The 115,079-nt window shown below is 63.6% G+C and carries 101 protein-coding genes and 4 pseudogenes (2 of these 105 cut by a window edge); 45 read left to right on the forward strand and 60 right to left on the reverse strand.

Annotated features, from left to right (window positions below; genetic code table 11):
* The 4 genes from AOC05_RS14635 to AOC05_RS14655 form a co-directional block, all read left to right on the forward strand.
* Positions 1–505: the 3' portion of an AEC family transporter gene (locus AOC05_RS14635; RefSeq protein WP_062007867.1), read on the forward strand. The gene continues 422 nt to the left of window position 1, outside the view; 505 of the gene's 927 nt are visible here — the last part of the coding sequence; the start codon falls outside the window, past its left edge; its stop codon occupies positions 503–505.
* A gap of 87 nt (positions 506–592) precedes the next feature.
* Entirely contained in the window at positions 593–2,710 is a 2,118-nt protein-coding gene (locus AOC05_RS14640; protein ID WP_062007868.1) for an HNH endonuclease signature motif containing protein, read from the forward strand.
* 1,836 nt (positions 2,711–4,546) lie between these two features.
* On the forward strand, positions 4,547–6,133 hold the full coding sequence (locus AOC05_RS14650; RefSeq protein ID WP_062009832.1) for a helicase HerA-like domain-containing protein: 1,587 nt from the start codon (positions 4,547–4,549) through the stop codon (positions 6,131–6,133).
* 43 nt (positions 6,134–6,176) lie between these two features.
* The gene (locus AOC05_RS14655; RefSeq protein ID WP_154606314.1) at positions 6,177–7,187 is read left to right on the forward strand and encodes a hypothetical protein; all 1,011 of its coding nucleotides are present in this window, start codon (positions 6,177–6,179) and stop codon (positions 7,185–7,187) included.
* Positions 7,188–7,213: 26 nt separating this feature from the next.
* Here the strand turns inward: AOC05_RS14655 and AOC05_RS14660 are convergent, their stop codons facing one another.
* The 10 genes from AOC05_RS14660 to AOC05_RS14705 all read right to left on the reverse strand — a co-directional run bounded on the left by AOC05_RS14660 (position 7,214) and on the right by AOC05_RS14705 (position 18,642).
* Positions 7,214–9,145 carry an NHL domain-containing thioredoxin family protein gene (locus AOC05_RS14660; RefSeq protein WP_186759157.1) on the reverse strand — a complete coding sequence of 644 codons (1,932 nt, stop codon included), beginning with the start codon at positions 9,143–9,145 and terminating at the stop codon, positions 7,214–7,216.
* Complete coding sequence (locus tag AOC05_RS14665; protein ID WP_420480368.1) at positions 9,145–11,388, reverse strand: cytochrome c oxidase assembly protein; 2,244 nt, start codon at positions 11,386–11,388, stop codon at positions 9,145–9,147. Before AOC05_RS14665 ends, AOC05_RS14660 begins: the two co-directional genes overlap by 1 nt.
* A gap of 163 nt (positions 11,389–11,551) precedes the next feature.
* A complete protein-coding gene (locus tag AOC05_RS14670; RefSeq protein WP_062007871.1) occupies positions 11,552–11,833 on the reverse strand; it encodes an HU family DNA-binding protein in 282 nt (93 codons plus the stop codon).
* A gap of 267 nt (positions 11,834–12,100) precedes the next feature.
* Positions 12,101–12,406, reverse strand: coding sequence for a 30S ribosomal protein S14 (gene rpsN / locus AOC05_RS14675; RefSeq protein ID WP_062007872.1), 306 nt, complete (start codon positions 12,404–12,406; stop codon positions 12,101–12,103).
* A 4-nt stretch (positions 12,407–12,410) separates the two neighbouring features.
* The gene (gene rpmG / locus AOC05_RS14680; protein WP_044574616.1) at positions 12,411–12,578 is read right to left on the reverse strand and encodes a 50S ribosomal protein L33; all 168 of its coding nucleotides are present in this window, start codon (positions 12,576–12,578) and stop codon (positions 12,411–12,413) included.
* The gene (gene rpmB, locus AOC05_RS14685) at positions 12,578–12,814 is read right to left on the reverse strand and encodes a 50S ribosomal protein L28 (protein WP_062007873.1); all 237 of its coding nucleotides are present in this window, start codon (positions 12,812–12,814) and stop codon (positions 12,578–12,580) included. The genes rpmG and rpmB overlap by 1 nt, the downstream gene beginning before the upstream one ends.
* A gap of 350 nt (positions 12,815–13,164) precedes the next feature.
* Complete coding sequence (locus AOC05_RS14690) at positions 13,165–14,130, reverse strand: Ig-like domain-containing protein (RefSeq protein ID WP_062007874.1); 966 nt, start codon at positions 14,128–14,130, stop codon at positions 13,165–13,167.
* Complete coding sequence (locus AOC05_RS20455) at positions 14,111–15,661, reverse strand: hypothetical protein (RefSeq protein ID WP_062007875.1); 1,551 nt, start codon at positions 15,659–15,661, stop codon at positions 14,111–14,113. Before AOC05_RS20455 ends, AOC05_RS14690 begins: the two co-directional genes overlap by 20 nt.
* A gap of 169 nt (positions 15,662–15,830) precedes the next feature.
* Positions 15,831–16,601, reverse strand: a complete 771-nt coding sequence (locus tag AOC05_RS14700; protein ID WP_062007876.1) for an SGNH/GDSL hydrolase family protein — start codon at positions 16,599–16,601, stop codon at positions 15,831–15,833.
* 193 nt (positions 16,602–16,794) lie between these two features.
* On the reverse strand, positions 16,795–18,642 hold the full coding sequence (locus AOC05_RS14705) for an ABC transporter ATP-binding protein (protein ID WP_062007877.1): 1,848 nt from the start codon (positions 18,640–18,642) through the stop codon (positions 16,795–16,797).
* Positions 18,643–18,745: 103 nt separating this feature from the next.
* On the opposite strand from AOC05_RS14705, the gene AOC05_RS14710 reads away from it, so the two are divergent.
* Positions 18,746–19,228, forward strand: a complete 483-nt coding sequence (locus AOC05_RS14710; RefSeq protein ID WP_157375001.1) for a MarR family winged helix-turn-helix transcriptional regulator — start codon at positions 18,746–18,748, stop codon at positions 19,226–19,228.
* Positions 19,229–19,236: 8 nt separating this feature from the next.
* On the opposite strand, the gene AOC05_RS14715 is transcribed toward AOC05_RS14710, so the two are convergent.
* The 8 genes from AOC05_RS14715 to AOC05_RS14750 all read right to left on the reverse strand — a co-directional run bounded on the left by AOC05_RS14715 (position 19,237) and on the right by AOC05_RS14750 (position 27,497).
* Complete coding sequence (locus AOC05_RS14715; protein WP_062007878.1) at positions 19,237–20,442, reverse strand: metal-dependent hydrolase family protein; 1,206 nt, start codon at positions 20,440–20,442, stop codon at positions 19,237–19,239.
* Between the two features lie 78 nt (positions 20,443–20,520).
* Positions 20,521–20,940 (reverse strand): VOC family protein, encoded by a 420-nt coding sequence (locus AOC05_RS14720; protein WP_062007879.1) that lies wholly within the window; start codon positions 20,938–20,940, stop codon positions 20,521–20,523.
* Between the two features lie 80 nt (positions 20,941–21,020).
* Positions 21,021–21,977 (reverse strand): siderophore-interacting protein, encoded by a 957-nt coding sequence (locus AOC05_RS14725; protein WP_082358009.1) that lies wholly within the window; start codon positions 21,975–21,977, stop codon positions 21,021–21,023.
* Positions 21,974–22,849 (reverse strand): ABC transporter ATP-binding protein, encoded by an 876-nt coding sequence (locus tag AOC05_RS14730; RefSeq protein WP_082358010.1) that lies wholly within the window; start codon positions 22,847–22,849, stop codon positions 21,974–21,976. Before AOC05_RS14730 ends, AOC05_RS14725 begins: the two co-directional genes overlap by 4 nt.
* A 1-nt stretch (position 22,850) precedes the next feature.
* Entirely contained in the window at positions 22,851–23,906 is a 1,056-nt protein-coding gene (locus tag AOC05_RS14735) for a FecCD family ABC transporter permease (protein WP_062007880.1), read from the reverse strand.
* A complete protein-coding gene (locus AOC05_RS14740; RefSeq protein WP_082358011.1) occupies positions 23,903–24,970 on the reverse strand; it encodes a FecCD family ABC transporter permease in 1,068 nt (355 codons plus the stop codon). The genes AOC05_RS14735 and AOC05_RS14740 overlap by 4 nt, the downstream gene beginning before the upstream one ends.
* 65 nt (positions 24,971–25,035) lie before the next feature.
* The gene (locus AOC05_RS14745) at positions 25,036–26,091 is read right to left on the reverse strand and encodes an ABC transporter substrate-binding protein (protein ID WP_154606327.1); all 1,056 of its coding nucleotides are present in this window, start codon (positions 26,089–26,091) and stop codon (positions 25,036–25,038) included.
* Positions 26,092–26,492: 401 nt separating this feature from the next.
* A complete protein-coding gene (locus AOC05_RS14750; RefSeq protein WP_062007883.1) occupies positions 26,493–27,497 on the reverse strand; it encodes a glutathione S-transferase family protein in 1,005 nt (334 codons plus the stop codon).
* Between the two features lie 276 nt (positions 27,498–27,773).
* Here AOC05_RS14750 and AOC05_RS14755 point away from each other — a divergent pair, with 276 nt between their 5' ends.
* Genes AOC05_RS14755 through AOC05_RS14775 form a run of 5 tightly spaced genes read left to right on the forward strand, consistent with a single transcriptional unit; the run spans position 27,774 to position 32,633 of the window.
* Positions 27,774–28,844 (forward strand): ABC transporter ATP-binding protein, encoded by a 1,071-nt coding sequence (locus AOC05_RS14755; protein WP_062009844.1) that lies wholly within the window; start codon positions 27,774–27,776, stop codon positions 28,842–28,844.
* Positions 28,844–29,521 (forward strand): ABC transporter permease, encoded by a 678-nt coding sequence (locus tag AOC05_RS14760; protein ID WP_062007884.1) that lies wholly within the window; start codon positions 28,844–28,846, stop codon positions 29,519–29,521. Before AOC05_RS14755 ends, AOC05_RS14760 begins: the two co-directional genes overlap by 1 nt.
* Positions 29,518–30,276: an ABC transporter permease gene (locus AOC05_RS14765; RefSeq protein ID WP_197277835.1), complete on the forward strand. Its 759-nt coding sequence runs from the start codon at positions 29,518–29,520 to the stop codon at positions 30,274–30,276. Before AOC05_RS14760 ends, AOC05_RS14765 begins: the two co-directional genes overlap by 4 nt.
* Entirely contained in the window at positions 30,273–31,217 is a 945-nt protein-coding gene (locus AOC05_RS14770; protein WP_062007885.1) for an ABC transporter substrate-binding protein, read from the forward strand. The genes AOC05_RS14765 and AOC05_RS14770 overlap by 4 nt, the downstream gene beginning before the upstream one ends.
* A 9-nt stretch (positions 31,218–31,226) precedes the next feature.
* On the forward strand, positions 31,227–32,633 hold the full coding sequence (locus AOC05_RS14775) for a dihydrolipoyl dehydrogenase family protein (RefSeq protein WP_062007886.1): 1,407 nt from the start codon (positions 31,227–31,229) through the stop codon (positions 32,631–32,633).
* Positions 32,634–32,716: 83 nt separating this feature from the next.
* On the opposite strand, the gene AOC05_RS14780 is transcribed toward AOC05_RS14775, so the two are convergent.
* Positions 32,717–33,817, reverse strand: coding sequence for a serine hydrolase domain-containing protein (locus tag AOC05_RS14780; RefSeq protein WP_062007887.1), 1,101 nt, complete (start codon positions 33,815–33,817; stop codon positions 32,717–32,719).
* 125 nt (positions 33,818–33,942) lie between these two features.
* Here AOC05_RS14780 and AOC05_RS14785 point away from each other — a divergent pair, with 125 nt between their 5' ends.
* From AOC05_RS14785 to AOC05_RS14795, 3 genes are all read left to right on the forward strand, one after another.
* Positions 33,943–37,035, forward strand: a complete 3,093-nt coding sequence (locus AOC05_RS14785; protein ID WP_062007888.1) for an alpha-mannosidase — start codon at positions 33,943–33,945, stop codon at positions 37,033–37,035.
* The gene (locus tag AOC05_RS14790; protein WP_062007889.1) at positions 37,032–38,285 is read left to right on the forward strand and encodes a glycoside hydrolase 5 family protein; all 1,254 of its coding nucleotides are present in this window, start codon (positions 37,032–37,034) and stop codon (positions 38,283–38,285) included. Before AOC05_RS14785 ends, AOC05_RS14790 begins: the two co-directional genes overlap by 4 nt.
* Positions 38,286–38,520: 235 nt before the next feature.
* Entirely contained in the window at positions 38,521–40,482 is a 1,962-nt protein-coding gene (locus AOC05_RS14795; RefSeq protein ID WP_062007890.1) for an acyl-CoA dehydrogenase family protein, read from the forward strand.
* A 39-nt stretch (positions 40,483–40,521) separates the two neighbouring features.
* Here AOC05_RS14795 and AOC05_RS14800 read toward each other — a convergent pair whose 3' ends face one another.
* Together AOC05_RS14800 and AOC05_RS14805 are read right to left on the reverse strand one after the other, a co-directional pair.
* Positions 40,522–40,947: a universal stress protein gene (locus AOC05_RS14800; RefSeq protein ID WP_062007892.1), complete on the reverse strand. Its 426-nt coding sequence runs from the start codon at positions 40,945–40,947 to the stop codon at positions 40,522–40,524.
* Positions 40,948–41,051: 104 nt separating this feature from the next.
* Complete coding sequence (locus tag AOC05_RS14805; RefSeq protein ID WP_082358012.1) at positions 41,052–43,904, reverse strand: FAD-binding and (Fe-S)-binding domain-containing protein; 2,853 nt, start codon at positions 43,902–43,904, stop codon at positions 41,052–41,054.
* Between the two features lie 192 nt (positions 43,905–44,096).
* On the opposite strand from AOC05_RS14805, the gene rraA reads away from it, so the two are divergent.
* On the forward strand, positions 44,097–44,564 hold the full coding sequence (gene rraA / locus AOC05_RS14810) for a ribonuclease E activity regulator RraA (protein ID WP_062007894.1): 468 nt from the start codon (positions 44,097–44,099) through the stop codon (positions 44,562–44,564).
* The gene (locus AOC05_RS20855; RefSeq protein WP_197277836.1) at positions 44,542–45,084 is read left to right on the forward strand and encodes a hypothetical protein; all 543 of its coding nucleotides are present in this window, start codon (positions 44,542–44,544) and stop codon (positions 45,082–45,084) included. Before rraA ends, AOC05_RS20855 begins: the two co-directional genes overlap by 23 nt.
* A 468-nt stretch (positions 45,085–45,552) precedes the next feature.
* On the opposite strand, the gene AOC05_RS14820 is transcribed toward AOC05_RS20855, so the two are convergent.
* The gene (locus AOC05_RS14820; protein ID WP_062007898.1) at positions 45,553–46,284 is read right to left on the reverse strand and encodes an alpha/beta fold hydrolase; all 732 of its coding nucleotides are present in this window, start codon (positions 46,282–46,284) and stop codon (positions 45,553–45,555) included.
* Between the two features lie 109 nt (positions 46,285–46,393).
* Between AOC05_RS14820 and AOC05_RS14825 the strand changes: the two are divergent.
* Positions 46,394–47,062 (forward strand): annotated as a pseudogene (locus AOC05_RS14825) (helix-turn-helix transcriptional regulator).
* Positions 47,063–47,858: 796 nt separating this feature from the next.
* Here AOC05_RS14825 and AOC05_RS14830 read toward each other — a convergent pair.
* Positions 47,859–48,650, reverse strand: a complete 792-nt coding sequence (locus tag AOC05_RS14830) for an SDR family NAD(P)-dependent oxidoreductase (protein ID WP_062007900.1) — start codon at positions 48,648–48,650, stop codon at positions 47,859–47,861.
* Positions 48,651–48,740: 90 nt separating this feature from the next.
* On the opposite strand from AOC05_RS14830, the gene AOC05_RS14835 reads away from it, so the two are divergent.
* From AOC05_RS14835 to AOC05_RS14845, 3 genes and pseudogenes are all read left to right on the forward strand, one after another.
* Positions 48,741–49,250, forward strand: coding sequence for a MarR family winged helix-turn-helix transcriptional regulator (locus AOC05_RS14835; protein WP_062007902.1), 510 nt, complete (start codon positions 48,741–48,743; stop codon positions 49,248–49,250).
* Positions 49,251–49,743: 493 nt separating this feature from the next.
* Positions 49,744–50,912 (forward strand): annotated as a pseudogene (locus AOC05_RS14840) (IS256 family transposase).
* Between the two features lie 388 nt (positions 50,913–51,300).
* Positions 51,301–53,610: an FdhF/YdeP family oxidoreductase gene (locus AOC05_RS14845; RefSeq protein WP_062009850.1), complete on the forward strand. Its 2,310-nt coding sequence runs from the start codon at positions 51,301–51,303 to the stop codon at positions 53,608–53,610.
* 236 nt (positions 53,611–53,846) lie between these two features.
* Here the strand turns inward: AOC05_RS14845 and AOC05_RS20245 are convergent, their stop codons facing one another.
* Positions 53,847–54,092 (reverse strand): hypothetical protein, encoded by a 246-nt coding sequence (locus tag AOC05_RS20245; RefSeq protein WP_062007904.1) that lies wholly within the window; start codon positions 54,090–54,092, stop codon positions 53,847–53,849.
* Between the two features lie 383 nt (positions 54,093–54,475).
* Between AOC05_RS20245 and AOC05_RS14855 the strand changes: the two genes are divergently transcribed.
* The 3 genes from AOC05_RS14855 to AOC05_RS14865 are packed head-to-tail and all read left to right on the forward strand — an operon-like array spanning position 54,476 to position 55,330.
* Positions 54,476–54,682 (forward strand): hypothetical protein, encoded by a 207-nt coding sequence (locus AOC05_RS14855; protein ID WP_062009852.1) that lies wholly within the window; start codon positions 54,476–54,478, stop codon positions 54,680–54,682.
* Entirely contained in the window at positions 54,679–54,936 is a 258-nt protein-coding gene (locus AOC05_RS19070) for a type II toxin-antitoxin system RelE family toxin (protein WP_082358013.1), read from the forward strand. The genes AOC05_RS14855 and AOC05_RS19070 overlap by 4 nt, the downstream gene beginning before the upstream one ends.
* 49 nt (positions 54,937–54,985) lie before the next feature.
* Positions 54,986–55,330: a hypothetical protein gene (locus tag AOC05_RS14865; RefSeq protein WP_062007908.1), complete on the forward strand. Its 345-nt coding sequence runs from the start codon at positions 54,986–54,988 to the stop codon at positions 55,328–55,330.
* Between the two features lie 157 nt (positions 55,331–55,487).
* Here the strand turns inward: AOC05_RS14865 and AOC05_RS14870 are convergent, their stop codons facing one another.
* Together AOC05_RS14870 and AOC05_RS14875 are read right to left on the reverse strand one after the other, a co-directional pair.
* Positions 55,488–56,129 (reverse strand): NADPH-dependent F420 reductase, encoded by a 642-nt coding sequence (locus AOC05_RS14870; RefSeq protein WP_062009854.1) that lies wholly within the window; start codon positions 56,127–56,129, stop codon positions 55,488–55,490.
* Positions 56,130–56,177: 48 nt separating this feature from the next.
* A complete protein-coding gene (locus AOC05_RS14875) occupies positions 56,178–56,663 on the reverse strand; it encodes an acyl-CoA thioesterase (RefSeq protein WP_062007910.1) in 486 nt (161 codons plus the stop codon).
* A gap of 117 nt (positions 56,664–56,780) precedes the next feature.
* Between AOC05_RS14875 and AOC05_RS14880 the strand changes: the two genes are divergently transcribed.
* Positions 56,781–57,614, forward strand: a complete 834-nt coding sequence (locus AOC05_RS14880; protein WP_062007912.1) for a metal-dependent hydrolase — start codon at positions 56,781–56,783, stop codon at positions 57,612–57,614.
* Here the strand turns inward: AOC05_RS14880 and AOC05_RS14885 are convergent.
* Together AOC05_RS14885 and AOC05_RS14890 are read right to left on the reverse strand one after the other, a co-directional pair.
* Positions 57,601–58,302, reverse strand: a complete 702-nt coding sequence (locus AOC05_RS14885; RefSeq protein ID WP_335337598.1) for a GntR family transcriptional regulator — start codon at positions 58,300–58,302, stop codon at positions 57,601–57,603. The two genes, AOC05_RS14880 and AOC05_RS14885, sit on opposite strands and share 14 nt — an antisense overlap.
* Positions 58,299–58,889, reverse strand: coding sequence for a GNAT family N-acetyltransferase (locus AOC05_RS14890; RefSeq protein ID WP_062007914.1), 591 nt, complete (start codon positions 58,887–58,889; stop codon positions 58,299–58,301). Before AOC05_RS14890 ends, AOC05_RS14885 begins: the two co-directional genes overlap by 4 nt.
* A gap of 117 nt (positions 58,890–59,006) precedes the next feature.
* On the opposite strand from AOC05_RS14890, the gene AOC05_RS14895 reads away from it, so the two are divergent.
* Positions 59,007–59,486 carry a hypothetical protein gene (locus tag AOC05_RS14895; protein ID WP_062007916.1) on the forward strand — a complete coding sequence of 160 codons (480 nt, stop codon included), beginning with the start codon at positions 59,007–59,009 and terminating at the stop codon, positions 59,484–59,486.
* A 28-nt stretch (positions 59,487–59,514) separates the two neighbouring features.
* On the opposite strand, the gene AOC05_RS14900 is transcribed toward AOC05_RS14895, so the two are convergent.
* From AOC05_RS14900 to AOC05_RS14925, 6 genes are all read right to left on the reverse strand, one after another.
* Positions 59,515–60,075 carry an acyl-CoA thioesterase gene (locus AOC05_RS14900; protein WP_062007918.1) on the reverse strand — a complete coding sequence of 187 codons (561 nt, stop codon included), beginning with the start codon at positions 60,073–60,075 and terminating at the stop codon, positions 59,515–59,517.
* A gap of 37 nt (positions 60,076–60,112) precedes the next feature.
* Positions 60,113–61,786: a sensor histidine kinase gene (locus AOC05_RS14905; protein WP_062007920.1), complete on the reverse strand. Its 1,674-nt coding sequence runs from the start codon at positions 61,784–61,786 to the stop codon at positions 60,113–60,115.
* Positions 61,776–62,147, reverse strand: coding sequence for a response regulator transcription factor (locus AOC05_RS14910; RefSeq protein ID WP_062007922.1), 372 nt, complete (start codon positions 62,145–62,147; stop codon positions 61,776–61,778). Before AOC05_RS14910 ends, AOC05_RS14905 begins: the two co-directional genes overlap by 11 nt.
* Before the next feature lie 77 nt (positions 62,148–62,224).
* A complete protein-coding gene (locus AOC05_RS14915; RefSeq protein WP_062007924.1) occupies positions 62,225–62,725 on the reverse strand; it encodes a DUF456 domain-containing protein in 501 nt (166 codons plus the stop codon).
* Positions 62,726–62,772: 47 nt separating this feature from the next.
* Positions 62,773–66,210 (reverse strand): HtaA domain-containing protein, encoded by a 3,438-nt coding sequence (locus AOC05_RS14920; RefSeq protein WP_082358015.1) that lies wholly within the window; start codon positions 66,208–66,210, stop codon positions 62,773–62,775.
* A gap of 26 nt (positions 66,211–66,236) precedes the next feature.
* Positions 66,237–66,977 carry an LPXTG cell wall anchor domain-containing protein gene (locus tag AOC05_RS14925; protein ID WP_197277837.1) on the reverse strand — a complete coding sequence of 247 codons (741 nt, stop codon included), beginning with the start codon at positions 66,975–66,977 and terminating at the stop codon, positions 66,237–66,239.
* A gap of 272 nt (positions 66,978–67,249) precedes the next feature.
* On the opposite strand from AOC05_RS14925, the gene AOC05_RS14930 reads away from it, so the two are divergent.
* From AOC05_RS14930 to AOC05_RS14940, 3 genes are read left to right on the forward strand one after another with little or no spacing between them, the layout of a single operon-like run.
* Positions 67,250–68,449, forward strand: coding sequence for a heme/hemin ABC transporter substrate-binding protein (locus AOC05_RS14930; RefSeq protein WP_082358016.1), 1,200 nt, complete (start codon positions 67,250–67,252; stop codon positions 68,447–68,449).
* The gene (locus tag AOC05_RS14935; protein WP_082358017.1) at positions 68,446–69,597 is read left to right on the forward strand and encodes a FecCD family ABC transporter permease; all 1,152 of its coding nucleotides are present in this window, start codon (positions 68,446–68,448) and stop codon (positions 69,595–69,597) included. The genes AOC05_RS14930 and AOC05_RS14935 overlap by 4 nt, the downstream gene beginning before the upstream one ends.
* On the forward strand, positions 69,594–70,424 hold the full coding sequence (locus AOC05_RS14940) for a heme ABC transporter ATP-binding protein (RefSeq protein WP_062007930.1): 831 nt from the start codon (positions 69,594–69,596) through the stop codon (positions 70,422–70,424). The genes AOC05_RS14935 and AOC05_RS14940 overlap by 4 nt, the downstream gene beginning before the upstream one ends.
* Before the next feature lie 40 nt (positions 70,425–70,464).
* On the opposite strand, the gene AOC05_RS14945 is transcribed toward AOC05_RS14940, so the two are convergent.
* Positions 70,465–71,175, reverse strand: coding sequence for a heme oxygenase (biliverdin-producing) (locus tag AOC05_RS14945; RefSeq protein WP_062007932.1), 711 nt, complete (start codon positions 71,173–71,175; stop codon positions 70,465–70,467).
* A 169-nt stretch (positions 71,176–71,344) separates the two neighbouring features.
* Here AOC05_RS14945 and AOC05_RS14950 point away from each other — a divergent pair, with 169 nt between their 5' ends.
* The gene (locus AOC05_RS14950; protein WP_230085377.1) at positions 71,345–72,157 is read left to right on the forward strand and encodes a sulfite exporter TauE/SafE family protein; all 813 of its coding nucleotides are present in this window, start codon (positions 71,345–71,347) and stop codon (positions 72,155–72,157) included.
* A 32-nt stretch (positions 72,158–72,189) separates the two neighbouring features.
* Here AOC05_RS14950 and AOC05_RS14955 read toward each other — a convergent pair whose 3' ends face one another.
* Both AOC05_RS14955 and AOC05_RS14960 read right to left on the reverse strand, forming a co-directional pair.
* Positions 72,190–73,464: an MFS transporter gene (locus tag AOC05_RS14955; RefSeq protein ID WP_062009864.1), complete on the reverse strand. Its 1,275-nt coding sequence runs from the start codon at positions 73,462–73,464 to the stop codon at positions 72,190–72,192.
* 68 nt (positions 73,465–73,532) lie between these two features.
* Positions 73,533–74,573 (reverse strand): Gfo/Idh/MocA family oxidoreductase, encoded by a 1,041-nt coding sequence (locus AOC05_RS14960; protein ID WP_062007934.1) that lies wholly within the window; start codon positions 74,571–74,573, stop codon positions 73,533–73,535.
* A gap of 36 nt (positions 74,574–74,609) precedes the next feature.
* On the opposite strand from AOC05_RS14960, the gene AOC05_RS14965 reads away from it, so the two are divergent.
* Both AOC05_RS14965 and AOC05_RS14970 read left to right on the forward strand, forming a co-directional pair.
* Positions 74,610–74,990, forward strand: coding sequence for a helix-turn-helix domain-containing protein (locus tag AOC05_RS14965; RefSeq protein ID WP_062007936.1), 381 nt, complete (start codon positions 74,610–74,612; stop codon positions 74,988–74,990).
* A gap of 13 nt (positions 74,991–75,003) precedes the next feature.
* Positions 75,004–75,660: a nucleotidyltransferase family protein gene (locus AOC05_RS14970; RefSeq protein WP_231687125.1), complete on the forward strand. Its 657-nt coding sequence runs from the start codon at positions 75,004–75,006 to the stop codon at positions 75,658–75,660.
* Positions 75,661–75,688: 28 nt separating this feature from the next.
* On the opposite strand, the gene AOC05_RS14975 is transcribed toward AOC05_RS14970, so the two are convergent.
* Positions 75,689–76,918, reverse strand: coding sequence for a PucR family transcriptional regulator (locus tag AOC05_RS14975; protein WP_062007940.1), 1,230 nt, complete (start codon positions 76,916–76,918; stop codon positions 75,689–75,691).
* A 219-nt stretch (positions 76,919–77,137) separates the two neighbouring features.
* Here AOC05_RS14975 and ald point away from each other — a divergent pair, with 219 nt between their 5' ends.
* From ald to AOC05_RS14995, 4 genes are all read left to right on the forward strand, one after another.
* Entirely contained in the window at positions 77,138–78,250 is a 1,113-nt protein-coding gene (gene ald / locus AOC05_RS14980) for an alanine dehydrogenase (protein WP_062007942.1), read from the forward strand.
* 80 nt (positions 78,251–78,330) lie between these two features.
* A complete protein-coding gene (locus AOC05_RS14985) occupies positions 78,331–79,116 on the forward strand; it encodes an alpha/beta fold hydrolase (RefSeq protein ID WP_062007944.1) in 786 nt (261 codons plus the stop codon).
* Positions 79,117–79,131: 15 nt separating this feature from the next.
* Positions 79,132–79,731: a dihydrofolate reductase family protein gene (locus AOC05_RS14990; RefSeq protein WP_062007946.1), complete on the forward strand. Its 600-nt coding sequence runs from the start codon at positions 79,132–79,134 to the stop codon at positions 79,729–79,731.
* 101 nt (positions 79,732–79,832) lie between these two features.
* Positions 79,833–81,164, forward strand: coding sequence for a PLP-dependent aminotransferase family protein (locus AOC05_RS14995; RefSeq protein ID WP_231687126.1), 1,332 nt, complete (start codon positions 79,833–79,835; stop codon positions 81,162–81,164).
* A 115-nt stretch (positions 81,165–81,279) separates the two neighbouring features.
* Here the strand turns inward: AOC05_RS14995 and AOC05_RS15000 are convergent, their stop codons facing one another.
* Complete coding sequence (locus tag AOC05_RS15000) at positions 81,280–82,161, reverse strand: SGNH/GDSL hydrolase family protein (RefSeq protein WP_062007949.1); 882 nt, start codon at positions 82,159–82,161, stop codon at positions 81,280–81,282.
* A 195-nt stretch (positions 82,162–82,356) separates the two neighbouring features.
* The gene (locus AOC05_RS15005) at positions 82,357–83,088 is read right to left on the reverse strand and encodes an LPXTG cell wall anchor domain-containing protein (RefSeq protein ID WP_062007951.1); all 732 of its coding nucleotides are present in this window, start codon (positions 83,086–83,088) and stop codon (positions 82,357–82,359) included.
* 199 nt (positions 83,089–83,287) lie between these two features.
* Here AOC05_RS15005 and AOC05_RS15010 point away from each other — a divergent pair, with 199 nt between their 5' ends.
* Entirely contained in the window at positions 83,288–84,946 is a 1,659-nt protein-coding gene (locus tag AOC05_RS15010) for a PHP domain-containing protein (RefSeq protein WP_157375002.1), read from the forward strand.
* Positions 84,947–85,023: 77 nt separating this feature from the next.
* On the opposite strand, the gene AOC05_RS15015 is transcribed toward AOC05_RS15010, so the two are convergent.
* The 4 genes from AOC05_RS15015 to AOC05_RS15030 form a co-directional block, all read right to left on the reverse strand.
* Positions 85,024–86,370 carry a dihydrolipoamide acetyltransferase family protein gene (locus AOC05_RS15015; RefSeq protein WP_062007955.1) on the reverse strand — a complete coding sequence of 449 codons (1,347 nt, stop codon included), beginning with the start codon at positions 86,368–86,370 and terminating at the stop codon, positions 85,024–85,026.
* Positions 86,371–86,381: 11 nt separating this feature from the next.
* Positions 86,382–87,356 (reverse strand): alpha-ketoacid dehydrogenase subunit beta, encoded by a 975-nt coding sequence (locus AOC05_RS15020; RefSeq protein ID WP_062007957.1) that lies wholly within the window; start codon positions 87,354–87,356, stop codon positions 86,382–86,384.
* Positions 87,353–88,558, reverse strand: coding sequence for a pyruvate dehydrogenase (acetyl-transferring) E1 component subunit alpha (gene pdhA / locus AOC05_RS15025; protein WP_231687127.1), 1,206 nt, complete (start codon positions 88,556–88,558; stop codon positions 87,353–87,355). The genes AOC05_RS15020 and pdhA overlap by 4 nt, the downstream gene beginning before the upstream one ends.
* Before the next feature lie 195 nt (positions 88,559–88,753).
* Positions 88,754–89,875, reverse strand: a complete 1,122-nt coding sequence (locus tag AOC05_RS15030; RefSeq protein ID WP_062007959.1) for a histidinol-phosphate transaminase — start codon at positions 89,873–89,875, stop codon at positions 88,754–88,756.
* An 82-nt stretch (positions 89,876–89,957) separates the two neighbouring features.
* On the opposite strand from AOC05_RS15030, the gene AOC05_RS15035 reads away from it, so the two are divergent.
* Positions 89,958–90,371 carry a phage holin family protein gene (locus AOC05_RS15035; protein ID WP_062007961.1) on the forward strand — a complete coding sequence of 138 codons (414 nt, stop codon included), beginning with the start codon at positions 89,958–89,960 and terminating at the stop codon, positions 90,369–90,371.
* A 3-nt stretch (positions 90,372–90,374) separates the two neighbouring features.
* On the opposite strand, the gene AOC05_RS15040 is transcribed toward AOC05_RS15035, so the two are convergent.
* Entirely contained in the window at positions 90,375–91,961 is a 1,587-nt protein-coding gene (locus tag AOC05_RS15040) for a hypothetical protein (protein ID WP_062007963.1), read from the reverse strand.
* Positions 91,958–92,305 carry a hypothetical protein gene (locus AOC05_RS15045; protein WP_062007965.1) on the reverse strand — a complete coding sequence of 116 codons (348 nt, stop codon included), beginning with the start codon at positions 92,303–92,305 and terminating at the stop codon, positions 91,958–91,960. The genes AOC05_RS15040 and AOC05_RS15045 overlap by 4 nt, the downstream gene beginning before the upstream one ends.
* A gap of 139 nt (positions 92,306–92,444) precedes the next feature.
* Between AOC05_RS15045 and purB the strand changes: the two genes are divergently transcribed.
* The gene (gene purB, locus AOC05_RS15050; protein ID WP_062007967.1) at positions 92,445–93,887 is read left to right on the forward strand and encodes an adenylosuccinate lyase; all 1,443 of its coding nucleotides are present in this window, start codon (positions 92,445–92,447) and stop codon (positions 93,885–93,887) included.
* A 584-nt stretch (positions 93,888–94,471) separates the two neighbouring features.
* Here the strand turns inward: purB and AOC05_RS15055 are convergent.
* Both AOC05_RS15055 and AOC05_RS15060 read right to left on the reverse strand, forming a co-directional pair.
* The gene (locus tag AOC05_RS15055; RefSeq protein WP_062007969.1) at positions 94,472–94,792 is read right to left on the reverse strand and encodes a hypothetical protein; all 321 of its coding nucleotides are present in this window, start codon (positions 94,790–94,792) and stop codon (positions 94,472–94,474) included.
* Positions 94,793–94,901: 109 nt separating this feature from the next.
* Entirely contained in the window at positions 94,902–95,282 is a 381-nt protein-coding gene (locus AOC05_RS15060; protein ID WP_062007970.1) for a DUF2695 domain-containing protein, read from the reverse strand.
* 205 nt (positions 95,283–95,487) lie between these two features.
* Here AOC05_RS15060 and AOC05_RS15065 point away from each other — a divergent pair, with 205 nt between their 5' ends.
* Positions 95,488–95,922: an acyl-CoA thioesterase gene (locus AOC05_RS15065; protein WP_082358019.1), complete on the forward strand. Its 435-nt coding sequence runs from the start codon at positions 95,488–95,490 to the stop codon at positions 95,920–95,922.
* Positions 95,923–95,996: 74 nt separating this feature from the next.
* Here the strand turns inward: AOC05_RS15065 and AOC05_RS15070 are convergent, their stop codons facing one another.
* From AOC05_RS15070 to AOC05_RS15080, 3 genes are read right to left on the reverse strand one after another with little or no spacing between them, the layout of a single operon-like run.
* Positions 95,997–97,220, reverse strand: coding sequence for an aminotransferase class I/II-fold pyridoxal phosphate-dependent enzyme (locus AOC05_RS15070; protein WP_395939450.1), 1,224 nt, complete (start codon positions 97,218–97,220; stop codon positions 95,997–95,999).
* Complete coding sequence (locus AOC05_RS15075; RefSeq protein ID WP_062007972.1) at positions 97,217–99,583, reverse strand: glycoside hydrolase family 65 protein; 2,367 nt, start codon at positions 99,581–99,583, stop codon at positions 97,217–97,219. The genes AOC05_RS15070 and AOC05_RS15075 overlap by 4 nt, the downstream gene beginning before the upstream one ends.
* Positions 99,584–99,627: 44 nt before the next feature.
* Positions 99,628–100,350 carry an HAD family hydrolase gene (locus tag AOC05_RS15080; RefSeq protein ID WP_154606372.1) on the reverse strand — a complete coding sequence of 241 codons (723 nt, stop codon included), beginning with the start codon at positions 100,348–100,350 and terminating at the stop codon, positions 99,628–99,630.
* An 88-nt stretch (positions 100,351–100,438) separates the two neighbouring features.
* On the opposite strand from AOC05_RS15080, the gene AOC05_RS15085 reads away from it, so the two are divergent.
* Entirely contained in the window at positions 100,439–101,125 is a 687-nt protein-coding gene (locus tag AOC05_RS15085; protein ID WP_062007974.1) for a peptidyl-tRNA hydrolase, read from the forward strand.
* Between the two features lie 51 nt (positions 101,126–101,176).
* On the opposite strand, the gene rlmN is transcribed toward AOC05_RS15085, so the two are convergent.
* From rlmN to AOC05_RS15115, 6 genes and pseudogenes are all read right to left on the reverse strand, one after another.
* On the reverse strand, positions 101,177–102,433 hold the full coding sequence (gene rlmN, locus AOC05_RS15090; RefSeq protein ID WP_062007976.1) for a 23S rRNA (adenine(2503)-C(2))-methyltransferase RlmN: 1,257 nt from the start codon (positions 102,431–102,433) through the stop codon (positions 101,177–101,179).
* Positions 102,434–102,591: 158 nt separating this feature from the next.
* A complete protein-coding gene (locus AOC05_RS15095) occupies positions 102,592–102,780 on the reverse strand; it encodes a hypothetical protein (protein WP_395939451.1) in 189 nt (62 codons plus the stop codon).
* A gap of 118 nt (positions 102,781–102,898) precedes the next feature.
* The gene (locus tag AOC05_RS15100) at positions 102,899–104,647 is read right to left on the reverse strand and encodes a pyruvate dehydrogenase (protein ID WP_062007978.1); all 1,749 of its coding nucleotides are present in this window, start codon (positions 104,645–104,647) and stop codon (positions 102,899–102,901) included.
* Positions 104,648–104,836: 189 nt separating this feature from the next.
* Positions 104,837–105,991 (reverse strand): annotated as a pseudogene (locus AOC05_RS15105) (mannitol-1-phosphate 5-dehydrogenase).
* A pseudogene (locus AOC05_RS20860) lies at positions 105,991–106,157 on the reverse strand (PTS sugar transporter subunit IIA); the annotation flags it as partial. The pseudogenes AOC05_RS20860 and AOC05_RS15105, both read right to left, overlap by 1 nt.
* A 335-nt stretch (positions 106,158–106,492) precedes the next feature.
* Positions 106,493–107,203: a TetR/AcrR family transcriptional regulator gene (locus tag AOC05_RS15115; RefSeq protein ID WP_062007982.1), complete on the reverse strand. Its 711-nt coding sequence runs from the start codon at positions 107,201–107,203 to the stop codon at positions 106,493–106,495.
* A 128-nt stretch (positions 107,204–107,331) separates the two neighbouring features.
* On the opposite strand from AOC05_RS15115, the gene ptsP reads away from it, so the two are divergent.
* Together ptsP and AOC05_RS15125 are read left to right on the forward strand one after the other, a co-directional pair.
* Positions 107,332–109,017, forward strand: a complete 1,686-nt coding sequence (gene ptsP, locus AOC05_RS15120) for a phosphoenolpyruvate--protein phosphotransferase (RefSeq protein WP_062007984.1) — start codon at positions 107,332–107,334, stop codon at positions 109,015–109,017.
* 68 nt (positions 109,018–109,085) lie between these two features.
* On the forward strand, positions 109,086–109,364 hold the full coding sequence (locus tag AOC05_RS15125; protein WP_062007986.1) for an HPr family phosphocarrier protein: 279 nt from the start codon (positions 109,086–109,088) through the stop codon (positions 109,362–109,364).
* Positions 109,365–109,391: 27 nt separating this feature from the next.
* Here AOC05_RS15125 and AOC05_RS15130 read toward each other — a convergent pair whose 3' ends face one another.
* Positions 109,392–109,685 carry a MoaD/ThiS family protein gene (locus tag AOC05_RS15130; RefSeq protein WP_062007988.1) on the reverse strand — a complete coding sequence of 98 codons (294 nt, stop codon included), beginning with the start codon at positions 109,683–109,685 and terminating at the stop codon, positions 109,392–109,394.
* Positions 109,686–109,694: 9 nt separating this feature from the next.
* Entirely contained in the window at positions 109,695–110,816 is a 1,122-nt protein-coding gene (locus AOC05_RS15135) for a WD40/YVTN/BNR-like repeat-containing protein (protein ID WP_062007990.1), read from the reverse strand.
* Between the two features lie 135 nt (positions 110,817–110,951).
* Between AOC05_RS15135 and AOC05_RS15140 the strand changes: the two genes are divergently transcribed.
* From AOC05_RS15140 to AOC05_RS15150, 3 genes are read left to right on the forward strand one after another with little or no spacing between them, the layout of a single operon-like run.
* On the forward strand, positions 110,952–111,275 hold the full coding sequence (locus AOC05_RS15140) for a metal-sensitive transcriptional regulator (RefSeq protein ID WP_062007992.1): 324 nt from the start codon (positions 110,952–110,954) through the stop codon (positions 111,273–111,275).
* 32 nt (positions 111,276–111,307) lie between these two features.
* Entirely contained in the window at positions 111,308–111,502 is a 195-nt protein-coding gene (locus AOC05_RS15145) for a heavy-metal-associated domain-containing protein (protein WP_062009876.1), read from the forward strand.
* 34 nt (positions 111,503–111,536) lie between these two features.
* On the forward strand, positions 111,537–113,834 hold the full coding sequence (locus tag AOC05_RS15150; protein ID WP_062007994.1) for a heavy metal translocating P-type ATPase: 2,298 nt from the start codon (positions 111,537–111,539) through the stop codon (positions 113,832–113,834).
* 31 nt (positions 113,835–113,865) lie between these two features.
* Here AOC05_RS15150 and AOC05_RS15155 read toward each other — a convergent pair whose 3' ends face one another.
* Entirely contained in the window at positions 113,866–114,894 is a 1,029-nt protein-coding gene (locus AOC05_RS15155; protein ID WP_157375004.1) for an EamA family transporter, read from the reverse strand.
* 73 nt (positions 114,895–114,967) lie between these two features.
* Here AOC05_RS15155 and AOC05_RS15160 point away from each other — a divergent pair, with 73 nt between their 5' ends.
* Positions 114,968–115,079: the start of a CGNR zinc finger domain-containing protein gene (locus tag AOC05_RS15160; protein WP_062007996.1), read on the forward strand. It continues 461 nt past the right edge of the window; the window shows 112 of its 573 coding nt (coding positions 1–112); its start codon is at positions 114,968–114,970; the stop codon falls past the right edge of the window.

Here is a 115,079-nt window from a genome sequence, read left to right on the forward strand (position 1 = left end):
GCTGCTGGACAGCCTCACGAGCGGGCGCAGGGCCACCCCGTGGCGTGTGGTGCTGCAGATTTTCCGCAACCCCATGATCCTTGCCACCGCGGCGGGGCTCATTTTGGCCGCCACCGGCTGGACGCTGCCGGATCTGCTCGCCGAACCCATCCATTTGATCGGCGGTGCGGCGATCCCCGCGATTCTCATGGCCTTTGGCATGTCACTGGGCGCCAACAAGCCGCTGTCGGCAGCGGATGGGCGGCGCGCCGACATCTTGCTGGCCACCGGGTTCAAGCTGGTGGTGCACCCGTGCGCCGCCTTCCTGCTGGGACACGTCGCGCTGGGCATGGACGGGCCCGCACTTTTTGCTGTTGTGGTGACTGCGGCCCTCCCAACGGCCCAAAACGTTTACGTGACGGCGCAGCGCTACCAGGTTGGCGTTGCTGCGGCCAAGGACACGGTGCTGATAACTACCATCCTGGCCATCCCGGCCATGTTCGCGGTGGCATTCTTGCTGGGTTGAGCTTCTCTTCCATTTCTAGAACATATATTCGTGAATTTTATCATCTTATCTATTGACATGGTCTATGTATACGAGAAGAATGATGGTATGAGCAGTCGGGCGAATGACCCCGGACGCCGGGGTGGCGACACCACCACACTGGATGTGGCGGCACTCATCTCTGCGATTACCCTTCCCCCCATTGAACGCTTCGGCGCTGACAGCGCTCTCCTTACCGGCCTTCCTGCCTATACGCCGTGCCCGGTCCCGAACCCGGAACCCTTGTCGCGCGTTCTGGTTGCGCGAAGCGTGTATGACAATGCCGTTGAGGCTCTCGCGGCGCTAAAACGGCTGGAGGACGCCACGGCTGCGTGCCGGGCAGCGCTCATTGACAGGCTCATGGGCGCCGCGTTTGTCGAAGGCACCTCTCTGGCATTGGATCGTTGGCAATCCGGGATGTCAGAGCAGTCGGCACGGACTGAGATCGCCGCCGTGCTCTGTATTCCAGAAGGCACTGCCACCACCATGGTTCGTCACGCCACCGAACTGGTGGGATCGCACCCAGCCACGCGAGACGCTTTGGCCGCGGGAAAATTGTCCTGGCGGCATGTTGGAACAGTCATTGACGAAACCGACACTCTCTCTCAAACCCCCGGCATGACCCCGGAGGATCTACACGATTTCGAGCAGCACCTCCTGAAACTGGCGCCGGGGTCAACTGCCACGAGGTTCAAGTCGAAGGCCCGCCGCCTGCGCGAAGGTACCCACCCGGAATCGCTGCCCGTGCGTTCGAAGGAGGCGATCTTGGCGCGGGCCATGACCATGGAGCCTGGCCGTGACGGCATGTCATGGCTGACCCTGCACCTCCCCGCGCCCGCGGCGGAGGGCGTCTGGGTCCACTGCACCCGGCTGGCACGCAAACTCCAATGCCCCGACGAGAACCGCACCCTTGCCCAATTGCGCATCGACGTCGCTGCGGCACTGCTACTGGGCCAATCACCCATAGACCAATCCAAGGCGGGCCAATCGACCCTGGGCCAGCATCGCCTCACGGCCCCACTCGGAGAGGGGCGCTCCGACGGCGCACCCGACGACGGACACTTCGACGACGTGAGCTTCGTTGGCGCCGCCCGCGGCAGTGGCGGCGTTGACCCTGGCGCTGTCAGCACTTTCGGAGGCGACCCCCTCCAGGGCGACCCCCTCCATGGTGCCGCCGTCCGGGGCGCCGGCGCTATAGGCGCTGTCGGAGCTGTCGGAGCTGTCGGCGCTGATCCCGACGGAGATGAAGGCGCGCCCTTTGATCCGGCCCCCTGGGATTTATCAAAGAAAAGTTCATTCGGCGATTGGCCCGACTCCCCCATTCTCAAGGGGATCCGGATGGCTGCCCCTGGGTATCTGGACGGTGTGGTCGATGGAATTCCGGAGGACCCGATGCAGGACTACTTGGACATGCTGGCCGCCACCCGTGCTGGAAAGGTCATCACGGAGCCTCCGCTTCCCGAGGCCCAGATCCTTCTCACAGTCCCCGTTCTCGGAGCCCTGGGAATTACCAATGAACCCGCCGAACTCATCGGATACGGACCAATACCGGAAACCACTGCCCGGAAACTACTAGCAAATTCCAGCACCTTCCTGCGGCTATTCACCGATCCCATCACCAATGAGCCACTTGAGATGAACCCTGACAGGTACAGGGTCCGCGAGTCAGAGCGTGCCGTGCTTCGCGCCATGGCGCAGACCTGCTATTTTCCCAACTGCACCGGCCCTGTCCTGGTCACCGAGCTGGACCACGTCCAAGCATGGGAAATTGGTGGGAAATCCACACCTGACAACCAAAGACCCGCGTGTGCACGGCACCATGCCCTCAAACATTTCAGGGACGACAAGGACAAACATGGCCGCTCCCGCCGTGACCGGGATCCGGATCGGGCAGGTATCCGGCTCCGCGGATGGAAACCTTCCACCACACCCGACGGCCGGATCAACTGGCAATCTCCCTCCGGCCGCGTGCATCCAGGCCCGCCGAGGGAACTGCGGCCACCTGCCTACCCGAAATGGCTCAAGAAGAAGATCGCCAGGGCCCTTCACCCCACCCGTGTGCCACCCGCAGTACCGCCAAGCAGCGCCCGGACAAGCAGTGCCCAACCAAGCAGCGCCCCGCCGAGCATCATCGAGCTGATCCTGGCCGGGAAGCATGTCGAATACCGCCGCCCTGAGCATAGGTAGCCGCCGGCGGCGCGGCCGGATCAAATGTCAGGAATGGCAGGAATGCCAGGGGACTATGCCGTGATGGCCTCGGAAATTCGTTGCCGCGATCGCCCCACCGCCTAGAGTGCCATGGATGGTTACGGGGATTAAAACACGCACGTTTGAGCAGTCGCAGATTCTCGTGAAGTGGTTGCGTCACGAAATCCGGATGGGCGCGATCAGCGTGATATTCTTTGACCCGCTATACAGGGGCCCGCTGGGCCGCGCCTGAGCTCCCTTCAGAAAGTACCACTTGGTCATGGCGTCGATCCAGCAGCATTCATCCTTGAGCAGCCTCCAGACAAAGTCAGTGGGTGGCAGAAGGTCCAGGACACTAGCCACGCTACTCACCATCGGTGTTGCTATGGCAGGAAGCCTAGTGATGGCCGCACCGTCCTCCGCAGTACAACCTGCCACAACAAGTTGTACGCAGACTAACGCCGGAGTCCTTTGCAGCGTATCGTTCTCCTTCGCAGGTGCCGAGCAGCAGTTCATAGTCCCGGCCGGAATCACGTCTATCTAAGGCCACCGCAATCGGCGCCAAAGGCGGACGACCGGAACGGAGTGGTGTGCTCGGTGGCAGCGGCGCGTCGGTGTCGGGGTCGTTTACGGGGATTGCAGGGCAGCCACTTTTCGCTGAGGTGGGCGGCAACGGCTCCCACTGGATTCCAGGTGGCGTTCTAGCACCCGGTGGTTTCAATGGCGGCGATGCACCCCCTTACTATGGCGGCTTCTACGACCTCGGGGGTGGCGCTGGCGGGGGGCCTCCGATGTGCGTACCTCGAGCGCGACGGACGCCGGAACTCTCACGTCCCGACTCGTGATCGCTGGCGGCGGTGGACTGGAAGGTACAGGAGGCGGCGGCCTCTACGGCGGCCGCGCTTCCACGTATGGCGGCGGTGGCGGCGGCTCGTCTTTTGGAGTGGATAACGGCCTTACGAGCAGCCCTGCGTCGGTCACGTTGACGTATGTCTCCGCCGTTGCCGATCTTGCCATGACACCGACGACCACAGTAGTCGGTGCAGGGACGTCCACCACATTCAGTGCTACAGGGACTGATTCCCGGGGTGACAGTTGGAACGCGACTGCGTCCACAACTCTCACCAGTTCGGACGCCTCGGACACGGTGACCGGCAACAGCATCCGATTCGGCACGGCCGGTCCACGAACGATCACCGGAACCCATGGCGCGACGTCAGCCGCCACCGGCGTATCCGTCACGGTCGGCCCCTGGCATCACTCAAGATCGACCCGTCGGCGGTGACTGTCATCGCCGGCAACGGTGAAACCTTCAGCATCACCGGGTATGACTGGGAGGCCAACTCTCTGGGCGACCTCACGGCTCGCACAACGTTCACGAGCAACGCGTCCGTCGATGTCATAGATGGTTCGAGAATCACGTTCATGCAATCGGGTACGCGCGTCATCACGGCAACCGTCGGCTCACTGCAAAGTGCCATCACCGTTGAGGTGAGCGCGGCGCCTGTTGCAGACAATGCATCGAGCCCCACCAATACGCCAACTGCATCCGGCAGTCCACTTGCATCGACCGGTTTCGAACACCAGCTTCCGTTCATGGGCGGTGTGGCTGCTGTGCTTCTCGGCTTGCTAACGATGCTTACCATCACACGGCGACGTCGACCCGCGCGGACACAAGACTCGGGAACAGTAGTTGGCCCAGTACGTGCCCCTGGCTCGGCCAGGGGCACGTACTGGGCGTCGGGAGGTGCCTGCACTTGGCGTCTTCCGCGACATCATCCGCGTGGGTCCGAATTTCTGCCCAATGAAGAATGTGACGCACGGTACGCTGTCACCATGGCTATCAAGACCCCTGCAGAGATCATCGCATCGCTCCAAAGCGGCTACACCTTTTCCGGTTCGTCCATCTCCTTGGGCGCCGCCATGGTGGACGGGCAAATTCGTCCCGAGGCGCAGGTCGGCCTGCCCCTGGCAATGATGAACCGGCACGGACTCGTCGCCGGAGCCACGGGAACCGGCAAGACCGTCACGCTGCACATGATGGCCGAGCAACTCTCCACTGCTGGCGTTCCCGTCTTCATGGCCGACATCAAGGGAGACCTCACCGGCCTCGCCACAGCCGCCACCGGCAGCGAGAAACTCACGGCCCGCACCCAAGCCCTAGGACAGGCGTGGGAGTCAAAAGCGTTCCCGGTCGAATTCCTGGCGTTGGGCGGAAACGGCAACGGCGTCCCGGTACGGGCGACCGTCACCTCCTTTGGCCCCATCCTGCTCTCCCGGGTCCTTGGCCTGAATGAAACACAGGAGTCCAGCCTGCAATTAGTGTTCCACTACGCGGACACGAAGGACCTGGAACTTTACGACCTGAAGGATTTGCGCGCCGTCATTCAATTCCTCACCTCCGACGACGGCAAGGCGGACCTGGCCGAGCTGGGCGGCCTGTCCAAGGCGACGGCCGGTGTCATCTTGCGTAACCTGATCACCCTCGACGCCCAGGGCCTGAGCCAGTTCTTTGGCATGCCCGAGTTCGACACCGCCGAACTGCTGCGCATCGCCCCCGACGGCCGGGGCGTGATCACGTGCCTGGAACTGCCCAGCGTGCAGGACAAGCCGCTACTGTTCTCCACTTTCCTGATGTGGCTGCTGGCTGACCTCTTCCGCGATCTACCCGAAGTGGGAGACCTGGAAAAACCCAAACTGGTGTTTTTCTTTGACGAGGCCCACCTGTTGTTCAACGGTGCCAGCAAAGCCTTCCTGAACGCCATCACCCAAACCGTGCGGCTCATCCGGTCCAAGGGTGTGGGCATCTTCTTTGTCACCCAGACCCCCAAGGATGTCCCCTCCGACGTCCTGGCCCAGCTGGCCAACCGCGTCCAGCACGCCTTGCGCGCCTTCACCCCCGACGACGCCAAAGCGCTGAAGGCGACGGTGTCAACCTTCCCCCTCAACGATTACAACCTCGAAGAAGTGTTGACCAGCGCCGGGATTGGTGAGGCGGTTGTGACCGTCATGAATGACAACGGCGCACCCACCCCCGTGGCGTTGACCCGCCTGCGCGCGCCCGGTTCGGTCATGGGGCCCAGCACGGAGGACACGGTTAAGGCTGTCATCGCCGCATCGTCGCTGCTGCCCACCTACGGAACCGCCGTGGACCCGGTCTCCGCCTTCGAGAAGCTGCAGGCACCCACACCAGCCCCATCGACAGGCCCCGCTGTGGGCGCTCCTCTGCCACCGCCGCCCGCGCCGGTCAATTTCCCTGCCTCAAGGAACGACGGCGGCACCATGGCCTCCGACGTCATTGATGTCCTGGGTGGCGCGCTGGGAGGCGGGGTGAAGAGCATGATGCGTTCCATGGGCACCTCACTGGGCCGGAATTTGATGCGGGACATGTTTGGCACCGCACCGCGCAAACGCCGCCGCTGACAGCGCCGGCAGCCGGGTATCGGGGCGGATTCAGGTCATCCACGTGCGAACCGGTACAGTGGAACAGGTGACGAACGGTGCCAAACTTATCAAGACAGCCGCCGCGTGGCTGCTGATTCTGATGCTGGCCATCGCCGCCGCCATCGTGACCATTGTGGTGGTCAACAAGAACTCCTTTGGACCGCAGGAGCCGGTGCACAGTTACTTCTCTGCCCTCCGTGCCGGGGACGGGGCCAAGGCCTTGGGCCTGCTGGGTGCCCGGGTTCCGGATGCCAATGCGGCAGTTTTGGATGGCCCCGGGCTTGCCAAGTCCCAAGCGGAACTCAAGGACGTGAGCATCGGTGATCCGCTCGACGCCCCGGACAATCGCAAAAGCGTTACGGTGTCCTACACCGTCAACGACACCCCCCGATCAACAGAATTCTTGCTGTCCCCGGGCCCCAAGCATTGGCTTTTCTTTGACAGTTGGACGATAGTCCCCAGCACGTTGCCCACCCTCAATGTCTCAGTGGTCAACGCCAACGAGGCCATGATTAACGGCGTGCCCGTCAACATGCCTGATGGCAAGAATTCCTTCAGTTTGTTTTACCCCGGTGTTTACGACGCAGAGTACCGCTCGGACTTGTTTGCCGCGCCGGCCGTTCAGCGCACGGTGAGCAATCCGCTCGACGCCGTCCCCGCCGTCGCACTGTCCACCGGCCCCACCACTGAGCTGCTCTCCCAGGTGGACGCCACCATCCGCTCGTACCTTGATGCCTGCGCCGCCCAGTCCGTGCTAATGCCCACAAACTGTCCCATGAGCGCGGCCACGAACAACAGGGTGGTCTCCGCCGTCAAGTGGGGCATTGTGCAATACCCGGTCATCACCATTTCCCCGTACGCCGGGACTTGGGTCCTTGCGCCGCTGACGGTCCAGGCGCAGGTGGAATACGATGAGCAGAACCTTTTTACGGGAGTGACGGCGCCGGTGAAGGTCGTAGAGGAGTTTGGCTTCACTGCCAAGCTCGCCATCGACGGCACCACCGTGAGCGTTACTCCCGTGGTCAGCTACTAGGCCCAAACACCCTAGCCAGAGACTCCCTAGTCCATACCCCGAAGGTCTAGGGCCAGCTCCGTGGCACCGTCTGCGCTCAGTAGCACCGGGATGCCCCAGTCCTGCTGGTAGAGGTGGCAGGCGGCGTGGTCAGGAATCTCGCCGTTGGCGTCTTCAGGACCGTCGCAGGCCGCGGCGCGGGCCGTAAAGTGCAAGATGCCCTCGGGCACGTCCGCGGAGAGCGTGAGAGTCCTTGACAGCCCCACCGACGTGCCGCTGCCCGCCAGGAGGAGCTCCGGCGGGGTGGCGGAAACCTTCAGCTGGGTGGGGTCACCCCACCGGTCATCGAGTTTCTGTCCTGTAGGGGCCGAAAACCGGATGGTCAGCGCCAACTCTCCGGGCGCCACCGGCGTCTTGGGCCGCTGCGTCTGTGCGGCACCCTCATCAACCTGCAAGGCGTTCTTGGGCAGCGGCAGGCGGATCAGCTGATGCTTGTTGGCCTCCACCACAATGAGCAGCGGCACCTCTCCGGTTTCATCGAGCAACACGTCACTGGGCTCTGCCAGGCCGCGGGCCAGCGTGGTGACCTGCCGTGTGGCGGGGTCGTAGCGGCGCACGGCCCCATTGTAGGTGTCAGCGATGGCCACAGAACCATCGGGCAGCACGGCAACGCCAAGGGGGTGTTGGAGCCGGGCCTGGCCCGCGTCGCCGTCGCGGAAGCCAAAGTCAAAGAGGCCTTCACCGATGGCGGTTTCCACGCTCACGGCCCCGTCGGGCGCAAACCGCACCACACGCAGCGCCGACGTCTCGGAGTCGGCAACCCAGATGTTGCCTTGGGCGTCCTCGCTCACGCCCGAGGATTGGGCAAACCAGGCCTGGTCGGCGGGGCCGTCGAGTAATCCTTCCAAACCGTTGCCGGCCACAATGGTGACCGCGCCGGTGGCCGGGTCAAAGTCGAAGATTTGATGGGTGCCGGCCATGGCGATGACAACCGTGTTCAGTGCGGCGGAATACGCCACGTCCCAAGGCGAGGACAGGGCCACCTCCAGCGGCGCGGTGCCCAGATGGGAAGTGGAGGTGCTGGCGCCGTCGTCGTTCACACGGGCAGGACCTGCCTCCAGGAGCCGCTGCACACCGCTTCCTGCAACGGTGCGTACCTCTCCGGTGGCCAGGGTGAGCCCGCGCAGGCGGTGGTTAACGGAGTCGGCCACGACGACGTCGTACCCCACTGCCGCCGCCAGCTCGCCCGGGAGCAGGGCCAGGCCCTGGGGTTCGTTGAACTCCGCTACAGCGGCGGAACCGTCGGCGAAGCCTTTGGTGCCGGAGCCAATCGTGGAGATGACGGTGCTCAGGTCCGCAGCCATCTCCACGAGGCGGTGGTGGCCGGTGTCGGATACTAAGAACGTGCCGCCGGGCAGCGGCAGCACCTTGCCCGGGAAGCGCAGGTCACGGGAGACCGGTTCGGGGGCAACGTAGGGGCCGTCGCCGCGGTGCAGAGTGCCCTTGGCCTCATGCTCGGCTATCAGTTCCGGGATCAGCGATTCCAGGCCGGCGGCGTGGCCCTCACCGGAGAGGTGGGCCACAATGTAACCCTCGGGGTCCACCACCACCAGCGTGGGCCAGGCGCGGGCAGAATAAGCCTGCCAGGTGATCAGCTCAGGATCGTCCAAAACAGGGTGCTGGATGTCGTAGCGCTCAACGGCTGCGGCCAGGGCCACGGGATCCGCTTCGTGCTCAAACTTCGGCGAGTGCACACCCACGGTGACGAGCACATCCTTGTACTGCGCCTCCAAGGGGCGTAGTTCATCGAGCACGTGCAGGCAGTTGATGCAGCAGAACGTCCAGAAATCCAGAAGCACAATCTTGCCGCGCAATTTTTCCAGATCTAGTTCAGCACCGCCGGTGTTCAGCCAGCCGCGGCCCTCCAGCTCGGAGGCGCGAATGCGCAGCGTCGAGGCGGTCTTCGTTGAGGATTCCACTAGCGCGTTTCTCCTTGGGTAGTATCCGGGGTTTCCGGTGCAGATGATTTGGTGGGCGCCAGCGTACCGGCTTGGCCCGCCACACGGCTGTGATGGGCTGGATCGATGGTGGCATCACGCGCAGCCAGCTCGGCGAACATGTTGTTGTAAGCGTCTAGGTCGGCGTCCTTATTCCTGTCCGCGGCCCTGTCCTTGCGCTTGGTCTCACGGGCGTCGGACTTGGACCACATGTACGCCACACCCATGGCGATGGCCAGGGTGGGAATTTCACCCACACCCCAGGCGATGCCGCCGGCTGTTTGCTGGTCCATCAGGGCTGAATCACCCCAGGCCCGGCCCATGTTGCCGAAGTAGTCGCCGGATAGTAGGGAGGTGGCCATCATCATGGATACGCCAAAGAAAGCGTGGAATGCCATGGTGGCCAGCAGCAGCAGCAATCGCAGCGGGTACGGTGCCCGGCGCGGGAGCGGATCTGCGCCGATCATGCTCTGAACAAAGATGTACCCGGTGAGGGTAAAGTGCACGATCATCAGCTCGTGGCCCACGTGGTAGCGCATGGCCAGGTTGAACGCCGGCGAGTAGTAGAACAAGATCAGGCTGCCGGAAAAGTTGGCGGCGGCAAACAGCGGGTGCGTCACCAGCTGCGAGTACTTGGAGTGGACCAGCACCAGGATCCACTCGCGGACGCCACGGCTGCCGTCCCCGCGCGGGGTCAGGGCCTGCAGGGCCAAGGAGACCGGAGAGCCCAGGGCCAGGAACAAGGGGGCAATGACCATCAGGGCCATGTGCTCCACCATGTGCGCGCTGAACAGGACGGCACCGTAGACGGCCGTGCCGCCGGAGGTGATGTACACCAGAGCGATCAGACCCACAAACCAGGAAACACTGCGCAGCACCGACCATTTGTCGCCGCGGCGACGCAGCTTGATCATGCAGGCCAGGTAGAGCGCACCTGCCACCAGGGCAAAAGCCACCCACAACCAGTCCATCCGCCACTCGCTAAACCAGCGCGAAAATTCCAGCTCCGGCGGCAGCGGATAGCCGGTGAGGATCTGTGCGGGCGTCAGCGCCGCTTCAACAAGTTCCCGCGACTGGGGCGGTGCCGAACGGCTCAGGCCCACAGCCACGCCGCTGGTGATGCCCATGATCAACAACTCACCAAAGACCAACTGCCAGAGCAGGCGGCGGGCGCGCACCGTCGTCGTACTTTTCGCACCGCCGGAGAGCCGGGGAATGATCCAGCTCCTGTGCATGTAGCCGATCACGCCCAGCAGGATCACGGCAACGGACTTGGCCACGATCAGCTGGCCGTAGGAGGAGTAGAAGAGGTCGTGCCAGTTGGTGATGCGGATGGCCGCGTTGACCACTCCGGATCCGGCCACCACGGCAAAGGCGACAATGGCCAGGGCCGAGAAGCGTTGAAGTGTTTGGGCGGTGACCTTGCCCAGCACGCCCGAGACCACCACTAAGACGATGATGCCTCCCACCCACAGGGAAGCGCCGCTGATGTGCAGGAACAGCGAGTTCACGGCACCCTTGTGGTCTGCGCTCGAGGCGGAGTGGCCGATCAAGGACTGGGGCACGAAGGACAATAGAGCAAGCACCAGGGGCACGGCCAGCCCGCTCACGGACCGTAGGCCAAAGACCAAGGTGGTGACGACGGCGGCGCAAATGACCACCATCAGCCAGGCCTGGCCCTGGGCCAGTTGGGTCATGAAGAACACCAGCTGCGCCGTGTAGTCGTTACTTCCCGTGATGGCCATGCCGGAGACACTGGAATAGGTCAGCACCAGGACGGCAATTGCGGACAGCGTCCACACGCACCCTGCCGCGGCTGCCAAGGTCATGACGCGGGTGAACGCCGGATGCTCCGGGCGTGGCTTGTCCGGCCCTGTCCGGGCGTTGCCGGTGTGCGGACGGTGCGTCTTGAGGTCTTTGGGAAGAATGACGACGGCGAACAACAAAGCTCCCACCACCGTTGCCAGCGCCAAATTGTGCACAGTGGTGGCAACGGGTAGCCCCCACCGGGTGAGGGCGCCAGGATCGCGCAGCTGGGCTGCCGCGGTTGCCCCCGTCCACAGTAAGGAGGCGACAACGCCGAGCGTGGCCGACGCCAGGCCAAGCCACCACCAGCGGCTGCGAATGCCATCGGCAAAGGTTCCCCCCACAAGTGTGGCGTCCTTGGCGGGGCCAGGCGTGGAGGGGTCAGGGCGGGATGCAGTGGCTGCTTCTACTGGTGACACTCCTCCATTGTCTTGCACGGAGCGAGGATAGCGCGAATCAGTGAGCTTTCAGGAACCTCTTGGTTTTGTTGTGGCGCACTGGCTGGGTGTTAAATGCGCGAAGGCGGCCCGTGTTGCGCAGAGCGCAACCAAGGGGCCGCCTTCGTGTGGAACTGTCTGAAAACTAGTTCTTGACAGCAGCCTTCAGCTTGGAGCCTGCGGACAGCTTGACGCTGTGGCCTGCTGCAATCTGGATGGTCTCGCCGGTCTGCGGGTTGCGGCCGGTGCGAGCTGCACGGTCGGTGCGCTCGATGGAGAGCCAGCCCGGGATGGTGATCTTTTCGCCGGCTGCAACCGAGCTCTCGAATACCGAGAAGAGTGCATCCAGGACGCCGTTTACTGCCGTCTGGCTGGTCTCAGCCTTTGCTGCAACTTCAGCAACCAATTCGCTACGATTCTTAGCCATGTTTGTCCTCCTGGACGATCAAGAAAGTTCTTTTCCACGCGGTTGCGTGTCAACCACTGCTAGCGAACATACCAGTTATTCCGCGAATTTCCGGCAAATTTCCTTGGTTTTTGGCGTTTTTCGGGCAATTTCACCCGGATTCTAGGGAGATTTCGCTCTCAGCCAACAACCACCGGGCTGGGAACCACCGGTGTGGACCGGAAAAACGTATGCAAAAAGGGCGGCAACCCGAAGGTCACCGCCCAAATTACAACCGGAAATCAGTGATTACCAGCTGGACTTCTTGATGCCAGGCAGTTCGCCAGCGTGCGCCATCTTGCGGAAGCGTACACGGGAGATGCCGAACTTCTGGAGCGTTCCACGCGGACGGCCGTCGATGGCGTCGCGGTTACGCACGCGTACCGGTGAGGCGTTGCGGGGGAGCTTCTGCAGGCCCAGACGGGCTGCTTCCTTCTCTTCCGGGGTGGAGGCCGGGTTAACGAGGGCCTTCTTCAGGGCGAGACGCTTTTCGGCGTAACGCTCCACGATGACCTTGCGCTGCTCGTTCTTCGCGATCATGGACTTCTTAGCCATAGTCTTAGCGCTCCTCTCGGAATTCGACGTGCTGACGGATCTTGGGATCGTACTTCTTCAGGACCAAACGGTCCGGAGTGTTACGACGGTTTTTGCGGGTTACGTACGTGAAACCGGTTCCCGCGGTGCTCTTCAGCTTGATGATCGGACGTACGTCCTTGTCTTTTGCCACTAGAGCTTCACCCCACGAGCCAAGATCGAGGCAACAACGGAGTCAATGCCGCGTACATCGATGGTCTTAATACCCTTGACGGAGAGCTGCAACGTAACGTTGCGGCGCAAGGACGGTACCCAGTAGCGCTTCTTCTGGATATTCGGATCGAACCGACGCTTGTTGCGGCGGTGCGAGTGCGAAATGCTATGTCCAAAGCCCGGCTCGGCTCCGGTCACCTGGCAATGTGCTGCCATGATCACTCCTAAATAATGAATGGGAACGGTTCACTGGTGTAAACCGTGCGGGTAGGCGGCGTTCGTCCTTGGACAGCATGATCCCCCACGTCTTTTTCAAGATGGATGGGACCGAACTTGGTCCGATGAATACTTCGAAGGCACGCAACTTGAGCCCCTAACTACCGGCCCACGGGAGGATAATCACCGCAAACCGGAGCAATTGCACACGCTCCGCGCCACCTAGCGCCTACCCAGTCTAGTGGAAAGTTGGGGTTTAACGCGAATTGGCCCATATCATGCTCCGCGTTAAAGAAGGAAGCGGCGTCCCGGGGCCTTGGTCCCGGGACGCCGCTTCCCTCATCTAGGTGCTAGCTGTGTACCGAAGTACGACGGCGACGCACCAGCACCAGCGTCAGGCCCAGTGCCAGCAGGCCGAGGCCACCGGTCAGCAGGACGGCATTTTGTGCACCCGTGCTAGCCAACGGGGTGACCGTGGCCGTTACTGCTGCCGTGGTGGTCGACGTCGGCGTGCTCGTGCCCGGTGTGACCGGGGCCGCGTTGACCACTGCGCTCTGGCCAGCAGCGTTTGAGGTCAGGTACGTTGCGTCACCACTGTAAACGGCGGTGACGTCGCTGTTGCCCAAGGGAAGTCCCTTGATACCCAAGGCCGCCTGGCCATTGGCGACGGCAACAGCCGGGCCCACGGCCTTCCCGCCAACACTGAACTGCGCGGTGCCGGTGAGCTGGAGGCCTTCCTGGGCGCCAGAGATGGTGGCCGTTGCCGTGACGACGTCACCGACGTTGCTCGGTGACGGGGAAACCGAAAGGACAGCAGTGGTGGGCAGCTTGTTGACCTGCTGGGCCAGTTCATCGCTGGCAGAACCGGCAAAGTTCCCGTTGGCATCAAACGTGGCGGTCACCTGGTTAGCACCGGCCAACAACGTGCTGATGGGCAGGGTTGCCACGCCGTTGACCAGCGGTGAGGTGCCGATGGTTACTCCGGCCACGCTGAACACGACAGTGCCGGTGGGAACCATGGCCGGGTTCACATCTTCGGCAGCAGCGCTTTCGGCAGCCTTACCAGTACTGTCCGGCTGCTCTGTATTCTGACCCTCAAGATCGGCTGCGACCGTGGCGGTGAAAACGGTCTCCTGGCCAACATTGGTGGCGTTGACTGAGGACGTCAGTGCAACCGTTGTTCCAACATCAGAAACGGTGGTTTCAGCCGTACCTTCGGAAGCCTCAAATGACGTGTCGCCACCATAGCTGGCCGTCAGCGTGTGGGTGCCAGCACTAAGGAAGGGAATCTCCAGTTCAAGGGATCCCCACTTCATTAAGCGTTCCGGTCTGGGGTGTCCCGCCATTCCATGAGTAGGTGACCGTGCCGCTGGGGGTTACCCAGCTGTTAGCGGTCCGATTCACATCGATGTAGGCGAAGTCAGTTTGACCGTATACCGGGCTGCTCGGCAGCCAAACGTCGGTCGTCGTGACATCCTTGTTCACCGGGAGCGTTGCAGAGCCGTCGGAAGTGGCATGCGTGGTGGTGCCTGCAAAGCGGGCGCACACCGAAGCGTTGGCAGGTGCCTGCACTGTTGCCGTCCCGTTCACCAATGTGCCAGCCTCCAGAACCGTTCCGGTCCCGCACACGCCCGAATACAAGGTGAAGTCGCCGCTGACCGGCGTCCTGGTGCCTGCAACTACTGTGTTGATGGTGTAGCCAACGTTCTGACCCACCAATGCCGGGTTCGGGCTAGCCGTCACCGTGGTGGTGGTGGGCTTGAGGTTTACGGTCACCGTCGCGGTCCCGTCGGAGCCGTTGTATTCAGCGGCTCCGCCAAAGCTGGCACACACGGAGGCATGCGCCGTGGCGTTCACCGTCGCGGTTCCGTTGCTGAGATTTCCGTTGCCTAGGAGAGCCCCAGTGCCGCAGGCGCCAGCGTACAGGGCGTACGGGCCACTGACGGGCGTCGTGGTTCCTGCAACCATCGTCTTGACGGTGTAGGCAATGGTGTCCCCGGCAAATGCCGGGTCGGGGGTAGCCGTCACCGTGGTGGTGGTGTCAACTGTGTAGCTGATGCTTACGCTGCCAACAGTTCGGGCACCATAATTTACTGTGCCTGCGACGCTGGAGCCAAGGAAGCTGGAGCCGCCACCGCCGCCAGCGGAGGCCTTGCCGCCCCCGGCTCCACCACCACCTGCTGCAGACAAAAACGCGGCGCCGCCGCCGTCAGGATTGCCGGTGGCAGCCCCGGCGGAGCCTTTACCACTGCAGCTTCCGCCACCAACTCCCCCGACCATCCCGGCCTGGAGGGCATCCGCGCCAACACCGCCAGCACAACCGCTAGATCCATCCCCGCCGGCGCTACCCGCGCCGCCGCCACCGGCGGCCACAATCTGGTCAATATTGTTGATCTGGACGCCAGCTGCCACTCCACCGCCAGCACCGGCAGCTCCCCGACCCCTATAGGAGTCATTGCCACCTTTTCCACCGGCGTAGAGACCGCTAGCAGCAGAGGCGGGGCCTCCCGGTGATGCGACGCCCTGGGCGGCACCGACCATTTTCACAACGTCTCCGGGGGTCACGGATGCGGTGCCCGAAACAAGAGCGCCTGCCCCTCCGAGTGGACCCTTTGCCGAGCCTCCGCCGGAAGCACCCTGCGCCACGATCGTAAGCTTGGTCACCCCCGCGGGGACAGTGAACGATGACGACCCAGTGCCTGAGACCGAACGTGTGATGGGCGTCGGTGCCGGTGTTCCCGCCTGTGCCGGCACCAATCCCACGGCCGTGACGCCTAGCGCCACCATCGCCGTGGCGATAACCCCACCGGCTGCTCTGAGCAGCGCCGGTTCCCTCAATTTGGACATTGCCAAATCCTTTCCCTCTTCAAAAATTCCGCGGGACAGTCGCCCCCTACGGGTGACGTTACGGATCAAGACGAAGCGCCACATCGGTAATCGCTACGTATTTTTTGAGGGAATTTCTTGCAGGAATTCTTGCGGAGGGGAAGGTGCTTTGCGGGCTGTGCGCCGAAAGTTAGTGCGGCTTGCGTAGTTCCGGCCAGCGTGCCAGGAGGTTGTCACCTGATGACACTCCGCGCAGGCGCCGGCCTACCCAGGGACCCACATATTCCTTGGTCCAGGCGGCGTTGTCCTTCATGACCTCCGCCCTGGTCTTGATGGGAATGGGCGGCAATTCCGGCATGGGGATCCGTGCGGTCTCGCCGAGTTGCTCAAGGACCCTGTTGGCCATGTTGATGTGGCCCGGCGTGGACATGTGCATCCGGTCAATCCCCCACAGCCGCCAGTCGTTGTACTCCCGGAAGCGCCAGTAATCCACGAGTTCAGCACCGTGGGTCTGGGCAACCTCACGCACCAGCTCGTTGTAGATAGCGGTGCGGCCGCGGATGCTGGCAAAGACCTTCGAGGAGCTGGCATCGTAACCGGTGAAGACCAACACCCGGGCGCCAGTGCCGGCCAGCTTTGCAATCCCGGACGAGTAATGGCCGACCATGGCATCAATGTCCACCTTGGGGCGCAAAATGTCATTGACGCCGGCATAGATGGTAACCAGTGTGGGTTTCATGGCCACGGCCACATCAATTTGTTCTGCCAGGATCTGCCCCAACTTCTTGCCCCGGATGGCGAGGTTCGCGTAACCGATGGTCTCCCCCGGATGGGCCAGTGCCAGCTGTTCAGCCGTCCTGTCCGCCCAGCCGCGGACCTGGTTGGGCAGCGAGGGATCCGTGTCCCCCAGTCCTTCCGTGAATGAATCGCCCAATGCCACATATCGTGCCGAAAATTCCATGTTTTCTCCTTGTAATCCATCCCAGCGTGCCGGCATCTTCCACCGCAGCGCGGAGCCTTAACTAGGCTTATCCTATGTGTGTGACCCTATGGGCTGCCCTGCGCTAAGCGGGGTGATCACCGACCACGTTGGCCGGCCCAGGGCGAAACTCCACAACGGCCCCCGGCGCGTAAGGGCCGACCGATACTGATTCCTACCCGACTGGCTCCAGCGATTCGCCGGAGGCAATGAGGGCCGCGTAGGCGCCGCCGGCATCCCGGAGTTCGGCCGGTGCACCAAGCTCCACCAGGGTCCCGCCGGCCAGCACGGCAAGCTGGTCCGCGTCCTCCACGGTGGAGAGCCGGTGCGCAATGGTCAAGGTGGTCCGGCCGACGGCCAGGCGGTCAAGCGCTGCCTGCACCTGTGCCTCGGTGGTGTTGTCCAGGGAGGAGGTGGCCTCGTCCAGGACCAGCACGCGGGGGTTGCGCAAAATGGTGCGGGCAATGGCGAGCCGCTGCTGTTCACCACCGGAAAACCTGTGCCCGCGGGCACCCACCAAGGTGTCCAGCCTGTCTGGCAGACCGGCGATGAGATCGGCAATGTGCGCCGAGGCCAGTGCGCTCCACAGGACGGCGTCGTCCGCGTCGGGGGCGGCGAGCAGCAGGTTTTCCCTGATGGTGTCGTGGATTAGGTAGCTCTCCTGGGACACCACGCCCACAATCCGGGCCAGCACATCCGGGGCAATCTTGCGCACGTCCACGCCGTCAATGGTGATGCGGCCGGAGGTGGCGTCGTGCAGCCGGGGCAGCAGCGCCCCGAGCGTGGACTTGCCGGACCCGGTGGGGCCCACCACTGCGGTGGTGGTGCCGGCACCAAGCGCAAGGTCGATTCCATGGAGAACTTCGGCACCGCCGTCGTACGCAAAACGGACGCCCTCAAAACGAACCTCGCCGCGCACGGTGGCCGGATCCAGAACGACGGGACGGATAGGGGCGGTGACCTCGGGCACCAGATCCAGGTATTCAAAGATCCGGCTGAACAGAGCCATGGCCGTGACCCACTGGACGCCGAGGTTCAGCAGGCCCATGATGGGGCGGAAGATGGTGGCTTGCAACGCAGTGAACGCCACGATCGTGCCGATGCTCATGGTGTTTCCGGGGAGACCGCCGGCAAAGTAGATCAGTGCCGGGATGGCCGAGAAGATGATGCCCATGGTGGCCATCCGCCAGCGACCGGCCAGCTGGGAGCGCAACTCCAGGCCAATGAGCCGCTCGGAGCTTGCGGTGTAGCGGCGGGCGTCATGGCCCGTGGTCCCCAGAGTCTTCGCCAGGCGTACGCCGGAGATGCTCAACCCCTCCTCGACCTGCGTGTTCATAGTGGCAAGTTCGGCCTGCATCGTGGCGGTGATGTCGCGCCGCAGCAGAGCCACGCGGCGAGAAAACCAGACCGCGGGTGGGATGACCAGCAATGAGAGCAAGGACAGTTGCGGGGACAGGACCACCATGGCCGCGGCAGTGGCGACGGCGGTGGTCACATTGGAGGCGACGCCGGTAGCGGTGGAGGTGATGACAGACTGCATGCCGGCGATGTCGTTGTTCAGCCGCGACTGCACCTCGCCACTGCGGGTCCTGGTGAAGAAGGCCAGCGACTGCTTCTGCAGGTGGGTGAATAGGCGGGTACGCAGCGTGTGCATGATTTTCTGGCCCATCGCCGTGGTCATCCACGTCTGCACCACGCCGATCATGGCGGTGGCGGCCGCCACGGCAATCATGGCCCCGGCCAGCCACGCAAGCATTTTGATGTCTCTGTTCGGCAGTGCGGTGTCGATGATGCCGCGGACCAGGAAAGGCTGGGCAAGGGAGACGACGCTGGAGGCGCTGATCAGAAGCACGACGGCGGTGATGGTCACCTTGTGCGGAGCGAACAGGGCCACGATGCGTTTGAGGCTGACTGGTTTTAGTGCGAGCTGCGTGCGGTCTGCGGGATTGATACGTCCGGGGCCGCCGGGGCGCGGGGAGCCGGCAGATGGTGCAGGTTCTTTACCGAGGATATTCTCCGTCATGGGCTACACCTCCAGATGGTGTGCGGGGTGCGGAACTCGCACCAAGTTATACCGAGGTTACCTCACTATGTGGTTGCCCGTCAAATTAGGTATGCTGTTGACCATGGCTTCACTTGATAATTCCGCCGATCTTGGCGAACTGTTTCACGAGGCATTCCGCGGACTGCGCCGCACATGGGCCGAGCAGCTGGCCCCGTGGGAGCTGACACCGCACCAGTGGCGGGCGCTCATGACGCTACTTCGCCGCGGCACGCCGGAACCAGAAGCATTACGGCTCAAGGACTTGGCAGAACGGCTGCGCATTGCCGCCCGTTCCGCCACCGAGGTAGTGGACCAACTGGAGGCCAAGGGCCTGGTTCGGCGCGAGCGTGACCCCTCCGACCGCAGGGCCACACTGATTGCCGCCACCGACACGGGCCGTCAGCTCTATGCGGACGTCCGGGCCGAACGTCGCGACAAGTCCAACGAGTACTTTGCCAAGCTCCCTGAAGAGGACAGGGCCGAACTGGCCCGGATCCTGGGCCAACTCCCCACTAGCTTTCCCTGCGCCGCAGCACCCCTCTTACAGCCGTTATCGCAGCAATAGCGTCTGGTTTAGGCGCAGACGCGGCCGGCTTGGATCACTATTCTGGAGCGGCCCTCATCCCACAGGGCTGCAGGGTCCTCGAAGGGGTTGCCGTCAAGGATCAGTACGTCGGCGTGGGCGCCGGCACCGATCCGTCCGATCAACGGATCCTGCAACAGCTCGGCGTTTACCGAGGTCATGGACCGCAGCGTTTCCAGCATTCCCGCGGCCTGAACCTGTAGGCGGACGCCGGCCAGCTGTTCGGTTTCCAGCGCCCCCATGAGGTCCGAGCCAAAACCCACCTTGACCCCGGCTGCGAGCGCCAGCTCAATGGCGGTCTTGCCAGCCGAGAGCACCTCGGCGTTTTTCGCCTGGGAAACCGGGTGCAGCCCCAGCTCTTCACCGAAGCGGTCCATGGCGTAATAGGCGGCCAGGGTTGGCACCAGGAAGCTACCGTGGTCAGCCATCAGCGCCGCGGTTTGAGCATCCAGAAGGTTGCCATGCTCAATGGAGCGCACACCATTCTCCACCGAGTGCCTGATGGCCTCGGGCGAGTATGCGTGGGCGGCCACATAGCTGTTGCGGCGCGCGGCTTCCTCCGTGACCGCTTGGATCTCCTCGGCAGAATACTGCGGAACCCGGATGGGATCGGTCAAGGATACGACGCCGCCGGAGGTCATGATCTTGATGGCGTGACTGCCGGTGCGGAACCTGTTGCGGACGGCTTTGCGGAGATCGTCCACGCCGTCCACCACATCGCACATGTGGCCGTGGCTGAAGCACAGGTCCAGGTCCTCGGCGCGGGGGTCGCCATGTCCACCGGTCTGGCTCAGCGCCGGGCCGGTGAACAGGTAGCGCGGCGACGCGAGCACCCCTTCGCGCCCCGCCTTGGCCAGACCGATGTCCCCGCCGGCCACGTCGCGCACCGTGGTGAATCCGCGCTTGAGCGCAGCCCCCAACCGTTGCGCACCCACCAGTGCCGCGTAGCTCAGCGGGCCTCTTTCCACCTCGAAGCCGCCCAGTCCGACGGCGTAGGCGTGAAAGTGCGCGTCGATCAGCCCCGGGACCACCACGTTCCCCCCTGCGTCGATGACCTCACCGACCGGTGCCACCTCCCCAACATCTTCGATGACGCCGTCGCGCATCACAATTGACCCCTCGGTTAGCACCGGTGAGGAGCCGTCAAAGATCAGCGCATTCGTGATGGTCAGCAGTGAGGTGGCGGCGTTGGGCATGGTGAAGTCTCCTTGCAATCCGGAAAAACCTGCATGATCCGGACGTTGCTGGCATGATTGAATGCCATCTTAGCGGTGTTATGCCTGCGCAGCTCCGGAGATGTTGACCAGCCACGGCACACCGTACTTGTCGGTGCACATACCAAAGATGTCACCCCAGGGGGCCTTGTTAAGTGGCATGGTGATAGTGCCGGCGCTCGAGAGCTTCTCCCAGTAGCCGCTGAGTTCGGCCTCATCCTCGCCGCTGAGCGAGACCTGGTGGTTGGTGCCGGCCCTGAACTCGATGTGGCTGGGTGTATCCGAGCCCATCAACGCCAGTCCGCCGTCGGTGACCAGCGAGCCGTGCATGATCTGGTCCAGCTCGGCTTCCTCGACGCCGACGCCGGATTCGCGGAAGGTGCTCAGTGTCAAGTCACCACCGAATACGCTCTGGTAGAACTCCATGGCGTCCTTTGCGTTGCCGCGAAAGCCAAGGTACGGGTTGAGTCGCGTTGTCATGCCTGTCTCCCTTTTTGAAGGTGTGGATGCAAGGTGTGGATGCAATGCATTATGCCCCCATTCCCGGCCCGTGTCAGCGGTTATTCCGGCAACGCTCGCCCCTGACGCCAATACCCCATAAAGGCGACGGCGTTGCGGTTCATGCCGACCTCGCTCACCAAATAGCGGCGCAACTCCCGGACGGTGGCCGCCTCCCCCGCTATCCACGCATAGAGCCCGGCCGTGGGCACCGTTCCCGGTGTTTCCCACAGGATGGTGGCGTCCACGTCGACGTCGTCGGGTTCCTTGCCGCGGAGGCAGGCGGCAGGCACCACAACGGTGCGGACATCACGCTCGAGTGCCTCCCCGTGGGCGTTGCCATTGCGCGCATGCCAGCGGATATCCACCTTGGCGGCTGTGGACATGTCCAGAAAATCTTCCGCCGTGGGCACTTCTAGCACGGCATGCCCTCTGACGTGGGGCGGCAGCGATTCCAGGATGGCGGCGATGGCCGGAACCGCGGTCTCATCGCCCACTAGCAGGACGCGTTGGGGGTCGCCGGGGGCAAACTCGATGCCCAGGCAGTCGCCCCAGCGGGCGCACGGGCCGATCAAGGTCATGGGATCGCCCGGCCGTGCGGCGGCAGCCCATTCTGCGGCAGGTCCGGAGTCGCCGCCCAGGTGCAGCACAAAGTCAACGTCCAGCTCGCCAGGACGCAAGGCGCGCACGGTGTAGGTGCGCATCACTCCCCGCGTGGACTCATCGAGGGAGCGCCACTGCTGGTACCAGTCATCGCTCAGCGAGCCGCGGACCGAGCGCAGTTGCGGCAGGGCGTGGCCCGGTGAGGGGATCAGCAACTTGATCCGCAGGTCCAGGGTCAACCCGTCGGCGTTGCTGCCGAACAGGTCCAGCTCGGGACCTGTAAATGTGATGCGCAGAAAGTGTGGCGTCAACAACCGCGCGGCACCCACTCGCACCTCAAACGCCCTCATGGGGCGGATTGCTTCCACCTCATTGTCACCGTCATTGTCACCGAGTTCCACGATTGTCGAGCTCATGCGTGCACGCCTTCCGTCATAGTGATCTCTGCCAATTTGCTGGCCGCAGCATCCGCCAGCAGCGCCGCCCGCCGTCCCATGGGGACCACCATGGGCGTGCCCACCACGGGATCGGGCACCACCACCGATTCCAGCCCGAAGACATCCCGGACCAGTTCCGCAGTCAGCACCTCCCCCGGCGCGCCCTGGGCCAGTATGGACCCGGCTTTCATGGCGACAAGGTGGTCTGCGTACCTCGCGGCCAGGTTCAGATCGTGCAGCACGATGGCTACGGTGGTGCCGCGCCGGGCGTTGAGCTCGGACACCACGTCCAGGACCTCCACCTGGTGTGCCAGGTCCAGGTAGGTGGTGGGCTCATCCAGCAGCAGCACGTTGGTTTCCTGGGCCAGCGCCATGGCTATCCACACGCGCTGGCGCTGCCCGCCGGAGAGCTCGTCAATGCTGCGATCGGCCAGCTCGGCCGTGCCGGTGACATTCAGCGCCGCGGCCACGGCGTCGTCGTCGGCCGTGGTCCACTGCCGGAACCAGCCCTGGTGCGGGCTGCGGCCGCGCCCCACCAGGTCCGCCACGCTGATCCCGTCCGGGGCGGTGGGGGTTTGCGGCAGGATGCCCAGCTCGCGGGCCAGTGCGCGGGTGGGGACCTTGTGAATGTCCACCCCATTGAGGTGCACGACGCCGGCACTGGGCGGCAGCAGCCTAGCCAGACCGCGCAACAAAGTGGATTTTCCGCACGCGTTGGCTCCGACGATGATGGTGACCTTTCCGGCGGGCAACGTCAGGGACAGCTCCTCCACGATGGCTCTTGGGCCATACCCCAGCGACAACTCGCGGGCGGACAGGATTGCGGACTCTTTGGATGGGTGGACAGCCATCTCAGCCTCCTTGGTTGGCACGGTTGGATGAGATGAGCAGCCAGAGCAGGAAGGGTGCACCCAAGGCTCCGGTGACCACTCCCACGGGCAATGAAATTCCGGGAATGGCATTGACGGCGGCAAAGTTGGCTGCCAGGACAATGGCGGCGCCCACCAACGCCGCCAGGTGAAGGCTTGCCACCCCCCCATTGAGTCGTTTGGCGATGGGGCCGGAGAGGAAGGCCACGAAGGCGATGGGGCCGGCCGCGGCAGTAGGCAGGGCGGCCAGAAGCACGCCAACAATGGTCAGCAGCAACCGGGCGCGCGGGACGTTGAAACCCAGCCCGGAGGCGGTGTCATCACCGAGCGTCAAGCCGTGTAGCTGATGGGACCCGGCCGCTGTCAGGGGTAGCAGGAACAAAAGGGCGACGGCCAGGATGGCCACCCGTTCCCAGTTGGCGGAGTTCAGCGAACCGCTCAGCCACACCATGGCGTCCTGGGCGTTGCGCAGGTCCGCCCGGGAGAGCAGGAACGTGACGGCCGCCTGCATGAACGCGGCGGCGCCGATGCCAATCAGGATCAGACCGGTCCCGCCGCGTCCCCGGGCCAACACTGTGATGAGCAGGGCCACCACGAGGGCACCGATGATTGCCGCCACGGAAACCCCGGCGCCACGCACACCAAAGAGCACCACGGCGGCCACGGCTGTGGCGCTGGCCCCGTAGCTTATGCCAATGATGTCGGGGCTGGCCAGCGGGTTGCGCAACATTGACTGGAAGATGGCGCCGGCCACGCCGAAAGAGGCGCCGGCCAGCAGGCCCAACAGAGCCTGTGGCAGCTTGGTTTCCATGACGATGAAACTGGCACCGGGGATGGTCCGCCCGCCCAACATGGCCAGGAAGTCGGGGATGGTGACCGTGTAGCTGCCCAGCAGGATGTTCACGGTCAGGAGAGCAAACACGAGGGCGCCCAAGGATCCGGTGATAAGGGCCCGACGGCGGCGGGGTCCCTTGCGTTGGGCCCGCACCGAAGCTCCGGTGGCGGGGGCGGCACCGGTGGCGGTCTCCAGAACGCTCATAGCTCTGCCTGCTTTCCGCGGCGCACCACGGCGATGAAGACGGGGGCGCCCAGCATGGCCGCCAGGATGCTGGCCGGCACCTCACTGGGGAGCAGGATGACCCGGCCCACCAGATCGGCCAGCAGCAAGACGGCCGGAGCCACCACGAGGGACAGCGGCAGCAGCCAGCGGTAGTCCGGCCCTACCAGGCCGCGGAGCAGGTGCGGGACCACCAGGCCGATGAACGCGATGGGCCCGGCGAGTGCCGTCGCTGAACCACACAGCAACACAATGCCCAGCGCGGAGATCGCACGGCCAAGCCCGGGACGCTGGCCCAGTCCGCGGGCCATGTCATCACCCAGGGCCAGGATGTTCAAAAGCTTGCCGGTGACCAGCAAGAGAAGGATCCCCATCACAACAAAGGGCAGCACCGCAACGATGGACTGCCACGACTTGCCAGCCAGGCCCCCCACCTGCCAGGTCCTGAACAAGTCCAGCGACTGCTGGCTGCTAACGAGCATGGCGCTCGTGAGCGATCCCAGGCCGGCGGTGATCGCGGCCCCGGCCAGGGCCAGTTTCACGGGGGTGGCGCCGCTGCGGCCCAGGCTGGCCACCGCATACACCGCGACGGCGGCGACGGCGCTGCCCGCAAAAGCGAACCACAGGTAGTTGGAGACGGTGGCGGCGCCAAAGAAGAAGATGCCGGCCACCACGGCCAGCGAGGCCCCCGCATTGACGCCCAGGATGCCGGGATCGGCCAGCGGGTTGCGTGCCACGCCCTGCATTGAGGTCCCGGCCAGACCCAGCGAGCACCCCACCACCAATCCGGCCACGGTGCGCACCAGGCGCGAACGGACCACGGCGTGGTCGCCGTTGGCGGGCTCAAAGTTGAACAGCGCATCCAGCACGGTGGGCGGGGAAACATTGCGTGCGCCAACGGCGAGGGACACCAGGCAAATGGCTGCAAGGCTGGCCACAAGGATCAGCAGCCACATGAGCCGCCTACGGTTAGTGAATCCCTTGGTCGGTGCTTTTGCGGGCGTTCCGCTTCCACGTGCGACCCCGGCGTCCGCGAGGGAAGGCATTGAGGCCGGCGACGGCGTCGTGCTTTCCCTCGCAGTTGCGGGTGCAGTTCTCATGAAGCTATCCTCTATGCCTTGTCCGCGGCGGCGGCCAGCTGGGGCAGGAAGGCGTCCAGCGCCCATGGCAGGCTCAGGGGGGAGGACGCTGAAATTGCCAGGGTCAGGGCCTGGTTGGAATCGGCCAAGAAGGCGCCCTTTTTCACGGCCGGGATCTGTCCCAGCAGTGGGTCTGCCACGATCGAGTCCTTGGTCTTGGCATCAGGGACCCAGCTGACAAACACCTGCGATTCCAGCTCGTTGGCCTTCTCCGCGGACCATTGCACGTAGAAGCCGTCAGCGCCCTTCTCGGCGGCCACCACCACCGGAGCCAGGACCATGCCGAGGCTGGCCAGGAACTTGGGCCGGTTATCGGCGGAGGTGTACACGTTCACGCCGTCGCTCTTGGACGGCTCAAGGTTGCCGTAGATGAAGCTCTTCCCAGCAATCTGCGGGTACTTTGCCCCCTGGTCCTTGACTGTCTTCTCGGTGGCGGCGATCAGCTCGGTGGCGGCCTGCGACCTGCCCAGCGCGGCACCGATCATGGTGGTGGACTCCTGCCAAGAGGTGCCGTAAGCGGACTTCGGGAAGGCGATTACGGGGGCGATCTTGCTCAACTTGTCATAGTCTTCCTGGCTCAGGCCCGAGTAGGCGGCCAGGATGATGTCCGGGTTGGTCTTGGCGAGCTCAGTGAAGTTCACCCCGTCCACCTCGGAGTACTGGGCGGGGCCCTTGGCGGTGCCAATGGCGGCGCCCGCCCTCTCCAGGGCGGCGTCCTTCCATGCTGTGGAAGAGTTCTCGTTGCCACCGTATTCGTTCTTGGGCATGCCCACGGGGATCACACCCAGGGCTATGGCGACGTCGTCATTGACCCAGGAGATGGTGGCGACCCTCTGTGGGGCCGAGCTAATGACGGTTTCGCCGTACACATGTTTGACGGTGACGGGGAAGGAATCGGCCGCGGCCTGTGAAGGTGCCGGAGCCGATCCGCCGACGGTGCCCGTTGAGCACCCCGCCAAGGCCACCCCGAGTGCTGACACCGATGCGAACAGGCCCACCTTCAGGCCCTGGCGACGAGAGAATTCCATAATGCTTCCTAACGGTGATACCAAGGTAACGCTTGCCTTAGTTATGCAAGCCTTAGCTACCCTATCGGATCATTCACCCATTAGAGAACATTTCATTGCCCTATTTGACACTTTTCACAAAAGTGTCAGTGCTTAGGGTGTTGGGTACTCAAGATCCCATGCCCGGAACCCCTGCCGCTGACGCTTTTTTGCCCGCTCCGGGCCTGGTCGGCGACGTTCTCCTCGTCCAGTCGGTCAAAGATCAGTTAACGCACAACCAGTCCGCAATCCGCCAACCTCTGCACCACATGGGACAAACGAGGCAGGGAGGCGCTGGTGCGCGCGACCAACTCACTCATAGCCTGAACTTTCCACGCCGGGCCTGTCCAGACCCTAGGCTGTCCAGGCCGGGCGTGGGGCAATCAGGCATCGACGGGGCGCGTGGGTGCCGTGCCGTGCCCAAATGGCCGTCCACCGAGAGCTTCGCGCCCGTGCGCACTCACCCAGCCGGAGGTGTCCGGGCCCTTGGGTACGATTTGCGTGGGGTTCAAGTCCTCATGGACCACGTAGTAGTGCTTTTTGATCTGCTCAAAGTCCACGGTGTCGCCAAAGCCCGTTGTCTGAAACAAATCCCGGGCGTACGCCCAAAGGACAGGCATTTCGGTGAGCTTGCTCCGGTTGCATTTGAAGTGGCCATGGTAGACGGCGTCAAAGCGGACCAGCGTGGTGAACAGCCGGACATCGGCCTCCGTGATGAACTCCCCCATCAGGTACCGCTGCCCGGCCAGCCGTTCCGTCAACCAGTCCAGGGCAGCAAAGAGGCGGTCGTAGGCGTCATCATAGGCCTCCTGGCTGCCGGCAAAACCGCAGCGGTACACGCCGTTGTTGACCTCGGTGAAGATGCGCTTATTCACCGCGGTCATCTCCTCGCGCAGCTCCTCCGGGTACAAGTCTGGTGCACCGTGGCGGTGGAATTGCTTCCATTCCGTGGAGAAGTCGAGGGTGATCTGCGGGAAGTTGTTGGTGACCACGGCCCCGCTGGGCACATCAACAATGGCGGGGACGGTGACGCCTCGGGGGTAGCCGGGCGTCCGCTTGAAGTACGCCTCCTGGAGCCGTTCAATACCCAGGACCGGGTCCGCGCCTCCGGGATCAAGGTCAAAGGTCCAGGAACGTGCGTCGTGGGTGGGCCCGCACACGCCGATGGAAATGGCGTCTTCTAAGCCCAGCAGCCGGCGCACAATGGTGGAGCGGTGCGCCCACGGACAGGCCCGGGCCACGACGAGGCGGTAGCGGCCTGCCTCCACGGGGTAGCCGTCTGCCCCATCCCGGGTGATCCGGGTTTCAATGTAGTGGGTGTCCCGCGTGTATTCCTTACCCGTGACGTAGGAGCCCTTGGTGCTGAATTCGCTGCCCTGAATATCCATGTTGCTAGCCTAGTCTTCCGGTCTGAAGGAGTCCCGGTGACCACAGGAATTGAGGCAAATGCTGAACCTGCTATACAAGCACGTAAGGCACTGGTGCGGCGCCTTTGCCACTAATAAGCCCTATTTGACCGTTACGGACCAGCCACAAGAAAATCGTAATGGTTTATGATCGAAAGGCACCAGGAGAATGTCACCGACAGTGAGGACCTTTCCATGGCGACATCAGAAGTCAGTACCGGCTCGGCACACCAAACCATCAGCCACGCCGGGAATGCGATGGTGGAATTCTTGGATGTCAGCAAGGCATACCAGTTAGCAGCGCCGGCGGTGGACCAACTGACCCTGAGCATCGAGACTGGCAAAATCACCGTTTTTGTGGGCCCGTCGGGCTGCGGCAAGACCACCTCGCTGCGCATGATCAACCGCATGGTGGAACCCACCTCCGGAACCATCACCGTGGGCGGCCGTGATGTCAGCACCATCCCCGCCCCCGAGCTTCGCCGTTCCATGGGGTACGTGATGCAGTCTGCCGGGCTGCTGCCGCACCGCACGGTCCTTGACAATGTGGCCACCGTGCTGCGCTTGAACAAGGTACCGCGCACCAAGGCCCACCACCGTGCCCGGGAGCTGCTGGACACTGTGGGCTTGTCCAGCGCAATGGGCAAACGCTACCCCAGCCAGCTCTCCGGCGGCCAGCAGCAGCGCGTGGGCGTTGCCCGGGCACTGGCTGCCGACCCTCCCGTGCTGCTGATGGATGAGCCCTTTTCCGCTGTGGATCCTGTGGTCCGTGCCGAGCTCCAGCAGGAGTTGTTGCGATTGCAGCGCGACCTGGCCAAGACCATCATCTTTGTCACGCACGACATCGACGAGGCAACCCTGCTTGGCGACAAAGTGGCCGTGTTTGCCACCGGCGGCCGCGTGGCTCAATACGCAGCCCCCGAGGAAATCCTGCGAGCGCCGGTGGATGACTTTGTGGCAGCTTTTGTGGGCCGGGACCGCGGGTTCCGGCACCTGTCCTTCAGCCCCGGGGATTCCGTCCCGATCCACCCCGCACCCCTGGCCTCCGGAACTGCGAGCAGCGCGGTGGGCGGTGATTCTGTCAGCTGGCGCTTGTCCGTGGACGGCGCCGGACGGCCGCTGGGCTGGTTGGCCCAGGGCTCGGCAGTGTTGGTCCCCGGGGGTTCCCTCTTCCACGCGGGGGACCCGCTCCGCAATGCCCTGGATGCCGCTTTGTCCTCCCCCTCGGGTTTGGGCGTGGCCGTGGATGGCAGCGGGGCCGTGGCCGGGGTGGTCAAGGCGCCCGAGGTGCTGGCCGCCATCGACGCCGCCCGTGAAAGCCGGCTCTAGTGCAGTGGTTCCTGGAAAACCGCGGACAAGTGTTCAATCTTGCCGGCTACCACCTGCTCCAGGCGGTAGTGCCGCTGGTGCTCAGCGTCGTCGTCGCCGTTCCACTGGCCCAACTTGCCAGGCTGAACAAGGTGCTGGGCGGGGCCATCCTTTCGGTGGGTTCACTGCTGTACACCATCCCGTCGCTGGCGTTGTTTGTCATCCTGCCCACCATCTTGGGTACCAAGATCCTCGACTTCGCCAATATCATTGTGGCCTTGACCATCTACGCCGTAGCACTGCTGGTCCGCTCCACCCTGGACGCCCTGAACTCGGTGGATGACGGCGTCCGGGCGGCCGCAACCGCCATGGGGTTCAAACCGGTGCAACGGTTTTTGATCGTTGACCTGCCCTTGTCGGTGCCTGTCCTGTTTGCCGGGCTGCGCGTGATCTCGGTCAGTAACATCTCCCTGGTCACCGTTGGTGCACTGCTCGGTATCCCCAGCCTGGGATTCTTCTTCACCGACGGGCTGCAACGGAACTTCCCCACCGAGATCGTTGTGGGCATCGTGGGCACCCTGGTGTTGGCACTGCTGATGGATGTTCTCCTGGTGCTGCTGCAACGGCTCCTGACCCCGTGGCTGCGAGCCGACAAGGCCCGCACGCGCTCCGCTAGTACTACGGCGGTGCCCGCGTGAGCCTGCCGCGCACCGCGCTCCCCGCCACCACCTATACGAGTTCAAGCCCGTTCAGCCAAGGCTGGCAATGGCTCACCGACCCGACAAATTGGCAAGGTCCCGCCGGTATTCCCGTTCGGATTTTCGAACACCTAGGCTACTCCGGCCTGACACTGCTGATCTCCGTGGCCATTGCCGTGCCCATCGGACTGTACGTGGGGCACACCGGCCGCGGACGCGTCGTCGTGGTTTCCTTGGCGGGCATGCTGCGAGCCCTGCCAACCCTGGGCATCATGACCCTCTTTGCGTTGATCGCCACGTCAACACTGTCGCTCATGCCCGCCATCTGGTCACTGGTGCTGCTTGCGGTGCCGCCAATCCTGACGGGCACCTACGCGGGGATTGCCGCCGTTGACCGCGAGATTGTGGATGCCGCGCGCGGGGTGGGCATGACCGAACGCCAGCTGCTGTTCCGCGTGGAGGTCCCCAACGGGCTGGCGGTCATGCTGGGCGGATTCCGTTCCGCGGTGCTGCAGGTCATTGCTACTGTGGCCGTGGTCGCCTTCATCAGCTTAGGCGGGCTGGGCAGGTACATCATTGATGGATTGGCGGTGCAGGACTACGGTCAAGTACTAGGCGGCGCTGTGATCATCGCAGCCGTGGCGATTGTGATTGACGGCCTGCTAGCGTTGCTGCAACGCGTGGTGGTTTCACCTGGCTTGAAAGAACCCTCGATTTCTGAAATTGCACTTAATTCCACAGGAGGAAACCCATGAACAACACTTCCCTTACCACCCGTCGCACGTTTATTGGTGCCGCCGCGGGTCTGTCGGTGCTACTGGCCGTAACCGCTTGCAGCGGCAGTAACCCGCTGAGCAGTGACTCCTCAAGTGCCGCCAGTGGCGGGCCCGTGGTGGTGGGCTCGGCCAACTTCCCCGAAAACGCCATCATCGCCGAGATTTATGCCGGGGCCCTGAACGCCGCCGGGGTCACCTCCACCACCAAGCTCAACATTGGCGCCCGCGAGGTGTATATCAAGGCCATCAAGGACGGCTCGGTGGACGTTGTGCCCGACTACAGCGGGAACCTGCTCGGATTTGTGGACCCCACCAACACGGTGACCGACCCCGAAGGTATTGTGGCTGCCTTGCCGGCCAAACTGCCCGCTGGCCTGGCCGTGTTGAATGCTTCCTCGGCGGAGGACAAGGACGCCATGGTGGTCACGGCGGGGACCGCTGCGAAGTACGGGAACCTGAAAACCATTGAGGACCTGGCGAAGGTCTGCGACCAGCTGACGCTAGGCGCCCCGCCCGAGTTCAAGACCCGCCCCTACGGGCTTCCCGGTCTGGCCAAGATTTACAACTGCGTGCCTAAGGCGTTCACCCCCGTCAGCGACGGCGGAGGACCGCTGACTGTCAAGGCGCTGCTAAACGATGAGATCCAGGTGGCGGACATCTTCACCACCTCCCCAGCCATCCCGGCCAACAACCTGGTGGTGCTAGAAGATCCCCTGCACAACTGGCTGGCCCAGCAGGTCCTCCCCCTAGTCAAGACCGAGCGCATCAACGATGCGGCGAAGACCGCGCTGAACGACGTTTCAGCAAAGCTGACCACCGCGGACCTGATCTCCCTGCGCGACCAGGTGGAGGGAGATCAGAAGATGGATCCCAAGGTTGCCGCCACCGCGTGGCTGAAGGATAAGGGCATCACCAACTAGGGAGTTCCCATGGATAGCGGCATTGAAACCGTTGACGTTATTGTGGTTGGCATGGGGCCCGGTGGGGAGGCGGTGGCCGGGGAACTGGCCGACGCCGGGCTGAAGGTGGTGGGCGTGGAGGCCCGCTTGGTGGGCGGCGAGTGCCCCTACTATGGCTGTATTCCGTCCAAGATGATGATTCGGGCCGCCAACGTTTTGGCGGAGGCCCGCCGGATCCAGGAATTGGCCGGAAGCGTCAGCGTCGTCCCCGACTTTTCCTTGGTTGCCCGGCGCATCCGGGCGGAGGCAACCGACGACTGGGATGACACCGTCGCCGCCAAACGCTTCACGGACAAGGGCGGGCTGCTGGTGCGCGGCACGGGACGGCTCAGTGGACCGCGTCAGGTCACCGTTCGCCGCAGTGACGGAGGTGAGAGCATCTTCGCGGCCCGCCGCGCCGTGGTGCTCAACCCTGGCACCAACCCCGCCGTGCCGCCCGTTCCGGGGCTGACCGGAACCCCCTTTTGGACTAACCGTGAGGCCATGGCGACCACGGCGGCCCCGGCGTCGTTGGCCATCATCGGCGGCGGTCCCATCGGTGCGGAGTTGGCGCAGATGTTTGCCCGCTTCGGCACCCATGTCACCGTGGTGGTGCGCGGGCCGGTACTGCTTCCCCGTGAGGAACCGGAGGCCTCGGCGCTGCTCGCCGAGGTGTTTGACAGCGAAGGGATCAGGGTCCTCTTCAACACCAACGTCACCGGCGTGCGGCACTCCGACGCCGGTTTCAGCCTGGAGCTTTCCGACCCAGGGACACCGGAGCTTGTTGCGGAGCGGCTTCTGGTCGCGACGGGGCGCGCCACCACCTTGGATGCTCTGAAACTGGAACAAGCGGGCATCGACTGGGACGGGAAGATACCCCCGGCCGTTGATGGGCAGCTGCAACTCACGGACGGGCTGTATCTGATTGGCGACGCGGTGGGTGCCGGGGCGTTTACGCACATGTCCATGTACCAGGCGAACATTGTGGCCGGACACATCCTGGGCCCGGGCATTGTGGGCGGGGACCGGGGAACCACCGCATCCCATGCGGTACCCCGGGTGACCTTCACGGACCCGGAGATCGGGTCCGTGGGGCTGAGCGAGCACCAGGCCCGGGCCGCCGGCCTGGAGATCAGGGTGGGGATCACCTTGCTGGCGGACTCCACGCGCGGTTGGATCCACAAGGCCGGCAACCAGGGCTTCATCAAGGTGGTCGAGGACGCCGGATCCGGGGTCCTCGTGGGGGCATCATCGGTGGGTCCCTGCGGCGGTGAGGTGCTCTCGCTGCTGGCCCTAGCCGTTCACGCGCGCGTCCCCGTGTCCACCTTGAAAACCATGATCTACGCCTACCCCACGTTCCACCGGGCCATCGAATCGGACCTGGCATCACTCCACTAACCGTTGAGGGGACACATCACCCCCCCAATCACAAGGGTCTCCTTAGGCTTCGGTGGGGGTGATGTGTCCCCTCAACGAGAGGGTTAGGCAGCCAGGATGGCCCTGCGCACGGCCGCACTTAGCTGCATGCCGCGCCCGGCCGTGCCGCCTTCCTCATTCCAGGCCGGCACGTAGCCGAAGCCGACCCCATACAGGGGATCGGCAAATCCCAGGGCGGCATTGGCGCCGTCGTGCCCGAACGCCTGAGCACTGCCAAAGTCCATCCGGGGGTGGGCCTTCATGAAGGTCAGGGCAAAGGCTCCGGTGTCGCAGAAAACCCTGTCCAGGCCCCAGACCTGCTCCTGGCTCATAGTCGCAACGGTTTCCGGGCTTAGATAGGCCGGCACACCCTCCACCCCCGTGATGGCACCGGCATAGACGCGGGCTAAGCCGTCGGCGGAGCCCACCCCGGCGCCGCTGCAGCTGCCGGCCGCGCGAACGCTGCGCAGATTGGGCAGTTCCAACAGATTCCCCGCCTGGACGTTGCCCGAAACCCCTGCCAGGGAGCCCGGGTCTAGGAACCCTGGCATGGCCTGTTCGGCAAAGCGGACAGGGCGGAAGCGCGGCTCCAGGGACTCGGGCAGGCCAAGGAACATGTCGGCGGCGTAGGGGAGGCGGATCCGCCGATCGTACACGTCCTGCAAACGCTCTCCGATGACCCGGTGGCACAGCTCCTCCAGGAACACGCCCATGGTCAGCGCGTGGTAGCCAAAGGTGCCGCTGCCTGGACGCCACAGCGGGGCCATGTCGGCCAGCCGCTGCGCCACGGCGGGGAGGTCGTTATAGTCCTCCATGGCGAAGCCACCCTGCACACCCACCAGACCCCCTTGGTGCGACAACAACTGGCGCACGGTGATGGCGCCCTTGCCCTGGCGGGCAAACTCCGGCCAGTACGTGGCCACGGTGTCGTCCACGTCAATGAGCCCGTCCTGCACCAACAGACTGAACGCGAGGGCAGCCACGCCCTTGGAACAGGAAAACACGCCCGTCACCGAGTCCGCGGCCGAATCCGGCCCGCCCACCAGCTCCACCACCTTCTCCCCGTGGCGGTAGACCGCCAGCTGCGCGCTATAGCCGGGATCGGCGTCGAGCATGGAATCAAAAAGCTCACGGACACTGGCAAACTGTTCGGCTGCAAAGTTCATAAGACCACTTTAGGGAACAAGCGCCTCCAAGGGGATCTGTGACGGCGACGCAAGCCGGTTAGGCTTTCCCTCAACAGAAGAAAACCCCCGCGAACCCCAGCCCTCCCGTGGAAGGTCAGCCCCTCATGCATGACAAGCAAAGCTTGATTGAAAACCGGCTCAAACGAGTGCTGGTAGAGCGGATCGCCCCTGCCATCCACACACCCCTCGCTCCACTGAAGCTCACCGCCTGGCATGTGCAGGGCGGGCAGGGCGAACCCGTGGCACCCGCAATAGCCCTGGCCGGCGACGAACGCTATGAGCCCTTCAGCGTTGGTCAGCAATGGGGGCCCGCGTGGGGCACCAGCTGGATCCGCCTCACGGGCACGGTTCCGCCCGAGGCGCGCGGGCACAAGGTGGAGCTGGTGGTGGACCTTGGTTTCAGCCAGTCCTGGCCGGGCTTCCAGGCCGAAGGCCTGGTTTACCGCCCCGACGGCACGGCCGTGAAGGCCCTGAACCCGCTCAACACCTGGGTTCTTGTGTCGCAGAAGGCGCAGGGCCGGGAGGAAATTGAGCTGTACGTGGAGGCGGCCGCGAACCCGTTTGTGTTCACCGACAACCCCTTCCTCCCCACTCAGCTGGGCGAGAAGTTCACGGCCGGGGAGGCCCCGCGCTACACCATGGCCCGCGCAGACATCAACATTTTCAACACCGAGGTGTGGGAGCTGGTGCAGGACCTTGAAGTGCTGGAGCAGCTGGCAGCGGAGCTGGATCCGGGCAATCCGCGCCGCTGGGACATCCTGTACGCCGTGGAACGCGCGCTCGACGCCGTCTGCCTCACCGACATACCCGGAACCGCCGCCGCGGGGCGGGCCGAACTGGCGCACGTGCTGGCCCAACCGGCCAATGCCAGTGCACACCAAATCACGGCCATTGGCCACGCGCACATCGACTCGGCCTGGCTATGGCCGGTGCGCGAGACGGTGCGCAAGGTGGCCCGCACCACCTCCAACGTGGTGAATTTGCTGGCCGAAAACCCCGAGTTCCAGTTCGTCATGTCCTCAGCCCAACAGTACGAATGGCTCAAGGAGCAGCGCCCCGAGGTGTTCGCGCGAGTCAAGGAGGCCGTGGCGGCGGGCCGGTTCATCCCGGTGGGGGGCATGTGGGTGGAATCGGACACCAACATGGTGGGCTCGGAGGCTATGGCCCGGCAATTCAGCTACGGGCAGCGCTTTTTCCGTGAGAATTTCGGCATGCAGTGCCAGGAGGTGTGGTTGCCGGATTCCTTTGGCTACTCCGCCGCGCTGCCGCAGATCGTCAAGCAGGCAGGCGCCAAGTGGTTCCTGACCCAGAAGATCTCCTGGAACACGGTGAACAAGTTCCCGCACCACACTTTCAACTGGGAGGGGATTGACGGCACGCGCGTATTTACGCACTTCCCGCCGGTCGACACGTATAACTCCCAGCTCGCCGGTGCGGAGCTGGCGCACGCCGTGCGGAACTTCCGAGATAAGGGCGCGGCGAAGAATTCGCTGGTGCCCTTTGGCTGGGGCGACGGCGGCGGCGGGCCCACGCGCGAGATGCTCGCTCGGGCCAAGCGAACCAAGAACCTGGAGGGATCCCCGCAGGTCACGATCCAAAGCCCGGCCGAGTTCTTCACCGCGGCCGAGGCCGAATACCCCAACGCACCTGTGTGGAAGGGCGAGCTGTACCTTGAGCTGCACCGCGGCACCTACACCTCCCAGGCCCTGACCAAGCAGGGCAACCGCCGCAGCGAGCACCTGCTGCGAGAGGCCGAGCTGTGGTGCGCCACGGCCGCAGCACGGGGGCTCATCAACTACCCGTACGACGAGCTGGAGCGGATCTGGAAGCTGGTGCTGCTGAACCAGTTCCACGACATCCTCCCCGGCTCCTCCATCGCCTGGGTGCACCGCGAGGCAGCGGAACAGTATGCCCGGATTGCCGCGGACCTGGAGGAGATCATCAGCGCGGCGCTGCTCGCGCTGGCGCCGTGGGTCCAGCCGCTCGACCCCGGTACGGAGCAGGATTTCGCGAGCTCCACGCTCTTCAACGCCTCCCCCTACCCGCGCCGCGGCATCGCCCCGCTCAGCGCGGGCGTCGCTGCGCCACACGCCACTAAGGTGACGGTGGAACGTGACGGTGCCGACGTCGTCGTACACAACGGGCTCATCACCGTGCGCTTTGGGGCGGACGGGGTCATCTCCTCCATCCTGGATGTGGGGGCGGACCGCGAGCTGGTGCCGGCCGGGCAGGGCGCCAACCTGCTGCAGTTGCACGCGGACTTCCCGAACATGTGGGACGCGTGGGACATTGACGAGTTCTATAAGAACACCGTCACGGACCTCCGGGAACTGGACTCGATGGATGTCACCATGCTGGGCAACCAGCCCGAAATCACCATTAAACGTACATTCCGGAAGTCGCATATAACCCAGCGTGTGCGTATTTCCCCGGATTCGAAGGTGATCACCGTCTACAACGACGTCGACTGGCGCGAGCAGGAGACGCTACTCAAGGCCGCCTTCCCCCTCGATGTGCATGCCGACCATGCCCGTTTTGAGACCCAATACGGGCACATCCAGCGTGCAACGCACGAGAACACGTCCTGGGACAACGCCCGTTTTGAGGTGTGCGCGCACCGTTGGGTGCATGTGGGCGAGCCCGGTTTCGGTGCGGCCGTCATCAACGATTCCACCTACGGACATGATGTCTCCCGCCACCCCGGCAGCAACGGCTCCAGCTTCACCACGGTGCGGCTGTCACTGCTGCGAGGCCCGCGCTTCCCCGATCCCCAGACGGACCAGGGTCACCATTGCTTCACATACGGTTTGGTGGTGGGCGCCGAGGTGAAGGACGCCGTGTCCGCCGGTTATGCCGTGAACCTGCCGTGGCGGGGTGTGCCGGCCGGTGGGTCCGCTGTCGAACCGCTCGTCAGCACGGATTCACAGGCCGCCCTGATTGAGGCGGTCAAGCTAGCGGATGACCGCAGCGGCGATGTGATCGTCCGCCTGTACGAGCCGCTCGGCGCGAGGGCCTCGGTGACGCTTTCGGCGTCGTTCGCCGTGGCTGCCGTGGCGGAGAACAACCTGCTTGAGCAGCCGTACGACGCCGGGGCCCTCACCGTGGGTGCCGCGGACGACGCCGGCAACCGGCAGATCCGACTCACCCTGCGTCCCTTCCAGATCCTGACCTTGCGCTTGCAGAAAGGCAGCAAATGAGCCTCCCCGCCACCCGGACCAGCCCCCTGCGCTGGGGCGTGAACTACACGCCCAGCCAAAGCTGGTTCCATTCCTGGCAGGACTTTGACATTGACGCTGTCCGGGCGGATCTGGAATCCATCGCTTCCCTCGGCTTGGACCATGTGCGCATCTTCCCGTTGTGGCCACTGCTGCAGCCCAACCGCACGCTGATCCGACCACAGGGTATCGCCGATGTGGGCCGCGTGGTGGATGCCGCCGCAGAGTTCGGCCTGGACGTGTCGGTGGACGGCTTGCAGGGCCACCTCTCCAGTTTTGACTACTTGCCGTCCTGGGTCACCAGCTGGCACCGCCGCAACATCTTCACCGACCCGGAGGTGGTTGCCGCGGAGGCGCAGCTCATCACGGCGTTGGCAACCGAGGTCTCCGCCCGCCCCAACGTCCTGGGCATGACGCTGGGCAACGAGACTAACCAGTTCGCGGTGGAACGGCATCCCGAACAGCACGTGACCACGCCTGCGCAGATGGGCGAGTGGATATCGACACTGCTGGCCAGCGTACGGAACGTGTGGCCGGAGGGCATGCACCAGCACAGCTTCGACGACAACGTCTGGTTTGTGGACAGCAGCCCCGTCACGCCCACCCACGCCGCCACCTTGGGCGATGTGACCACCGTGCACTCCTGGGTGTTTGTGGCCGTGGCCCACCTGTTCCCGCAAGGCCACCCCGCCCGGACGTTGTTTGCCGACTATCTGTTGCAGCTGGCCGCAGCCTACGCCGAAGACCCGCAGCGTCCCATCTGGCTGCAGGAAATTGGCGCACCGTACCCGGTGGTACCGTTTGATGGCGCGGCCGACTTCCTCGAGCAAAGCCTGCGTCCGGTGCTGGACACCCCGAACCTGTGGGGCGTGACCTGGTGGTGTTCGCACGACGTCAGCCGGAAGCTGGCCGACTTCCCCGAGCTGGAATACACGCTGGGGTTGCTGGATTCCGAGCGCAAGGTTAAGCCGGCCGGAAAGCGCTTGGCTGAGCTGATCGCGGCTGAAAAGGTCAACCCCACAGCCCCTGCCCAACGCTCCACGGCCGTGTCCTTTGACCCGGGAGACCTCGCCACGGGGGTGGGCCGCTCGGTGGCGGACCCCGCAGGGGAGCTATTCAGGTCCTGGCTGGAACGCGCTGCCAGCGGGGAGAAGCCAACGCTTGTGCGTTCGGCAAAGACCGGCGACACCGCCTACCTGGCCGCGCGCGGGATCACGCAAGTGGTTTCCTAGCATCTGGCGACGGGCAGCGTCCTGTTCTGCGCCATGCCTGCGGCGAACACGGCGCATTTCACTGTTCTGCGCCATGCCCGCCGCGAATACGGCGCAGAACAGTGAACCCAGGACTCGGCCCATACCCTAGCCGCCACCCCCACCGGCGCGTAGCATCGAGGCAACAGCTTGGGTTTCACCTCCGCGTGCCGGATCCCCCACTTTCCTTGGCGCTTCCGGCGGAAATGAGGAAATCATGGGAATCAACACGGGCACGTCCGCCGCCCCGGAAACAACCGTCACCGCCGCAGACGCGCGGAACGCCGCCGAGGCAGCCCGGGAAACGGCTTGGGAGCGGCCAAGCTTTGCCAAGGGCCTGTATCTGGGCGCATTTGATGTGAGCCTGATCCACCCTCACCCGGAACCGTCGGCCGTCGAAAGTGAGCGTGGCGACGCCTTCCTAGCCGAAGTGGACGCCTACGCCAGGACCCTTGACGGCGCCCGCATTGAGCGTGAGGATCAAATCCCCGACGAGTATTTGGCCGGGCTGGCAAAGTTGGGCGTCTTCGGCATGAAGATCCCGCAGGAATATGGCGGGCTGGGCCTGAACCTGAGCTACTACGGGCGGGCCCTGGCCATCCTTGGCAGCGTACACCCGGCTTTCGGCGCCCTGGTTTCGGCCCACCAGTCCATTGGCGTCCCGGAACCGGTGAAGGTGTTTGGCACTCCGGAACAAAAGCAGCGGTACCTTCCCCGGTGCGCCGCGGGCGCAGTCACCGCATTCTTGCTGACCGAGCCCGACGTAGGCTCCGACCCCGCGCGCATGGCCTGTGCCGCCGTGCCCAGCGAAGACGGTTCCGAGTACGTCCTGGACGGTGTGAAACTGTGGACCACCAATGGTGTGATCGCCGAACTGGTGGTGGTCATGGCCGTGGTGCCCTCCCGCGGGATCGACACGCAGGGCCGCAAGACCGGCGGCATCACCGCCTTTGTGGTGGAGGCCGACTCCCCCGGCATCACGGTGGAGCACCGCAACAAGTTCATGGGCCTGCGCGGCATTGAAAACGGTGTGACACGCTTCCACCAGGTGCGGGTTCCCGCGGAGAGCCGGCTGGGGAGGGAGGGGCAGGGCCTGAAGATCGCCCTGACCACCTTGAACACCGGCCGCCTGTCCATCCCGGCCATGGCGGCCGGAGCTGGCAAGTGGTCGTTGAAGATCGCCCGTGAATGGTCCGCCGCGCGCACCCAATGGGGACTGCCGGTGGGCGAGCACCAGGCCGTGGGCAAAAAACTGGCGTTCATGGCCGCCACCACCTTCGCGTTGGAGGCGGTGTTTGAGTTGTCGGCAGCCCTGGCCGACGCCGGCATGAAGGACGTGAGGATCGAGGCGGCGCTGGCCAAACTGTGGTCCTCGGAAATGTCCTACAAGTGTGCCGACGAGCTGGTGCAGATCCGCGGCGGGCGCGGCTATGAGACCGCAGAATCCCTGGCCGCACGCGGTGAGCGTGCGGTCCCAGCGGAACAACTCCTGCGGGATTTACGCATCAACAGGATATTCGAGGGTTCCACCGAGATCATGCATCTGCTGATTGCCCGGGAGGCTGTGGACGCGCACCTGGCGGCGGCGGGAGACCTTGCCTCTACCACCGCCACTCTGCCGCAAAAGGGCAAGGCTGCCTTTTCTGCCAGCGGCTTCTATGCCAAGTGGTTGCCGCACCTGGTGGTGGGCAAGGGCCTGGACCCGCGCTCCTACAATGAGTTTGGGCCGCTCGGTAAGCATCTGCGGTTTGTGGAGCGTGAATCCCGCAAACTGGCCCGTCAAACGTTCTACGGCATGAGTCGGTGGCAGGGGCGGCTGGAATACAAGCAGGCCTTTCTCGGACGAATCGTGGACATTGGCGCTGAACTCTTCGCCATTTCCGCGTGCTGTTCCAGGGCCGAGATGCTCCGGCTCAAGGACCCCACTCAGGGAAGGGGGGCACAAAAACTGGCAAACTCCTTCGCTGACCAGTCCCGTCTGCGCGTTCAGGCCCTGTTCAACGAGCTTTGGCACAACACCGATGACGCCGACCTGACACTGTCCAAAGCCCTCCTCCAGGGCGACTTCGCCTGGCTGGAGGAGGGCATCATCGACATCTCCGAGGGCACGGGCCCGTGGATTGCCGACGCCACCCCCGGCCCGTCGCAGCAGGAGGACCAACACCGAAAGTACCGGTAAAACAAAACCGGTGGTTATGGGGTCTTGGTACCTGAGGTCTTAGCCTTCGGTCTTGACGATGTACACGTCGCACGGTGCATTGTGGGAGATGGCGTTTGCCACGGACCCCAGCACACGCTTAAGCCCCTGCATGCGTACGTTGCCAACAACGATGAGGCTGGCGCCAAGCTTGGTGGCTTCCTCCAAGATGACATCGGCGGGCTTTCCCAACGCCGAAGAGTACTCGGTCTTCACACCGCTTTTCTTCAATTCCTCCGCCACGCGCTGGGCAACGCGCTCAGCCTCGTCGGCGGTGGAGAGGAACCACTCGTCGTTGCCGATCTCAACCTTTTCGGTCCGGTCCTCACCGAACGCCGTCACCACGCGCAAGGTGGCGCCCATGGCCTTGGCCAGCTCGGCTGCAACACGGGCAGCCTTCATCGAAGTGGAGTTGCCGTCGACACCGACGATAATAAGTCCCGCCATTTTTACATCCTTAGTTGTGGTTCCTGCACGTTTGCTACTTATTTACTACCTTAGTCACAGAATCTAGCATTTCCACCGATTGGTGTGGCATCTAACCACGCCTGTTACGTGCGGGTGATTTCCGCAAATAGTTCAAGGACGTGCTGGTAGCCCTCCCCTGTTGCCCGAGTCATGCCCAACTCGCAGGTCCTGTTGCAGGAGGCATGGGCAGTGGCTCCCATGCCGGAAACCTCCTGCGCCTGCACGGCTGTGGCCGACGCCGTCAGCTCCGGGTGCAGCATTCCCCTGTCCCCGGCAAAGCCGCAGCAGCCCCACGATTCCGGGATGTGCACGGTTTTCGCCACTGCGGTCGCCACCTTCTCCAACGCCGGGTTCAGCCCCATCCGTGTTGAGGAACACGTGGGGTGCAGTGCCAGCGATTCACGGCGCACCCAACCCTCCCCCAACAAAGGCAGGAGTCGCTCAGCCGTGAACTGCACAGCATCCACCACGCGCAGCGGCTTGTTCCCCGGCAACGGCACCTGGGATTCAAGGGTGTGGAGCAGCCCCTCCGTGCAGCTTGACGCGTCGCAAATGATCTCCAGCTCGCCATCGCGGGTGGCCGAACGCAGCAATCTCAAAGTCCGCGCATGCATGTCTGCCAGCCCGGCTTCCATGCCCTTGGAGGACCAGGGCGTGCCACAACACGTACCGTCGATGCCCTCCGGCACCAGCAGCTCAATCCCGGCCCGCTCACACAACTGCTCAAAGCTGGCCTGCACACCGGGCCCGGAGACCGGGCCGAACATGGTGTTCACGCAGGCAGGAAAATACACGGCCGCCGGTTCCCCCGAAGGTGCCGGACGGCGTCGTGCCTTCCCTCCCTGAGGAAGCTCGGAGGAGTACAGCGGCAGGGTGTCCTTGCCCAGCATCTTCCGGGCCAGACTGTTCACCGGAAGGACGACGCCGGAGGGCACTTTTGCTGCCATGTTCAGTGCCAGCCCGGCCCCGTTCGTCACAGCACCCCAATGGCTGGCCGCCGCCGCCCAGACACCGTTTTCCAGCTTGCCGGCTGCGTCCGCGCGCAACGCCTTGACGAGGTTGCCGGTGTTGATGTCCACGGGGCAGGCGGTCTGGCACATGCCATCCACGGCGCAGGTGTCCACGGCGTCGTAGTTGTAGTCCTTTTCCAGGGCGTCGGCGAGCGCCAGATCACCGACGGCACGGGCCGCCTGGGTGGCGCGCAGGGTCACGATGCGTTGGCGCGGGGTCAGTGTGATGTCCTTGCTGGGGCAGACGGGTTCGCAGTAGCCGCAGGAGACGCAGCGGTCCACCTCGGCGTCCACCGCCGGCGGGGCGGCCTTGATGTGGCGTAGGTGAGCGGTGGGGTCATCATCGAGCAGGACGCCGGGATTGAGCATTCCCGGGGGATCAAAAAGAGCCTTAATCCGGCGCATGACCTCGTAGAGGCCGTCCCCGTATTGGCGCCGCACGAACGGGGCCATGACGCGCCCGGTGCCGTGTTCGGCCTTCAGCGAGCCGCCTTCTCCGAGCACCAGCTCCACCATGTCCTCGGTGAACGCGCTGTAACGCTCAAGCTCGTCCGGGCTGGCGAACTTGTCGGTGAGCATGAAGTGAATGTTGCCGTCCTTGGCGTGGCCAAAGATCACCGAATTCTCGTATTTGTACTTCTCAAACAAGGTGCCCAGTGCCAGGCAGGTGCGTGCCAGGACCGGTATCGGCACCACCACGTCCTCCAGCAGGGCGGTGGTGCCCTGGGGGCGGGCGCCGGCCACCGAGGTGTACAGGCCCTTGCGCAGGTGCCATAGCTCGGCACGGACGGTGGCGTCGGTGCTGAAGTGGGCGGGCGCATCCAATCCCAGCGTGCCGGCCAGCGCGGCAGCCTTTTCCTGCTGGTCCGCCAGCTCAGCGGCGTTGTGAGCTTGGTACTCCACCAGCAGCGCGGCATGGTTTTCCACGTGCAGGTCCCGCACGACGCCGGGAACCTGGCTCAGCCCCTGCCCCACCTTCAGCGAGAGCGCGTCCATGAGTTCGACCGTGGCCGCGCCGCTGTCCACCAGTTCGACCAGGGCGTTGTTGGCGGCCTCCAGGGTTGGGAAGACCAGCAGCCCCGAGGTGGCGTGGGCCAGGCGGGGCACCGTGCCGAACACGGCCTCGGCGACGAACCCCAGCGTCCCCTCGCTACCCACCATCAAGTGCGCCAGGATCTCCGCGGGGCTCTCGAAGTCCAGCAGCGAGTTCAGGCCGTAGCCCATGGTGTTCTTCATGGAGAACTGGTGCAAGATGGTGCGCCGGAACCCCTCATTGGCCAGGACCTGCCCGCGCAGTTCCAGGAGCCCGGTAAAGATGTCCGGTTCCAGGGCGGCCAGGCGGGCGTCGGCGTCGGGCGCCCCCGTGTCGATGATGGTCCCGCTGGGCAGCACCACGGTGAGGGATTCCAGGGTTTGGTAAGCGTTGTCGGTGATGCCGCAGGCCATGCCGGAGGAGTTGTTCGCCACCACCCCGCCGATGGTGGCAGCCGACTCACTCGCCGGATCCGGGCCAAACTTGCGCCCGTGCCGCAGCAGCCTGGCGTTGAGGTCCCGGACGGTGACCCCGGGCTGGACGCGGACGCCGCCGCCGCCGTCGAGCACCTCGATGCGCCGGAAGTTCCTGCGCACATCCACCAGCAGCCCGTCGGTGACGCCCTGTCCACTGAGGCTGGTGCCGCCGGACCGCAAGGTCAGGGGCATCCGTTGGGCAGCACAGGCAACCAGCAGCTTCGCCACCTCCTGCGCCGTGCCCGGAACCGCCACCGCTTGGGGGATCAGTAGGAAGTGGGAAGCGTCGTGGGCGTTGGCATGCAGGTCAAGGGCCCTGGTCTTCAGCTGCCCGGGCAGGGCCATGGCCGCCTGAAACTGCGCCAGGGCCTTATTTTCTTCGGTGCCCGCACCCGCTGGCTGATTGTTCGCTGCCATGCCATTTCCCTTCGTCGGCACAGTCTCCACGGCCGTCGCCACGGTCTGGACGTGCCTGTGCACCGCACCCTAGCTTCTGAACTCCCTCTGAAGTGTACGCACTGGCTTTGCGCACCTGCACGGATGTCCACCAGGAGAGCCCCATCACGTCTAGGCTAGCTGGAGAGTACTCAAGCCACCTCAAGGAGTCCCATGAACATTCCAACAGCCGATCTTTACGATGAACGTGGTGCCGAACTGGCATCGGTGTCCGTGCAGTTCAGGAACTTTGGCGCGGTTGAGTCCTTCAGCGGCCCGGCCCGCACTGTCAGCTGTTTTCAGGACAATGCGCTGCTGAAGGCCGTGTTGGGCACACCGGGAAACGGTGCGGTGTTGGTGGTCGACGGCGGCGGCTCGCTGGAGACTGCCCTAATGGGGGACATGATTGCCGCCTCCGCCGTGGAAAATGGCTGGTCGGGGGTCATCATCAACGGTGCCGTCCGCGACAGCGTGGCCTTGGGGAGCTTGGCCCTGGGCGTCAAGGCACTCGGGACCAACCCTGTGAAGAGTTCCAAAAATGGCACCGGGGAGACGGATGCGCCGCTGCACCTGGGCTCAGTGGAAATACACCCCGGGGTCATGGTTTACGCAGATTCAGATGGCATCCTCGTCGAAAGGTGAGGTGTTGCGAGAGGAACATCCATGGCTGAAAATCCCGTGCGGCGTGCCAGGCACGGATGGTCGTCATGAATCCCCCCACGAACAAAACCGCGCATCCACCCCGTTGGAGCTCCTTTTTGGCCTGAGATTCGCCATCGCCTGCGGAGTTGCTGCCGGGCTGCTCAGCTTCACTTTCTCCTGGTTTGCCGGCGCCTACGACATTCTCAACAGTGCGCTGCACAGAATTTCAGGGGTTGTCGTGGCTTACGTCCGGCAGCTTCCCGCGTTCAAGGGCTCGGTAGACGGTGAAGCGTCCGGTGTTAAACAGCTCGGCTTTGCTGTGTTCCTCGGCGGCGTGCAGTTCGAGGAGGTGGTTATCATGCCCATTGTGTCGGTGGGATTATTGACGGAGCCACCAATGCTGAATTTGACGTTGCGGCCGGCGGGGTCAGCCACAATTTCATGGGTATCTGTGCCGGACCGGGCCAGGCGGTCAAGCCCGGTGACGACGAATTTTATCCCCTTCCCGGCACGCGGCTAGGGCATCGCGCTGTGCTGTGAGGTCTTGCGCCTCGGTGGACCCGCTGGCGTAGCCGATCAATATTTTGGGCATGAAGAAGAGTGTTTCCTATGAGGCGCGCGTCACCGGTCAAGTCACCGGACAGGTCTTCTTGGACGGCATCGACCCAGGGCTCCCACCAACCCTTGTCATTTTCAGAAGCCGGCTGCACAGCCCAGAGGCTTCCGTATGGGGAACCCCTTGCGGGAAGCTCTTATGACTGATTCGGACCAGGCATTATTGCGGGCAGCACCCCTGCATCAACCCACTGGTGACGACCTCTATCCGCATTGCCTCAATGCCTAGCGCCGATCTGTCCTCACCGACTCTCAACTACCGCTTTCTAACCCAAAAGTGCGGCGCTCGAGTAGTCGTTGGGTGTGGCAAAGGCTCCTTCAGAGATGGGAGAGGATAAACCGCATTCAGCTGCCCCCTCCCATTACTTGTGGTTTAGTTGTCTAGTGAAGCCGCCGAATGAATGGCATTGGCGAGGTCGAGGGGTCGACTCCACATAGGCCAGTGCCCTGTGGGGAGATCGATGCTGTCGAGGCGTTCGAGGTTCGCGACTTCGGCAAACATGGGATGGCCTGCTTGGACCAGCTCCATCACCTGTTTGCTTGAGATCGAGCAGCACACCAGGGTGGCCGGGATGCTGCTGCGGGCCTCGTTGGTGAGCTCGACGGGCTGACGAAGCACTGGGCCGGGCTCAGGGACGGCAAAAGCCCGAAAACGTTCGAGGACCTCTGCGCTCAGACCTTCGAGACTCGCCTGTTGGGCGAGCACATCGAACGGCGGCAGCGGCAGCTCATTCACCTCAACGGAGAAATCGGGAGCGGAGACATTGCCCGCCGCCACAGGGCCGGAGTCGACCCAAATTACCCGGTGGACAAGCTCAGGGTGCCGGTCCATGACGAGGCTGACGGGGGCGTTGGCCCCGCTGTGGGCGACGAGAATCACGGGCTGATCTCCTTGTTGAGAAATGACGCCCAGGATCGCTTCCGCCTGGTCATCGAGAGTCTTCGTCGCACGTGCAGGATCGTCCGCGTCGAGACCAGGCAGTGTCATAGCGATTGCATTGGAGTGGTCGGTTTTCAAGTGCTCAAGGACTTCATCCCACGCCCAGGCCCCCAGCCAGTGGCCGGCGATGAGAATGATGCTTGGGCTGCGCTTAGTATTTGTCATGTCACAACTCTTGCAGGCCCTTCGGACAAGGGTGTGTCACTATTTATGTCATGAATTCATTTGGGCCTGAACTGTGAAGCGCGCCGAACGCCTTCATGCTCTAACTGAGATGTTGCGCCGCAGCGGCGCGCGGGGGGTGTCCGCCGAACGGTTGGCGAGTGAGTTCGAGGTATCCGTGCGCACGGTCAAGAGGGACCTCGATGCGCTAGAGAACAGCGGGGCGCTTCTATGATCGCGCCCAGGCCCTGGCGGGGGCTACGGACTAGCCGACGGCGCGTCCCTGCCGCCTGTCAGCTTGTCCCCAGCGCAGGCCGTGGCTCTCATGGCGGCCGTGTCTGCTGCCCCCGATGCCCCCTACGCAGATCTGGCAGCCGCGGGTATCCAGAAGATCCTGGACGTCCTCGATCCCAGAACCCGAGCAAGAGCTGACGAATTAGCCCAACGCGTCTGGGTTAACTCAGTTCCTTCGTCTTCGCGCGCAATAAAGTCGGCTTTGGAGGAGGCGATGGCCGAGGAGCGCCTAGTTCGCATTCGCTACACTTCTAGAGATGGCACCACGACCACCCGCGACGTCGAACCTGTGCTGTTTGCCTCGACGAACGGCCAGTGGTACCTAATTGGGTGGTGCCGACTGCGCGATGCAATGCGATGGTTTACCGTATCGCGCATCGATCGGGCCAACGTAACTAAGACGGCCTGTAGTGGCCACACCATCCACGAGGTTGGGATGCCCCCGGCGAACGCTACACCGGCGCATGGTCAGCGAGTGAATCACTGAAGTAACGCTTACTGGGACTGTTGAGCCCGCGGGCATTTGTCGGGTCACCACACGGATACGAGCCTGCTTGGGATGCTATCTCGACAGCCAGCGGAGGGCGCCCGGGAGCAGGATTGGACTGCTGCTGATATTTAGGACAGTGGGCCCTCCTAAATATCCACAGCAGTCCAATCATCATTTGGCTATGCTCGCAGCCGCCGAGAGCGTGGGCAAGGCAGTTGCCTGTTCAAGGAACCGTGCGCGGATGACAGATATCCACCTGGGTTCAAGCACCCCCGAAGCCGGCAGGGAGATACTGAGACTATTCGCTTCGGCTCGCAGACCCCGTGGTGCCCCTAATCTCCGCAATCCGGAGTCGCAGAAAAGTAACGGCCAGGATCAAGACCCAGATAACAAGTACTGCGATGACGACGAAAACCAATGAGTAGAGGCCGATAAAAAGGCCGCCCATGGCACCAAAACCATACATTTGAACCCCCAGCTTTCCAGTACCACCTGCTCGGTGGCGTTAATGAAAGAATCCGTTCGTCGAACATATAACACCACCAGTTAAGGAATCCGGAACAGGGCTTCTTTACCGTCACAACAGGCTTGCCGCCCCGCAAGGACGGTCTCGCATGGACTTCGGCAAACAGTCCCGCAAGTCGGTCCGGCAACGGCCATTGAATCACCTAAATTATCAGTGGCAGCGAGATTGATGGCGCTGTCCGCAGGGGAACCTTTACCGGGATGCGAGGCGAATACGGACCGGTGAGTGTGGGTGAAAGCTTGAGAGGGTGGAACTCTAGTGCGCCGGTCAGAGTATTGCGGTCAGTACTCCGCCGTCAGCGCGCACGGCAGTTCCGTTTGTCGCGGAGGAAAGGGGACTTGAGAGATACACGGCGAGGTTCGCGATTTCGGCGGGCTCGATAAAGCGCTCAAGGAGAGATGTCTGGTTGCCACCAATGATCATTGCTTTCATCTCATCCGCTGACATTCGCTGCGACTCAGCGATGTCATGGATGGTACCGGCAACACCGTCGGAGTAGGTGGGGCCACCGAGGATCGTGTTGACCGTCACACCGGTACCGCGGGTGAGCTTGGCGAGACCGTTGCTCAAGGCGAGCATCCCTGCTTTCGTCACGCCGTAGTGCGTCATGTCAGCGGGTACGTTTACACCTGATTCGCTGCCTACGAAAATGATCCGGCCCCAGCGCGCATCGATCATCCCGGGTAGTAGCTCTCTGGAGAGCCGGACTCCGCTCATCACGTTTACCGCGAAGTAGCAAGACCAGTCATCGTCAGATATTTCAGTGAAGGGCTTTAGCCCGAAGAGACCGACGTTATTGACAAGGATGTCGACGGCCCCGAGCGAGCTGAGTAGCCTTTGCACCGCCGAGGCGTCTGTGAAGTCCGCCGCAATGCCGGTAGCGACTCCGCCAGGCACTTCGGCTTGAAGGTTCTTCACAGATTGCTGGAGGCGGCTGGCATCGCGGCCGTTGATAACCACCTCGGCCCCCTCCTGGAGGAGAGCCTTCGCGATCGCGTACCCAATCCCTTGCGTTGAACCGCTTATAAAGGCGCGTTTGTTTGACAGCTGCATGTCCATGGTCGTTCTAGCCTCTCATTATTGCTTGCTCAGTCAAGTAAATCTAATCCCAATTGCTTGCTCAGTCAAGTAAACCGGTACCCTGTATGCATGACTGATTCCAGCGTCCCAAACCTCCTCAAGGGAGATAACCTCACGACGTGGGCAGCTCTTGCGACGGTATTGGAATGGCTGCCTGCCGCACTCGATGCGCCTTTGGTTCGTGATTTCGACGTCACACACTTCGAGTACGGCATCCTCTACGCCTTGGCTGACACGCCAAACCAGACGCTTGGGATGACCGTTCTGGCCGGCTATGCCAATAGCTCGCTTTCTAGGCTCTCTCGAGCAGTATCGCGGATTGAGGGTCGCGGTTGGGTGCAGCGCAGTCGGGACCCCTTGGATGGGCGGTCCACCCTAGCATCGCTGACCGAGGCCGGGCTAGCCATGCTCGAAAAAGCCACGCCCGTGCATTCTCGGACCGTCACGAAATTAGTCCTAGAGCCCCTCACAAACGCCCAACGAGATCAGCTGCGCGATATCAGTCTTCGAATCCAACATGCGATTCGGGAGCAGGAGAGTTGGCAGGCAACAAGCACCCACTCTTCCGACACTGATTAACGTCTTGATTTATTTGTCACGGTCACAGCCTTCCCGCAAGCCGGTCCCCCACCGGTCCAGCCCCCCACAATTCCCCGAAAAAATAGCCCGTGTGCTTCCGCGGTCGCCGGATCCCCTTAGAACCTGCCCGAGAAAAAGGCCCGGTTATGGTGCCTCAACTGCAACACATTGTCCGTCTCGTATCCCTAGGGATACGAGACGGACAATCGACTGAGGGAATGCTTCGGCAGCAACGCTCTCATTTTCGCGGCATGGTGTGGGTTCGTCCTCGGCCGGTGATTCTCGTAACCATGTCTTGAACCTGCCTGGTTGAATCAGTGTATTCATCGTTAGTTACGAGTCATCTCGGAGTGGTCTCTGACGAAACTGATGGTTACGTCCCGTGGAGTGGTGTAGTTTCCGGTTGCTGAGCATCGGATTTCTGATGTGAAGAGCCATCGTGCGATGGTCAGTGAGTACCGATCAAAGAACTCACAAAGAACGCAAACACACGATGGCTCTAGACCAGTCGGCCTTGCTTGACCTGCATGGCCAACTTAAACTCACCGATGTCTCCGACCGTATCCGCACCGCGACCGAAACACTGTACCAGCAGCTCATCGAGGCCGAGGGGACCGCGTTCATCGGTGCCGCCCCGTTCCAACGCTCCGAGGCCCGCACAATCCAGCGCAACGGGTCCCGGCCCAGGACGTTGACGACCACCGCCGGGGACCTGAACCTGAAGATCCCCGAGCTACGCAACGACTCATTCTTCCCTGCATTACTTGAGCGCCGGCGCCGCGTGGATCAGGCACTCTACGCCGTGGTGATGGAGGCCTACCTGCACGGTGTCTCCACCCGCAAGGTCGATGATCTGGTCAAGGCACTCGGGGCAGATACCGGGATTTTCCAAGTCCGAGGTGTCCCGGATCTGTGAGGGCTTGGACCATGGGGTCGGGCACAGGGTCGTGTCCCAGGCGGTCGTGGTCGCCTTCGGTGTGGCCGCTGACGGGCGACGGGAAGTCTTGGGCTTCGATGTCGGAGACAGCGAGAACGAGGGGTTCTGGGCCGCGTTTCTGCGGTCGTTAAAGGCCCGTGGACTGGACGGGGTGAAGCTGGCTATCTCCGATGCCCACAATGGCTTGAAGAAGGCCATCGGCACGGTTTTTCACGGTGCGGGCTGGCAGCGGTGCCGGGTCCATTTCATGCGTAACGTGCTCTCGATCGTGCCGAAGGGATCCCAAGACATGGTCGCCTCGATCATCCGCACCGCCTTCGCCCAGCCCGACGCTGCACACGTGAACACCCAGTTCGATGAGGTCACGCGGATGCTGGCCAAGTCCCATCCGAAGGTCGCCGCGATGCTCGGCGACGCCCGGGACGACGTGCTCGCCTTCACTGGGTTCCCGGCCAGGCACTGGCGCCAAATCTGGTCCACGAACCCCATGGAACGGGTCAACAAGGAAATCAAAAGACGCACCGACGTCGTCCGGGTCTTCCCCAACCCCGCAGCGCTCCTACGGCTCGCCGGAGCCGTCCTCGTCGAGCAACATGACGAATGGGAAGCCGGGGACCGCCGCTACCTCTTGCGAAACCTCCATGTCCGAACTCAAGGCCATGAACACGGCATCAGTCGAACCCGTGAAGGAGGCGATTTTGCTCCCAGAACTCACTGCAGCGTAATCAAAGAACTGACCCGCACGGTGTCGAGGCAAACTCCACCACTCGGCGGGACGTAACCAAACTGATCGGCCACGCGCGTGTTTCGATGAGGCAGCAGTCCATCCACCGCCGGCTGGCGGATTTCCTGGCCGTCAGCGTCTTACGCGAGGACCTGTGGTGAGAGGTATTGCAGGAGCACGTCGTCGGGTCCCGGGTCGTGGCCTTCGTATGAGCGCTGCAGGTTATCAGGCTCTGGTGTCGTTCCAGGCTGACGCAGTGCCCGCAGAGTGAAAACACGCGCTTTGCTTGCGGCGTATGCGAATAACTGCTAGTCCTAGGGTAGGTGTTTGAAGTCACAGATGGCGCATTATCGCAAGCACAAGCAGTGGCGAAAGAAGGGATCTACAAAATGGCGCGCAAAACTTCTCCTCGCGTAGACGAGCCCAAGGAAGACGAAGTTGAGGTCAGCGCCCAGAAAACTTGGGCTGCGGGCGTTCCTGGCGTTCTGCACTCGATGGGTCCGGCACTGCGGGATATGGGTGTGGACAGGAGCCGTAAGACGCTGCTGGCGATGAACCAGCGGGACGGCTTTGATTGTATGAGTTGCGCGTGGCCTGATCCTGACCACCGCTCACCTTTTGAGTTTTGTGAGAACGGGGCCAAGGCTGTCACGTGGGAAGCCACACCGATTACGGTGGACACGGACTTTTGGGCGGAACATCCGGTCAGCGAACTGCGCCAGCAGTCGGAGTACTGGCTGGGGCAACAGGGCCGACTGACCGAGCCGGTGTACAAGCCCGCAGGTGAAGACCACTACCGACCAATCAGCTGGGAGAAGGCGTTCTCGATTCTAGGCGGGAAGCTGAACAGCCTGGCATCCCCGGATGAGGCAGTCTTCTACACCAGCGGACGTACCTCCAACGAGGCGGCCTTCGCGTACCAGCTGTTCGTGCGCGCGTTCGGAACCAACAACCTGCCGGACTGCTCCAACATGTGCCATGAGTCCACGGGCTGGGCCATGGGGCAGACCTTGGGCATCGGCAAGAGCACCATCTCCTACAATGACTTTGGCAAGTCCGATCTGATCATCATCATGGGCCAGAACCCGGGCACCAACCACCCTCGGATGCTCACTGCCCTGGAAGGGGCCAAGAACAACGGTGCCGCGATTGTCGCCGTCAATCCGCTGCCCGAGGCTGGCCTGCTGCGGTACAAAAACCCTCAGGAAGTCAAGGGCATCATCGGGAACGGCACCGACATCGCGGACCAGTTCGTGCAAATACGCCTGGGCGGCGACATGGCGCTGCTGCAGGCGGTCTCCAAGCGGGTCCTTGAAGCGGAGGAAGCGAACCCGGGAACGGTGCTGGACCGGCAATTCATCCAGGATCACTGCGAAGGGTTGGGGGAACTGAAAGCGCATCTGGCCCGGCTGGATGCGGACGCGGTGCTCCAATCTACGGGACTGGCCCGGGAGGAGATCGACGAGCTGGCCGCACGCTACCTCAAGGCGGACCGGGTCATCATCACCTGGGCCATGGGCCTGACCCAGCAGAAGAAGGGTGTGGCCACCATCAAGGAGATCGTCAACTTACTGCTGCTGCGCGGAAACATCGGCAAGCCCGGCGCCGGCGCGTCCCCGATCCGCGGGCACAGTAACGTCCAGGGTGATCGCACCATGGGCATCTGGGAACAGATGCCCCCGGTGTTCCTGGACGCCATCGAGAAGGAGTTCGGCTTCAATCCGCCCCGGGAGCATGGCACCGACGCGGTCCAGACGATCCAGAAAATGCGCGACGGCGACATGAAGGTTTTCGTGGCCATGGGAGGGAATCTGGTAGCGGCCATTTCGGACACCCACGCCGCGGAGGCGGCGATGGAGAACCTGGAGATGACAGTTCAAATTTCTACCAAGCTGAACAGGTCCCACACAGTGGTTGGCCAAGAGGCCCTGATACTGCCCACCATGGGCCGAACAGAAATCGACCGGCAGGACAGCGGAGACCAGTTCGTCTCCGTGGAGGACTCTGTCTGTGCGGTACATCCGTCCTGGGGCAAGGTGGAGCCGGTGGCGCCGAACCTGCTTTCAGAGGTGGCTATCGTCTCCCGGCTGGCGCAGGCCACGGTGGGTGAGAAGGTGAATGTGGACTGGGCAGGCTTCGAGAAGAACTACGACTTGATCCGCGAGCACATCTCGCACGTGGTGGACGGCTGCGAGAACTACAACCAGCGGATCCGCCAAGAAGGCGGCTTTGTGATGGCAAACGGCCCCCGGGATTCACGCACCTTCCACACCGCCACCGGCAAGGCCATATTCACCGTCAACGACCTGGAACACGTTCAATGCCCACCGGGGCGACTGATCCTGCAAACCATGCGTTCGCACGATCAGTTCAACACCACCATCTACGGGCACAACGACCGTTACCGGGGGATCAAGAAGGGTCGCGAGGTGGTCTTCGTGAATCCTGAGGACTTGGCTGCGCTGGGCCTTGCAGACGGCCAGTACGTCGATATCCATGGTGAGTATATGGACAACAAGGAACGCGTCCTACGCAATTACCGGGTGGTGGCCTACCCCAGCGCCCGGGGCTGTGCGGCAGCGTACTACCCGGAGGCGAATGTGCTGGTTCCGCTGGAATTCGTGGCCGAAGGAAGCAACACACCAGTTTCCAAACAAGTCGTGGTCCGACTGGAACCCGCCCTCAACAACGAGGCATAGGCGAGCGCCGGGGCAGGCACCCCGAACGTGGTATTAACGGAACCGGGCAGGACCGGCGCCGCACGATTCCAAAAGGAAAACACCCGGGCCGATAGCTGGGCTCATCAACCGGGAAGTCTCTTCTGTGGCGGTGGTCAGATAACCCTTCCGCCTGCGGACGCTGGGGTGTGGCCGTTAGCTCCGGGTTGTGAACTGGACCTTGACGTGCTTGAGCTCAGTGCGTGGAAGCACGGCGGTCACGACGCCTCCGCCTGCCGGTTACTGCCGGTTACTGCCGGTGCGTGCTGGTCCCACGGATTGCCGCCCGGCCAGAGCGCCTCCCGGTACTGGTTCATGAGGATGTGGCTGACATGGTCAGCCAGCAGGCTTCGAAGCGAGGAACGCTCGGATGGAACGCGATGCCAGGTGGTTCGCACGGCCTCCCACAGCTGCGGGTAGGCAGTCGCTCCACGTACTCGATCAGCCAAACGGGCCGCGTCCATGGCGGAACTACCTTGATCGATCTGAGTGTCTTCTCGTCCAGGTCCACGAGGTTTACCGGGTCTGAGCGGTCACCGGGATTTCTCCAGAGCGTATAAGTGATGCTCGCCGTCATTTCGCTATAACCACCATCGTCCAGGCCATAGCTCAGACCCACAGCGTCCGTTTCCTCCAGCGACGGTTGGGGCATGAACCCCACCACTGGAATGGGAATGAGTTTTTGATTCTCGACCCATTCGGTACGAGGATCGGGGGCTTCTTCGGGGAGAATTCCACCCACTTCCATACCTCGACTATGGACCAAACGGGGGTGCCTGTAAATGGGATCGTGGTTCAGGCTCCGAATGTCCTGGCAAAGGTTCCTTCAGCGGGTATAGCGATCAGTATGGTTTTCCTTTCAAAGAATCTACTTCATGACCATTGTCAGCGCCGTGGTCAGTGCGCCGCCGTGGTTGTCAGTCCTGAGCACTACGAGCGGATGCTCGAGGTCCTGGAGGAAGCCGAAGATGTCGCCGCGTTCGACGAGGCGATGACAGAGGAGGGCCCTAGTATCCCTTGGGCTCAAGTGAAAGCCGATCTGGGCTGGGCATGACCTACCAAGTCCAATTGCGACCTGCCGCAGTTCGCTCGTTGAAACGAATTGACCATCAGGATGGCGACCGCATTCGTGGAGTCATCGTGCTCCTCGGGGAGGCTCCACGGCCACCAGGTGCCAAAGCCCTCCAAGGGCGTCCCGACCTCAGAGTTCGCATAGGGGACTACCGCATCGTCTACACCGTTGACGAGAACATCCTCGTTGTCGCAGTGATCACCCTCGGTCATCGCAGCAGTGATCACGAACGTTGACTGTCGGTTTCTCTTCATTGCCAGGGCGGCACAGTGGCATACTGAGCCCATGGACCGTAAGTATCTGGCTCGAGTCGGGGCAGCATTCTTGGTAGTCGGTGCCATGACCGGCTGCACCGCCGGCTCCCAATCCGGAAGCTTTGAAGTCGAAGTTCGCGCTATGGCGCCCGGGGCTCAAGGTGGTTCTTACGAGGTGAAGGTCATTGGCGCCGATGGAGACTTCGTCAATTCCCAAGAAGTCGTAGTGGGCTCCACTTACGGCATCGAAGGTATCCACTTTGGTTGGGTCTCAGTCGAGACAACGTCAGGGTGCACAGCTAAAAGAGAGCTGACCTCAGAGTCGCCCACGCTGCGAATGGTAATAGACGGGGAAAACTGCATTCTCTCCGACTAGCCCAATCGGTCACGTCATCCACGACTATCAGCGAAGACTTGCTTCTCCGAGGCGGCTGCAAGCACCATGGCGAAGAGTTTGATGGACTCCTGAACGTTCTCGCGCAGCCGATGTCCGGCGCTGCACTGCACCTGCGCCGTCACCGCGCACGTGCGGGCTAGATCAGCCGGGGAGCCTTCGCCAGGTTTGCTGCCAACTCCGCCGCGTTCTGGCGCACCACGTAGGCAGGGCGGTCGCGCTCAACACGCCAGCTTTCGGACAACGGGCCAATGTTTACCGTGTCAAAGCCAAACTCGTCGTACAGGGCGGTGACAAGGGCTGCGGCGTCCGCAAAGTCGCTGGCGGTGGCCAGCGCCCGGCGGTTTTCAGTGCCGGAGGGGGTCCCCGTGGTGGTGATGTCGGGGGCACCAATGTGGTTGAAGCCCTTGGCCACCTTCGAGTCCTTCAAATGCTCCTGCAGGAGCCCCGACGTGGTGGCTTCGCCATTGTCCAACGCCGCAACATGCCCGTCGCGCTCCCAGTAGTAGTTGTTGGTGTCGATGACCACCTTTCCTGCCAGCGGGGCGGCGGAAAGTTGCAGGTAGTTCTTGAAGGGGATGGTGACGACGGCGAAGTCGGCACCCGCTGCGGCCTCCGGCGCCGTGGCCGCCCGGGCCCCGGACCCCAGTTCCGCCACCAGTCCGCCGAGGGTTTCCGGACCCCTGGAATTGCTGATGATCACGTCATAGCCAAGCTGTACGGCCTTGCGGGCAATCTGGCTGCCAATGTGTCCTGCACCGATGATTCCAATAGTTGTCATGTCCATACAACGGCGCCTTGCCGGAAAAAATTTCGCAATCTGGCCCGCTTAGCGAAAGTTTGGTTCACCCAGCATGGGCTCCAGCTCGGCTTTCTTGTGCGCTGAAATGCGCAACAAGGTGCCGCTCGCCTCGTTGAAGAACGCCAAGGTTGTCTCGGCAATGACGCAGGTGACGCCGGTGACCGGGTCGAAGATGGCATAAGCCACCGTGAAGCTTGCCCCTTTGATAGCGCTGATCCACACCTGGATCCGGGCGGGGATGTTCCGGTAGTTCAGCGGTGTCAGGTATTTCACCCGGTGCTCAACCACCAGCGCCTGGGTGTCCTGCGGAAGATCGGCGAAGATGGGCAGGTCCACCGTGACCCCCGGCAGCCCGGTCCCGGCAGGCGGCCCAAATGCGTGCACCCGCGCTTCCTCCAGGATCCGCAGCACCTCGACGTTGTTGATGTGCCCGTACGCGTCCATGTCCCCCCAGCGCATGGGGACGTGGAGGGTGAGCCTGATGCCGCCGTCGTACCTTGGATCGCTTGCCATGGGCCAACACTAGCGCGAAGCCTCGGGCAGCTAGGTGATTGCGCGCCCCTGGCCCTACTGTGGAGCTTGCAGATTTTCCTCGACGCGGAAGATTCACCTACGCTGAAAGGACTTGCCATGATGGGACCCCACCACGCCGCCAGCGGTGCCGCCGTTTGGCTGGCGGTCACCACACGCTTTCACATTGATTCGAGCGGGGCCGCGCAGACCCTGACGTTTCTGCCACAAGGGTTCGACGTCGGACTGGGGCTTTTGCCCGTCAGCGCGGCTGGCGTGCTGGCCGGCACCATTGTTACGGCGGGTGCGGCACTGCTGCCAGACGCCGACCACCGCCACGCGACCATTGCCCATTCCCTGCCGCCGCTTTCCAACATGATGTGCATCAAGGTGGGCAAACTGTCCGGCGGGCACCGGCATGGCACGCACTCGGTCCTGGGGCTGGCCGTTTTTGTCGCGATTGCCATGCTCGCGGGCATGTGGACGGTCACCGTGGAACCGTTTGGCCTGATCTTCCCGGGCGCGGGCATCCTCTCCGTGCTGCTGGCGGCGTTTGCGGCGAAGGCGCTGAAATTCATCCCGGACACGATGCGTAAGTTCCCGTGGGTTGTGGGGCTGTCGGTGGGCGCGTTCATCACCTTCTTCGCCCCGCAGGAACAGTTTTGGTTCCCTCTGGCGGTGGCGCTGGGCGTGAGCGCCCATATTCTGGGCGACATCCTCACCACGGGTGGGTGTAATCTCGTGTGGCCGCTGAGCCTGCGCCCGTCCAAACTAGTCCGAAAGATCCCACTGCTGCGCTCGGTGTGGAAGCGCAACGGCAACCTGGCCGTGCCCATCCTTGGCAATGCAGGCTCGTGGCGCGAATGGCTGCTCTTGGTCCCGGTCAGCGCCTACGTCGTAATGGCGGCTGTGGGCACGGCCGCCACATGGTTTGAAAACGCTATGCCACGATAGCTGCCAGCAGCTCGGCCTCGGCCCGGTCGAGATACCCGGCCATCGCCTGGCCCGCCTGCACGCGGGACCCCTGCACCAGCAACGCCGTGATCGTGGCGTTTTCCAGCACGAACCTTCCATGGAAGGCGGGGTCCTTGGCCATGGCGTGGAACACCAGGCGCATTTCCGCCAGGACCTGGGCCATGAGCGCATCAAGCCGGGTGCTGCTAGCCAGGGCCACCACGAGTTTGTGGAATTCCTGGTTGGCGTTGGCCATTCCTGGCGTGTCGGCGCGGGAGCGGGCGGCGAGGCCCGCCTCAGTCACCTGCACCAGCGCCGCCAAGGCCTGCTCCGATAGCGGGTTTGGCGCCGCCAGGGCTGATGGTTCGAGCACGCGACGGACCCGGTACATTTCGCGGACATCCTCAGCCGTGGGCGCGGCGACAAACACACCACGGTTGGGAATGCGGGTAAGGATCCGTTCCGCACTCAAGGCGGTGAACGCCTCCCGCAAAGTGTTCCGGGAGACCCCCAGCAGTTGACCCAGGACTTCCTGGGAGAGTTTGGCCCCGGGGACCAGTTCGCCGTCGTTGATGCATGTGCGCAGCACCTGCGCCACCCACAACCCTGTTTGTGCCGGCTTGGCGTTGGAGCTGCCTTGCCTGTGTTTGGCAAGCTTGTGTTTGGCAAGCGCCTGGGTCAAGGTCACGCCCGGGCCAGCCATTCCCGGCGCAGGACTGCATAGTGCAGGAGTGAGACCCACTCACCCTTGGACCAGTCGGACTCCACAAACCGGGCCTCCGCCCGCATGCCCAGCCTGCCCATCAACGTGGCCGATTTCTGGTTGCGAGCATCACAGATCCCCTCCACCCGGTGCCAGCCAAAGTCGTTGAAAGCCAGCTCCAGTGCCGCCGTAGACGCCTCAAACGCGACCCCTTGTCCCTGTACTTCCGGGCCAAACACGAATCCTATCTCGCCACACTGCGAATTCTCGGCGTCCCATTTAAGCAGCACTTCACCGACCAGCTGGCCGGACTCACCATGCTCCACGGCCAGATCCAGCCATTGGCCGGGCTGGGTCAACGCCGACTGTCCAGCCATCGACTTCACCGTCAGCGCCGTGTCCTGCATGGATTGCGGCGGGTGCGGCAAGTATCTTGCCACCGCAGGCAAAGACCTGTAGCCATTGATGGCGGCTGTGTCCGCCTCGACGACCGGGCGCAGGCGCAGCCGCTGGGTGCGGATCGGGTAGTGGGGCTGTGTCATGGTGGGGGCGCCGGAATCTTCGGAAGACATAACCAGATCCTAGTGCCGGCCATACCCGACGCGCCGCACACGCCGTCGCAACCCCCTGCCCGCACACCTGAATTTTATTCGCGGGAAACGCTCAGAACCATTGGGTAACATGTCCACATGCCCGCAATCCCGTTCACACGTCGCCGCGTGGAACTCGTCCTTGTTCCCATGATGGCCGCCCTCTGCATGGCCTTTATCATCGGCGCCATCGTCACGGACAAGGACGCTGGTCCCTGCTCGCCGCCGGGCTGGCACAACCAGGTGAGCCTGACCTTGGCAGGCGATACCCGCACGGTGGCCCAATCCCGGTCGGTCACGGCCTGCTCCGGGTCTGGGTGCATACCTTTGGCGCCCACCTTCGCCAAGGACACTGTCGAATCCAATGGCAGCGCCAGTTTGCTAACGCACCAGGCGGATGGCTCCTGGCTGCTCGATGTGAGCCCCCAACCCCCCAGCATTTTCACTTTCAGAGTCTATGACCAAGCAGGGAAGTTGCTGGCCCAGCAGTCAAACACTTTAAACTGGACGCGGGTGGGGGGAAGCGAACAGTGCGGCGGGCCCATGGCCACCATGAAGATTCTGCTGCGGCTCTCCTAGTACTCCGGAACCTAGGGAACGACGGCGTTCACGGCGTGGGCGTGCCCGCCCAGTCATGGGGTGCCGGACGGCGCGTGCTGGGCAAGGCGGTGTCCATACGCCACTGGTGGATCCATTCCGGGAGCACCAGCCCAGCTGGTGGGGTACCGAATTCGGCCAGAACCTGCTCGGGGCTCACAGATGCACCCTTTGCCACAAACCTCACGGCCACCGTGGCTGTGGCATAAATTTCGCCGTCGGCCACCATCCGCTGCTCAAAATACATGGCCCTCTCATCGATGCCCGCAATGCGGGTTTCCATGCTGTACCGCTGCCACAGCTTCAGAGATTTCCGAAACGTGATGGTCTCCCTAGCCACCACCATGCTCCAGCCGCGCCGGAGCGTGCGCTGCCACGCTTTCGCTCGAAGCATCAGATCGATCCGGCCCAGGTCCATGAGCGAAAAGTACATGCCGTTGTTGATGTGCAGAGCCACATCTACGTCCGTAGGCCACACTCTCATGGGCACGGTCGACTCGGACCACAGGGAGGTCCGAGGGCGTCGCAGCGAAACAAAGATGTGAAAGAACGTGCGAATAAACAGGTGCATCCCAATATGTTACTCGCAAGTAACAAGTAGGTGATCCCTACCGCCTGTCGTCGCCCGCAGGAATCCTCAGAGTGAAAGTGCTACCCACCCCTAGCTTGCTGGCAACACTGATTGTTCCGCCGTGGCCTTCAACAATGGCCTTCGTGATGGACAAACCCAGCCCAACGCCGGGAATGCTGGAGCTGCGGGCCTCGCCTGTGCGGTAAAAGCGGGTAAAGAGCCGCGCCTGCTCCCCCTGGCTCATTCCAAGGCCGGCATCGGCCACTTCCACCACCAGGTCACCGCCGTCACGGAATCCGTGCACGTCAACCACGTTGCCGTGCACGGAGTACTTCAGGGCGTTGGAGACCAGGTTGTCCAGTGCCTGCCCCATCCGCACTGGATCAAAGGTCCCCCACAACTCCGGCTCGGCCGAGCATCTGAGGTTTATGTCCAGGTTGTGGGCCAGTGGCTGCGCGGCGGCCACCCCTGCCTCCACCACGGCTGCCAGGTTCCCGGCGACGGCGGCAATGTTCATGCCGCCGCTTGCTGAGCGCAGAAGGTCGTCGACCAGGGTCAGCAAGCGGTCAGCATTGCGTGAGGCCACCTGGAGGTAGCGCCGCACGGACCCATCCACAGACTCCTCCATGGCAAGTTCCAGGTAGCCCACGATGGAGGTCAGCGGTGTGCGCAATTCGTGGGAGACGTTGGAGACGAAACTCTCCTGGGCCTCCATGGCGAGCATGACCTCGGTGACGTTGTGGAAGACGATGACGGCACCTTGGCGACTGCCGTCATCGTCAACAATCTGCCGGGCGGAGGTTGCCATGGCCTGCTGGTGCACGCCGTCGCCGAGCCAGAACAGCTCCCCCGAATATTCTTCGCCCTTCACGGCACGCCGGACGGGACGGCTTTCAACGTCCACTGGCGTCACTTTGTCCGGGCCAAAGACGAGCAGCCCGGCCTCATCGGGATCAACGGCTCCTGCGGGTGTTGCCAGCGTATGAATGGCTTGCTGGTGCTTGTTCATGAGCACGTCATGCCCGTGCTCATCCACCACCACCACGCCTGCGGACGCTGCATTGAGAATGGTGTCCAGCTGCCGTGCCCGACGTCGACTGACGGCACCGGATTCTGCCAGCCTTCTCGCTTGCAGGTTCAGGCTCCTTGTCACGACGGTGGCTGCCGTGGCCAGTCCCAGCAGGATCAGTGGCACCAACAAAGGCTTGATCATCCCCGCCCGCGAAGGGGCCGCGCTGCCGAGAATAAACGGCGCCCAGACAATGCATAGGGGGGCCACGAAGGCGATGATGCGTGTGGCGGTGGCTGGAATGTCGGACCAGGCCAGCCACAGCACGGGAAAGACGGTCAGAAACGCCAGACCGTTCAGGGATGCCGCGGCCCCATGGAGAAGGAAAGCAATGGCGACGAAGTCAAGCAGTGGGACGGTCCAAGGCGCCCAGTGGGGCAGTTTTTCCCAGGGGGACAGCGCGGCAACAGCTGTCAGGACCACGACGAAGGTGATACCCAGCAGAACCTCCCGGTCGGCTATCAACCCGGGATCGATCATGGCCAGCAGCGCAACCAGAAGCAGACTCGTGACGGTCAGCGGAAGCTGGCTGAACAGTACACGACGGTTTTGGCGTAGCTGAAAAAATTCACCAGTGGTGCCCAGGCGCCACCGTGGAATGCCAGCTTCCTGGGAGGACCCAAGCCTCCCATTACGCCTCAAGGATTGCCGCGAGTTCCTCGCGGAGAGCGCGTGGTTTGAAAGGCTTCAAAAGGTAGGCGGTGGCCCCGGCGTCAATGCCCGCAGCAATTTCGCTTTGCCGGCCACGGGATGTCAGCATCACAATCTTGTCTTCGTTGAAGGTGCGCATTGCCCGCAGGACCTCGATTCCGTTCATGTCCGGCAGTCCCACATCCAAGGTGACCAGTTCGGGACGTTCGTTGCGGGCACACTCAAGTCCTGCGGCACCCGTGCCGGCCGACGTCACGGCAAACCCCATCTGTGAGAGGACGATCTCAAGCAGTCCGCGAATATCGTCGTCGTCTTCGACAATCAGCGCCTTTTTCCCCTTAAATTCAAGCATTGGCTAAGTATAGTGACCACCGCACCCATCCCGCGGGCCGCAGCGCTTCGGGGTTCAGGAAGCCAGGGTTCAGGAAGTCAGCGGTTCAGGAAGTACAGCACCGCCCCTGTCGCCCACGTACCGGCGGCCAGGGAGGCGAAGCCAAACTCGGCCAGCATGCCCAACCCTGTCGCTTTAAGGGCGGCCAGGGAGGAGGAAATAGCCGGCTTGAAAGCCTTCTGGCGCTGAAATTCCGAGAGAAACAGACCCGCGGCGAAGCCCAGCAACAGGCCCACCACGGGGATGACAAAGAAACCCACCACCCCCAACACGAGTCCGGCGACCACCGAGCGGCCGGGGATGGCCCGGGCCTTCATGGTCCGCCCCGTCAGCACTGCGCTGGAGAGCATGCCGGCACCAACAAATGCCACCGCTATCCCAAAGCTCACCCAGCCCACGGGCTGTCCCACCACCAGCGCCCATACCAGCACGCTGACGCCGATGAGCAGGCTGCCCGGCAGCACCGGCACGATGGTGCCGGTGACGCCGACCAGGATGGCCACTGCGCAGATGATGGTCCAGATTGTTTGTGCATCCATTGTGACCATCCTGCCAGATCAGGTCCGCTATTCAGCGGCGCGCACCGCTAGGTGCGTCGGCGCACCAGGCGGTTTCCCGCCATGGCCCCGGCACCCAGGAGCAGGACCAGCAAAGCCCCCAGGACTGTTGCATCCAACCCCATCGCACCTGTCTTTGCCAGAACCGGGTTGGCTAGGGTTGCTGTGCCGGCGGCCGGTGGCGCCACCGCGTCACCGGACAGCTCAACCGTGGTGTTGCACCCTAGGGCAAAGGTGACCGGGTCGAGGGCGTCGCCTGCCGCGTAGAAGTCAGCAAACGGCGCCACGCCGCTGGGCGCCAGGACGGCTGGGACGCCGGTGGCCGCGTATACGGTCGATTCCCGGTTCAGGGCCGCCCTACCCAGGTCGAGGGTGGCCAGCACGGCCCCCTTGTATTCGGTGTCCTCCCCGGGCTTGGACCCGGCAGTGGCTGATTCCAGTGAGCGGCTGAGCACGTCCGCACTCAGCGTTCCGGTGTTGCCTTCCATGGCCAAGGTGATGTTGTTGAATGTGACGGACAGGACTGGGCCGGAACCGTAGTCGTGTCCTTGGAAAGCGACCTCCCCGGCGAATTGCACCGTTCCACTTCGCTTGGCAGTGTCAATGGTTCCCTTGCCACCGGTGAAGACGAAGACATCGTTTGCCGTGGCCGCTTTGCCATTGAAGCCGACGTGGCCCTTGGCAATGTTGCCGGTGATGTACTTGCGGAAGGATTCCTTCACGCCCCAGGAGAGTGTCCCGTTGACAATGGTGCCGGCCGTGCACTGGTCCTTGCCCGGGTTCGGGGTGCTGGGTTCCAAGGGGGTCAGCGGAACAACCGGTTTCGTATCCGCTGGCGCAAAGATCTCAAAGGTGAGCAGGGCGAATTCCTCGACCACGGCAAGGGCCTGGATGCCTCGCCTCGCGGCTGAGGGTGTGGCTGTTGCCTTTACGGTGTAAGTGCCCGGCTTCTGTCTGGCCGGAACAGCCCAGGTGGCGCTGAAAGTACCGTCCGCGGCAACTGTGACATCGTTGGCCGGAGCAAGCGCGCTCACGTCGAAGGAAAGAGGATCCAGTGCGACCCCTGCCTCGTAGACGTTCGCAAACGCGGGAACCCCGGCCTCGGTGAGGGCCACAGGCAGGCCCGCAGCCTTCACTCCCTCCGCGTCGGAGGTAGCGGACGCTGTGTCCAAGGTCGCCACCACCACGTGGCGCAAGCTCTGAGCCGTTCCATCAGCTGACGTGCTGGTGACATCTGCACGCAGGGTCTTGTTCTTGACATCCACTGTCAGCTTGCTGATGGTGATGTGAAGGGCTCCCTCGTGCCCCGCCATGGTCAAGGTGCCCTTGAACCCAGCAATTTTCCCTGTGGCGTCATAGCTTGCGGCCGGGAAGTGGAAGGTGCCGTCCGGGTTGGCCGTGGCACCATCGCTGGCTGCAATATTGCCGTTGGCAATGGGGCCGGCAAGGTAGCTCCTGAAGGACTCCTTCACACCCCAATCCAGTCCACCAGTCGCGGGCGACGCCGGTCCGGAGACTGCCAAGACATTCTCACCTTCGGTGAAGGCAAGCACGCCCCCGGGGGTGAAGTTGCTGCCGGTGAACGTGATGGGCTGTCCGGCTTCGACAGCCTTCGCTTCGGTGTTGATTGCAGGAACCGGGACCTCCGGGGTCGGGTCCACCACCGGAGCCGATGGGTCCGCCCAGGCCAACGCCTGGAAGGCATCCTGCGAACGGTCATTGCTGTAGTCGTGGTCCGTGTTGTCGCCGAGCAAGGGTGAGTTGAAGGTCGCGATGAACAGCTGGTCCTTCACAGCAGTGAATTCGCCGTTCTCAAAGACGGTGGTGACGCTGACTTCGAGGGGGCCGAAGGTACCGTCGGCGCGGACCTCAACACGCTGGGCGCGTTCATGCAACGCCGGGCGGGCATTTCCGCCGGGCCCCTGGGCAACCTCGGCCACATAGATGACTCGGCCTGGTACGTAGCCGCTGCCGCTGACTCTCAGCGTGGAACCGTGTTTGAGCCCGTCTGCGGGGGTGACGCTGAGCGTTGCGGTTGACACCACAGGCGCATCGCCCACGGTGATGGGTGCGTACAATTCCTGGGTAGCGTTCACGGTGCCGCCGGCAGCATAGGTATAGGCACCAAAGTTGCCCACCCCGGGCCACTCAACAGGCTCCCCGGAAACCACCTTCTTCTGCACCGTCAGCTCCGCAGCAAAGGAACCGTCAGCGGCAACCTCAACCCACTGACCCTTCACAGAAGACTGGTACGCCGGCACAATCAGGTCAAAGGCCGCCTGGCTCATGGCCCACTTCTGGTTCCCCACCACACGGGCCGAGGGTTGCGCACCCGACGACGGCTTCCACTCGTCAGCAAACTTGCCAAACACCACATACAAGCCGGCAGGGTTCCCGGCCGAAATGGGCGGCCTGGAACCGGAAGCGGCAACATTTGCCGCAGGATCGTACCCGGAACCCCGCACCAAAACCTTCGTCCCCTCGGGGACAGCAGCGGTCAACGGCGTCAGCCCATCAGCGGCAAAAACACTCAACGCAGGCCTCCATACCTTCGGCGCATCGCCCACCGTCAGCGCTGCAGGATCGGAGGAGACCACTCCCCCGGGGTTGCTAAATGCTGCGCGGTAGAGGTTCCCATTCAGGGCGGGATCGGCCACAACCACCAACTGTTCGCCGGTGGCTCCGGCAATATCGGTCCACGGACCGGTGCCGGCAGCGGAAAGCTGCCACTGCACGGAATCATGGCCCGTGGCCGCGGCGGTAAAGGTTGCCGTCTCTCCGGGCACCGCACTGACCGCGGCGGGCGAAACGCCCACCACAGGTGCCTGAACAACTGTCTTATACGTGACATTGAACGTCACCGGGTCAAAGGCGGCACCGGCATTGAAAACGTTGGAGAATGCGGGGACACCGTCGGCATGGATGGCTGAGGGCAGGGCGGTTCCAACAAAGGCCGTGCCCGTTTCCTGAACGCCAGCGGTATCCACCGTGGCGAACTTGACGTCGTCGTACTTCTCCAGAAGTCCGGTGCTCATGGAGATGCTTTCAACATCTGCCAGCAGCATCCCCTGGGCAAGGTCAATGCGGATGTCCGAGATATTGGTTGACAGTGCACCGTGGTGGCCCGTGAATGCCACAGATCCCCCAAAGGCAAGGGTCCTGCCGGCTGAGTCGAGTGCCACAGCCGGGAATCTTAGCGTTCCGTCGGGGTTGGCGCTGGCACCTCCGGCAGGGGTGATGGCACCCTTGGCAATGTTGCCCGTAATGTAGTCGCGGAAGAATTTACTCACGCCCCAGTCCAGCTGGCCGCCGGTCAGTTCAACGGCACTGGTGGTAGGACTGGCTGGAGTCGCCTCGTTGGCTTGGGCGCCTGTTGCGCCCGCGGCCAGGCCGGAGCCGGCGATGGCCAAGGTGGCCAGCACGCCCATGGGCCGCCTCCACCAAGGGGCACGGTGTGTTGACGGCATGGGATTCCTGTTCGTTGCTGGATTGTTCACGGTTGGTTTCCGCCCTTGCGGCGGCGGGTCATGACAACGGCACCGGCGCCGGCGGCCAGCAGCACAGCGCCACCGGCGACGGCAATGCCGGTGGTGGCGCCCGTCTTGGCCAGTGCGCCCGCGTCCTTGGACCCAGCTGCAGCGTCCGCTGGCGTCTGCGCAGCTGTGCCAAAGCTGATGGGAATCATGACATCGGCGCTACGGTCGGCTCCGCGGGTGTGATCGGCCCGGGTGACAATGACGCAGCCGTTGGGTGCGGTGGCCTTGTCTTCACAATTAGTCAGGGCATCGGCGGCCTGCACCGACAAGGACACATTGAAGGAGCCCTTGCCGCCGGTTTCGGTGAATGGTTGAGCCAGGCCCTGGCCATAGGCTGGCGGGTTCGAGGAGATCCACACCGAACTTCCGCTCCCGCCGGTAGTATCCACTCCGCCCAGGCAGGGTGTGGCCGCCGCACCGGGGCCGTTGTTGAGGCACACGCCCAGGTAGACGCCCTTGCCCAGATCAAAGCCCGCACCACTAACGTTAACGGCGTCGCCGGCTGCATTCAGGCCGGCCGCGCGGTCGACGCTGAGTGTTTGCCCGCCGGGTCCGCTGGCCGATTCGGCCATGGCCCCGGCGCCTGTTGCCAGTGCCATGCCTCCTGCTAGTCCCATGGCCGCGGCCACCCGCAGCGCCCGCCTCCTGTGCTCAAAGCGTGTTGCCGTGACAGATGTCCGGCCGGTATTTCCCCTCATGCTTCTCCTTGAATCAATGCGATTTTTGGGCACACACACCAGCACGCATGGCCTTTGACCTGCGCAAATACTCTTATTGCTGGTGTTAAAGCTCCCGTAGTGCGGTGAATGGACGACGCCGGTTGTTACCTCTAGCGGTGCTCTCAATTACGTAACACTAACCTGATGTAAACCTAACCTAACCTAGGATAGGCTTAGTTAAGAAAGTCGGTCCTTTTCCTTGGGTTCGGGAACCGATCAGCCTCGCCACCTTGGCCCTATCTGGGGAATCAATGAAACTCGCCTTGCCCGAACTGCGCCCTCACACCGTTTCATTGCCCACTGGTTCACGGGGGGCGCGGCGGGGGCTACTTTCCACCGCGGCCTTGCTGTCCTTGGTCCTGACCGGCTGCGCGCCCGTGACGCCGGGAATCGTCGGCGCGGCCAGCAATGCGCCGGCAGCACCGGTGAGCGCATGCACCGACGGCACGGCAGGGAAACGTGAACTTCCCGCAGAATGGAGCGCAACGGGATCCTGGGCCGGGGCAACAAACGCCGCTTCACACCAAGCTGCCACGGGCCCCACCACCGCCGAGACCGCAGGGATGACGCTGCCCAAGGTCGCCAGTGTTCCGACACCGGAACTGCCCGCCTCCGTGACGTCCTGTGACGGGGCGAACGTAGCGGTGACAGATGTGAGCCGGATCGTCACGATCGACCTCTACGGCACACTGACGGAAATCGTGCACGGCCTCGGACTTGGCGCCAACGTGGTGGGACATGACAGGGCCGCAAACTTCCCCGAGGCAGCCAATGGAACCGTTGTGACGCCGTCGGGCCATGATCTCAACGCCGAGGCCATCACAGCCCTTGACCCCACGCTGATCCTGACGGACACCACCATTGGGCCCCTTGATATTCAGCAGCAATTGCGTGAGATTGGGATTCCCGTGATCTTCTTCGACCCCGCCCGCACGTTGCCGGGCATCAGCCACCAAATCAACGCGGTGGCCGACGCTTTGGGTGTTCCGGATGCCGGGGTGGAATTGAACACGCTGGTGGGGGCGGACATCTCGGCGGCTCTTTCCATGGTCCCTGCCGCAAGCACTCCTGCGCGTGTGGCTTTCCTGTACGTTCGTGGGACTGCTGGCGTGTATTTGATGGCGGGCCCAGGCTCCGGCGCCGATGACATGATCGCCGCAGCCGGCGCCATGGATGTGGGGACGGATATCGGCCTGAAATTGCCCTTCACCCAGCTGACGTCCGAGGCCCTGATCAAGGCGGCCCCCGATGTGCTGCTGTTGATGACGGGCGGCCTGAAATCTGTGGGCGGGGTTGACGGACTGGTCAAGATTCAAGGTATTGGCCAGACCCCCGCCGGCACCTCCCGACGCGTTGTCGACATCGCGGACGACTCCCTGCTGGGGTTCGGCCCCCGCACCGGGCAAAGCATCAAGGCACTTGCCACAGCCTTGCATGGGAGCCGATCTTGACCGCAACACTGCCCCCCAAAACCGTCAAACCGGCGCCCCAAGCGCCCCCGGCGAAGCGCCGTGGGCCAGTCAAAAACCGCCTCGTCCTGCTGGGACTGGGCATCGCCTTGGCAGCTACTGCCGTGATCGCCGCCGGCAGCGGCCAGCTAGGGGTCACCCCGCTGGAGGTGCTGGGCACCATCACCCACGGGTTCAACAACTGGGTGCAAAGCTGGCTGGACTTCTTCACGATCAATGTCACCAGCCCCTTCGCCATAGGCCCGTTGCCAGAACACGCACGCGGCTATGAAACCCTCTGGGCGGTGCGGTTCCCGCGCGTGGTCCTGGCCATGATCGTCGGGGCGGCACTGGCCTGCTCGGGCACAGTCATGCAGGGCGTGTTCGGCAACCCGCTGGCCGAACCTGCCGTGGTGGGTGTTTCCTCCGGCGCCGCGGTGGGTGCCAGCACGGCCATCGTGACCGGGCTGGCCGGCTACGGGAACTGGGTGGTGGCCCTGTTCGCATTCTTGGGCGGGCTTCTGACAACACTTTTGGTTTACAGTCTCTCGCGCAGCAAGGGCCGCACCGAGGTTGTCACGCTCGTTCTGACGGGCATCGCCGTCAACGCCTTCACCTTCGCCATGATCGCTTTCTACACCTACGTGGCCGATCCCAATGCCCGTGAACAACTGATCTTCTGGCAGCTGGGCAGCCTCAACGGCGCAAGCTGGATCAGCGTGGGATCCGTGGCTCCATTGTTGATAGTGGGGCTGGGCATGGCTTTTGCGGCGGCCAAGAAACTTGATTTACTCTCCCTAGGCGAGCGTTCGGCGCGGCACCTGGGTGTTAACGTGGAACGCCTGCGCATGATCATGATTGTCACGGTGGCCTTGCTGGTGGGCGCCGGGGTAGCCTTCACCGGGATCGTGAGCTTTGTGGGCCTGGTAGTGCCACACCTGATCCGCATCATTGCCGGCCCCGGACACAAGCTGCTCCTGCCCGCCAGTGCGCTGGGCGGCGCGCTCCTGGTCTTAGTGGCAGATTTGGCCGCCCGCACCCTGGTTCCATATTCGGACCTGCCACTGGGCATGCTGACGGCGCTGATCGGCGGGCCATTCTTCTTCTGGCTGCTGCGACGCACCCGCAACGAACAAGGTGGTTGGGCGTGAGGTTGTTGGATGCCTTCCGCGCACCGCCTGCCGCGATCCCGCAGCCGCTGGTGCCCGGGCGGCCCGCCATGGCAATGAAAGCCGTCACCGTGGAACTCGGCGTTAAGCGTGTACTGTCGGCAGTGGATTTACCGGTACTGGCCGGCGAGGTACTGGCCCTGGTGGGACCCAACGGAGCTGGCAAGTCAACGCTGTTGGCCGCTCTGGCCGGGGATACACCCCTGACGTCCGGACGCATTGAACTGGCAGGGCGCGCGCTGGCCGGCTGGGGTCCAGATCAGCTCGCGCTGCGCCGCGCCGTCCTGCTCCAACAGCAGTCGCTGAGTTTTCCGTTCAGCGTTCTCGAGGTTGTGCGCATGGGCCGGGCACCGTGGGCCAACACCGCAGCAGCGGCGAATGATGATGAGCTGGTCGCCACAGCCATGACCGACACCGAGGTGGGCATGTTTGCGCTGCGCAAGTTCTCCGCCCTGTCCGGGGGCGAGAAGGCGCGGGTGGCGCTGGCCCGCGTGCTGGCCCAGGACACCGGGGTGCTGATGCTAGACGAGCCCACGGCCGCTCTGGATTTACGCCACCAGGAACTGGTGCTGCAGGTGGCTAGGCGCCGCGCCCAGGCCGGGAAAGCCGTCGTGGTAGTCCTGCATGACCTCAATCTTGCGACCGGCTACGCGGACAAGGTGGCGGTGCTGGACCAAGGAAAACTTGCCGCGCTGGGCACCCCGTCCGAGGTACTGGGGACTGAGCTGCTCAGCCGCGTCTATAACTACGACATTGATGTGATGGAGCATCCCGTCACCGGTCGGAGCATTATTTTGCCCCGGCGGTGACGGAATCCTTCGCCACGGTGTTTCTAAGCGGGCCGTGTCTTCAGGCGGCCAGTGTGCGCGCCCGTTCAGCGGCCAGGCCCACGAACACTTCCCTGTTCAGTTCAAAGGACTCGGCGGCGAAGTCCAAGATGGCATCCTTCTGGGTGCGCGTGAAATCGGTGCTGTCTAGGCGGTCGCGGTAGGCGTCCTTGTACGTCTTGGGCTTGGGGATGTCCGCGAAGGCATAAAAGTTCAGGCCCTCATCGGCGATGCCGTAGTGGCGCTTGACCATGCGTTGGATGATCGCCCCGCCGGAAAGGTCACCCATGTACCGCACGTAGTGGTGGGCCAGCAGGAATTCGATCGACGCCAGGCCCAGTGTCGCCAGCTTCTGCGCGTACGCCGCAGTGGCTGGCACAATGGCGATCCGCCCGTCAGTGAGCTGCTCTTCCCAATCGGCACCGTAGTGGTAGGCCAGATCGTCTTCAAGGGCGGAAACCCGCGCCAGCTTGGGGTCGATAAACCCACCCAGCTGGCTGTGGTTCGAGTGGAGCGCCAGGGCGTCCTCCATGGCCCGGTAAATCACCAAGGATTGCGCCAACAGGCTTGCCAGGGCTGACGCATCCAGCTTGCCACCCATCAAGTCCGCCACAAACGTGGACTCTTCTGCAGCCGAGTGCGCCGCGGCGGTGTGGGATTTCAGCTCCTGCGAGAGCCGTTCTGGTCCGCCGAGGGGGGCGGTGGCGGTGATTTCGGCAGCAGCTGCGGACATATCTAACTCCATAATTAGGTAACAGTGTTCTTAGCTAATCAATCTTAGTGACACTGTGTCAAGTTAATACTCGTGCTGACTGCTGCGCAATTGCGGTCACGTAATCGTGCTTGGCCGGGGCTGCGCATAGACTTTGACGGGCGCCGGGCACGGAGGGCGCCCGCACACCATGGACATGAACGAAGGCGAGGGCAGCGTGCTGGAAATGGGGGCAATCCTCCTCGCCGGCTTTTGGGCCGGCATGATCAATGTCGTCGTCGGCTCCGGAACACTCGTCACCTTTCCGGTGCTCTTGCTCTTTGGGTACCCGCCACTGACGGCAAACATTTCCAACAACATTGGGCTGGTGGCAGGCGGGCTGTCCGGAACGTGGGGGTATCGCAAGGAACTGGCACCCAACCGCACGCTCATTCTCAGGCTACTGCCGGCGTCGACCTTGGGCGGGCTGGTAGGAGCGCTGCTCCTTCTGGTTTTGCCGGCGTCGGCGTTCAAGACAATCGTCCCGGCCTTGATCATCCTTGGCCTACTCATGGTGGCGTTTGGGCCGGCCCTGCAACGCTTGAGTGCACGACGCCGGCCCGTCACCTCCGCAATGACACCCACCAACGAAGGCCCGTCCCGTAGTGCAGCGGGATTGCTAGCAGGCATCTTTGTCCTTGGCATCTACGGCGGATACTTTGGCGCGGCGCAGGGAATCTTGCTCGTGGGGTTCATGAGCATTGTCACGACCATTGCCCTGCAGCAGATCAACGCCGTGAAGAACGTGCTCACCACAGCCGTCAATGGCATCGCCGCCATCACGTTCATCATCGTTGCGGGAGGTCACATCGATTGGAAAGTGACAGCACTGATTGCGTGCGGGGCGCTTCTGGGCGGGTTCTTCGGGGCCAGATTTGGCCGCACTCTTCCTCCCGCCGCACTGCGGGCCACCATCATTGTGGTGGGCACGGCAGCCCTGGCAAAGATGCTCCTTTTCCCCTGACCCCTGCCCGCGAGGTGAGCGTTCCAGCGGCTTTAGTCCACGCCCTTGATCTTCACCACGAACACGGCTCCGAGCAAGCCGATGACCGCCGCCACCACGTACAAGGTCACGTAGCCGCCCAGAAGGGTGACAAGCGGCCAGGCGATGATGGGAGCAATGACCTGCGGCAGGGAGTTGGCCACATTGATCACACCCAAATCCTTGCCTCGGCTCGTGGCCGACGGCAGGACCTGGGTGAGGAGGGCAAAATCGACCGCCAGATAGGCTCCGTAGCCAATCCCCAGAACGGCGGCACCCACTAGGGCCCCTGTCCAGGTCGGGGCGAAGGCCAGGATGAGTGCGGCCAGGGCGATGATCGCGGAGGAGCCAATGACAAATGGCTTCCGCTTACCCACCCTGTCTGACCACTTGCCGCCAATCACGGCGGTGATCAGCGTCAACACGGCGTAGGTGCCCGTCAGGATGAGTACGCCCAGCTCGGGGTTCTGGAAGCCGACGGCGTCGCGAAGGAAGAACAGCAGGTACAACGTCACCAAGTGGTTGCCCACATTGACCAGGAAGCGGGTAATCCAGGCCCAGCCAAAGTCGGGGTACTTTTGGGGCGAAATCCAAAAACCCTTAAAGAAGACCGGCCAGGAGAATGCCGGCCGCTCCGATTTGGCCAGCGTATGGTCGTTGGAGAAGAAAAGGTACGGGACGATTCCTGCCACCAGCGCAACGGCGCAGAATAAGTAGCCCAGCGAATAGTTTCCAGCCACCACGGCACCCACGGCGGCACCAAACAAAATGCCCACCACCGTCCCCATGGAGGACAGCCCACCGATGCTACCGCGCTGGCGAATAGGGACTTGGTCCGGGACGGCGGCCGTGATAGCGGCCAGGGCGCCGTTGCAACCCAATTGCACCAGGGACCAAAGCAGCATCATCGCCGCAATGCTGGGCGCCACGGTCAGTCCCAGCAGGCCGATGGTGCCCAGGAGTGCGCCGATAAAGACCCAGGGCACTCTCCTGCCAAAACGGGAGGTGCTCCTGTCGCTGAACGTGCCAAACAAGGGGTTTGCCACAAGGGACACGGCTGCGCCGGCACCGGTGACCAAAGCCAGGATGGCTTCCTTGTCGGGTTCACTGAAATGAATGGCCTGTTGGGCCAGCAGCACCTGGATGGGACCGAAGAACGCGGTGTTAATACCGACGTTGACCAGCACCACCGACGCCGTCCAGCGGTGCCTAACCGTCTTGGTGGGTTCCGCGAACGCCAAGGTCACCACCGCCGGTTCCTTGGCGGAACCTGCTTCGCCATTCGTCACAATACCCCCGTTATGGGCCGCTGCGGTCAAGAAAATCCTTTGCCCAGCTTACGTTGCGGGGCCGGTCTTCAGAGCCAGCGTGCCTGGTCCCGCACTTGTTCTATGACGCGCAGCGCATCCACCGAATCGACCGGGTCAACCGGCGCGGGCCCACCGTCGAGCAGTGCCGTCGCCAAAAGCCCATAGAAGTCGGTGAAATTGCCGCGCTCCGTGGGCGCCGGTGTCACGGCGCCGTCGTGGCCCAGCAGGCCCCAGTTCTCCTGCGGGTCCACGCCGTAACCCGGGTTGCCGGGCAGGATTCCGGCCTGGAGCTGCGCTTCTTGCTGGTCGCCTACGACCTTGACATAGGCGGCCTGGGAACCGAGAACCCGCAGGCGTGGCCCCAATTGCGGCACACCCAAGTTCATCCACAGGTGGGAGATCACGCCACCTTCGTGTTCTAGCGCTACGAAGGCGTCGTCGTCGGACAATTCGCCCTCCCTGCGCGCGGTAACCTCACCGTAGACGCGCACGGGCGGTCCGAAGAGCTGCAGCGCCTGGTCGATCAGGTGCGTGCCCAGGTCATAAAGGATCCCGCCGCCGTCGGCCGGGGTGGCTTTCGCCTTCCATTCCTTAGTGGTGCCCTGTTGCCAGCGTTCAAGGCGTGATTCAAAGCGCCGCACGTCGCCCAAGGCACCCTCTGCGATCAGTTTCTTCAGGGTCAAAAACTCCCCGTCCCACCGCCGGTTTTGGTAGGTAGTCAGCAGCAGCCCCTTCTCGCGCGCCAGCTCAATGAGCGCTTGCCCTTGTGTACTTGTCACGGTGAAGGGCTTGTCGACCACGACGGCGCAGCCGGCTTCCAGCGCGGCTTGCGTCAGCGCAACGTGGCTTGCCGGTGGGGTGGCCACCACCACCAGGTCCAGACCGTGGGTATTCCCGGTGGCCGCCCACTCCTCGCGGCTAAGCACCGCTGCCTGCGGATATTGTGCACGCGCAGCCAGTTGGCGGTCCGGGTCCGAGGTGACGATGACGTCGAGACTGAAATTCTCCAGTGCCGCGAGTGAGGGGGCGTGGAAGATGCCTCCCGCGTGTCCGAACCCCAACAGGGCCGTACGAATTCTTTGTGTCATGGGTCATACCTTACCGGGGACGCTAAAGTATGACTCATGAGCCTTCTTGCACCCCGCCTCAGCTCCGCTTTGAATCCTGGCGAGCAAGGCACTTTAGCCAGTGTTTTGGCCGGCAGCGACGACGTCACAGTGTTTGTGGACGGCACTGCCCACCGGCTGGCACCCGAGGCAAGGGACGCCGTCCTGGATCTCCTGCAACGGCTCGCTGGTGGCGACACCGTGACGGTGGCCAGCGTAGCCGAACTACTGACCACCTCACAGGCGGCAGAACTGGCAGGAATTTCCCACACGTTTCTGCGTAACATGACGGACCGGGGCGAGATTCCGGTCCAATACAGGGGATCACATCGTCGGATTCGCCGCGAGGACGTCATGGCGTGGCTGGCGGGTCAAGAAAATGCCACCAACACCCACTGAAAGCTGCAACGGTATGGTCCCCACCGTGGCAGTGCTGCTCGCTGCAGGTTCCGGGAGCCGTTTGGGGCGCGGACCCAAGGCGTTGCTGCCCTTCCACGGATCCACTCTCGTGGAACATGCAGCCCAGGCATTGCGCGACGGCGGGTGTACCGAAACAGTGGTGGTGGCCGGATCCGGATCCGCTCAGCTCCAGGCGCTGCAGGCCACGGCCACCGCACGGCCCGCTGGGCGTTCCCGGGCACGGGCTCTTACCGCCTGCCACCTGGTGGTCAACGAGGACTGGGCAACAGGGATGGGCGGCTCGTTCCGGCTCGGCGTGGCCTCCGTCAACCCCGGGCACAACGTGCTGGTGGCGCTCGTGGACCAGCCCGGCGTCACTGCCGGGCTGGTCGCACGGTTACTCGCGGCCCACCAGCCGGGACGGATCACGGCGGCGGGCTATGCGCAGGCCCCCGGTTTCGGCGCCGGCCCCACACCGTCGCTGGTCCGCGGACACCCCATCATTTTCAGCCCCTCACTAGCCGCCGCGGCCGCCGCTTTGTCCGACGGCGACGCCGGGGCCCGCACCTTCCTGCGCGACTACCCCGAGTTGATCGACGTCGTCGACTGCAGCGATCTCAGCGACGGCGCCGACGTCGACACCCCAGCGGATCTGCGCCTGCTCGACTGACCATTTCCGCGCCAGCTGGAATCCCAGGCTAGATCCGGGGACGGCTCGACCAGCGGGCCGCCTTGAGCGCCACATGAAGTTCCAGCCTGACACGGCCAGCCAACGGGTCTGCTCCAATAATTCCGCGCACCCGGGCCAGCCGGTTGTAGATGGTAGACCGGTGCAGGTGCAGCGCTCCGGCGATCTTAGCCACGGCGCCGTCGTTGTCATACAGCAGTTCAAGCACCGGAAACAGCTCCGCGGCGCCGTCCTTGTCCCGGATCAGCCGGTAGTACACGCTGTCCTCCGGGTTTGCCGCCCCGCCAGCGAGCACCTCATACACCCCGGCCCCACGCACGTCCAAGACGGCGCCCAGGGCAGGGTCCACCACGGCCGCTTGGACGGCAATTTTCGATTCCCTGTAGGCCTCGGGCAGTGCCCGCAGGGAGGTGAAGGACTCCCCGATCCCCATCACCACGTTCGACGCTGGAACACCAGTGCGCTTGCGCAGCTCAGCCGTGTAGCGCTCAAGGACGGCGGCATGCCCTGCCCGGCCCTGCGTTGCCCGAAACAGCATCACCGCGTGCGTGCCCATGCCTGCGGTGAACAAGGCGCCGTCAATGCCAATGGTTGCCTGCAACCCGGCGCTGCGGTGCACTAAGGCGGCGGCCAGCGAATCGTATTGGGCGTGTCCGCGCCGGAGGCGGGCCTCGACGGGGTCCGCCACCGCGTAGACGGTGGCAACTTGCCAAGGACCGCGCCGGCGAATCTCGGGCCATTCAGAGACCACCTCGATGAGGTGTTTGTCGCCCTCCGCTGCGTTGAGGAACTCCTGTTCCCTTGCGCGCCGCAGGCTCGATTCGGCCGTGTTGGACTCCAGCAACAGTGTGGCCAGGAGGTCAAGGGAGTCCCTAACCTGCGGCAATTGGGCGAGGATCGCCGTCGCACTTTGTTCGATGTGATCTTGTTGGACCCACAGGTAACCCACCCGAAATCCGCGCACCAGCAGTGGTACACACACCCTGCCCAGCATGCCCAACTCCTCATTCGCCGGCACCACCACGGGGCGCACGGCCGCGGCGATCCCGTGCGAATGCTGCCAGCTGTTGACATCGGCGGGTACCTTCTTGCTGAGCAAAAAGTTCACCCGCACCCTGTCGGCGTGGGACTGGTTGGCGCTGTACGCCAGTAAAAGCCCGTCCAGATCTTCCAGCGAAAGTCCACGCCCCAGCTCGAGCGCGAGCCGTTCCACAAGGTCCTCGATCTCCTGGTTTCGCATGACACCAGACTAGACGCCCCAAACAGACAAAAGGAGACAATTGCCCCACCTGGATTCGACATTTGTCGAGTCGGGTGGGTTCAAACCCCTGCAATTGCGCCCCGCCCGGACTTCCCCGCAACTAGTCCCTATGAAACACCTCACAGCGGGGCTCTAGTGTTGTAGTCACGAGAGCAGCTTCCGGCAACGTGCCGGCCGCCATGAAAAGAGGACCGAATCATGATCATTGGCGTTCCCAAGGAAATCAAGAACAACGAATTCCGCGTGGCCATCACGGCCTCCGGGGTCCATGAGTTCGTCCGCCAGGGCCACACGGTGCTGATTGAGCGCGGCGCCGGCGTGGGGTCCAGCATCGAGGACAGCGAATACACGGGCGCCGGGGCGGAACTTGTCACCGACGCCGCCGAGGTGTGGGGCCGCGCCGACATGGTCATGAAGGTCAAGGAGCCGATCAGTGTTGAGTACCCGCATTTCCGCAAGGGCCTGGTGCTGTTCACCTACTTGCACTTGGCCGCCGAGCCGGAACTGACCCGCGCCCTCATGTCCAGCGGTGTGACGGCGATCGCGTACGAAACTGTCCAGATTGGCCGCAGCCTGCCGTTGCTGGCACCCATGTCGGAGGTGGCTGGCCGGTTATCGGTCCAGGTGGGCGCCGCATGCCTGACCGCCCCCGCCGGAGGCAAGGGGATCCTGCTCGGCGGCGTCCCCGGGGTCCGCCCGGCAAACGTTGTCATCCTCGGTGCCGGAGTCTCGGGCACCAACGCTGCGGCCATGGCCATTGGGGCCGGTGCGGATGTGACCATTTTGGATATCAACATCGTCCGGCTGCAGGAATTGGATGCCCAGTATCAGGGCCGTCTGAAAACCGTTGCCTCGAATTCCCTTGAGATTGAGCGCTCGCTCATGCAGGCGGATCTTGTCATTGGCTCGGTGTTGATCCCCGGGGCCAAGGCACCGAAATTGGTCACAAATGACCTGGTTGCCCGCATGAAGCCCGGATCCGTGCTGGTGGATATTGCCGTGGACCAGGGCGGGTGCTTCGAGGACAGCCACCCCACCACGCACGCCGATCCCACCTTCAAGGTCCATAACTCCGTGTTTTACTGTGTAGCCAACATGCCAGGCGCCGTGCCCAATACTTCCACCTACGCGCTGACCAACGTGACCTTGCGCTACGCCGTGGCGCTGGCCAACCTGGGCGTGGCTGCGGCCCTCGAAGCCGATCCAGCCCTAGCCGCGGGGCTGAATGTGGCTGGCGGTCAGGTGGCCCACCACTCGGTCTCCGGCGCCCATGGGCTCCCACTCGCGGCGGACTGGCGCCAACTGGTCTAGCGGCTTCGCACAGTGCCGGGCGCTCTCGACACGGAGCGCCCGGCGGAGTACCGTGCGGTGTATTCAGCCAAGGAGCAGCCATGACCGCTTTCACCACATCCGCCGACGGCACCCGCATCGCCTACGACGTCCGGGGAGAGGGCCCACCGGTAATCTTGGTGGCTGGTGCCATGCAGTTTCGTGCCTTTGACCCGGTGACCTCCGCCATGGCGGGCCTGTTGTCAGCCCGCGGATTCACGGTGATCAACTTCGATCGGCGGGGCAGGGGCGAAAGTGCCCGGGCGCCGTCGTTCACGCTCTTGAACACCTTGGAAGACCTGCACGCCTTGACCGAGGTTGCTGGCGGCCCTGTGACACTGGTGGGCAATTCCTCAGGCGGGGCCATCAGCCTCGCCGCCGCCGCGGCCGGGCTTCCGGTCTCGGCCATGGTGCTCTTCGAGGTGCCACTCGGGGTGGAAGGCGGCGCAGACGGCAAGCAAAACCTGGACGGCCTGCGCGAGAGGATTGCCGGCACCAGCCCCGATGCAACCGTGGAGTACTTCATGAAAGACATGCCGACGGAGTGGCTTGAAGGTGCACGGAACAGCCCCGGATGGCCCGTCATGACGGCCATGGGCCCGTCGCTGGAGGCCGATTTTGAGGCCCTGGCCTGGACCCAGTCGGCCCCGCGCACCGAGCTATGGAAGTCCATTACGGTCCCCACCCTGGCCCTAGTCGGGGAACAAACTCTGCCCATCATGCCGCCGGCCGCCGATTCCATTGCGGCGCACCTCCTCCACGCCCGGCGCGAGAGCATTCCTGCCGCAAACCACAGCTGGGAGCCTGAAGTCATGGCCGCTAGGATCGCGGCGTTTCTCAGCGAATAGCAAAGGATTCAAACAATGGGACTAGTTACCTGCGGTGTTGGTATTTCCTTGGATGGCTACGTGGCGGGCCGGCATCAAAGTGCCGAACTGCCGATGGGCGAAGGCGTTGACAACCGCCTGCACCGGTGGATGTTTGAACAGCCCGAGGCCAACAAGGCCGAGATGGACGAGCTCACCGCCGCCGGCGCCTTCATCATGGGGCGGAACATGTTTGGCCCCATTCGCGGCCCATGGGACGAGCCATGGCGGGGCTGGTGGGGCGAGAATCCGCCCTACCACGGGCCGGTCTTTGTCCTCACCCACTATGCGCGTATGCCGCTCGTCATGGAGGGCGGCACCACCTTCACCTTTGTCACCGAGGGGATAGCCGCTGCCCTGGCGCTGGCCACTGAAGCGGCCGGCGACGCCGGTGTGGCCATTGCCGGTGGTGCCGCCACCATCAACGCCTACCTTGGCGTCGATCTGATTGACGAGCTGACTTTGCACCTGGCACCCGTCACCGTGGGAGCAGGCGAACGTCTATTTGACGGCCTGCCCAGCAAGGACTTTGTGCAGGTAAGTGCCCGGGCCACGGAATTGGTCACGCACCTGAGATACCGTTTGCTGCGCCCCTAGCTGCACGCGGGCACTTCTCACCGTGGACCACTAGACGGCGAAAATGGGTCTGCTGAAAACTTTTGATGCCTATTTAGCAACATTGGTTGTATCCTGACACCGTGACTACTCCATCCTCCGGCGCCAATGCTGCCGCCGAAAACTTGTCCGAAGAAGCCGTCGACGCCCTTTCCCGGGCTCAGGCTGGCGCCGCCACAACAATCCCCAGCCCGGCACACAGCCACCGCCACGAGTCACTACTGTCCACCCGGGCGGCAAACATCAAGCAGTCCGCTGTGCGTGACGTGTTTGAGATTTCCATGCAGCCGGGGCTGGTATCCCTCGCCGGTGGAAACCCGTACCTGCAATCGCTGCCATTGGAGCGCCTCGGCGCCACAGCCGCGAAGATCATCGCCGAACATGGCCTGGAGGCACTGCAATACGGTGGCGGACAGGGCACCCTGGAGTTGCGCCAGCAGATCTGCGAGGTCATGGCGGCCGAGGGCATCCTCGACGCCGATCCCGAGAACGTCGTCATCACCGCCGGCTCCCAGTCGGCCCAGGACGTGGCTGCCAAGGTCTTCTGCGATCCCGGAGACGTGATCCTGATCGAGGACCCCACCTATGTGGGCGCCCTGAACACCTTCGAGGCCTACGAGGTTGACATGCAGCCGGTGGCCGGGGATGAGCACGGCCTCATCCCCTCTGCCTTGCGTGCCACGATCGCCACCCTGCGGGCTGCTGGCAAGAGCATCAAGCTGCTGTACACGATCCCCAACTTCAACAACCCGTCGGGCGTCATGCTTGCCCCCGACCGCCGCCAGGAGATTGTGGACATCTGCCGCGAGGCGAACATCTTGATATTGGAAGACAACCCTTATGGGCTGTTGAAGTTCGACGGCGTTCTCCCCGCCCCCCTGCGCGCGGCAAACCCCGAGGACGTACTTTATCTGGGCTCCTTTTCCAAAATTTTCGCCCCTGGCCTACGCATAGGCTGGGCCTTGGTGCCTGCACAACTGAAGCAGCGCTACTACCTCGCCAGTGAGGCCGTAACCTTGTGCCCACCCACCTTCAACCAACTATTGGTCAGCGAGTACCTGCGCAATTACGACTGGCAGGGGCAGATCGCCACCTACCGCAGCCTGTACCAGGAGCGTTGCGCCGCACTGCTGGTGGCGCTGGAGGAGTTCATGCCCCAGGGAGTTTCCTGGACACGCCCTGCTGGCGGATTCTTCATCTGGCTCACCTTGCCGGAGGGCATCGACACCTATCCCCTGCTGTACAAGGGCATCGACGCCGGAGTGGTGTTCGTCCCCGGCGCTGCGTTCTCCGTCGTCCCCGGCCCCAGCAACAAGCTGCGCCTGGCGTTTAGTGCCGTCCCACCAACGGCCCTGCGCGAAGGCGTCAAGCGGCTGGCTCCCGTCCTGGCCGAGGCGGTCAACTCCGCAAAATAGGGCTGCCGGAGCGCGGAGACTTGCTCGGGCTCCGCGGCCCCGCACGCTGCAACCATGCAGTGGCCTGTTCGCTGAGCAGCTAAGCGGGTTCGTGCCCTGACCTTTTCGCAGTGCTTCACCAGGTACCTGCCCTACGAATACGGAAACGATTGCCCGTGCCGGCTACCCCGCTCTGGTTGATCGCGGCAGGGACGCCAAAGAGTCGCTGGTTCATGAGGTTCCATGATTTCACATTCGCCTGAACGTGCGTGCCAGCCCGCGCCAGTTGGTCCTGGTACATGGCTGACTTGACGCTGGGGGCCATGATGGCGGTCATATGCTCGGCAAGGTATGTCTCGCCGGCAGTGTTGGGATGCTCCAGGTCGCTGGCCAAATCTTGTGCCGCAGCGCCCTGAAACCAGCCCAGGGACACGGGGTCCACAAACCGCGCCCCCGTGTCCGCCGCCTGTTGTTCCAGCGTCTGGCGGATCACGGTGAGATTCCCCTGGGGATCATCCGATTCCGACGTCGGCCCCACCAGGATCACAGTGGCATCAGGGGCCAGCACCTTGACCCTGGCTAGCGTGCTTTGCACGGCCTGCGCCAGTCCTGAGGCGCCCGTGTCATTGTCCGAGCCAAAAATCACCACCACCTGTGACTGTGAGTTCACCACGCGGTTGACCAGGTCCAGGAAAACATCGCCCGTTTCACCCGGCGTGGCATAGCCGGCGCCATTTTCGGAGGCATTGGCGGTACCCACTTTCAAACCCATCGAGGTGGCGATCGTCTGGGCCTGGGCTGGCCAGGTGTCTCCCGGCGTCCGGAAACCGGTGCTGAGCGAATCGCCAATAACGTCCAGCTCTACCGCCTTGACCGGCGCAATAGCCGGGGCGGCAGCATACGCGGCGGCACCGGAAACCACCACCAGAAGGACCGCAATCATGGAGAGCAGCACGGTGGAGCGGCCCTGCCAATGAAACCGCCGGGTGATCGCGGACCAGCCGGCCCTGGCAGCCACGGCTAAGCCCCTAGGCGTTGTGTTGAAGTCTCTCCATCAGGGGATTGCTTCCTTCTCATAGTGCCAACCATGGCCCCATGTGTTGGGACTTTCAAGGGTATTTGCTAACGGTTTCCTATGTGCCCGCGCCAGATGAAAACTCAGGGGAAAGCAAAGGAACAAGATATCCCCGCCCGGACATTAGTCGGCAAGCGTTTAGCCCCTCTTTCCGGCCTGGCGCCGGCGCCACAGCAGCAACCCGGTTCCCCCGGCAAGGAGCAGTCCGGCACCGGCCAGCAGGGGTAGTGCCGCGGCGCCGGTTGACGCCAGGCCGTTGTTGCCCTGCCCCTCGGCCACGCCGTGCGTTGGGGCGTTCGAGGGAACCGTCGACGGTGCGGTCGTCGGTACGGGGGTGGCTGGGGTTGTGGTGGGCGGAGCTACGGTGGGCGGCGATGTGGGGACCGCCGGTGCCGGGAATACCGTGAACGCGCCGCCTGAGATATCCAAGCCAGTGCTGAACACCGTCGCGGCCGGGACGGGGATCCCTCCCCTGAGTGAGAGGCATTCCAGCGTGACGGTGGCCCCGTCGCCCAAGGCGTAGTCTGCCAGCACCGGGGCTGCAAGGACCCTGGCGGGCTGGGCCGCATCCGCCAACAGCGTGGTGGCGGAGATGACCACGGTGGATCCGTCGCCGCGGATCGCGCCCAGCCGGGCAGCGTCGGCAAAGCCGGCCGGACACGGCGCGGGGGCGAGGGCCCCGGAAAACCCGGGCTGCGCCGTGACGCTTCCCGCACCCAGAACCGCGCCACCGGCATCAAGGAGCGAGAGCACGCCAACACTGTTGGCAGGGGCGGGAGGCGCGGCCGCGTGGGCGGCGGTCGGTGCGGCTAGGAGCAAGGCGGCAATGCCGACGGCGGCGGCGCGGCGTGCGGCAGTATTCAATGACACGAGGAAAGCCCTTCTGGTAGTCGCCCCTTTTTTGATCGCGGGGCGGATGCATCGTCTCGCACCCAGGTGGACCGTCGGTGTCGAACAGGTTAACGATCCTGCCCCGCGCGATGTGCCATGTTCACCCGCCGCGCACCCTGCGTTCACCAACGCTGCCTAGGCTCTGGGATGTTCCAAACTACAAGGAGAGCTTCCACCGATGTGTACGCCGAAAACGCCCATGATGGTATCCCGACGCCAATTGATGGGCGCTGCCGCGCTCGTCGCCGCCGGCCTGGTTGCCGGATCCACCCTCCACGCCACGGCCGCAAGCGCCGCCACGGGAATCGATGACCCGGACGACCTGGCGTGGCTGGTGGGTGACCACCACGTCCACACCATCTACAGCCACGACGCCAAGTACTTGCAAAGCCAGCTGCTGGAGAAGGCAGCCGAATACGGCGTGGATGTCATCGCTTTCACCGAGCACAGTAACTGGGGTCACGCGAACATGGGCGGCGCCCTCAACTCCCAACGCGACATCGCCGCCGCCCGGGCGGCACGCCCCGACATGCTCATCTTCCAGGGGTTGGAGTGGTATATCCCCGCCGCCGAACACGCCTCCGTACTGGTGGCGCCGGGCCCCAACGAGGCCCGCATCCTGCGCCAGTTTGAGCTCCTATGGGACGGTAAGCTCAACGGCTGGGAAAAGCCCGCCGCAGGCTCCAACCAGGCCGCCGAGTGGGAACCCAAGGCCGGGGAGGCCATCGCGTGGTTGGCTGCCCAAAAGAAGGCCGGCTTCATTGACGACGTCGTGGTGCTGGCAAACCACCCGTCCCGCCTGGGCATAGACTCACCCCATGAAATGCGCAATTGGCGCGACGCCGCCCCGGAGATCGTGATCGGCATGGAGGGTGCGCCGGGTGCACAAGCCTCGGCCATCAGCACCTTCGCCAACGCCTCCAGCCAGCGCGGCGAGTACGAGAACTCGCCCAGCGAATTCTCCTTCCCCGGCTTCCCCGCGGAGGCTTACGAGACCCGCGGCGGCTTCGACTGGGTGACCAGCGTGGTGGGCGGGCAGTGGGACTCCATGCTCGCCGAGGGGAAGCCGTTTTGGATCACTTCCAACAGCGACAACCACCTCACAGCCAAGGACACTATGCGGATTGGCGACTACCCCACCGGCGACGGCTGGGACAACGGCGCCTCGCTTAACAACTTCAACCGGGCTGGGCGCCGCCCGGACCCCGTGGAGGCCGGCACCCCCCAGAATGGCAGCGACTTTTGGCCGGGCCAATTCAGTCGAACCCATATCGGTGCCCGCACCCGCAGCTACGCCCACGTGCTCGAAGCCATGCGGGCCGGACGCATGTGGGTTGACCACGGGCACCTGATCGCGGGGCTGGATGTGCGCCTGCGACCCGTGGGCCATACTGGTCCAGGCAAGGTCATGGGGTCCACCCTCACCGTCGCACCGGGGACCGATGTGGAACTTGTCATCACCATCCAGCCCACCACCGCAGCAAACTCCAGCGGGAAGGTGCCCCACTTGGCGCATGTGGACATCATCAAGGGCCTGGTCACCGGGCCCGTCGCCGACAAAGACACCTTCACGGCACCGAATACCAAGGTCCACGAGCGCATCGACACCGCCTCCATGAGCGGTGAAATCGTGCTGACCCGCACCTTCAGCAACGTCACCGAGCCGTTCTACCTGCGCCTGCGCGGCAGCGATGGACTGCGCTTCGGCGTCGGACCCATGGGTGCCGGCGTGGATCCACAGGGACCGATCCCGCACGGCGCCGGCGAGGGCGACCCGTGGGCCGACACCTGGTTCTACGCCAACCCGATCTTTGTCCAACTCAGCGGTACACCGTAGGCCGATCGAAAGGATGCGCAAAGAATCCTCGGACGTAGCGTCCGGGGATTCTTTGTGGATCCGTACTGGGGCTGGCGCTAGTCCAGCAGGAGCGCAGGCTCCTCCATGATGGCCGCCACGTCGGCCATGAACCGCGCGGAGAGGTCGCCGTCCACCACGCGGTGGTCGAAGGAGCCGCCCAGCGTGGTGATCCAGCGCGGGACCACCTCGCCGTCGACCACCCAGGGTTTGAGCTTGATGGTGCCAAAGGCGACGATTGCCACCTCGCCGGGGTTGATGATCGGTGTGCCCGTATCGATGCCCAGGACGCCAATATTGGTGACGGTCAGCGAGCCACCCTGCATGTCGGCGGGCGTGGTCTTGCCCGCCCGTGCCGTGGCGGCCAGGGAGTTCAGCGCAATAGCCAGCTCCTTCAGGGACAGGTCCTGGGCGTCCTTGATGTTGGGCACCATCAGCCCGCGCGGCGTGGCCGCGGCGATGCCCAGGTTCATGAAGTGCTTGATGATAATCTCATCGCCGGCCCAGGTGGCATTGACGGAGGGGTTGCGTGCGGCAGCCCAAATGACGGCCTTGGCCAGGATCAGCAGCGGCGAAACCCTGATGCCTTCAAAGTCGCGCGACGCCTTAAGGCGTTTCACAAACTCCATGGTGCGCGAGGCGTCAACGTCAACAAAAATGCTCACATGCGGCGCGGAGAAGGCGCTCTCCACCATGGCCTTGGCGGTCGCCTTGCGCACACCCTTGACCTTGATGCGCTCCTCGCGGGGATCCTCGGGGCCTCCGGAAGCTGCTGCCGGCGCCCAAAAGGTGCCCACCTGCTCCTGTTGTTCGGCCACGCGTTGTTCCTGATAGCCGAGCAGATCCTTTTTGGTGATCTCCCCGCGCGGGCCCGTAGGCACAACGTCCGCCAGGTTGATACCCAGGTCCTTCGCGGTCTTACGGACGGGGGGTTTCGCCAGCACGCGGTTCGCCTGTGCACTGCCTGGGCCTGCGCTGCCAGGTATTGCGCTGCCAGGGCTCGACGCCGGAGCCGGGCTTACGCGCGGACGGCGTCTGACGGCGTCGGCTTTGGGACCGGAGCCCACCAGGGGCTTCATGACCTCAGCCTCCTTCTCCTGAACGGGTGCCGATGCGCCAGCCTCGGCGGGGGCTACAGCGGATGCTACATCGGCGGCCGTGGCCTCGGAGCCGATGGCGATGATGTCCGTGCCAACATCCACGGTGTCACCCTCGGCCACCATCAGCTGCGCCACCATGCCCGCGTACGGCGAGGGTAGCTCAACGATCGACTTGGCGGTTTCAATTTCCACGATCACGTCGTTGATGGCAACGACGTCGCCCGCCTTAACCTTCCAGGAAACGATCTCGGCCTCCAGGAGGCCTTCGCCCACGTCAGGGAGCTTGAAGAAATTCAGGGTCGACATGTGTGGCCTTCCTAATATGCGAAGGCGCGGTCCAACGCCTCCAGCATGCGGTCAATGTCCGGCAGGTAGTGCTCTTCAACGCGCGCCACCGGGTACGGCATGTGGAAGCCGCCCACGCGGATCGCGGGTGCTTCAAGCGAGTAAAAGCAGCGTTCGCTCATGCGGGAGGCGATCTCCCCGCCGATACCCCCAAAGATGGGGGCCTCGTGGGCCACCACCAGCCGGCCGGTCTTGTTCACCGAGGCTTCAACCGTGTCAAAGTCTATGGGGGAAATGGAGCGCAGGTCGATCACTTCCACGCTATGCCCGTCCTCGGCGGCGGCGTTGGCTGCGGCCAGGGCCACCGGAACCAGGGGGCCGTAGGCGACGATGGTGGCGTCGGTGCCCTCGCGCAGGACGTGGGCCTTGAAGGGGTCGCCCGGGGAATTCTCGGTGTCGACCTCGCCCTTGAGCCAGTAGCGGCGCTTGGGCTCGAAGACGATCACGGGGTCCTTGCAGGCCACCGCCTGCTGGATCATCCAGTAGGCGTCGTTTGCGTTGGACGGGGTGATGATGCGCAGCCCGGCCGTGTGCGCGAACAGGGCCTCGGGTGACTCGGAGTGGTGCTCGATGGATCCGATGCCGCCACCGTAGGGAATGCGGATCACCACGGGCGCGCTGAGCTGGCCGTCGGAGCGGGTATGGATTTTCGCCAGCTGGGTGGTGATCTGGTTGAAGCCCGGGAACACAAAGCCGTCGAATTGGATCTCACAGATAGGCCGGTGGCCGCGCAGGGCCATGCCGATGGCTGTTCCAATGATGCCAGACTCGGCCAGCGGCGTGTCCATGACGCGGTGTCCGCCGAATTCAGCAGCCAGGCCCTCGGTGACCCGATACACGCCACCCAGGGCGCCAATGTCTTCACCCATGATGAAGCTTTTGGGGTCGCTGGCCAAGGTGGCGCGCAGGCCCTCGTTGATGGCCCTCGCAATGGTCATCGTTTTCATGCCGCACCGCCTTGGGGGGTTTCGGCGTCCGCAAAGGACGCCTGGTAATTTTCAAACCACGCCAGTTCCTCGGCCACCAACGGGTGCGCCTCGGCATAGACAGTGGCAAACTTTTGGCGGATATCCGCCCCACCCAGCGCCAGCGTGGCGCTGCGAACATGGGCCGCCAGCTCGTCGTCGTCGTTCTTCACCTGCTCAAAGAACGCGTCGTCGGCCAGGCCCTCGGCGCGCAGATACCTTTCCATGCGCTCCAGCGGATCCTTCGCCTTCCAGGCCTCTTCCTCGGCGTTCGGGCGGTACTTGGTGGGGTCGTCGGCGGTGGTGTGCGCGCCGACCCTGTAGGTGGAGGCCTCGATCAGGACCGGGCCGTGGCCGTCGCGGGCGTAGTCAAGCGCCCACTTCGTCACGGCGTACACGGCCAGGACGTCATTGCCGTCGACGCGGATGCCGGGAATCCCATACCCGCCAGCCCTGTTGACCAAGGGGATCTTGGACTGCACCTCAAAGGGTACCGAGATGGCCCAGTTGTTGTTTTGGCAGAAGAAGACCACAGGGGCGTTGTAGGAGGCTGCGAACACCATTGACTCATGGACGTCCCCCTCGCTGCTGGCGCCGTCGCCAAAGTAGGCCATGACGGCGGCCGGCTCGGTTGCGGGCTCGGCTATCAGATCGCGCTGGATCCCCATGGCGTAGCCCACTGCATGGAGGGTCTGGGCGGCCAGGACCAAAGTGTAGAGGTGGAAGTTCTTCTCCCGGGGGTCCCAGCCACCGTTGGAGATGCCGCGGAACAGCTTGAGTAGATCGGCCAGGTCCAGTCCGCGGGTCAGAGCCACACCGTGCTCACGGTACGTGGGGAAGGCGTAGTCGGCCGAGCGCATGGCGCTGCCGGAGCCAATCTGGGCGGCCTCCTGGCCAACAACGGGGACCCACAGGGCTAGCTCGCCTTGGCGTTGCAGGGCGGTGGCCTCGGTGTCAAAGCGCCGCACGGTGGCCATGTCACGGTAGAAGCCGCGCACGGTTTGTGCATCCAGGGCGTCGATGTAGGGGCCGAAGGTGGCCTCTTCGTGGCGCTTGCCGTGGGCGTCCAGGAGCTGAACCATGTCCGTCTCACCGACCACGTTGGCCCGTAAGACACCGGCCGACGTACCGGCATCAGGGCGCGAGGCTCCCACGCCGGAGGTGCCATGGCCAGATGTGTTCATGCCATTGGCAGATTGTTGGGCCGCGCCCATACCGTCTCCTCGATTGCCAAGCCACGCCCGCCCTGAGGTCAGCCGTGTCGACTCGTTGGTATCGATATATGCCCCAACAGGAATATATTCCCTTGAGTGCATATATTTCCATTTTCGATTTACAACTGTATCCGCACACGCGGCAATTGCGGTCTTTGTTAACCGCTAGGAAGCCCGTGGCGCATTTGTATAGGACGCACAGATCTCCAGAAGGCGGGTGTTTGCCGCCACCTCGCCAATGCTCACCCTGACCCCTTCAGCACCAAACGCCCGCACCGACAGACCTTGACTGTCCGCAAGGGCCGCAAACTCGGCAGTGTTTGGCCCGAAGGTAAGCCAGATGAAATTCCCCTGGGCCTCGGGAATCTCCCACCCGAGCTCCTGCAGCCCCGTAGTGACGCGATCGCGTTCATCGACCAGACTTTGTACTCTTTCCACAACCTGGTCATAGTTTTCCAACGAGGCGACAGCTGCCTGTTCGGCGATGCTGGAAACCGCAAAAGGGGTCGCTGCGGCGCGCAGGTAGGCGGTCACGTCCGCACCGGACACCGAGTATCCGACCCGCAGGCCCGCCAGGCCATGAGCTTTGGAGAATGTGCGCAAAACCACCACATTGGGGTACTTGCGGTACATAGCAAGGCCGTCCACGGCGTCCGGCTCCCGGACGAATTCCTGGTAGGCCTCGTCAATGACAATCACGACGTCGGAGCGGACGCTGCGAATGAACTCTTCGGTTTCCGCAAGGCGGAGCACCGGCCCCGTCGGGTTGTTGGGGGTGCACAGCAAAACCACAGTTGTGCGGTCCGTTACTGCCGCGGCCATGGCCGGAAGGTCATGCGTGCCGTCACCGCGCACGGGAACCTGCACGCTCTTGGCCCCGGCTAGGCCTACACAGATGGGGTACGCCTCAAAGGACCGCCAGGCGTAAACCACCTCGTCGGGATGACCGTCGTCGTTCTGTCCAGCAAAGGCGGCCAGAATCTGATTCAGCGCCCCTAGGGAGCCAGCCCCGGTGACAACATCCTCGGCAGGGACATCCAAGAACGTACCCAGGGCAGTGCGCAAGGCGGTACACATGGTGTCCGGGTATCGGTGCACCTCGAGTTTTCCGGCCAGCATGTCCATGACGGCGGGCACCGGACCCAGCGGATTTTCATTGGAGGACAGCTTAAAACTCTCCAACCCGGCTATCACCGAAGGAGGTTTGCCGGCCGCGTACTTGGGCAGACGGGCAACGACAGGACGCGGGTGGACTCCTGTTTGGGCGGTGGTGGGTTCCTCAGTCATAAACCCAAGCCTAAGACAGAGCGGGCCGTGGGGCACGCAATTGATGACTTGCCACCCCCAGCCTCTGTGAAACGATGGTCCCATGCGCAAATTTGTTCTTCAAGTACTGATCAATGCCCTTGCCCTGTGGGTTGCCACCTCGTTGGTGCCCGGCATTCAAATCATCACAAGCGGCACTTCCGGCCTTGAAACATCAAATGCAACGTTCAACACGGCCGTTGCCTACCTTTTCATCGCCGTAGTCTTTGGCGTCATCAACAGCTTGGTGAAGCCCGTGGTGAAGCTTCTTTCCCTGCCGGTGACCATCTTGACCTTGGGACTTTTCACCGTCGTCATCAATGCCGCAATGTTGTGGCTTACCTCGTGGCTGAGCTCCTACACTCCCGTGCACTTCACCATTGACAGCTTCTTCTGGACGGCCATCATCGCGGCCTTGATCATCAGCGTCATCTCCATGGTGGCCGGTGGCCTCCTCAGGTCCGACGAGCGCAGCTAAGCTTTAGCGCCATTCCCGAGCCTCCTTGTTGGCGGGGCGTTTCCTTGCGGGCGGCACTGCTCTCGCGGGGACGGGAGTATTGACGTCGCGTCCTTGGAACACAAATTTGTGCACTTTCACGGGGGCGCCGTGAAACGCCGGGACAAGTAGCTCATTCACTCTTTGTATGATCCCCCGGATGGCCGGATCGTCGCTGTTTTCCACGGCCTTCGCGTCATTGAGGTAGTTGTCCAGATCATGTGCCTCGCGGATGATCGCCACCGGATCATTGCCCTCGGTGGCGCCTGGCCGGTGCGACGTCACGCTGACCCAATTGGGCAAATCCGGCGCAGGTCCAAAGTCAGCGGCAGTAACAATGTCATGTTCATTTTCCAGGCCGAGGACCTGAATACTAGGGGCAACGTGCAGGTTTTTTGCCGGGGCCCCGGCAATAATGAGCATTTTGACGTTGACTTTCGCCAGGAATGCCGGATCCGCGGCTGCGGCGACCGCATGAATACCGCCGCCGCTATGCCCGGTGATCACCACTTCCTCGTTTGCGAGCGCCCCGACAGCGTGAAGGGCCGCCTTCATCAGCTCCTGAATAACTATGTGTTGCTGGGCGAACATCTCCTTCTGAGCCGCCGTCATGCCTTCCAGGTCGCCTTCAAGATCCCAAGGGTTCTCGCTGTCCACCTTGTTCCACACCTCGGTGCCTGGCAGGTTCACAATCCACACCCGCGAGCCGTCGGGCCGGTCAACCCTGTCCACGCCGATTGACCCGGGCGGATATCCGTAGGCGGCCTTGCTACCCTCCAGCAGCCCCTTGATGGTTGACTCCACCTTTCCCGGCACGCCCTCTGCTGGTTCGGCGACCGCCCGGTCCGGCTGCCATGGCAAGGCCGGGGCATACCATTGATCCCGCGGGATGGCCTGCACGGCAAGGCGCCCCGGTTTTGCTAGGCCCGCCCAGTCAAAAGTTCCTCTCACAAAGGCTCCCGCACCCACACCCCTGTTTGCCGTGTTGACAAGACCCAGATGGGTCAACAAATAGAAGGACCCGATTCCAGGACCCAATGCTGCCGCGCCGTAAGCAGGGCCGTTGTTGAGCAGTTTCTCGGTGGAATCGCGCAGCCCCTGTTCCTTGGCGCCCCGCCAGGAATGCCAAGCATCCACCCACAATTTCACGGGTGCCAGAGGTCCCCATATCCACGTTTGGTACCCGCTACCGAGAGCCTGGAGCTGTGCCGTCTTTGCCACCACCGCCGCATTGTGGGCCTCCGCTTCGTCATAGTTTCTGGCTGCATTGCTTGTTTGCCTGGCCAGCTCCGCTGTGTCGCCCTGGACGCGCATGCATGACCACAGCGCCGCCCTGACTGCGTCAACGGCGCCGTAGTTGAGGCCGCCGTAGGGGTAGCCGGGCGCACCCTGCTGCGTTGCTGTGCACAGCCATTCCCACTCGGAGCGCAGCCTATCCACCAGCGGTTCCAATTGTTCGGCCAGCCGTGCCAGCTTCAGACCGGCGGCGGAAATCTCACCCATCGTGTACCGGATGGAGCCGACGCCGCCGGTAATGGAAAATGTGGTGTCAGATTCACCCGCACTGGTCATTGCGGGCCTCCGTTGAACCACGGACCCAAACCGGGGCCCGTGTAAGGGGACCCCGCCGCTGCGGACTCCAAGTTTTGCGCATAGAACTGCACGGCCTCGGCACCGGCCCGAACATCCTCCACGGCCTCGACCAGTGCAGTGTTGCAAACGGTCACCGACTCGCCAAAGGCCGCTGCCGCCTTTGACTGCCAGCCCAAGGCCCGCAGCGGCCCCAACGCTAACCGCACGGCGTCGATCTCCCTGGCAATCGACTCCAGACGTTGGGCCACCACGGCAACGGCGTCAGGCGTTGGCCCCGCCACCGCCTTGTCAGGTCCAATATCTTCTTGCCCAAAATAGTCCATCTGCCGCTCCCAAAAACTGCCCTACACCTGAGACTAGGGTTGCCGTGCGGCGCCCGCCAACCCCTCCCTCCAGGATGTGAATAAGTCACCTGCCAGCCCCCGCTGTGGAGGAATCATAGGTTCATGAAAGAATTAGCCCATGTCTGATTCTGCATCTGCCACAGCCCGCATCCCTTCCGGCCGCAAGTCCCTGGCCGCTTCCTCCGAGCGCATTGCCCTGGGACCCCTCGACGGCCGCTACGCCGGCGCCGTTGCTCCCTTGGTGGACTACCTGTCCGAGGCGGCACTGAACCGAGACCGTGTGGGTGTGGAAGTTGAGTGGTTCATCCACCTGACCAACCACAACGTGTTGCCCGGCACCGAACCCCTCACCGCCGTTCAGCAGGCCGGCCTGCGCGCCATCGTCACCGAGTTCGACGCCGCAGCCGTGAAGGAATTGGCTGACATCGAGAACATCACCGTCCACGACGTCAAGGCTGTGGAATATTTCATCGGCAACCGCTTGGCCGCCTTGGGCCTGGAGCGCCTGAAGCCGCTGGTCCACTTCGGCTGCACCAGCGAAGACATTAACAACCTCTCCTACGCCGTGGGCGTCAAAGGCGCAGTCGAGGACGTCTGGCTGCCCGCAGCCCGCGCCCTGGTTGCCAAGATCGCCGAAATGGCGGAGGAAAACCGCGCCGTGCCGATGCTATCCCGCACGCACGGCCAGCCCGCCACCCCCACCACACTGGGCAAGGAACTGGCAGTGACGGCCTTCCGCCTGGCCCGCCAGCTGGACCGCATCGCCAAGACCGAGTTCCTGGGAAAGATCAACGGCGCCACAGGCACTTACGCCGCCCACTACGCCTCCGTCCCGGCCGCCGACTGGGAAGCCGTTGCCAAGGGCTTTGTGGAGTCGCTGGGTCTGGTGTGGAACCCGCTGACCACCCAGATCGAATCCCACGACTGGCAGGCCGAGCTGTACGCCGACATGGCCCGCTTCAACCGCATCCTGCACAACCTGTGCACGGACGTGTGGAGCTACATCTCCATCGGCTACTTCGCCCAGATCCCCGTTCCGGGCGCCACGGGTTCCTCGACCATGCCGCACAAGGTCAACCCGATCCGCTTTGAGAACGCCGAGGCAAACCTGGAAATCTCCAACGCGCTCCTGGACACCCTGGGCGCCACCTTGGTCACCAGCCGCTGGCAGCGCGACCTCACCGACTCCTCTAGCCAGCGCAACATCGGCGTGGCCTTTGGCCATTCACTGCTGGCCATCAACAACACCCTGGGCGGCCTGGGCCGCCTGGATACGGCCGATGCCGTGCTGGCGAACGATCTAGACCACAACTGGGAGGTTCTCGCCGAGGCCATCCAGATGGTCATGCGTGCCGAGGCCATTGCCGGCGTCGAAGGCATGGAAGACCCCTACGAGCGCCTCAAGGACCTGACCCGGGGCCAGCGCGTTGACGCCGAGCGGATGCAGGAGTTCGTCTCCGGCCTTGGCCTCTCCTCCGGCGCACAGGACCGCCTACTGGCCCTGACCCCTAGCACGTACATCGGCATCGCTGAGTCCTTGGTGGATCACCTGCAAAAGTAGGCATCCTGTACCGAATGGACAGTTGTTGCCGATGCCGTTCCCTTATTAGCAACAGCTGCCCATTCGCTTGAGGGAACGACGGCGGAACCCGGGTTGCGTTTGACTCGCGCCTTGGGTGCCGCCGTCGTTGCTTCCATCGCATCGAGGAGGTCACCGCCCTTTGTGCTGCGCTACCCGCCGTTTAGTGTGGTGAACTTCGAGTATGCCACTATGATGCCCGTCACGAGGGCGACCCCGGCCAGCGCCATGATCCACGGCAGGCGCCGGTAACTCGCCGCGCGGATGCTTCGGCGCCGCGATGCGAAGCCGGCTTGTAGCTTCTCGGAGTCACTCCGATCCGCAGGTGGACCCTGATGCCACACCCCGGGCTGGGAGGCCGCTGTGACGATCTGCTCACCTCCCGGGGTGACAGGCTTGCCGGGCGCCGTCTGAACCCGCGCTGTAGCTCCCTGCTATCCAGCACGGCGACGGTCTCGTGCTTTTTCTTGACGTCCAGCCGTGCCGCACCTACCACCACGATCATGGCGGCCACGTCCACGGGACGGCCCACGGCCTGGCTCAGGAACTTCGTGGCGCACTTTGCCTCATGCACCGAGTTGTGCAGGTGGGGCTGCTTGGTTCCATTGATCATCAGGATCCCGCCGGACACCCACAGGGACGGCGTGCAACACCGTATAGTCCCGGCCAAGCCCGGCCAGAATCCGGGCCACCTCGATCTCGTCCAAGGCCCCCGCTAACCACCGCAGCGCCTTCGCAGCCAACGGGCTGGCACCAAACAGGCGACCCAACGCACCGCGCAGCTGCGTCTCCTGCTGGGCCCGGAGTAATTCGGTGATGACAGACTCGCCAGGGACCTGCTCCCGCAGGCTGTGACCGGCGACCGTGTCATCCAGGTTGCTTTCCATGGCTGAAGCCGGGACACGACGATGGACCCGCCCCTATATCACCGGGGCCTGGTTTCCAGGAGTGTCCGCCTTATGACGCAGGACCCAGGCTCCACCACCGTCAAATTCACTAGTCGAACCACAGATCACAGGGCCTTGTAGAGCCGGCCCTGACGCCTATGCAGGAGGGCATGGGCTCCATCAGGAACTCCCCGTCCGGGGTGCATTCAAAAATGTAGTGGTTGGGCCTGAACGCGTTCTGCAGCATTTCACAATCGCAATAGCCGCCGCGCCGGCACATCCGCTCCTCCAGGGCCGTGGCCCGGGGTGCCCGAAGATCGCGGTAGCGCCTCATCCAGAACATGCCGTGGCAGCCAAAATCGAGCATTCTGTAGACGTAGCAGACCAGGCACTCACGCGGTAGCGGCAGGGTCAGCGCGGTGGACAGCTCATGGAGTTCTTGTTCAAGGTGGTCAAAAAACTCCGCTTCTTCCGGTGGCAGTGCCTCCATGACGACTCCTTTTTGTTGGGGACTTCAGCTTCGCCCCGGCGGGTGACATTTTCCAGCTTTCGCAAGGTGAATGTGGGGACCAAGGGCCTCGGATACGGCTGTGGAGGGCGCACCAGAACAAGTACGGCCCGGCAGCTGCATAATCGAGATGTGTTATTACCAACAATTCACGGCCTACCCCGGCCCTCTCGAGTACATTCGGCTTATGAGCAACGGCGATATCACCTTTCACACCCGTAAATGGGTCCGCCCCGAAGACCTGAACGCCAACGGCACGCTTTTCGGCGGCAGCTTGCTGCGTTGGATCGATGAAGAAGCCGCTATTTACGCGATCGTCCAACTAGGCAACGGCCTGGCAGTCACCAAGTACATGTCCGAGATCAACTTTGTCTCCTCCGCCCGGCAGGGAGACCTGATTGAAATGGGCCTGACGGCCACCCACTTCGGGCGCACGTCACTGACCATGCGCGCCGAGGTCCGGAACATGTTCACCCGGGAGTCCATCCTGACCATCGAGAAGATCGTGTTCGTGAACCTAGGCGAGGATGGCAAGCCCGCAGCCCACGGCTTCGACGCCATCACCTACGACAGGGACCGGGTCCCCCGCAAACACCTGAGCCACTTCGAACCCCAAGACTGAACCCCAAGACTGAACCCAGCCCTGAAACCCAGAACAGGGCCACGGGGCGGGCCACGCAGGAACGCTCCTGGGAGTCAGTGGGGCAGGTGCCCAGCCCGGGAGTCGTGGAACGCGAGAATCCGCTCCAACCCCTCCTGGACGGCGTCGTACCCGGCGGCAAAACTTAGCCTGACGGTGTGCCGCCCGCCAACAGCGTCAAAGTCCAGCCCGGGGACAACCGCCACTCCTGCCGACTCCAGCAGCGCCGAACAATAAGCGGCCGAGTCAGCGAACCCGTCCATCGCCGGACCTAGTCCGGCGTAAAGGTAAAACGCGCCATCCGCCGGGGCCACATCCTCCCAGCCCAGGCGGCCGACGTTCGCCAGAAGGTAGTCGCGGGTCCGGGAAAATTCGGCCACAAACGCATCCGCCTCTGCGTAGGAGGCCTCGCTGAACGCAGCAACGGCCGCCAACTGGGCCGGCGCCGGCGGGCAGAGCGCCACATTACCGGCCAGTGCGTCCACCACCTCCACCAGCTCATCGGGCACGATGGCCCAGCCAAGCCGCCACCCCGTCATGCCCCAATATTTGGAGAAGCTGGAAATCACCACCGCGCTGCGGTCTACTTCCCAGGCGCACACGCCGCGGGGATCGGGCGCATCGGGGCCCGGGTAGGTGATGCCGTGGTAAATTTCGTCGCTGACCAGCCGCACCGAATGCGTGGCACACCACCGCGCCAGCGCCGTCAGCTCCTCGCGGGAAACCATGGTGCCCGTGGGGTTGGCCGGTGAAGCAAGCATCAGCCCGGCCAGCGGCCCGTGCTCGCGCACCGCGGCATCGAGCTGCACCGGCGTCGGCTGGAAACGAGTGTCCGGGCCGGCGTCAATTTCAACCACCTCCACCCCGAGAGCGCGCAAAATGTTCTTGTACGCCGGGTAGCCCGGCCGGGCCAGGGCGACCCTGTCCCCGGCGTTGAATGCTGACAGGAACGTCAGCAGGAAGGCACCCGATGAACCTGTTGTCACGGCAACGTTCCGGGCATCAATCTCCAGTCCGTACCAACGCTGATAATGCCCAGCAATGGCTGCCCGAAGCTCGGCAATGCCCAGCGCCGGCGTATAGGTCATCGGCGTCCCTGCCGTGTGGAGGGCCGCGGCCGCCACTGACACGGCCGACGGCGCACCGCCACCGGGCTCCCCGGCACACAATGAAATGACGGAGCGCCCGGCAGCACGCAACTGCGCCACGCGGGCCAGGATGTCCATCACCGCAAACGGCGGCACCTGGGCCCGGGCCGCAACACCGAGTGGGCCGCTCACGACAAGCCCTGGCCGATCACCGGGAACCCCGTCGTGGGGAAGGAGCTGGGGAAGATCGACGGCGTCGGTATCGGAACGGGCGCCAGAGCCACTGCGGTTTGTTCGCCCATGGGAAGTTCCACTACGGTGCCGCGCACGTTCACGGCCAGGGCTGTACCGTCGTTGCTTACAGGCCGCGTGAAGGTGATGGCATCGGCCACCAGGTCGACGGAGAGCATCACACCGCGGACGGAGAGCTTGAAGGACAGGCTCGACCAGCCGGCCGGCAGGCGCGGGTCAAAGTGCAGCATCTCGCCCTGGTCACGCATCCCGGCAAAACCGCAGACCAGCGAACTCCAGATCCCGCCGGTCGAGGCGACGTGCACGCCATCGATCGTGTTGCCGTGGGAGTTGTCCAGGTCGATGAACAGCGCCTCGGTGAAATGCTTGAGCGCGGTGTGGGTGTAGCCAAGTTCGGCGGCCATGATGCCCTGAACACAGGCTGACAAGGTCGAGTCGCCGGTGGTGATGGGGTCGTAAAAGTCGAAGGCGCGCTGCTTTTCCTCATCCGTAAAGTCCTGCCATTGCAAGAACATGGCCAGCACGGCGTCGGCCTGCTTGAGGACCTGGTGCCGGTAGATCACCAGCGGGTGGAAGTGCAGCAACAAGGGGTACTGGGACCGTGGCGTGGACCAGTCCCAGGGCTCCAGGGTCATGAAGTCGTTGTCCTGGCTGTGCACCTGCAGGTGCTCATCGAAGGGCACGGACATCCTGTCCGCTGCTTGCTTCCACACCTGCCGTTCGGTATCCGTGACGCCGGGGTGACCCTCCACGGCGGCCGCTGCGCGCAAGTTGAATCTGGCCATGACGTTCGTGTAAAGGTTGTCGTTGACCACGGCGGTGTATTCGTCCGGGCCCGTCACGCCGTGGATGTGGAACAAGCCGTCCTTGCCAAAAAAGCCCAGGGACACCCACATGCGGGCCGTCTCGACCAGGAGGTCAGCGCCCATCTCCTGGCGGAAACTGGCATCGCCTGTGGCCCATTCGTACCGGTGGGCGGCAAAGGCGATGGCCGCGTTGATGTGAAACTGTGCCGTGCCTGCAGCATAATAGGCGCTGGCTTCGAGCCCGTTGATGGTTCGCCACGCGAACAAGGCGCCGTCAACGCTGAGCTCGGTGGCACGACGACGGGCCGCCGGCAGCATCCTGTGCCGGGATTCCAGAACCTGGCGTGCCGCGATGGGATTGGTGTACGTCAGGTAGGGCAGCAGGTAGATTTCCTGGTCCCAAAAGTAGTGCCCCTCGTAGCCGGATCCGCTGACCCCCTTGGCCGGGATGCCAGACACCCCTGCGCGCGCCGTGGCTTGCGCAAGCGCAAACAAGTTCCAGCGAATTGCCTGTTGAAGTTCCGGCTCGCCGCCCACCGCAATGTCCGCCGTGGCCCAATACTGGGCGTAGTGTGCGGCACTTTGCGCAAAAATCGCATCCACGCTGACCAGCGCCGCCTGGGCTTCCATGGCCAGCGTCTCCCCGCGGTCAGGTGCCGCCGATGCCCCGGCAGTTACATAGCTGACGCTTTCCTGCAGCACAAACTCTTCGCCTTCGCCCAGCGCTAGGACGTAGCGGACGCTTGATTCGTCCTGGTCCACCACCGTTTCAAAAGGCTGTTGCTCCGCATTGATCGAATGCTCCACTGCCATGGCCACGCGTTGGCGGGACGCCGCAGTCTCCCACGCCAACCGGAGCGATCCGTCGGACCCGTGCAGGTGCAACGGCACCAGGATCCTGTCGGCATGACGGCCGGGGCGGCGCGGGTCATGGGCCGACTGGTCCTCCACTGGCTTGTCCTGCCGATTGACGATGTCGCTTCTCACATCCGCGTACACCTCCCGGTCGGCGGTGATCCTCAACTCCACGCCCAAGGAACCGCGTGAGTCAAAGCCGACTGCCCGGCGCACCACGGTGGTGACCGTGGCGCCGGAGCGCGCCGCCCAGGTCACCTCACATTGGCAGATGCCGGTTGAAAAATCGACGCTTCGCCGGTAGTCCAGCACCGTGGATTCATCCAGGGTGAGTATTTCCCCGTCAATACTCACCGTGAAGTTGGCGGCATCTGGAACGTAGACAATCCGCTGTCCGGCGCGGGCAAAGCCAAAGGCGTTTTCGGCGTGCTTGATCTCCCATGTTTCGTGGAAGCCGTTGATGAAGGTCCCGGGCAGGACGCCCTCATCGCCCAGAGAATGGCTGCCCCTAATGCCAAGGTGCCCGTTGCCGAGAGCCATCAGCGTTTCAAGAGTGCCGTCGTCGTCGCTTTCATGGGAGGTTTCCACAAGCTGCCACGGCTCGCAGGGGAACCGGCGCCGGTCCGAGTTGATCAATGCCACTGGCGTTGCTCCTTCGTCATGATCGATTTTTTCCAGGGGCTTGGTTAGAGCAGCTCGGCGAGGTCGTCAACCACCACCGTGGCTCCGGCGTCGAGCAGGGTTTGCCGCCCAGCGCCGCGATCCACGCCGATCACCGCCAGGAAATCTCCCGCACTGCCAGCCTGGACCCCTGATACGGCGTCTTCCACCACTATGCACCCACTTGTGGGAACGCCCAAAAGTCCTGCCGCATACGTGAACGTGGCATGGTCCGGCTTTCCCGGGAGCCCGGCGGCGGCCGCCACCTGCCCATCCACCACCACGGGGAAGTAGCCCTCAAGCCCCGCCGCAGCCAGCACGGCGGGGGCGTTTCTGCTGGAGGAGACGACGGCGAGCTTGAGCCCGCGTGCCTTGGCTGCTTCCACAAAACGTACCGATCCGGGAAACGGCCGCACACCTGTGGTTTCCACAATCTCGTTGAAAACCAGGTTCTTCTTGTTGCCCAGACCGTGGACGGTCAGATTGCTGGGATCGTCATCCAGTGGCCCCTCGGGCAGCGTGATGGCGCGTGAGGCCAAAAAATCCCGCACGCCGTCAAAGCGGGGCTTGCCGTCGATGAAGTCGAAATAGTCACTCTCCCGGTACGGGGGGTGCCCGGTGTCAGCAAGGTAGCCGTCAAAGAGCATTGCCCAGGCTTGTTCGTGCACCACAGCGGTGGGGGTCAGTACGCCGTCAAGGTCAAAAAGCAGCGCGTCGGCACCGCTCCAATCAAGGCTGGTTTCACTCATAGCAATCCCTATCTTCCTCTTGTCGCTTGGCCGGGCGGCGTTGCCCTTACTGTAACCTTGCCAGCTGGGCACAACATAGGCTTGTGCTGTGAGTGAATTAACCGCAGTTGAGCCGCCCGAACTCGTCCAACCCATCATCTTGCTGGTGGACAGGGTGGAACCGGCCGGTGCCGACTACGGCATCGCAGCCGCCGCACTGGCCTCGGTACAGGCTTACTTAAGGGATCCTGAAAACCCCTGTTGGCAGCAGTGGGCTGCCGGCGCGTTTGGTAAGTCCGTGCGCCGCGCCGACGCCAAGATGTTTGCCAAGGTCCTCGCCGCATTTCCCGGCCATGCCGTGGCAAGCGTGGGCGACGGGCACGCCGTCGGCTTCCCGCCCATGCCGGCGCGGGCACTTCCGAAACTGCTGGCAAAGCTGCAGGTTTCGGACACGGTGCTGCCCCCCGGTGAACCCCTCGGGGCCCAGCCGGTGACTATCGTGTTGAACGGTGCACTGGGGATGTCCACGGGCAAGGCTGCAGCCCAGGCCGCCCATGCGCTCTTCGCCTGGGTGCTCGACGCCGGATCCCTCACAGTTGATGCGTGGTCTGCGGCCGGGTTCCCCTTGGGCGTCATCCATGCCAGCCCCCGGGAGTTCCGCCGGGGCGTCAAACGGGCCGCGGGCCCAGTGATCCAGGACGCGGGGCGCACCGAGATCGAGCCCGGTTCCACCACCGCCTATGTGTCCGTGACGCAGGAAAAGCCCCTCCCGCGGCGGAAGAAAACCACGGCTTAACGAATGGACGACGCCGGAACTTGGGTTCCGGCGTCGTCCATTCGTTCGCTGCTACTCGGCAGCGGCCAGCTGGCCGCAGGCGCCGTCAATTTCCTTGCCGCGGGTGTCGCGCAACGTCGTGGGCACGCCGGCGGCGATGAGCCGATCGATGAACTCCTGCATGACCTCCGGCTCCGAGGAGGTCCAGATGGAGCCGGGGGTGGGGTTCAGCGGGATCGGGTTCACATGGACCCAGCCCCGGCCGCGCTGGTTCAGCTTCTTCGCCAGCAGGTCCGCACGCCACGGATGATCGTTCATATCCTTGATCAGCGCGTACTCGATGGACACGCGCCGGCCGGTGACCTTGTAGTAGTTGTAGGCGGCGTCCAGGGCGTCGTCCACCTTCCACTTGTCGTTGACCGGGATCAGCTCATCACGCAGCTCGTCATCCGGGGCGTGCAGGGACAGCGCAAAGGTGACGGCCACGCCTTCCTCAGCCAGCTTGTTGATGCCCGGGACCAGGCCCACGGTGGAAATGGTGATGCCGCGGGCGGACATGCCCAGGCCCTCCGGCGCTTCGGCCACCATGCGATGCACGGCGTTCATGACGCGCTTGTAGTTGGCCAGGGGCTCACCCATGCCCATGAAGACGATGTTGGTGACGCGCTCGGCGTCGTGCCCACCATCAGTGCGCAGCTTGCCCAGCCCGCCCTCGGCGATGACCCGGTTGGCCTGGACAATCTGGTCCAGGATCTCCGCGGTGGACATGTTGCGGGTCAGCCCGGCCTGGCCGGTGGCGCAGAACGGGCAGTTCATGCCGCAGCCGCACTGGCTGGAGACGCAAAGGGTCACACGGCCCGTGTAGCGCATGAGCACGGACTCCACGAGCGAGCCGTCAAAGAGGCGCCACAGGAACTTCACGGTGTCACCGTTGTCCGTGGACAGCCGCTTGACCTCGGTCAGCAGTTTCGGGAACATGGTTTCGGTGATCTCGGCGCGGCGGTCCTTGGGAAGGTCGCTCATCTGCTCAGGATCGGTGGTGTAGTGCTGGAAGTAATGCACGGAGAGCTGTTTGGCGCGGAAGGCCGGCAGGCCCATCTCCTTGAACTTCGCCTCACGCTCGGCCAGCGTCAGGTCCGCCAGGTGCACCGGCGGCTGGGACACGCGCGGGGACTTGAACTGCAGCAGCGGCCGCCCGCCCGAGTCTTTAGCCTGCTTCCAGCCTTCGGTGGCAGGCATGACCTGCGCCGGGCGGCGGGCAGGCCGCGTCTTGGTGGCTGACGCTGTGGTCGCGTCAACAGGGCTGGGGGTGTTTTTGGGGGAAGTCATCCTTTCCATTGTCCCTCATAGAGGCCATCCTGTCCCGTTTTCGCCGCCAAGATCACATTCCGCACACCGGTTGCTTACCCGCACGCCCGAGGTTGTCCAACTACGGGCGTGCGGGTAAGCAACAGTTTTACCGAATTCTCCGGGTAGGACGGCCGTGACTAGTCAACAAACTCCGACAAGGTTGTGATGAAGTCCCATTCGCGCGCAGTCAGCATTCCACCCACCACCGCACCACCGGCCGCCACCCCAGGCTCAGGTACCTCATCCGCCCTAACGTTTTCGCGCAGCCACTGCTTTACAGGCAGATCCAACTCAAGCCACCACGGATGAATTTCCACTTCGGCCACCCCCCTAAGATGTCCTTCCACGCTATGCCTGTAAGGGCCGCTATTCAAGGCCCCGAAGCCGGACATACCATCGCGAGGACGGCAGTGAGAAGCGGGAAACCCCTTTGCCGGGGTGCGGCTATCCGCGAGGAATGTTGCGCAGGTTGCTGCGTGCCATGCTGACCACTTCGCCTGCTCCCCTGTTCAATACGACTTTGGACATGGCCGTGGCGAATCCAAGCACCTGGCTGCCCTTGAGCTTGGGCGGGATAGACAGCGCGTTGGGGTCGGTGACCAGTTCCACCAGCGACGGGCCGTCGTGGGCGAAGGCGGCACGGTAGGCGTCGGCAATGCCGGCGGGGTCGGTGACGCGCACGGCGTGGAATCCCATAGCCGCGGCGATGGCGGCGTAGTTCGTGTCAGGGACGTCCACACCAAAGTCGGCCAGTCCATCCACGAGCATTTCCAGTTTCACCATGCCCAGGGTGGAGTTGTTGAAGACGACCACCTTGACGGGCAACTTGTGTGCTGCGGCCGTGATCAGTTCGCCCAGCAGCATGGACAGCCCGCCGTCGCCGGACACGGAAATGACCTGCCGGCCCGGGAATGCAGCCTGCGCCCCGATGGCCTGCGGCAGGGCGTTGGCCATGGACCCGTGCAGGTAGGAACCGATCAGCCGCCGGGTGCCCAGCGGGTTGATGTAGCGGGCGGTCCAGACATTGCACATGCCGGTGTCGGCGGTGAAAATGGCATCCTCTGCAGCGATTTCATCCAGCAGCGAGGCCGCATATTCGGGATGGATGGGCACCAGATGGTCTGCGTTGCGGGTATAGGCGCCCACCGCCTTGTTCATCAGCTTGTCGTGCTTTTTCAGCATGTTGTCAAGGAACTTTGAATCCGCCTTGGCTGCCACAAGCGGGATGAGCGCCTGCAGGGTTGGCAGCACGTCGCCGTGTACGGCAATGTCGACGTCGGTGCGCCTGCCCAGATGCTCCGGCGCCCTGTCCACCTGGGCGGTGCGGATCTCGGGCAGGAACTGGTCGTACGGGAAGTCCGTGCCGAGCAGGATCAGCAAGTCGGCACCGGCGATGCCTTCCGCTGCGGCCCCGTAGCCGAGCAGGCCCGTCATGCCGATGTCGAAGGGGTTGTTGTACTGGATGAAGTCCTTGCCACGCAGGCTGTGCCCAATCGGGGCCTTGAGCAGTTCGGCCAAGGCAATGACTTCGGCGTGGGCTCCTTGGACGCCGGCGCCGGCAAAGATCGCCACTTTGTCAGCTTGGTTGATGGCCTCGGCCAGCTCCCTGACGCTCTCCGGCGCCGGCACTAGGCTGGCCGGGCGCACGGGACGTTGCAGGGGCGACGGCGCAGTGGCCGGGAGGCTGGCAATGTCTCCAGGCAACGTTAAGACGGCCACCCCTCGCAGGCCCACGGCGTGAGAAATGGCGCTATGCATGACCCTTGGCGCCTGGTCGGAGGTACTGACCAGCTCCGAATACACTGAGCATTCGCCAAAGAGCCGGTCCGGGTGGGTCTCCTGGAAGAAGCTGCTGCCGATTTGCACGCTGGGCAGGTGGGAGGCAATTGCCAAGACCGGGGCGCCACTGCGGTTGGCGTCGTAGAGCCCGTTCATCAGGTGCAGATTCCCAGGTCCGCAGGATCCCGCGCAGACGGCCAGTTCCCCCGTCAGCTGTGCCTCGGCGCCTGCCGCAAACGCTGCCGCCTCCTCGTGGCGGACATGGATCCAGTCGATGCCACCATTGGCTGAGCCGCCTGTTTTCCGGACCGCATCCACCAACGGGTTCAGGCTGTCGCCCACAATCCCGTAGATGCGCCGCACGCCAGCGGATTGCAGTTGTTCAATAAGCTGGGTGGCAAGTTCCTGAGCCATGTCTAACTCCCTGCGGTTGGGTTACCCTCGCGGACCGTAAGGCCAATATAGTCCCTCGGGCTACTGGCCCGCCCAATCGAAAACGGGGCCAACTCGCGAGAACGGTGGGGTTACCCACCGTTCTCGCGAGTTGGCCCCGTTTTCAGGGTCGCCTCGCGGATTGGCCCCGCTCTCGCGGAGCCTGCGCCGCTACCTGATTGCCGCCTCCACCTTTACCGCGTCGATCAGACCGCATACCGCCGCGAACAGTGGATGCCCCGGGGCCAGCCCGGTGATGCGTGCCGTGGCGTCGGCGGCCGTGTTGTCTTAGACGATGGAAGCCAACCAACAACCTCGGCGTGCCCGGCATCGGCAAACCGCAGGGCGGCATCAATGGCTTCCAACAGTGCAACAGGTGTCACACCATTTTCCGCCAGCTCGGCTGCCGGGCCAATGAAGCGCTCGTGGCGGCTGAGCTTGCGCAAGGGTGCACGGTCCACGCGGCCCACCGTGTCCGGGAGGTGTTCGTTGGAGAACCGGATCAGGATCTTCCGGACGTAGGCTTCCTGCTCAGCTTCACCAAATTCGTGCTTTTTCACCAGCAGTGCCTTGGTTTCCTCCAGCACGCCTGAACCTTGGCCTTGACATCCGGAACGTCCATGGCGTCGGAGATTTTTTCAATCCCGGCGGCGTAGCCAAAGTACGCCGTGGCGGCATTCCCGGTATTCACCGTGAACAGCTTGCGTTCAATGTACGGGACCAGGTCCTCGACGAAGGTGACTCCGGGAATGGTCGACTCCCCTCCCCGGAACGGGGTTTTTCGATGACCCATTCAAAGAACGTCTCCACCGTGACATCGAGCCCCTGGCCCGGGGCCTGGTTCGACACAATCCGGTCAATGGCCGTAGTGGCGAATATGGCAGCCGTATCCACGATGGCCGCAACCGCGGCGCCATCCGCGCGGAAGGCAGCTTCGAGGATGTCGGTGGCGTTGGTGGCGGTCTCGCAGTCCATGACCTTCAGCGGTGCCAGGCCCGCGTCCCGCGCCGCGATGCCGCGGGCGATCAGCGGGGCCGCGAACTGGAGGATGTTCGGGCCCACAGCGGTGGTGACCATGTCCGCCGTCGCAATTTCTGCGACAACGGCCTGCGGTGCCAGTGCGGAATTCAGTGCCCGGAAGTTATCCACCGTGTGCACCGTGGGCAACTCGCCGACCTCGTGGACCTGATAGCTGTCCGCTGCGGCGAGTTCCTCGATGAGGGCTTCTGCCACATCGGCAAAGACAATCTCATAGCCGGTGTTGTGCAGCAGCAGTCCGACGAATCCACGACCGATGTTGCCCGCACCAAAATTAACATTCTTCACTATGCGTTGACCTTTCCAAAGATGTCCAGAACTTCATCGATGGTGTCGGCGTTTTCCAGCCGGGCAACCTGCTCCTTGCCAGTGAGACGCGGGCGATCGAGGAAAGAATGGCTAGGTGCTCATTGTTGAGCCCGGCCACGCCCACCACAAACTTCACGGGCTTGCCGCGGCCTTCACTGGCCTTGTCCAGCTTTTTCATGACCCAGGCAGTCAGTGGGCCTAGGATCATGGCACCAACGAGCATGGTGATGTCTGTGCCCACGGATGGCGCCCAGTGTCTCGTTAGGGAAGAACCCCTCCGGGATGAAGAGGGCCGTGATGAGGCCTCAGGAGATGACGGCCCCAATATTGGGCATGATTATGCCAGAGAGGAAGGTGCCAAATTTCTGCACACCAACCCGCGTTCCGCCCCTCGGGGCGGCCACGGATGCAGTTGCCATGTCGATTCCTAACCGTAAGTCCTGCGCCAATGCAGGATTTTTCGTGTTCCTTCCTGGTGTTTCATGAATACTTCGCAATGCGATCGAGCCACTCCAGGAACATCTTCAACTCTGTGGTGGAGAGCTGTTCCGGGCGTGATGATTCAAGTGCGGCGTTGAGGGCAATAGCCGCCACCACCACCGAGGAGGCGCCCACGGGTGTCCCCGCCGTACTCAGTTCCATCTCCGAGGAGACGGCGGAGATCACCGCTTCCCGGGTCATGTCGGATAAATCAAAATTGCGGTCCTCCACCCGTTCCGCAATCAACATCAAGGTCACGCCAACATTGGCGGCCAGGATGCTTCGGGCGGCCCCCCTTGGTGGAACGCAGAGCTGGCCCGCTGCAGCCGCTTTCTCCAACATTTCCTCCATGAAACCCTCAGCCTCGGACACCCGCGCCGGACGGCTGTTGCCAAACATCACTGAATACAGCTGCGGATTCTCGAGCCCAAATTTCAGGTGGTTGTCCCAAATTTGGCGTACATCCCCCAACGGCTTGCCGGTGGGGGTGAAGTTGCGCTCGCCCGCCACATAGTCCTCGAACTTTGCATCGACGACCGCGTTGAACAACCCCTCTTTGTCACCAAAATGGTGGTATAGCGTGGGCGCGCTCACACATGCTAGTTCCGTGATTTGCCGGGTGGAAACGGCGCCCCCCGCCGAATTGGCAAGTAATTCAGCGGCAGCCTTGAGCAACCTTGCCTTGGGTGGAAGCTGGCCGTCTAAGTTCATGACTGCTACCCTAGCATCTATAACAACGCTATATGAAGTGAATCACAGGATGGGCTTCTAGGGAACCCTGCACCCGCAGGTCCCCGCCGGCAGGTGCCGAGGCCAGATGAAGGAATTGAGGAATTTCAATGCAGAGTTTTCCAGGAGTTGGCGTCAGCCCGGGCCGAATCACCGGGACTATCCGCCAGATGCCCAAGCCGCTGGCCGAGCCGCGCGCCGGTGAAAAGCTGGCGCCCGGAACCGATGCGGCCACCGCCGCCGCGCACTTGCAGGCGGCAGCCAAGAACGTCCAGGCGGAGCTGGCGGGCCGTGCCGCCGCCGCCCGCGCCGACGCGAAGGCCGTCTTGGAGGCCACTGCTCTAATGGCCGTGGATCCCATGCTCCTGAAATCCGCAGTGAAACTGATCAACGGTGGCACCTCGGCCGAACGGGCCGTCTGGGAGGCGGCCGACGCCGTCGCGGCCATGCTGGTGAACCTTGGCGGCTACATGGCCGAACGCGCCACCGATGTCCTGGACGTCCGCGCGCGCATCGTTGCCGCCCTTCGCGGGGTGCCCGCGCCGGGCATCCCCTCCGCGGAGTCGCCCTTCATCCTGGTGGCCCAAGACCTAGCCCCGGCCGACACCGCCACCCTAGACCCGGAGAAGGTCATCGCACTTGTCACCGCCGGCGGCGGACCGCAGTCGCACACCGCCATCATCGCCCGCTCCCTCGGCCTGCCCGCCGTGGTCGCCGCTATCGGCGTTGACCAGTTGGCCGACGGCACCGAGGTTTATGTCGACGGCGGGGCCGGCACCGTCTCTACGGAACCCGGAGATGCAGAACGCGCAGCCGCCGACGCTTGGGCCACCACCGCATCACTGCTTTCGGTCTTTGACGGAAACGGCGTGACGGCGGACGGCCACCTGGTGCCGCTGCTCGCGAACGTGGGGGGAGCCGCCGACGCAGTCAAGGCCGCGGCGGCTGGAGCTCAGGGTGTGGGGCTGCTGCGCACGGAATTTTGTTTCTTGGAACGGGAGACCGAACCAAGCCATGAGGAGCAGATTGCGGCCTACCGGGGCGTCTTTGACGCTTTCCCCGGCAAGAAGGTGGTGGTGCGCACGCTCGACGCTGGCGCCGACAAGCCCCTGCCGTTCCTGACGGACGCCACCGAACCCAACCCGGCCTTGGGCGTGCGCGGCTACCGCACCGACACCACCTCCCCCGGCGTGCTGGAACGCCAGCTGGGCGCCATCGCCGAGGCGGCCAAGGATACCTCCGCCGACGTCTGGGTCATGGCCCCCATGATTTCCACACCGGCCGAGGCCGCGGACTTTGCCGCCATGTGCGCCACCGCCGGCCTGACGACGCCAGGGGTCATGGTTGAGGTGCCGTCCGCGGCAGTGACCGCCGAATCCATCCTGCGCGAAGTTGCATTTGCCAGCCTCGGCACCAACGACCTCACGCAGTACACCATGGCGGCCGACCGCCAGCTGGGGCCGCTCGCCGCCCTGAACAACCCGTGGCAGCCGGCGGTGCTGGAGCTGGTGCGCCTCACGGTCGCCGGGGCGGAATCCGAAGGCACCGGAAAGCCGGTGGGGGTCTGCGGCGAGGCAGCCTCGGACCCGGCCCTCGCCGTCGTACTGGTCGGGTTGGGCGTGTCCACACTGTCCATGACGGCCAGGTCACTGGCAGGTGTCGGAGCCGTCTTGGCCACTGTGACGCACGAAGAAGCACAGAAAATCGCTAAGCTGGCTTTGTCGGCAACCAGCCCTGAAGAAGCACGTCGCTTGGCGCGTGAGAAATTACCCATTCTTGCAGAGCTCGGTCTCTGATACGCCCCGACCGATATCGGCCGGGGCCACACAGCTTTTCCAGCACCACCGTCCCACAGGAGGAACCCATGCCCGAACGTAAAGTAACCGTCGCCAGTAGCTCTGGACTGCACGCACGTCCCGCCTCGCTCTTTGCCGCAGCAGCCGGCGAAGTGAGCGTGGAGGTCACCATCGCCATGGAGGGCGCCCCGCTTGAAGACGCCATGGACGCCAGCAGCATCCTGTCACTGATGACCCTGGGGGCCGAGCACGGCAGCGTTGTGGTCCTGCGCGCCGAGGGCGAGGGCGCCGAGGCAGCACTCGATAAGTTGGCGGCGATGCTGGAGACCGATTTGGACGCTGCCTAGGTTTTACGCGCTAAGCTTTTCGCGGCGTCAGCCGCCGGCCACGGACTGAATGATCATCAGTTCCTGGCCGGCGGCCACTGTCGTTTTAAGGCCCTTGAGGCGCCTTACGTCGTCGCCGTCGAGGTAGATGTTCACGAAGCGGCGCAGTGCCCCGGTTTCATCGCGCACCCGCCGGTTGAACACCGGAAACTCACCGCCGATCACCTCAAGTAGCGCCACCACGGTGGCACCCCCGGGCTCCACGGTCAGCCGCAGTTCCTGCTGCCCTCCCACTAGAGGCCGCAGCAGGCTCGGAATCAACACGCTCACCTCGCCAGTCATGGCGACCAGCTAAAGTACGACGGCGGCGGCCCGGACACACAGGACGTCCGGCAGCTGCTTGAGGACTTCCACGAAATGTTCTCCCTCATCGGCGCTGGCGTAAACGGAACCGCCGCGGGTGCCCAAAAACAGCCCGGCCGGCTCTGCGGTGTCCACGGCCGCTGCGTCCCGCAACACTACGTTGTACTCGGGTTGCACTAAACCGTCGGCCAAACGCTGCCAGGAAGCGCCGCCGTCGTCAGTTCTGTGGACGGCAAGCTGGGCATTCGGCGGGATGCGCTCATCGTCGGACATGATCGGGACCACCCAGGCCGTCCCCGAGCGGCGCGGATGGGTCAAGACGGTGAAGCCGAAGTCGGTCGGCAGCCCCTCGGCGATGGAAACCCAGGTGTCCGCGTTGTTATCGGAGCGGTAGACGCCATGGTGGTTTTGCGCGTACATGGTGTCGGCGTTATTGGGGTCGCGGGCAATCTTGTGCACGCACTGGCCGAACTCGGGCAATGGCTCCGGCATGAAGGGCGCACTGATCCCCTTGTTCCGTGCCACCCAGGACTCCCCCGCGTCGGTGCTGCGGTAGACGCCGCCGGTGCTCATGGCGACATGGATGGTGTTGGGGTCGGCGGGACTTGGCAGGACAGTGTGTGCCGCGGCGCCACCATAGCCAGCACCCCATTCGGGGCGGTGCGGGTGGTTCCACAGGCCACGGTTGAGCTCAAAGTGCTCGCCGCCATCGGTGGATTCCCAGACGGAGATCGGCTCACAGCCGGCCCACACCACCCCGGGCCTGTCCGCGGCGTCCGGCTGGATCTGCCAGATCCGTTCCAGCGCAGCGTCAGTGTCCGGCGGGAACATGATGGCGCCTTGTTCCGGCTCGGTCCACGTTGCCCCTAGATCATCGGAGTGGACCACCGTGGGACCCCAATGCTCGCTGCGGGTTCCCACCAGGATGCGGGTACCTCCGTTGCGAGTGTCGATGCCGATGCTGGGCACCTCCTGCATGAGGAAGTGCGGGCCGGTGAACTCGTAGTTCCGCCGGTCCGTGCTGGTGCCAAGCCACAGTCCCTTCTTGGTTCCCACGGCCAGCAGGAAGGTTTCGGGGATGGCTTCTGACTGGGCTGAATTCGGGGTCATGAGTAAATTCGATCACCAGACGCTGGGAGCGACAAGGGTAACCGGCCAGTAACTTTCCGCTGGCGCGCCGCGCACCCGAACAGATACCCCCAGGGGGTACTTGACGTATACCCTATAGGGGTATAGCTTGGGGATATGGAAATCACCGAAGAGCACGTCGGCACGCAGGGTTACAGTGACGAAAAACAGGCCTACCTGCGGCGCCTTAGGCGCGCGGAAGGCCAGGTCCGCGGTATCGCCCGGATGGTTGAGGAGGACAAGTACTGCATCGACATCCTCACTCAGATGGCAGCCGTCAACAAGGCTCTGCACGCGGTCAGCATCGGCCTGCTCGAAGACCACATTGCCCATTGCGTGGTCAACGCCGCCAACGAATCCGCCGAAACCGGCAACCCGGCGATCGTCGCCGACAAGGTCGCCGAGGCCACCGCCGCCATTTCCCGCCTCCTGAGGAGCTAAAATTGCACACCACCACCATCAACGTTTCCGGCATGACGTGCGGGCACTGCGTCAGCTCCGTCACCGAGGAACTCACCGAACTCAAAGGCGTGGATAACGTCTCCGTTGAGTTGAACTCCGGCGGCGTCTCCGAGGTCACCATCACCTCCACCCTGACACTTGAGCCCGCTGAAATCTCCGAGGCCATAGCCGAGGCCGGCTACCTCGTCGTCTCCAACAACGCCTAAATCCACTCGCAATCTGCAATCGTTAAGGAACGCCATGAGCGCGTCAGAGATTTTGTCCCAAACCGCCACCACCGGCCCCCGCATGGTCGAGATCGACATCGAAGGCATGACGTGTGCCTCGTGCGTCAGCCGGGTGGAACGCAAGTTGGGCAAATTAGAAGGCGTCAGCGCTTCCGTGAACCTCCCGCTGGAAACAGCCCAGGTCACGGTCCCCGCCAGCATGTCCGACCAACAGATCATCGACACAGTCAACGCAACCGGCTACAAGGCGACCCTGAAGAAGCCTGTTTTTCCCCAGCACGACGCCGGCACCCGGGCGCAGCACGACGCCCACCAGGGTGCGGCTCACCCGGGCGAGGACATGGACCACATGGCACACGGCAGCACCGCTGCCACGCTTCGCCCCCGGCTGATCCTGGCCGCCATCCTGACCGTCCCGGTGTTCCTAATTTCCATGTTCCCGGCCCTGCAGTTCTCGCAGTGGGGCTGGGTGGTGGGCGCTTTGACGCTACCCGTTGTCACGTGGTCGGCCTGGCCGTTCCACCGGGCCGCGGCCATCAACGCCCGGCACTTCGCGTCCACCATGGACACCCTAGTTTCGATCGGCGTCAGTGCGGCGTTCCTGTTCTCCGCCGTGACCATGTTCATGGATCCGATGCTGACCGCACACGGTTCCCACATGGACGGGCACGCCCCCCTGTACTTTGAGGTTTCCGCCGTCGTCGTCACGTTCCTGCTGCTGGGCCGTTACCTCGAAGCGAAGGCCAAAGCCAAGGCTGGCGACGCCCTGAAGGCATTGCTGAGCCTGGGCGCCAAGGAAGCCACCGTCCTGCGCGACGGCGTCGAAGTCAAGATCCCGGCAGCCGACCTTGACGTGGATGAGATCTTTGTGGTCCGCCCGGGTGAAAAAATCGCCACTGACGGCATTGTCACCGACGGTACCTCCGCCGTGGACACCTCACTCCTCACGGGCGAATCGCTGCCAGTGGACGTCACGGCTGGCGACCCTGTCACCGGCGCCACCATCAACACCTCCGGACGACTGCTGGTGCGGGCAACCCGGGTCGGCGCCGAAACGACGCTCGCCCAGATGGGCAGGCTCGTCAGCGCCGCACAGGCCGGCAAGGCCCCGATCGCCCGGCTGGCGGACCGGATCAGCGCCGTCTTTGTGCCGATCGTGCTCGTCATCGCCGTGCTGACTTTTGCCTTGTGGCTCATCTTCAGCGGCGACATCCAAGCTGCTTTCACGGCCGCCGTCGCCGTCCTGATCATTGCCTGCCCCTGCGCCCTGGGCCTGGCCACGCCTGTCGGCCTGCTGACCGGCACCGGCCGCGCCGCTCAGCTGGGCATCCTGATCAAGGGCCCGCAGGTCCTGGAGGACACCCGCACGGTGGACACCATCCTGCTGGATAAGACGGGCACCGTCACCGAGGGCAAGTTGGGCGTGGTCGACGTCGTCACCCTCACCCAGGTTCCGGCGGCAGACGTGCTTCGACTGGCCGGGGCCGTGGAGTCCCACAGCGAACATCCCATCGCCCATGCGATCGTGGAGCACGCCCGCCCCCAGGGCGAACTGCCGGACATTGCAGACTTCACCTCAGCTCCAGGCGGAGGTGTCCGCGCCGTAATCGAGGGCCGCGTGGTTCTGGCCGGCCGCGCAGGCTGGCTGGAGGAAAACGGCGTCGAACTTTCCGCAACAGACAGGGCGGCCCTGCTGGCACAGCAGCAAAAGGGCACCACCGCCATTTGGGTGGCTGTTGACGGCCAGGCAATTGGCTTGGTGGCACTGAAGGACACCATCAAGGCCGGTTCAGTGGCTGCGATCGCCAAGCTGCGGGAACTGGGCCTGCGCCCGATCTTGCTCACGGGTGACAACGCGGCCGTGGCAGCCCAGGTTGCCGCAATTGTGGGGATCGCCCCCGAGGATGTGTTTGCCGACGTCCTACCCGAGGGCAAAGTGGAGGCCGTGAAGAAGCTGCAGGCGGCCGGGGCCATCGTGGCCATGGCTGGCGATGGCGTCAATGACGCACCCGCCCTGGCCCAGGCCGACCTCGGCATCGCCATGGGATCGGGCACCGACGTGGCCATTGAGGCGGCTGACCTGACGGTCATGGGCAATGACCTCGGCCAGGTGTCCACGGCCATCGAGCTTTCCCGGCGGACCCTGGGCACCATCAAGGTGAACTTGTTCTGGGCGTTCTTCTACAACGCCATCGGCATCCCGGTGGCGGCACTGGGACTGTTGAACCCCATGATCGCCGGCGCCGCCATGGCGGCCAGCTCCGTGCTGGTGGTGGCAAACTCGCTGCGGCTGCGGCGCTTCGGCAAGTAGGAAAATAGCTGGCGAGGCACGGTGGCCGGGCTCAATCGAGTCCGGCCACCTTCTGACCTGCCACGCCAACCGCAAGATCCACGGAGTAGCCTTGCCCCCGCCGCGACGGTCCGCGCAGTTCGTCAAGGCGCACCATGACCACCCCGAACATGATGAATAGCCCACCCAACAGCTGGATGGTCCGGGGCAGTTCACCGAGCAGGATCCACGCCCAAATGACGGCGAAGAGCACCTCAAAGAGCGCCACAAAGGAGGCCACCTTCGAGCCCAGTCCGCGCGTGGCCACAATGCCCACCACGTAAGCAAATACCGTGGTAATCAGCACCAGCCCAAGCACCGGCACAAACCACGGCACCTGCCGCCCGGCAAAGACAACATCGCTCATGGTGAACGTCAGCGGCATGACCCCTGCCAGCCCCAACCCCAAGATCGCGGCCGCACCCACGGTCATGCCGCCGCCGGCCATCAGAATGGGAGGCACATTGTCATTGGCCCGGGCAGACATCACAAAGTAAAACGCCGAGCACACCGCGGCGGCAAGCCCCCACAAGATGCCCTCCACGCTGACCTTCTGCCCGCCAGCCAAATCAAGCACCAGCACCAGCCCGCCCATGGCGCACACCGCACCCACCATGGTCAGCGCACGCGGCCGGGCCCGCGTCATGAGCCACGCCCAGCCCACCAAGAGCACGGGTGAAAGGTACTCCAGCAACAAGGCCACCCCCACCGACAGGTGTGCCACGGCGTTGAAGAAGAACAGCTGGCACAGGGCGATCGGCACCACACCATAGATGGCGATGCGCAACAGCGAGCCCTTGACCGTCTGCCACTTACGCACCAAGGTGAGTACCACGGGAATCAAGAGTACGACGGCGGCACCGCCAATGCGTGCGGCGACGGCCGCGCCTGGGGACCAGCCGGCGTCGAACAGCGATTTGGCAAAGGAACCGGACAGGGCAAAGGCCGCAGCTGAAACGAAGGCCAGCACCAGCGCCGGCGAGGCCAAGGCAGTCCGGGTCCGGGGCAAGGTTTCTGCGGATATGTTCTGGGAGGTGGGCATACGGGAATCCATTTGTCAGGAGTGTAAGGCGTTAGACTAATGACATTACGCCCGCACTTTGTCAGGAGTCAACATGGTCTTTACTAATGACGCAGAAGTGGCCCTTGTGTCGGCCGCCAACTTGATCAACACGGCGCCCACCTCGATCGAGGCCGACAAGGGTGCCACGGGACCCGATTTGTTGC

The sequence above is a fragment of the Arthrobacter alpinus genome, assembly GCF_001294625.1.
GTDB classification, from domain to species: domain Bacteria; phylum Actinomycetota; class Actinomycetes; order Actinomycetales; family Micrococcaceae; genus Specibacter; species Specibacter alpinus_A.

Coding starts and splice junctions, on each gene's coding strand:
- AOC05_RS15155 (WP_157375004.1), bottom strand. CDS start 114,894: ATGCCCACCTCCCAGAACATATCCGCAGAAACCTTGCCCCGGACCCGG.
- AOC05_RS15135 (WP_062007990.1), bottom strand. CDS start 110,816: ATGACCCCGAATTCAGCCCAGTCAGAAGCCATCCCCGAAACCTTCCTG.
- AOC05_RS15150 (WP_062007994.1), top strand. CDS start 111,537: ATGAGCGCGTCAGAGATTTTGTCCCAAACCGCCACCACCGGCCCCCGC.
- AOC05_RS14750 (WP_062007883.1), bottom strand. CDS start 27,497: ATGGATATTCAGGGCAGCGAATTCAGCACCAAGGGCTCCTACGTCACG.
- AOC05_RS14975 (WP_062007940.1), bottom strand. CDS start 76,918: ATGCGAAACCAGGAGATCGAGGACCTTGTGGAACGGCTCGCGCTCGAG.
- AOC05_RS14770 (WP_062007885.1), top strand. CDS start 30,273: ATGAACAACACTTCCCTTACCACCCGTCGCACGTTTATTGGTGCCGCC.
- AOC05_RS15080 (WP_154606372.1), bottom strand. CDS start 100,350: ATGAGTGAAACCAGCCTTGATTGGAGCGGTGCCGACGCGCTGCTTTTT.
- AOC05_RS14855 (WP_062009852.1), top strand. CDS start 54,476: ATGGTTTTCCTTTCAAAGAATCTACTTCATGACCATTGTCAGCGCCGT.
- AOC05_RS14730 (WP_082358010.1), bottom strand. CDS start 22,849: ATGGCTGTCCACCCATCCAAAGAGTCCGCAATCCTGTCCGCCCGCGAG.
- AOC05_RS20855 (WP_197277836.1), top strand. CDS start 44,542: ATGGCATCCTCGTCGAAAGGTGAGGTGTTGCGAGAGGAACATCCATGG.
- AOC05_RS14895 (WP_062007916.1), top strand. CDS start 59,007: ATGCCCGCAATCCCGTTCACACGTCGCCGCGTGGAACTCGTCCTTGTT.
- AOC05_RS15045 (WP_062007965.1), bottom strand. CDS start 92,305: ATGGACTATTTTGGGCAAGAAGATATTGGACCTGACAAGGCGGTGGCG.
- AOC05_RS20455 (WP_062007875.1), bottom strand. CDS start 15,661: ATGTCCAAATTGAGGGAACCGGCGCTGCTCAGAGCAGCCGGTGGGGTT.
- AOC05_RS14710 (WP_157375001.1), top strand. CDS start 18,746: ATGGCTTCACTTGATAATTCCGCCGATCTTGGCGAACTGTTTCACGAG.
- AOC05_RS14950 (WP_230085377.1), top strand. CDS start 71,345: ATGGACATGAACGAAGGCGAGGGCAGCGTGCTGGAAATGGGGGCAATC.
- AOC05_RS14945 (WP_062007932.1), bottom strand. CDS start 71,175: ATGTCCGCAGCTGCTGCCGAAATCACCGCCACCGCCCCCCTCGGCGGA.
- AOC05_RS14920 (WP_082358015.1), bottom strand. CDS start 66,210: ATGCCGTCAACACACCGTGCCCCTTGGTGGAGGCGGCCCATGGGCGTG.
- AOC05_RS14670 (WP_062007871.1), bottom strand. CDS start 11,833: ATGGCTAAGAATCGTAGCGAATTGGTTGCTGAAGTTGCAGCAAAGGCT.
- AOC05_RS15125 (WP_062007986.1), top strand. CDS start 109,086: ATGCCCGAACGTAAAGTAACCGTCGCCAGTAGCTCTGGACTGCACGCA.
- AOC05_RS15035 (WP_062007961.1), top strand. CDS start 89,958: ATGCGCAAATTTGTTCTTCAAGTACTGATCAATGCCCTTGCCCTGTGG.
- AOC05_RS14865 (WP_062007908.1), top strand. CDS start 54,986: ATGGACCGTAAGTATCTGGCTCGAGTCGGGGCAGCATTCTTGGTAGTC.
- AOC05_RS14780 (WP_062007887.1), bottom strand. CDS start 33,817: ATGAACTTTGCAGCCGAACAGTTTGCCAGTGTCCGTGAGCTTTTTGAT.
- AOC05_RS14715 (WP_062007878.1), bottom strand. CDS start 20,442: ATGCCCAACGCCGCCACCTCACTGCTGACCATCACGAATGCGCTGATC.
- AOC05_RS14985 (WP_062007944.1), top strand. CDS start 78,331: ATGACCGCTTTCACCACATCCGCCGACGGCACCCGCATCGCCTACGAC.
- AOC05_RS14875 (WP_062007910.1), bottom strand. CDS start 56,663: ATGGCAAGCGATCCAAGGTACGACGGCGGCATCAGGCTCACCCTCCAC.
- AOC05_RS15115 (WP_062007982.1), bottom strand. CDS start 107,203: ATGAACTTAGACGGCCAGCTTCCACCCAAGGCAAGGTTGCTCAAGGCT.
- AOC05_RS15020 (WP_062007957.1), bottom strand. CDS start 87,356: ATGAAAACGATGACCATTGCGAGGGCCATCAACGAGGGCCTGCGCGCC.
- rpsN (WP_062007872.1), bottom strand. CDS start 12,406: ATGGCTAAGAAGTCCATGATCGCGAAGAACGAGCAGCGCAAGGTCATC.
- AOC05_RS14960 (WP_062007934.1), bottom strand. CDS start 74,573: ATGACACAAAGAATTCGTACGGCCCTGTTGGGGTTCGGACACGCGGGA.
- AOC05_RS14700 (WP_062007876.1), bottom strand. CDS start 16,601: ATGGAATTTTCGGCACGATATGTGGCATTGGGCGATTCATTCACGGAA.
- AOC05_RS15140 (WP_062007992.1), top strand. CDS start 110,952: ATGGAAATCACCGAAGAGCACGTCGGCACGCAGGGTTACAGTGACGAA.
- AOC05_RS14845 (WP_062009850.1), top strand. CDS start 51,301: ATGGCGCGCAAAACTTCTCCTCGCGTAGACGAGCCCAAGGAAGACGAA.
- AOC05_RS14925 (WP_197277837.1), bottom strand. CDS start 66,977: ATGAGGGGAAATACCGGCCGGACATCTGTCACGGCAACACGCTTTGAG.
- AOC05_RS15145 (WP_062009876.1), top strand. CDS start 111,308: ATGACGTGCGGGCACTGCGTCAGCTCCGTCACCGAGGAACTCACCGAA.
- AOC05_RS14805 (WP_082358012.1), bottom strand. CDS start 43,904: ATGGCAGCGAACAATCAGCCAGCGGGTGCGGGCACCGAAGAAAATAAG.
- pdhA (WP_231687127.1), bottom strand. CDS start 88,558: ATGAACACATCTGGCCATGGCACCTCCGGCGTGGGAGCCTCGCGCCCT.
- AOC05_RS14785 (WP_062007888.1), top strand. CDS start 33,943: ATGCATGACAAGCAAAGCTTGATTGAAAACCGGCTCAAACGAGTGCTG.
- AOC05_RS14790 (WP_062007889.1), top strand. CDS start 37,032: ATGAGCCTCCCCGCCACCCGGACCAGCCCCCTGCGCTGGGGCGTGAAC.
- ald (WP_062007942.1), top strand. CDS start 77,138: ATGATCATTGGCGTTCCCAAGGAAATCAAGAACAACGAATTCCGCGTG.
- purB (WP_062007967.1), top strand. CDS start 92,445: ATGTCTGATTCTGCATCTGCCACAGCCCGCATCCCTTCCGGCCGCAAG.
- AOC05_RS15010 (WP_157375002.1), top strand. CDS start 83,288: ATGTGTACGCCGAAAACGCCCATGATGGTATCCCGACGCCAATTGATG.
- AOC05_RS20245 (WP_062007904.1), bottom strand. CDS start 54,092: ATGGACGCGGCCCGTTTGGCTGATCGAGTACGTGGAGCGACTGCCTAC.
- AOC05_RS14930 (WP_082358016.1), top strand. CDS start 67,250: ATGAAACTCGCCTTGCCCGAACTGCGCCCTCACACCGTTTCATTGCCC.
- AOC05_RS14870 (WP_062009854.1), bottom strand. CDS start 56,129: ATGACAACTATTGGAATCATCGGTGCAGGACACATTGGCAGCCAGATT.
- AOC05_RS15060 (WP_062007970.1), bottom strand. CDS start 95,282: ATGGAGGCACTGCCACCGGAAGAAGCGGAGTTTTTTGACCACCTTGAA.
- AOC05_RS15130 (WP_062007988.1), bottom strand. CDS start 109,685: ATGACTGGCGAGGTGAGCGTGTTGATTCCGAGCCTGCTGCGGCCTCTA.
- AOC05_RS14915 (WP_062007924.1), bottom strand. CDS start 62,725: ATGGATGCACAAACAATCTGGACCATCATCTGCGCAGTGGCCATCCTG.
- AOC05_RS15100 (WP_062007978.1), bottom strand. CDS start 104,647: ATGGCTCAGGAACTTGCCACCCAGCTTATTGAACAACTGCAATCCGCT.
- rpmB (WP_062007873.1), bottom strand. CDS start 12,814: ATGGCAGCACATTGCCAGGTGACCGGAGCCGAGCCGGGCTTTGGACAT.
- AOC05_RS14795 (WP_062007890.1), top strand. CDS start 38,521: ATGGGAATCAACACGGGCACGTCCGCCGCCCCGGAAACAACCGTCACC.
- AOC05_RS14650 (WP_062009832.1), top strand. CDS start 4,547: ATGGCTATCAAGACCCCTGCAGAGATCATCGCATCGCTCCAAAGCGGC.
- AOC05_RS14705 (WP_062007877.1), bottom strand. CDS start 18,642: ATGACGGAGAATATCCTCGGTAAAGAACCTGCACCATCTGCCGGCTCC.
- AOC05_RS14690 (WP_062007874.1), bottom strand. CDS start 14,130: ATGAAGTGGGGATCCCTTGAACTGGAGATTCCCTTCCTTAGTGCTGGC.
- AOC05_RS14745 (WP_154606327.1), bottom strand. CDS start 26,091: ATGGAATTCTCTCGTCGCCAGGGCCTGAAGGTGGGCCTGTTCGCATCG.
- AOC05_RS14890 (WP_062007914.1), bottom strand. CDS start 58,889: ATGTCTTCCGAAGATTCCGGCGCCCCCACCATGACACAGCCCCACTAC.
- AOC05_RS14830 (WP_062007900.1), bottom strand. CDS start 48,650: ATGGACATGCAGCTGTCAAACAAACGCGCCTTTATAAGCGGTTCAACG.
- AOC05_RS19070 (WP_082358013.1), top strand. CDS start 54,679: ATGACCTACCAAGTCCAATTGCGACCTGCCGCAGTTCGCTCGTTGAAA.
- AOC05_RS14970 (WP_231687125.1), top strand. CDS start 75,004: ATGGTCCCCACCGTGGCAGTGCTGCTCGCTGCAGGTTCCGGGAGCCGT.
- AOC05_RS14900 (WP_062007918.1), bottom strand. CDS start 60,075: ATGCACCTGTTTATTCGCACGTTCTTTCACATCTTTGTTTCGCTGCGA.
- AOC05_RS14910 (WP_062007922.1), bottom strand. CDS start 62,147: ATGCTTGAATTTAAGGGGAAAAAGGCGCTGATTGTCGAAGACGACGAC.
- AOC05_RS15055 (WP_062007969.1), bottom strand. CDS start 94,792: ATGGAAAGCAACCTGGATGACACGGTCGCCGGTCACAGCCTGCGGGAG.
- AOC05_RS14775 (WP_062007886.1), top strand. CDS start 31,227: ATGGATAGCGGCATTGAAACCGTTGACGTTATTGTGGTTGGCATGGGG.
- AOC05_RS14880 (WP_062007912.1), top strand. CDS start 56,781: ATGATGGGACCCCACCACGCCGCCAGCGGTGCCGCCGTTTGGCTGGCG.
- AOC05_RS14965 (WP_062007936.1), top strand. CDS start 74,610: ATGAGCCTTCTTGCACCCCGCCTCAGCTCCGCTTTGAATCCTGGCGAG.
- AOC05_RS14755 (WP_062009844.1), top strand. CDS start 27,774: ATGGTGGAATTCTTGGATGTCAGCAAGGCATACCAGTTAGCAGCGCCG.
- AOC05_RS14740 (WP_082358011.1), bottom strand. CDS start 24,970: ATGCCTTCCCTCGCGGACGCCGGGGTCGCACGTGGAAGCGGAACGCCC.
- rlmN (WP_062007976.1), bottom strand. CDS start 102,433: ATGACTTCCCCCAAAAACACCCCCAGCCCTGTTGACGCGACCACAGCG.
- AOC05_RS15015 (WP_062007955.1), bottom strand. CDS start 86,370: ATGTCGACCCTGAATTTCTTCAAGCTCCCTGACGTGGGCGAAGGCCTC.
- AOC05_RS14720 (WP_062007879.1), bottom strand. CDS start 20,940: ATGACAACGCGACTCAACCCGTACCTTGGCTTTCGCGGCAACGCAAAG.
- AOC05_RS14990 (WP_062007946.1), top strand. CDS start 79,132: ATGGGACTAGTTACCTGCGGTGTTGGTATTTCCTTGGATGGCTACGTG.
- AOC05_RS14800 (WP_062007892.1), bottom strand. CDS start 40,947: ATGGCGGGACTTATTATCGTCGGTGTCGACGGCAACTCCACTTCGATG.
- AOC05_RS14735 (WP_062007880.1), bottom strand. CDS start 23,906: ATGAGCGTTCTGGAGACCGCCACCGGTGCCGCCCCCGCCACCGGAGCT.
- AOC05_RS15040 (WP_062007963.1), bottom strand. CDS start 91,961: ATGACCAGTGCGGGTGAATCTGACACCACATTTTCCATTACCGGCGGC.
- AOC05_RS14835 (WP_062007902.1), top strand. CDS start 48,741: ATGACTGATTCCAGCGTCCCAAACCTCCTCAAGGGAGATAACCTCACG.
- ptsP (WP_062007984.1), top strand. CDS start 107,332: ATGCAGAGTTTTCCAGGAGTTGGCGTCAGCCCGGGCCGAATCACCGGG.
- AOC05_RS15030 (WP_062007959.1), bottom strand. CDS start 89,875: ATGACTGAGGAACCCACCACCGCCCAAACAGGAGTCCACCCGCGTCCT.
- rraA (WP_062007894.1), top strand. CDS start 44,097: ATGAACATTCCAACAGCCGATCTTTACGATGAACGTGGTGCCGAACTG.
- AOC05_RS14725 (WP_082358009.1), bottom strand. CDS start 21,977: ATGAGCTCGACAATCGTGGAACTCGGTGACAATGACGGTGACAATGAG.
- AOC05_RS15065 (WP_082358019.1), top strand. CDS start 95,488: ATGAGCAACGGCGATATCACCTTTCACACCCGTAAATGGGTCCGCCCC.
- AOC05_RS14640 (WP_062007868.1), top strand. CDS start 593: ATGAGCAGTCGGGCGAATGACCCCGGACGCCGGGGTGGCGACACCACC.
- AOC05_RS14820 (WP_062007898.1), bottom strand. CDS start 46,284: ATGACAAATACTAAGCGCAGCCCAAGCATCATTCTCATCGCCGGCCAC.